General features: G+C 35.8%; 112 protein-coding genes, 1 tRNA gene, 1 other RNA gene, 4 pseudogenes, 1 riboswitch and 3 other annotated features (2 of these 122 only partly in view). Of the genes and pseudogenes, 51 read left to right on the plus strand and 67 right to left on the minus strand.

Annotated features, from left to right (window positions below):
* Positions 1-270: the beginning of a 3-hydroxyacyl-CoA dehydrogenase/enoyl-CoA hydratase family protein gene (locus tag AC3WVZ_RS24060; protein WP_000486377.1), read on the minus strand. Its footprint begins 2,112 nt before the window's first position; the window shows 270 of its 2,382 coding nt (coding positions 1-270); it begins with the start codon at positions 268-270; its stop codon lies beyond the left edge, outside the window.
* A 237-nt stretch (positions 271-507) separates the two neighbouring features.
* Here AC3WVZ_RS24060 and AC3WVZ_RS24065 point away from each other — a divergent pair, with 237 nt between their 5' ends.
* The gene (locus AC3WVZ_RS24065; RefSeq protein ID WP_001096344.1) at positions 508-654 is read left to right on the plus strand and encodes a YuzL family protein; all 147 of its coding nucleotides are present in this window, start codon (positions 508-510) and stop codon (positions 652-654) included.
* Positions 655-741: 87 nt separating this feature from the next.
* Positions 742-1,581, plus strand: a complete 840-nt coding sequence (locus AC3WVZ_RS24070) for a D-alanyl-D-alanine carboxypeptidase family protein (protein WP_233935511.1) — start codon at positions 742-744, stop codon at positions 1,579-1,581.
* Positions 1,582-1,603: 22 nt separating this feature from the next.
* Here AC3WVZ_RS24070 and AC3WVZ_RS24075 read toward each other — a convergent pair whose 3' ends face one another.
* The 4 genes from AC3WVZ_RS24075 to AC3WVZ_RS24090 form a co-directional block, all read right to left on the minus strand.
* Complete coding sequence (locus tag AC3WVZ_RS24075; protein ID WP_000436783.1) at positions 1,604-2,521, minus strand: proline dehydrogenase family protein; 918 nt, start codon at positions 2,519-2,521, stop codon at positions 1,604-1,606.
* 311 nt (positions 2,522-2,832) lie between these two features.
* Complete coding sequence (locus tag AC3WVZ_RS24080) at positions 2,833-3,078, minus strand: YusU family protein (protein ID WP_001290594.1); 246 nt, start codon at positions 3,076-3,078, stop codon at positions 2,833-2,835.
* A 48-nt stretch (positions 3,079-3,126) separates the two neighbouring features.
* The gene (locus AC3WVZ_RS24085; protein ID WP_001018860.1) at positions 3,127-3,429 is read right to left on the minus strand and encodes an MTH1187 family thiamine-binding protein; all 303 of its coding nucleotides are present in this window, start codon (positions 3,427-3,429) and stop codon (positions 3,127-3,129) included.
* A 77-nt stretch (positions 3,430-3,506) separates the two neighbouring features.
* On the minus strand, positions 3,507-5,507 hold the full coding sequence (locus tag AC3WVZ_RS24090) for a methyl-accepting chemotaxis protein (RefSeq protein ID WP_065381823.1): 2,001 nt from the start codon (positions 5,505-5,507) through the stop codon (positions 3,507-3,509).
* A gap of 186 nt (positions 5,508-5,693) precedes the next feature.
* On the opposite strand from AC3WVZ_RS24090, the gene AC3WVZ_RS24095 reads away from it, so the two are divergent.
* Positions 5,694-6,452 (plus strand): TrmB family transcriptional regulator, encoded by a 759-nt coding sequence (locus AC3WVZ_RS24095; RefSeq protein WP_016125651.1) that lies wholly within the window; start codon positions 5,694-5,696, stop codon positions 6,450-6,452.
* A 27-nt stretch (positions 6,453-6,479) separates the two neighbouring features.
* Here AC3WVZ_RS24095 and AC3WVZ_RS24100 read toward each other — a convergent pair whose 3' ends face one another.
* The gene (locus tag AC3WVZ_RS24100; RefSeq protein WP_142408450.1) at positions 6,480-6,662 is read right to left on the minus strand and encodes a hypothetical protein; all 183 of its coding nucleotides are present in this window, start codon (positions 6,660-6,662) and stop codon (positions 6,480-6,482) included.
* Between the two features lie 80 nt (positions 6,663-6,742).
* A complete protein-coding gene (locus AC3WVZ_RS24105) occupies positions 6,743-7,927 on the minus strand; it encodes an MFS transporter (protein WP_119684097.1) in 1,185 nt (394 codons plus the stop codon).
* A gap of 398 nt (positions 7,928-8,325) precedes the next feature.
* Here AC3WVZ_RS24105 and AC3WVZ_RS24110 point away from each other — a divergent pair, with 398 nt between their 5' ends.
* The 4 genes and pseudogenes from AC3WVZ_RS24110 (at position 8,326) to AC3WVZ_RS24125 (ending at position 11,994) form a co-directional block, all read left to right on the plus strand.
* Positions 8,326-9,081: a YiiX/YebB-like N1pC/P60 family cysteine hydrolase gene (locus AC3WVZ_RS24110; protein WP_233935512.1), complete on the plus strand. Its 756-nt coding sequence runs from the start codon at positions 8,326-8,328 to the stop codon at positions 9,079-9,081.
* 67 nt (positions 9,082-9,148) lie between these two features.
* Positions 9,149-9,514, plus strand: a pseudogene (locus tag AC3WVZ_RS24115) (YycP family beta-propeller protein); the annotation flags it as partial.
* A gap of 102 nt (positions 9,515-9,616) precedes the next feature.
* Complete coding sequence (gene tnpC / locus AC3WVZ_RS24120; RefSeq protein WP_100910632.1) at positions 9,617-11,020, plus strand: IS66 family transposase; 1,404 nt, start codon at positions 9,617-9,619, stop codon at positions 11,018-11,020.
* A gap of 119 nt (positions 11,021-11,139) precedes the next feature.
* On the plus strand, positions 11,140-11,994 hold the full coding sequence (locus AC3WVZ_RS24125; RefSeq protein WP_492226181.1) for a YycP family beta-propeller protein: 855 nt from the start codon (positions 11,140-11,142) through the stop codon (positions 11,992-11,994).
* Positions 11,995-12,118: 124 nt separating this feature from the next.
* Here the strand turns inward: AC3WVZ_RS24125 and AC3WVZ_RS24130 are convergent, their stop codons facing one another.
* Together AC3WVZ_RS24130 and AC3WVZ_RS24135 are read right to left on the minus strand one after the other, a co-directional pair.
* Positions 12,119-13,432 (minus strand): APC family permease, encoded by a 1,314-nt coding sequence (locus AC3WVZ_RS24130; RefSeq protein WP_000546301.1) that lies wholly within the window; start codon positions 13,430-13,432, stop codon positions 12,119-12,121.
* A gap of 248 nt (positions 13,433-13,680) precedes the next feature.
* Positions 13,681-15,228 carry an IS200/IS605 family accessory protein TnpB-related protein gene (locus AC3WVZ_RS24135; RefSeq protein ID WP_065381818.1) on the minus strand — a complete coding sequence of 516 codons (1,548 nt, stop codon included), beginning with the start codon at positions 15,226-15,228 and terminating at the stop codon, positions 13,681-13,683.
* A 168-nt stretch (positions 15,229-15,396) separates the two neighbouring features.
* Positions 15,397-15,633, minus strand: a binding site (T-box leader).
* Positions 15,634-15,798: 165 nt separating this feature from the next.
* On the opposite strand from AC3WVZ_RS24135, the gene AC3WVZ_RS24140 reads away from it, so the two are divergent.
* Positions 15,799-16,026, plus strand: coding sequence for a hypothetical protein (locus AC3WVZ_RS24140; RefSeq protein WP_106823623.1), 228 nt, complete (start codon positions 15,799-15,801; stop codon positions 16,024-16,026).
* Positions 16,027-16,104: 78 nt separating this feature from the next.
* Here the strand turns inward: AC3WVZ_RS24140 and AC3WVZ_RS24145 are convergent, their stop codons facing one another.
* The 3 genes from AC3WVZ_RS24145 to AC3WVZ_RS24155 all read right to left on the minus strand — a co-directional run bounded on the left by AC3WVZ_RS24145 (position 16,105) and on the right by AC3WVZ_RS24155 (position 18,144).
* The gene (locus AC3WVZ_RS24145; protein WP_233935516.1) at positions 16,105-16,920 is read right to left on the minus strand and encodes a hypothetical protein; all 816 of its coding nucleotides are present in this window, start codon (positions 16,918-16,920) and stop codon (positions 16,105-16,107) included.
* Positions 16,921-17,048: 128 nt separating this feature from the next.
* Positions 17,049-17,831: a membrane protein insertase YidC gene (gene yidC, locus AC3WVZ_RS24150; RefSeq protein ID WP_233935517.1), complete on the minus strand. Its 783-nt coding sequence runs from the start codon at positions 17,829-17,831 to the stop codon at positions 17,049-17,051.
* Positions 17,832-17,859: 28 nt separating this feature from the next.
* On the minus strand, positions 17,860-18,144 hold the full coding sequence (locus tag AC3WVZ_RS24155) for a hypothetical protein (RefSeq protein ID WP_000394930.1): 285 nt from the start codon (positions 18,142-18,144) through the stop codon (positions 17,860-17,862).
* Positions 18,145-18,421: 277 nt separating this feature from the next.
* Here AC3WVZ_RS24155 and AC3WVZ_RS24160 point away from each other — a divergent pair, with 277 nt between their 5' ends.
* On the plus strand, positions 18,422-19,315 hold the full coding sequence (locus tag AC3WVZ_RS24160; protein ID WP_000530044.1) for a YitT family protein: 894 nt from the start codon (positions 18,422-18,424) through the stop codon (positions 19,313-19,315).
* Between the two features lie 109 nt (positions 19,316-19,424).
* On the opposite strand, the gene AC3WVZ_RS24165 is transcribed toward AC3WVZ_RS24160, so the two are convergent.
* Positions 19,425-19,946, minus strand: a complete 522-nt coding sequence (locus AC3WVZ_RS24165; protein WP_000397300.1) for a GNAT family N-acetyltransferase — start codon at positions 19,944-19,946, stop codon at positions 19,425-19,427.
* A gap of 460 nt (positions 19,947-20,406) precedes the next feature.
* Between AC3WVZ_RS24165 and AC3WVZ_RS24170 the strand changes: the two genes are divergently transcribed.
* Positions 20,407-20,793, plus strand: coding sequence for a DUF3938 domain-containing protein (locus AC3WVZ_RS24170; protein ID WP_001077773.1), 387 nt, complete (start codon positions 20,407-20,409; stop codon positions 20,791-20,793).
* 248 nt (positions 20,794-21,041) lie between these two features.
* On the opposite strand, the gene AC3WVZ_RS24175 is transcribed toward AC3WVZ_RS24170, so the two are convergent.
* The 5 genes from AC3WVZ_RS24175 to AC3WVZ_RS24195 form a co-directional block, all read right to left on the minus strand.
* Complete coding sequence (locus tag AC3WVZ_RS24175) at positions 21,042-21,182, minus strand: DUF3985 family protein (protein ID WP_000404758.1); 141 nt, start codon at positions 21,180-21,182, stop codon at positions 21,042-21,044.
* Positions 21,183-21,278: 96 nt separating this feature from the next.
* Positions 21,279-22,331: a zinc metalloprotease gene (locus AC3WVZ_RS24180; RefSeq protein WP_121868613.1), complete on the minus strand. Its 1,053-nt coding sequence runs from the start codon at positions 22,329-22,331 to the stop codon at positions 21,279-21,281.
* 42 nt (positions 22,332-22,373) lie between these two features.
* Positions 22,374-23,081, minus strand: coding sequence for a DUF3169 family protein (locus AC3WVZ_RS24185; RefSeq protein ID WP_000837717.1), 708 nt, complete (start codon positions 23,079-23,081; stop codon positions 22,374-22,376).
* A complete protein-coding gene (locus AC3WVZ_RS24190) occupies positions 23,071-23,292 on the minus strand; it encodes a helix-turn-helix transcriptional regulator (RefSeq protein ID WP_000776168.1) in 222 nt (73 codons plus the stop codon). Before AC3WVZ_RS24190 ends, AC3WVZ_RS24185 begins: the two co-directional genes overlap by 11 nt.
* A gap of 225 nt (positions 23,293-23,517) precedes the next feature.
* On the minus strand, positions 23,518-24,132 hold the full coding sequence (locus AC3WVZ_RS24195; protein ID WP_000454754.1) for a DedA family protein: 615 nt from the start codon (positions 24,130-24,132) through the stop codon (positions 23,518-23,520).
* A 401-nt stretch (positions 24,133-24,533) separates the two neighbouring features.
* Between AC3WVZ_RS24195 and AC3WVZ_RS24200 the strand changes: the two genes are divergently transcribed.
* From AC3WVZ_RS24200 to AC3WVZ_RS24225, 6 genes are all read left to right on the plus strand, one after another.
* The gene (locus AC3WVZ_RS24200) at positions 24,534-24,977 is read left to right on the plus strand and encodes a DUF3978 family protein (RefSeq protein WP_000388769.1); all 444 of its coding nucleotides are present in this window, start codon (positions 24,534-24,536) and stop codon (positions 24,975-24,977) included.
* 30 nt (positions 24,978-25,007) lie between these two features.
* Positions 25,008-25,469, plus strand: a complete 462-nt coding sequence (locus tag AC3WVZ_RS24205; protein ID WP_000735063.1) for a L,D-transpeptidase — start codon at positions 25,008-25,010, stop codon at positions 25,467-25,469.
* A gap of 364 nt (positions 25,470-25,833) precedes the next feature.
* On the plus strand, positions 25,834-26,499 hold the full coding sequence (locus tag AC3WVZ_RS24210; protein WP_000148833.1) for a response regulator transcription factor: 666 nt from the start codon (positions 25,834-25,836) through the stop codon (positions 26,497-26,499).
* Positions 26,477-27,919, plus strand: coding sequence for a sensor histidine kinase (locus AC3WVZ_RS24215; protein WP_000201965.1), 1,443 nt, complete (start codon positions 26,477-26,479; stop codon positions 27,917-27,919). Before AC3WVZ_RS24210 ends, AC3WVZ_RS24215 begins: the two co-directional genes overlap by 23 nt.
* Before the next feature lie 140 nt (positions 27,920-28,059).
* Entirely contained in the window at positions 28,060-28,962 is a 903-nt protein-coding gene (locus AC3WVZ_RS24220; RefSeq protein WP_000410484.1) for an EamA family transporter, read from the plus strand.
* Positions 28,963-29,087: 125 nt separating this feature from the next.
* On the plus strand, positions 29,088-29,285 hold the full coding sequence (locus AC3WVZ_RS24225; RefSeq protein WP_425594311.1) for a hypothetical protein: 198 nt from the start codon (positions 29,088-29,090) through the stop codon (positions 29,283-29,285).
* A gap of 41 nt (positions 29,286-29,326) precedes the next feature.
* Here the strand turns inward: AC3WVZ_RS24225 and metG are convergent, their stop codons facing one another.
* Complete coding sequence (metG, locus tag AC3WVZ_RS24230) at positions 29,327-30,961, minus strand: methionine--tRNA ligase (RefSeq protein ID WP_079004612.1); 1,635 nt, start codon at positions 30,959-30,961, stop codon at positions 29,327-29,329.
* A gap of 50 nt (positions 30,962-31,011) precedes the next feature.
* Positions 31,012-31,282, minus strand: a binding site (T-box leader).
* 114 nt (positions 31,283-31,396) lie between these two features.
* Here metG and AC3WVZ_RS24235 point away from each other — a divergent pair.
* The 6 genes from AC3WVZ_RS24235 (at position 31,397) to AC3WVZ_RS24260 (ending at position 38,580) form a co-directional block, all read left to right on the plus strand.
* Complete coding sequence (locus tag AC3WVZ_RS24235) at positions 31,397-32,215, plus strand: class I SAM-dependent methyltransferase (protein WP_233935519.1); 819 nt, start codon at positions 31,397-31,399, stop codon at positions 32,213-32,215.
* Between the two features lie 414 nt (positions 32,216-32,629).
* On the plus strand, positions 32,630-34,324 hold the full coding sequence (locus tag AC3WVZ_RS24240; protein WP_233935521.1) for a methyl-accepting chemotaxis protein: 1,695 nt from the start codon (positions 32,630-32,632) through the stop codon (positions 34,322-34,324).
* A 721-nt stretch (positions 34,325-35,045) separates the two neighbouring features.
* A complete protein-coding gene (locus AC3WVZ_RS24245) occupies positions 35,046-35,741 on the plus strand; it encodes a DUF6973 domain-containing protein (RefSeq protein ID WP_002026534.1) in 696 nt (231 codons plus the stop codon).
* A 25-nt stretch (positions 35,742-35,766) separates the two neighbouring features.
* The gene (locus AC3WVZ_RS24250; protein ID WP_000723536.1) at positions 35,767-36,009 is read left to right on the plus strand and encodes a hypothetical protein; all 243 of its coding nucleotides are present in this window, start codon (positions 35,767-35,769) and stop codon (positions 36,007-36,009) included.
* A 441-nt stretch (positions 36,010-36,450) separates the two neighbouring features.
* A complete protein-coding gene (locus AC3WVZ_RS24255) occupies positions 36,451-38,142 on the plus strand; it encodes a methyl-accepting chemotaxis protein (RefSeq protein WP_233935522.1) in 1,692 nt (563 codons plus the stop codon).
* 120 nt (positions 38,143-38,262) lie between these two features.
* Complete coding sequence (locus AC3WVZ_RS24260) at positions 38,263-38,580, plus strand: metal-sulfur cluster assembly factor (protein WP_000076421.1); 318 nt, start codon at positions 38,263-38,265, stop codon at positions 38,578-38,580.
* Positions 38,581-38,657: 77 nt separating this feature from the next.
* On the opposite strand, the gene nprB is transcribed toward AC3WVZ_RS24260, so the two are convergent.
* From nprB to AC3WVZ_RS24295, 7 genes are all read right to left on the minus strand, one after another.
* The gene (gene nprB / locus AC3WVZ_RS24265) at positions 38,658-40,307 is read right to left on the minus strand and encodes a neutral protease NprB (protein WP_000745123.1); all 1,650 of its coding nucleotides are present in this window, start codon (positions 40,305-40,307) and stop codon (positions 38,658-38,660) included.
* Between the two features lie 156 nt (positions 40,308-40,463).
* The gene (locus tag AC3WVZ_RS24270) at positions 40,464-41,162 is read right to left on the minus strand and encodes a pirin family protein (protein ID WP_000488927.1); all 699 of its coding nucleotides are present in this window, start codon (positions 41,160-41,162) and stop codon (positions 40,464-40,466) included.
* Positions 41,163-41,213: 51 nt separating this feature from the next.
* The gene (locus tag AC3WVZ_RS24275; protein ID WP_098396439.1) at positions 41,214-41,624 is read right to left on the minus strand and encodes a MarR family winged helix-turn-helix transcriptional regulator; all 411 of its coding nucleotides are present in this window, start codon (positions 41,622-41,624) and stop codon (positions 41,214-41,216) included.
* Between the two features lie 111 nt (positions 41,625-41,735).
* The gene (locus AC3WVZ_RS24280; RefSeq protein ID WP_053563403.1) at positions 41,736-42,170 is read right to left on the minus strand and encodes a DUF3920 family protein; all 435 of its coding nucleotides are present in this window, start codon (positions 42,168-42,170) and stop codon (positions 41,736-41,738) included.
* 137 nt (positions 42,171-42,307) lie between these two features.
* Positions 42,308-42,901 carry an undecaprenyl phosphate transporter UptA gene (gene uptA, locus AC3WVZ_RS24285; protein ID WP_000900214.1) on the minus strand — a complete coding sequence of 198 codons (594 nt, stop codon included), beginning with the start codon at positions 42,899-42,901 and terminating at the stop codon, positions 42,308-42,310.
* Between the two features lie 84 nt (positions 42,902-42,985).
* On the minus strand, positions 42,986-44,185 hold the full coding sequence (locus AC3WVZ_RS24290) for a cation:proton antiporter (RefSeq protein ID WP_000380223.1): 1,200 nt from the start codon (positions 44,183-44,185) through the stop codon (positions 42,986-42,988).
* A gap of 4 nt (positions 44,186-44,189) precedes the next feature.
* Complete coding sequence (locus tag AC3WVZ_RS24295) at positions 44,190-44,684, minus strand: cation:proton antiporter regulatory subunit (RefSeq protein ID WP_001026075.1); 495 nt, start codon at positions 44,682-44,684, stop codon at positions 44,190-44,192.
* Between the two features lie 409 nt (positions 44,685-45,093).
* On the opposite strand from AC3WVZ_RS24295, the gene AC3WVZ_RS24300 reads away from it, so the two are divergent.
* From AC3WVZ_RS24300 to AC3WVZ_RS24310, 3 genes are all read left to right on the plus strand, one after another.
* Positions 45,094-46,527 (plus strand): alanine/glycine:cation symporter family protein, encoded by a 1,434-nt coding sequence (locus AC3WVZ_RS24300; protein WP_233935524.1) that lies wholly within the window; start codon positions 45,094-45,096, stop codon positions 46,525-46,527.
* Between the two features lie 457 nt (positions 46,528-46,984).
* On the plus strand, positions 46,985-47,425 hold the full coding sequence (locus AC3WVZ_RS24305) for a Dps family protein (protein ID WP_001041895.1): 441 nt from the start codon (positions 46,985-46,987) through the stop codon (positions 47,423-47,425).
* A gap of 450 nt (positions 47,426-47,875) precedes the next feature.
* On the plus strand, positions 47,876-48,073 hold the full coding sequence (locus AC3WVZ_RS24310) for a hypothetical protein (protein ID WP_000656312.1): 198 nt from the start codon (positions 47,876-47,878) through the stop codon (positions 48,071-48,073).
* Positions 48,074-48,088: 15 nt separating this feature from the next.
* Here AC3WVZ_RS24310 and AC3WVZ_RS24315 read toward each other — a convergent pair whose 3' ends face one another.
* Positions 48,089-48,370, minus strand: a complete 282-nt coding sequence (locus AC3WVZ_RS24315) for a hypothetical protein (protein WP_000390910.1) — start codon at positions 48,368-48,370, stop codon at positions 48,089-48,091.
* 104 nt (positions 48,371-48,474) lie between these two features.
* Complete coding sequence (locus AC3WVZ_RS24320) at positions 48,475-49,053, minus strand: LOG family protein (protein ID WP_492226179.1); 579 nt, start codon at positions 49,051-49,053, stop codon at positions 48,475-48,477.
* Positions 49,054-49,126: 73 nt separating this feature from the next.
* On the opposite strand from AC3WVZ_RS24320, the gene AC3WVZ_RS24325 reads away from it, so the two are divergent.
* From AC3WVZ_RS24325 to AC3WVZ_RS24335, 3 genes are all read left to right on the plus strand, one after another.
* Entirely contained in the window at positions 49,127-49,450 is a 324-nt protein-coding gene (locus tag AC3WVZ_RS24325; RefSeq protein WP_000355744.1) for a MazG nucleotide pyrophosphohydrolase domain-containing protein, read from the plus strand.
* Between the two features lie 53 nt (positions 49,451-49,503).
* Positions 49,504-50,010, plus strand: a complete 507-nt coding sequence (locus AC3WVZ_RS24330; RefSeq protein ID WP_000949403.1) for a ferritin — start codon at positions 49,504-49,506, stop codon at positions 50,008-50,010.
* 150 nt (positions 50,011-50,160) lie between these two features.
* Positions 50,161-51,330 (plus strand): DUF418 domain-containing protein, encoded by a 1,170-nt coding sequence (locus tag AC3WVZ_RS24335; protein ID WP_001076361.1) that lies wholly within the window; start codon positions 50,161-50,163, stop codon positions 51,328-51,330.
* A 44-nt stretch (positions 51,331-51,374) separates the two neighbouring features.
* Here the strand turns inward: AC3WVZ_RS24335 and AC3WVZ_RS24340 are convergent, their stop codons facing one another.
* The 4 genes from AC3WVZ_RS24340 to AC3WVZ_RS24355 all read right to left on the minus strand — a co-directional run bounded on the left by AC3WVZ_RS24340 (position 51,375) and on the right by AC3WVZ_RS24355 (position 57,597).
* Positions 51,375-52,556 (minus strand): NupC/NupG family nucleoside CNT transporter, encoded by a 1,182-nt coding sequence (locus AC3WVZ_RS24340; RefSeq protein WP_233935526.1) that lies wholly within the window; start codon positions 52,554-52,556, stop codon positions 51,375-51,377.
* Positions 52,557-52,909: 353 nt separating this feature from the next.
* Positions 52,910-54,091, minus strand: coding sequence for a NupC/NupG family nucleoside CNT transporter (locus AC3WVZ_RS24345; RefSeq protein WP_000673841.1), 1,182 nt, complete (start codon positions 54,089-54,091; stop codon positions 52,910-52,912).
* Positions 54,092-54,385: 294 nt separating this feature from the next.
* Positions 54,386-55,828, minus strand: a complete 1,443-nt coding sequence (locus AC3WVZ_RS24350) for an alanine/glycine:cation symporter family protein (RefSeq protein WP_000346373.1) — start codon at positions 55,826-55,828, stop codon at positions 54,386-54,388.
* Positions 55,829-56,166: 338 nt separating this feature from the next.
* Positions 56,167-57,597: an alanine/glycine:cation symporter family protein gene (locus AC3WVZ_RS24355; RefSeq protein ID WP_142408188.1), complete on the minus strand. Its 1,431-nt coding sequence runs from the start codon at positions 57,595-57,597 to the stop codon at positions 56,167-56,169.
* Positions 57,598-57,901: 304 nt separating this feature from the next.
* Here AC3WVZ_RS24355 and AC3WVZ_RS24360 point away from each other — a divergent pair, with 304 nt between their 5' ends.
* Positions 57,902-58,540 (plus strand): NAD(P)-dependent oxidoreductase, encoded by a 639-nt coding sequence (locus AC3WVZ_RS24360; protein WP_000689906.1) that lies wholly within the window; start codon positions 57,902-57,904, stop codon positions 58,538-58,540.
* 44 nt (positions 58,541-58,584) lie between these two features.
* On the opposite strand, the gene AC3WVZ_RS24365 is transcribed toward AC3WVZ_RS24360, so the two are convergent.
* Entirely contained in the window at positions 58,585-62,388 is a 3,804-nt protein-coding gene (locus AC3WVZ_RS24365; RefSeq protein WP_233935528.1) for a putative mucin/carbohydrate-binding domain-containing protein, read from the minus strand.
* Positions 62,389-62,960: 572 nt separating this feature from the next.
* Positions 62,961-63,881: pseudogene (locus AC3WVZ_RS24370) on the minus strand (thioester domain-containing protein).
* A gap of 196 nt (positions 63,882-64,077) precedes the next feature.
* On the opposite strand from AC3WVZ_RS24370, the pseudogene AC3WVZ_RS24375 reads away from it, so the two are divergent.
* Positions 64,078-65,447: pseudogene (locus AC3WVZ_RS24375) on the plus strand (IS1182-like element ISBth7 family transposase); the annotation flags it as partial.
* A gap of 108 nt (positions 65,448-65,555) precedes the next feature.
* On the opposite strand, the gene AC3WVZ_RS24380 reads toward AC3WVZ_RS24375, so the two are convergent.
* Both AC3WVZ_RS24380 and AC3WVZ_RS24385 read right to left on the minus strand, forming a co-directional pair.
* Positions 65,556-66,395: an aldo/keto reductase gene (locus tag AC3WVZ_RS24380; protein WP_000793568.1), complete on the minus strand. Its 840-nt coding sequence runs from the start codon at positions 66,393-66,395 to the stop codon at positions 65,556-65,558.
* A gap of 16 nt (positions 66,396-66,411) precedes the next feature.
* Entirely contained in the window at positions 66,412-67,575 is a 1,164-nt protein-coding gene (locus AC3WVZ_RS24385; RefSeq protein WP_002026553.1) for an MFS transporter, read from the minus strand.
* Between the two features lie 373 nt (positions 67,576-67,948).
* On the opposite strand from AC3WVZ_RS24385, the gene AC3WVZ_RS24390 reads away from it, so the two are divergent.
* From AC3WVZ_RS24390 to AC3WVZ_RS24400, 3 genes are all read left to right on the plus strand, one after another.
* On the plus strand, positions 67,949-68,293 hold the full coding sequence (locus tag AC3WVZ_RS24390) for a winged helix-turn-helix transcriptional regulator (protein ID WP_000760481.1): 345 nt from the start codon (positions 67,949-67,951) through the stop codon (positions 68,291-68,293).
* Between the two features lie 425 nt (positions 68,294-68,718).
* Entirely contained in the window at positions 68,719-69,159 is a 441-nt protein-coding gene (locus AC3WVZ_RS24395) for a DUF1641 domain-containing protein (protein WP_233935529.1), read from the plus strand.
* A gap of 44 nt (positions 69,160-69,203) precedes the next feature.
* A complete protein-coding gene (locus tag AC3WVZ_RS24400; protein WP_000043202.1) occupies positions 69,204-70,382 on the plus strand; it encodes an NAD(P)/FAD-dependent oxidoreductase in 1,179 nt (392 codons plus the stop codon).
* A gap of 190 nt (positions 70,383-70,572) precedes the next feature.
* Here the strand turns inward: AC3WVZ_RS24400 and tyrS are convergent, their stop codons facing one another.
* The 5 genes from tyrS to AC3WVZ_RS24425 all read right to left on the minus strand — a co-directional run bounded on the left by tyrS (position 70,573) and on the right by AC3WVZ_RS24425 (position 76,656).
* The gene (tyrS, locus tag AC3WVZ_RS24405; RefSeq protein ID WP_233935530.1) at positions 70,573-71,835 is read right to left on the minus strand and encodes a tyrosine--tRNA ligase; all 1,263 of its coding nucleotides are present in this window, start codon (positions 71,833-71,835) and stop codon (positions 70,573-70,575) included.
* A 51-nt stretch (positions 71,836-71,886) separates the two neighbouring features.
* Positions 71,887-72,102, minus strand: a binding site (T-box leader).
* Positions 72,103-72,199: 97 nt separating this feature from the next.
* A complete protein-coding gene (gene murB / locus AC3WVZ_RS24410; protein ID WP_001057102.1) occupies positions 72,200-73,117 on the minus strand; it encodes a UDP-N-acetylmuramate dehydrogenase in 918 nt (305 codons plus the stop codon).
* Between the two features lie 383 nt (positions 73,118-73,500).
* Positions 73,501-73,896, minus strand: coding sequence for an SET domain-containing protein (locus tag AC3WVZ_RS24415; protein ID WP_000573649.1), 396 nt, complete (start codon positions 73,894-73,896; stop codon positions 73,501-73,503).
* Positions 73,897-74,062: 166 nt separating this feature from the next.
* Positions 74,063-75,565, minus strand: coding sequence for a DUF4077 domain-containing protein (locus AC3WVZ_RS24420; protein ID WP_063219968.1), 1,503 nt, complete (start codon positions 75,563-75,565; stop codon positions 74,063-74,065).
* Positions 75,566-75,597: 32 nt separating this feature from the next.
* Positions 75,598-76,656, minus strand: coding sequence for an endonuclease/exonuclease/phosphatase family protein (locus AC3WVZ_RS24425; protein WP_000714051.1), 1,059 nt, complete (start codon positions 76,654-76,656; stop codon positions 75,598-75,600).
* Positions 76,657-76,888: 232 nt separating this feature from the next.
* Positions 76,889-76,948: riboswitch (Fluoride riboswitch) on the plus strand.
* A 54-nt stretch (positions 76,949-77,002) separates the two neighbouring features.
* On the opposite strand from AC3WVZ_RS24425, the gene crcB (AC3WVZ_RS24430) reads away from it, so the two are divergent.
* Both crcB (AC3WVZ_RS24430) and crcB (AC3WVZ_RS24435) read left to right on the plus strand, forming a co-directional pair.
* Complete coding sequence (crcB, locus tag AC3WVZ_RS24430) at positions 77,003-77,407, plus strand: fluoride efflux transporter CrcB (RefSeq protein WP_000639315.1); 405 nt, start codon at positions 77,003-77,005, stop codon at positions 77,405-77,407.
* Entirely contained in the window at positions 77,404-77,760 is a 357-nt protein-coding gene (crcB, locus tag AC3WVZ_RS24435; RefSeq protein WP_000568587.1) for a fluoride efflux transporter CrcB, read from the plus strand. Before crcB (AC3WVZ_RS24430) ends, crcB (AC3WVZ_RS24435) begins: the two co-directional genes overlap by 4 nt.
* Before the next feature lie 30 nt (positions 77,761-77,790).
* Here crcB (AC3WVZ_RS24435) and AC3WVZ_RS24440 read toward each other — a convergent pair whose 3' ends face one another.
* The 5 genes from AC3WVZ_RS24440 to speG form a co-directional block, all read right to left on the minus strand.
* Positions 77,791-78,030 (minus strand): DUF3947 family protein, encoded by a 240-nt coding sequence (locus AC3WVZ_RS24440; protein ID WP_000980930.1) that lies wholly within the window; start codon positions 78,028-78,030, stop codon positions 77,791-77,793.
* A 79-nt stretch (positions 78,031-78,109) separates the two neighbouring features.
* Entirely contained in the window at positions 78,110-78,322 is a 213-nt protein-coding gene (locus AC3WVZ_RS24445; protein WP_025118109.1) for a DUF3955 domain-containing protein, read from the minus strand.
* Positions 78,323-78,502: 180 nt separating this feature from the next.
* Entirely contained in the window at positions 78,503-79,696 is a 1,194-nt protein-coding gene (locus tag AC3WVZ_RS24450; protein WP_063219969.1) for an MFS transporter, read from the minus strand.
* Between the two features lie 5 nt (positions 79,697-79,701).
* Positions 79,702-81,249: an ABC-F family ATP-binding cassette domain-containing protein gene (locus AC3WVZ_RS24455; RefSeq protein WP_000054858.1), complete on the minus strand. Its 1,548-nt coding sequence runs from the start codon at positions 81,247-81,249 to the stop codon at positions 79,702-79,704.
* Positions 81,250-81,686: 437 nt separating this feature from the next.
* Entirely contained in the window at positions 81,687-82,202 is a 516-nt protein-coding gene (gene speG / locus AC3WVZ_RS24460) for a spermidine N1-acetyltransferase (protein ID WP_001071092.1), read from the minus strand.
* Between the two features lie 268 nt (positions 82,203-82,470).
* Between speG and AC3WVZ_RS24465 the strand changes: the two genes are divergently transcribed.
* Complete coding sequence (locus AC3WVZ_RS24465; protein WP_063219970.1) at positions 82,471-82,947, plus strand: DUF4362 domain-containing protein; 477 nt, start codon at positions 82,471-82,473, stop codon at positions 82,945-82,947.
* A 48-nt stretch (positions 82,948-82,995) separates the two neighbouring features.
* Here AC3WVZ_RS24465 and psiE read toward each other — a convergent pair whose 3' ends face one another.
* Positions 82,996-83,400, minus strand: coding sequence for a phosphate-starvation-inducible protein PsiE (gene psiE, locus AC3WVZ_RS24470; protein WP_000834704.1), 405 nt, complete (start codon positions 83,398-83,400; stop codon positions 82,996-82,998).
* A gap of 49 nt (positions 83,401-83,449) precedes the next feature.
* Complete coding sequence (locus AC3WVZ_RS24475) at positions 83,450-84,409, minus strand: nuclease-related domain-containing protein (RefSeq protein ID WP_063219971.1); 960 nt, start codon at positions 84,407-84,409, stop codon at positions 83,450-83,452.
* 442 nt (positions 84,410-84,851) lie between these two features.
* Here AC3WVZ_RS24475 and AC3WVZ_RS24480 point away from each other — a divergent pair, with 442 nt between their 5' ends.
* Entirely contained in the window at positions 84,852-85,805 is a 954-nt protein-coding gene (locus tag AC3WVZ_RS24480) for a DUF4822 domain-containing protein (protein WP_233935531.1), read from the plus strand.
* Positions 85,806-85,870: 65 nt separating this feature from the next.
* Positions 85,871-86,578 (plus strand): IS6 family transposase, encoded by a 708-nt coding sequence (locus tag AC3WVZ_RS24485; protein WP_100910607.1) that lies wholly within the window; start codon positions 85,871-85,873, stop codon positions 86,576-86,578.
* A gap of 185 nt (positions 86,579-86,763) precedes the next feature.
* Here the strand turns inward: AC3WVZ_RS24485 and ssrA are convergent.
* Positions 86,764-87,118: a transfer-messenger RNA gene (gene ssrA, locus AC3WVZ_RS24490) on the minus strand.
* Positions 87,119-87,244: 126 nt separating this feature from the next.
* On the minus strand, positions 87,245-87,712 hold the full coding sequence (smpB, locus tag AC3WVZ_RS24495) for an SsrA-binding protein (RefSeq protein WP_001123919.1): 468 nt from the start codon (positions 87,710-87,712) through the stop codon (positions 87,245-87,247).
* 75 nt (positions 87,713-87,787) lie between these two features.
* Here smpB and AC3WVZ_RS24500 point away from each other — a divergent pair, with 75 nt between their 5' ends.
* Positions 87,788-88,126, plus strand: coding sequence for a hypothetical protein (locus AC3WVZ_RS24500; RefSeq protein WP_233935532.1), 339 nt, complete (start codon positions 87,788-87,790; stop codon positions 88,124-88,126).
* Between the two features lie 80 nt (positions 88,127-88,206).
* Here the strand turns inward: AC3WVZ_RS24500 and rnr are convergent, their stop codons facing one another.
* From rnr to AC3WVZ_RS24525, 5 genes are all read right to left on the minus strand, one after another.
* Positions 88,207-90,639 carry a ribonuclease R gene (gene rnr, locus AC3WVZ_RS24505; protein WP_233935533.1) on the minus strand — a complete coding sequence of 811 codons (2,433 nt, stop codon included), beginning with the start codon at positions 90,637-90,639 and terminating at the stop codon, positions 88,207-88,209.
* A gap of 142 nt (positions 90,640-90,781) precedes the next feature.
* Positions 90,782-91,522: a carboxylesterase gene (estA, locus tag AC3WVZ_RS24510; RefSeq protein WP_000761986.1), complete on the minus strand. Its 741-nt coding sequence runs from the start codon at positions 91,520-91,522 to the stop codon at positions 90,782-90,784.
* A gap of 162 nt (positions 91,523-91,684) precedes the next feature.
* Positions 91,685-91,918 (minus strand): preprotein translocase subunit SecG, encoded by a 234-nt coding sequence (gene secG / locus AC3WVZ_RS24515; protein ID WP_000557262.1) that lies wholly within the window; start codon positions 91,916-91,918, stop codon positions 91,685-91,687.
* A 94-nt stretch (positions 91,919-92,012) separates the two neighbouring features.
* Positions 92,013-92,705 carry an LrgB family protein gene (locus AC3WVZ_RS24520; protein ID WP_000078309.1) on the minus strand — a complete coding sequence of 231 codons (693 nt, stop codon included), beginning with the start codon at positions 92,703-92,705 and terminating at the stop codon, positions 92,013-92,015.
* Positions 92,702-93,070 (minus strand): CidA/LrgA family holin-like protein, encoded by a 369-nt coding sequence (locus AC3WVZ_RS24525; protein WP_000673222.1) that lies wholly within the window; start codon positions 93,068-93,070, stop codon positions 92,702-92,704. Before AC3WVZ_RS24525 ends, AC3WVZ_RS24520 begins: the two co-directional genes overlap by 4 nt.
* 352 nt (positions 93,071-93,422) lie before the next feature.
* On the opposite strand from AC3WVZ_RS24525, the gene AC3WVZ_RS24530 reads away from it, so the two are divergent.
* Together AC3WVZ_RS24530 and AC3WVZ_RS24535 are read left to right on the plus strand one after the other, a co-directional pair.
* The gene (locus AC3WVZ_RS24530; protein ID WP_227078063.1) at positions 93,423-94,373 is read left to right on the plus strand and encodes a nucleoside hydrolase; all 951 of its coding nucleotides are present in this window, start codon (positions 93,423-93,425) and stop codon (positions 94,371-94,373) included.
* A 134-nt stretch (positions 94,374-94,507) separates the two neighbouring features.
* Positions 94,508-95,877: pseudogene (locus AC3WVZ_RS24535) on the plus strand (IS1182-like element ISBth7 family transposase); the annotation flags it as partial.
* Positions 95,878-96,012: 135 nt separating this feature from the next.
* Here the strand turns inward: AC3WVZ_RS24535 and eno are convergent.
* The 11 genes from eno to AC3WVZ_RS24590 form a co-directional block, all read right to left on the minus strand.
* Positions 96,013-97,308 (minus strand): phosphopyruvate hydratase, encoded by a 1,296-nt coding sequence (eno, locus tag AC3WVZ_RS24540; protein ID WP_017657033.1) that lies wholly within the window; start codon positions 97,306-97,308, stop codon positions 96,013-96,015.
* A gap of 30 nt (positions 97,309-97,338) precedes the next feature.
* Entirely contained in the window at positions 97,339-98,868 is a 1,530-nt protein-coding gene (gene gpmI, locus AC3WVZ_RS24545; protein WP_233935534.1) for a 2,3-bisphosphoglycerate-independent phosphoglycerate mutase, read from the minus strand.
* Complete coding sequence (gene tpiA, locus AC3WVZ_RS24550) at positions 98,865-99,620, minus strand: triose-phosphate isomerase (RefSeq protein ID WP_001231038.1); 756 nt, start codon at positions 99,618-99,620, stop codon at positions 98,865-98,867. The genes gpmI and tpiA overlap by 4 nt, the downstream gene beginning before the upstream one ends.
* A 32-nt stretch (positions 99,621-99,652) precedes the next feature.
* A complete protein-coding gene (locus tag AC3WVZ_RS24555; protein ID WP_001036350.1) occupies positions 99,653-100,837 on the minus strand; it encodes a phosphoglycerate kinase in 1,185 nt (394 codons plus the stop codon).
* A gap of 139 nt (positions 100,838-100,976) precedes the next feature.
* Positions 100,977-101,981, minus strand: coding sequence for a type I glyceraldehyde-3-phosphate dehydrogenase (gene gap, locus AC3WVZ_RS24560; RefSeq protein WP_000161236.1), 1,005 nt, complete (start codon positions 101,979-101,981; stop codon positions 100,977-100,979).
* A gap of 26 nt (positions 101,982-102,007) precedes the next feature.
* Positions 102,008-103,036 carry a sugar-binding transcriptional regulator gene (gene cggR / locus AC3WVZ_RS24565; protein ID WP_233935536.1) on the minus strand — a complete coding sequence of 343 codons (1,029 nt, stop codon included), beginning with the start codon at positions 103,034-103,036 and terminating at the stop codon, positions 102,008-102,010.
* A 136-nt stretch (positions 103,037-103,172) separates the two neighbouring features.
* Positions 103,173-103,418 carry a glutaredoxin family protein gene (locus AC3WVZ_RS24570; protein ID WP_000869730.1) on the minus strand — a complete coding sequence of 82 codons (246 nt, stop codon included), beginning with the start codon at positions 103,416-103,418 and terminating at the stop codon, positions 103,173-103,175.
* A gap of 9 nt (positions 103,419-103,427) precedes the next feature.
* The gene (gene rpoN / locus AC3WVZ_RS24575; RefSeq protein WP_000647959.1) at positions 103,428-104,735 is read right to left on the minus strand and encodes an RNA polymerase factor sigma-54; all 1,308 of its coding nucleotides are present in this window, start codon (positions 104,733-104,735) and stop codon (positions 103,428-103,430) included.
* 301 nt (positions 104,736-105,036) lie between these two features.
* On the minus strand, positions 105,037-105,234 hold the full coding sequence (locus AC3WVZ_RS24580) for a hypothetical protein (RefSeq protein ID WP_000505575.1): 198 nt from the start codon (positions 105,232-105,234) through the stop codon (positions 105,037-105,039).
* Positions 105,235-105,253: 19 nt separating this feature from the next.
* Complete coding sequence (locus AC3WVZ_RS24585; protein ID WP_063246367.1) at positions 105,254-106,474, minus strand: ABC transporter permease; 1,221 nt, start codon at positions 106,472-106,474, stop codon at positions 105,254-105,256.
* Positions 106,475-106,477: 3 nt separating this feature from the next.
* A complete protein-coding gene (locus tag AC3WVZ_RS24590) occupies positions 106,478-107,362 on the minus strand; it encodes an ABC transporter ATP-binding protein (RefSeq protein WP_000863489.1) in 885 nt (294 codons plus the stop codon).
* Positions 107,363-107,678: 316 nt separating this feature from the next.
* Between AC3WVZ_RS24590 and AC3WVZ_RS24595 the strand changes: the two genes are divergently transcribed.
* The gene (locus AC3WVZ_RS24595) at positions 107,679-109,997 is read left to right on the plus strand and encodes a sensor histidine kinase (protein WP_233935538.1); all 2,319 of its coding nucleotides are present in this window, start codon (positions 107,679-107,681) and stop codon (positions 109,995-109,997) included.
* A 3-nt stretch (positions 109,998-110,000) separates the two neighbouring features.
* Positions 110,001-110,642: a response regulator gene (locus tag AC3WVZ_RS24600; RefSeq protein ID WP_233935539.1), complete on the plus strand. Its 642-nt coding sequence runs from the start codon at positions 110,001-110,003 to the stop codon at positions 110,640-110,642.
* A 94-nt stretch (positions 110,643-110,736) separates the two neighbouring features.
* Here AC3WVZ_RS24600 and AC3WVZ_RS24605 read toward each other — a convergent pair.
* A tRNA-Arg gene (locus AC3WVZ_RS24605) sits at positions 110,737-110,812 on the minus strand.
* 204 nt (positions 110,813-111,016) lie between these two features.
* On the opposite strand from AC3WVZ_RS24605, the gene AC3WVZ_RS24610 reads away from it, so the two are divergent.
* The 8 genes from AC3WVZ_RS24610 to clpP all read left to right on the plus strand — a co-directional run.
* Entirely contained in the window at positions 111,017-111,223 is a 207-nt protein-coding gene (locus AC3WVZ_RS24610; protein ID WP_000216166.1) for a DUF1657 domain-containing protein, read from the plus strand.
* Between the two features lie 93 nt (positions 111,224-111,316).
* Positions 111,317-111,802 (plus strand): YhcN/YlaJ family sporulation lipoprotein, encoded by a 486-nt coding sequence (locus tag AC3WVZ_RS24615; RefSeq protein ID WP_001228545.1) that lies wholly within the window; start codon positions 111,317-111,319, stop codon positions 111,800-111,802.
* Positions 111,803-111,831: 29 nt separating this feature from the next.
* Positions 111,832-112,308, plus strand: coding sequence for a stage V sporulation protein AC (gene spoVAC, locus AC3WVZ_RS24620; protein ID WP_000095399.1), 477 nt, complete (start codon positions 111,832-111,834; stop codon positions 112,306-112,308).
* The gene (gene spoVAD, locus AC3WVZ_RS24625) at positions 112,309-113,325 is read left to right on the plus strand and encodes a stage V sporulation protein AD (protein ID WP_100651745.1); all 1,017 of its coding nucleotides are present in this window, start codon (positions 112,309-112,311) and stop codon (positions 113,323-113,325) included.
* Positions 113,322-113,672, plus strand: a complete 351-nt coding sequence (gene spoVAE, locus AC3WVZ_RS24630; protein WP_000575919.1) for a stage V sporulation protein AE — start codon at positions 113,322-113,324, stop codon at positions 113,670-113,672. The genes spoVAD and spoVAE overlap by 4 nt, the downstream gene beginning before the upstream one ends.
* Before the next feature lie 11 nt (positions 113,673-113,683).
* Entirely contained in the window at positions 113,684-113,890 is a 207-nt protein-coding gene (locus AC3WVZ_RS24635; RefSeq protein ID WP_000215916.1) for a DUF1657 domain-containing protein, read from the plus strand.
* 20 nt (positions 113,891-113,910) lie between these two features.
* Positions 113,911-114,780, plus strand: a complete 870-nt coding sequence (locus AC3WVZ_RS24640; RefSeq protein WP_233935541.1) for a DUF421 domain-containing protein — start codon at positions 113,911-113,913, stop codon at positions 114,778-114,780.
* 240 nt (positions 114,781-115,020) lie between these two features.
* Positions 115,021-115,343, plus strand: the 5' portion of a protein-coding gene (clpP, locus tag AC3WVZ_RS24645; RefSeq protein ID WP_001049162.1) for an ATP-dependent Clp endopeptidase proteolytic subunit ClpP. The gene runs 259 nt beyond the window's last position; the window shows 323 of its 582 coding nt (coding positions 1-323); the start codon lies at positions 115,021-115,023; the stop codon falls past the right edge of the window.

Genomic DNA, 115,343 nt, shown 5'->3' on the forward strand with positions numbered 1-115,343 from the left:
TAAATTACCTGCTTCAATCAGTGCTAAATTTCCTTTCACTGTCAGAGGAGCTGGTTTTTGCTTTAATAGTTTTTGCACAGCCGTATTACTAAAACGATTTCTCACACTTTTATGTTCTAATGTAAGTCCCTTCGCTTCTTCTTCTTTCGTAAGCGCAGGTGGTACAATATCAAGTAATAATGTCGGAATACCAATATTAGCTAAGTGTGCCGCAATTCCCGAACCCATTACGCCTGAACCTAGAACAGCAGCCTTTTTAATTTGGAACATCCAATTCTCCCCCTATTCTTGAATGAATGCTCATTCAATTTTTCGACATAAGTCGCAATCAATGAGTGAGCCTCTACTAATAAATATATGATACTGTTTAAATTTTCGCAATATATTTATTGATAAAATTTTCTGAAATAAATATTTTTCTTTCATTTGGCTATGCTATACATGTGTATTTTCTTTGTTTAAATGCACTTTTCCTTTTTATAATCTGACGAAACTGGAGGAATATATATGGCAAAACTTAAGAAGAACCCTTCAAAGGCTGGAATTAGTGCAGCTAGTGTAACTGGAAACGCAGGTCCACATAATCACGGTGTTGAAAAAGGACGCCAAGGTAATAACCAACAATATAAAAAGCATAATATGGGCGAAAAATAACGCTATATTTTTGGGCAGAGAACGTGGCATAATGATTAATGGCTGCTTTTTCTGCCCAATTTATTTGTAACAAATGAGGGAATTATAATGAAACGAACAATAGTTATGATTGTAATGATTGCCACACTATTTACAGGGATGATTTTCTTCTCTTATGCACAAAGGCAACAAGCTGTAAGAGCTGATCAACCTAATATTACTGGGCAATATGGAGTTACAATCGATGCAGACACAGGTGAAGTTTTGTATGGAAAACGCGAAGACGAACGCTCTTATCCGGCTAGTATAGCCAAAATGATGACAACCCTTCTTTTACTAGAGAATGTAAAAGAAGATGAAGAAATTACAGTTACAGAAAACGCAATTAAAACAGAAAGTCAAAGTAAGAAAATTAAACTTCGTGCTGGGGAAAAGTTAAAACGTGATGAAGCATTAAAACTGATGCTTATCATTAGTGCAGATCCAATAGCTGAATCCATCGCAGAACATATTGCAGGATCAAAAAATGAATTTGTGAAAATGATGAATGCTAGAGCGAAGGAACTCGGTACAAAGCATGCGACTTTCAAGAACGCAAGTGGTGCTGATGCACTTGGAAATAAAGTATCGCCATATGACATTGCTATTATTACGAAAGAAGCATTAAAGTATCCAGTTGTTTTAGAATATATGAATTCAACACGTACAACTCTACATACTTCAGAACGCTCTCCAAACATCGCAAACTACGGACGAGAAGAACTATATGACGATCCATATGCGATTGGAAGTAAAAGCGGTCTATCAGCACTTGGCAAATATACAGTCGTAACAGTGGATGAAAAAGACGGTAAACGCGTCATTAACGTCGTATTATCTTCTACTCGCGCGCAACTATATCCTGATACGAAGAAAATGGCACATTATGCATTTCAGCAATTCAAATAACCAAGGAGTATTTTCTCCTTGGTTATTTTTTAACCATACCTTTTAATACGAACGCAACGTTTGCTGGACGCTCTGCTAGACGGCGCATGAAATATCCATACCAATCGTTTCCATAAGGTACGTAAACACGCATTTTGTAACCTTCTTTTACTAGCTCAAGTTGACGCTCATTACGAATACCATATAACATTTGGAATTCAAATTGATCCCTTGGAATATTATGTTCTTCAGCAAGTTTTTTTGTATATTCAATAATTGCTTCGTCATGTGAAGCAATTGCAGTATAATTTCCATTTAATAAGTGCATTTTAATAATCTTTTTATAATTGTCATCTACATCTTTCTTGTCCGGGAACGCCACTTCTTCAGGTTCTTTATAAGCTCCTTTTACAAGACGTAAATTAGGTTTATAAGCATTTAAATCCTCAATATCTTTTTCTGTACGATATAGGTAAGCTTGAATAACAGTACCAATATTATCGTACTCAGATTTTAATTGTTTAAAGATATCAATTGTTTTACCGCAGCGTGTATAATCTTCCATATCAATTGTAACGAACACACCATTTTCTTTTGCAGCTTCTAAAATACGGCGCATATTGTTCATTACGATTTCATCAGAGATATCTAATCCCATAGAAGTCATCTTTAAAGAAAGCTGCGAATCAAGACCTTCTCTTCCAATTGCACGGATCGCTTCAATCGATTGGTTAGCCATTTCATTTGCTTCCGCTTCATTATCAACGAATTCACCTAAATAATCGATTGTTACACAAAGACCTTGCTTATTTAATTGTTGAATGGCAGCTGTCGCTAATTCAATCGTCTCCCCTGCGACGAAGCGACCTGCACCAAAGCGTAAACCGTACTTTTTAGCCAGTTTTGTTAGCGCTTTATTTTTAGATAAGAAAAGAAACGAATTTCGCATTAATTGTTCCATGTAATTCACCCCTATGACTGTAATTTATCTGTTTTTTACCCCTCTTCAAAATTATATCATTGTTTAAAATTATTGGATACAAATAATTATTTAGATAATTTATAAAATACTATAAAAACATTTAAAAACCTATATTTCTGCTTATAAATATACCCGAAATATTTTTCGACATTTAGAAAAATGGAGTTTAATAGGCATAAAATAGGCATGTCGAAAATATTCGACATGCCTATAAAATCCTTTATATTCCATGTAAATTATATAAGGATATTAATACAGAAAACTTGCGATTATATTTACCTCAAGTTTTTTTATTGCTCATTTCGCTTCTCTTCATTCAGCCTTTTAATATCTGTAATTAACTGTACCATCTCTTCTTTCGCATCTGGATAAGTTTCATTCCAATGCTTTACTAAAGCTGGCATCGTCTTAGCTATGTAAGAATACAGTGCCCACTTCTGTACCTGTTCTTTTCTCTCTTCATTGCTCTCTCCAAGTAACAGCTCAGTATATTTCTCCAGTAAACCATCAAACTGCTCGTTAAACTTTTCACTCATTTTATTTACCTCCTATATGAAAAAAGCAGCGAAGATCGCTGCTTTTTCTTATAATTTTGATCGAACAGAGTTTAATTTTTTCTCCATTGTGCTTACTTTATCACGACGATCATCAATACGAATAGTTGTTGCAACACGCTGTGCACCTTTCGTATATGGAACTTCATGCATTTGTTGTATTACTTCTAGAATGACAGGAAGATCTCCTTCAATAATTGTATTCATCGGTGTTAATTGATACTTCACGCGATCCGCATTTTTCTCTAGCACCTTTTGTACTTCTGCTACATATTCACTAACACTTGGATTACCTGTTCCTACTGGAATAATCGATACATCAACAATTGCCATAGTAGTCTTCCTCCTATAATCGTTTCTTATATATCCATTGTCTATTTTACCGAAATCCTCATCATTTTACTAATATGTTACTCTTCCACTTTAAACTGCTCGACTAATCTTTCTAAATCTCTCATATGTTCTGTCAAACTTTCCATCGTGTGAGCTACCTTTTCTAAATGATTCACCTGTGATTCCGTTGCAGCATGTACCTCTTCAGAAACAGCTGCACTTTCTTGACTCGTACCAGCAATTGTATGCATTACCGCTGTAATTTCCCCTTGCTCATAACCTATGTTATGTACCTCTTCTACAATTTTTTCAACTGAAGTACTAATCGTATTTACAACTGACATAATTGTACGGAACTCCATTTCCGCCTCTGACGTCACTTTATTTTGCACATCTGCAATGTCTTTCAATTTACTTACAACTTCTACAACCCTTTTTACTTCTAATTGTACATCACCAATCATCATTGTGATTTCTCCGGTTGCCTCTTTTGATTGTTCCGCTAATTTCCGAACCTCTTCAGCAACAACCGCAAATCCCTTACCTTGCTCACCTGCACGGGCAGCTTCAATCGATGCATTTAAAGCAAGTAAATTTGTTTGATCCGAAATGCCTTTTATAAGCTCAACAACATTTTGAATCGATCCAACTCTTTGTTCTAACTTATCCGATGCTTCTTCTGTATGAACAACAATCGAAGATGATTGTCCCCTCGTACGGATTAAATTCCTCATTGTATTTAATCCTTGCTTAGATGCCTCTTCCGCTTTGCCAGCCACTCCTTTTATTTCACCAACGGAGCTATTCATTTGTTCTACTGACTCCGCCATATTCTCGAGCTGAGCTGAAACTTCATCCACACTATTCGCAAGAGTAGAAGCTCCTCCGCTCACATCATCCATCGCTCCTGAAACTTCTCTACTAGCCGCTACTGTTTCGTTCGTTAAATAATGTAAACTATTCGTTGATTGTTGCACCGTTGATACGCTGTTTTTAATTTTACTTACCATTTCATTCATTTGTTCAACCATATCATTAAAGTGCTTAGTCAACTCTCCAACTTCATCTTTACTTGTCACTTTCATTCGCAGCGTTAAATCGCCTTCTGCTACTTTTTGCACGTGATTCTTTAATAGTTGCAGTGGTCTTGCTAATCTTCTTGAGAACAAGTAGGAAGCTACGATTCCAACTAATAAACTAATACATGCCATTATAATAACTGTATTTCTCGTACTATTTAATAGCCCATCGATCGTTTCTTTCGGATAAAAGATTCCTATCGTCCATTTCATCGTATCAAATGATTGACTGTAAACAACTACATCTTCACCTTTTATTGTAGTGACCGCATATTTTGTTCCCTCTTTATTTAAGCTCTTTATAAGTGGTTCTTTAGAAACATCTTTTCCTATCTTTTCTGGATAAACAAGAGCCATATTTTTATCATTTATAATAAACATTTCTCCGTCATTATTGTATTGAATATTGTGAAGCAACTTCTGAATCGTCCCAAGCGATACATCCATCGCAACAACGCCTAATACAGACCCATCTTGAGCTGTAATTGCTTTAGAAACACCTACACTTAACTTTCCTGTTGCAATTTCATAAGAAGGTTGTCCCCAATGGACCTTTTTTACATCAGCCTCTGAATCTTTATACCATGGTCTTGTCGTTGGATCATATCCTTCTGGCACTTGCCCACCTTCAGCAAGATTGGCACTTAATGTTTTTTTATCTTTCGTACCAATATATAAATCTAAAATACCAGGATGATTCTTTTTATACTCCGCAAACTCTTTCGTTAAAAACGCTTCCTCTTCTGGAGTAACCCCACCTTGAAGTATATTACGAATCATCTCACTGTTCGCGTAATACCCCATATCTTCATCCGTTCTTTGAACAAATGTCGTAAGTTGCTCTGTCACAAGATCCATCGCATTTTGAGAATACTCGTCTAAGGAGCGCACTTCCTTTTCTTTCTGTAATTGATACACAGCTGTACCCAATATTACGAACATCATAGAAATAAGTACTGAAAACACTACCGCAATTTTTAAACGTAAACTTCTTAACATTTTCCCCAAAGCATCCCCTTCGTATTAAATTAAAATCTTATTAATCATTATATTAAGTATAGTAGATAAAATTAAAAAATTGAAATTAATTCTCACCTTAATACAATTAGAAAACGGACTACCACTTGTGCAAAAACAAATAGTTCATTATCCTTAAAATATAATCTCATTCGTTCGGAGGGAACTATGTTACAAAAATTCGGTTTCTCACAATATGAAAGCCAAGCTTATGAAGTTGTCGTATCAAGCAATGAACCATTAGATGCTACAACAATTGTGAAGCATTCAGGTGTTCCAAAAGCAAAAATATATGAAGTACTAGCACGCCTAATCGATAAAGGAATGGTAATGGATTCTGTTTCAGAAAAGAAAAAATTGTATACAGCATTACCACTAAAACTAGCAATTGAAAAATTAACGACAGAATTCCAATCAAATATTAAAGAACTGGAAACAAATATATCAAAAAAATCATTTACAGATGACCGTGTGTGGAGCTTAAAAATGCAATCTTCTATTCGAGTTCAAAGTAAAGAACTCATTGAAAGTGCACAAGAATCAATCCGTATTTCAGCTTGGAATGATACTCTTTTAGAATATCTCCCTTTACTAGAACAAAAAGCAAAACAAGGTGTTCAAATTGAATCCCTTATTGTTGGAGAAGTAGAAACAGACTTAGAAAACATGCATTTTCTAATCCCAGCTGAAGAACCTAATGCATTAGAGCGCTACTTGCTACTTATCGTTGACGATCGTGAAATTTTATTTGCTGGCGTAGAACAAGAGTCATGGCAAGCGATGAAAACAATGTCACAACCTTTCGTAAAGTTCTTTACAGAATTTTTCTATCACGACGTTGCACTTGCAAAGATCACCCAGAAGCACCACGATCTCTTTATGGAAGATGATGAAATTAAGAGTTTGTTGATGAAGTTGAGATACTAATTAAATAATAAAAAGGAGTCTAATTTTTCACTTAGACTCCTTTTTATTTTGTTCCTTTATCTCCATCAACAGCTCAATGATTTTCTCATTTTGCTCCACTTGTTTCTCTGAATTTTGATAGAGGCAACGAATCCAGCCTAATACAAAAACAGCTACAACTATCGGTAATAGTGTAAGTATTATACCGAATATCGAGAAATTAAACACCATTTTCCCATCACCTCGCTATATACCAATTCTCCATATTCTTACTAAAACCTGCAATTTTTTACAAATAAAAAAAGAACCTATCAAACGATAGATTCTTCTTTTACGAACTGAGTAGAGCGTCCTCTCGTAATCGAGAAAATCGCGCAAAGCAGTGCTAATATAATAAAGCCACCGCCTACCCAAGCATTATATATAACAGATGATTTTTCAATAACAACTCCGCCTACTGTTGAACCAAGTGCAATTCCTAAATGAAGCGCAGAGTTATTTAAACCTTGCTGAATACCAGCTGATTCCGGTGCAATTTCAATTAAATAATTTTGCTGTGCTGGTGAAATCGCCCAGCTCAGCATACTCCAAAGTCCCATCATAATGATGAAGAGCGGGAATGAGAATGTCATTAATGGCAGTATGAAGATTGCACACGCAAATACGATAATGATAGAAATAATACTTTTCTTCGATCCCCATTTATCAGCAAGCCAGCCACCGAATCCGCCGCCGATTACTGCTGCGATTCCGAAAATAAAGTAAAACACACTTATCCAGTTTGCTTCAACATTCATAACATCTTTTAAAAATGGTGTTAAATATGCATACAATGTTAAATGCCCCGTTAAAAACAAAAATGATGTTAACTGTGCACTTACAATTTTTTTATCTTTTAAAGTAGCAAGTTGTTCTTTTATTGATAATACCGATGTCGGTGGTACCTTCGTTAAGAACAATGAAATACAAGCTATTGCCATAACTGTTAACACAGAAATTAATACAAATGGTGCACGCCATCCGTATGCATTTCCGAGTACAAGACCGAGCGGTACTCCAAGTACAAGTGATCCACTAATTCCCATAAAAATGATTCCAATTGCACGCGCACGAAAATGCGGTTCTACTACACTAGACGCAAGTGTTACAGATAGTGCAATAATTAATGAACCACTCGCCGCACAAATAACCCTTGAGAACATTAGCATTCCGTAATTCACACTAAACGCGGAAATAATATTTCCGATTAAGAAAATCGATAATGCTCCAACATACAATGTTTTTCTTTCAAACTTCCCTGTCACAGCTAATAAAACTGGACCTGACAAAGCAAATACTACCGAAAATATTGTTATAAGCTGACCAGCTGCGCTAATAGATACTCCTAAATCATTGGCAACTAAATCGAGCGTTCCTCCTATAATTAACTCAACCGTTCCGACTACGAAAGCCGCGATAGCTAAAATATAAACACGAAAATTCAAGTCTTTCCCCACGCTTTCTATTTTGGTTACTACGATTATAGTAACCAAAATAGAAAGTGGACGCAAGTATAATTTTTTATAATAAAAAACTTCCCTCTTATGATATATCTCCAACATTTAAATAAAGATCCTTATCTGAAAAATTATCACTACTTCTATCCAATTTGTAATCAAACTAAGAAATATTAATAAAAAACAACATTTATTATTAAATTTATATATATATATTTAATTTATAATAAACTTGATTAAATTTCCTATTATTTACAAACAAATTGTACCAAATAAGATTTTTCTTTACTAGACTTGTATTAAAATTACAGAAAAATTATTATTTTCTTGTAGAGTAAATACTATACTTTACAAACACACAATAGTTTGGAATATCAAAAAACTTAGGGGGAAAAGAAATGAAAAAATTAACTGCACTAACTTTGACAGCAAGTATTTTAGCTTCAGCTGGGCTTGTGCCTACATCATCTTTCGCAGCAAGTAACGAACTTCCGTATTTAAATGAGATTAAGAAATTGCAGCCAGACGTAAGTACAGAAGAGTTAATTTCAGATATTATTGAAGTTGCAAAAAATACGGGCAATACAAAAGAAGCTTTAGCAGAACAAATTTATAAAGAATTAAAAGCAAATCATGAACAAGGAGAACGAGAAGCTACTCAACGAAATAATAAAGATACTACTAATGTTCAATATGGTGCTAGCGGCGGAAATGTAAAAGTAGGAAATTCTAATATGGGCGACTTTTATTATACTGGATCTACAACTGCTTATATGAATCACGGACATGTCGGTATGTACTATAGTAAAGACTTGATTGTTGAATCTGTACCAGACAAAGGTGCGCACACAATTGCTACTAATAAACGCTTAGTTGATAAAGGTGATGCAGTTGTCAAATCTGTAAATACTTCTTGGCAAAATAAAAATGACGCAGCTTGGTGGGCGAAAGATCGTGTAGGAAAGGATGACTATTCTTATAATTTCGCAAACAATAGAAATACTAGCCATTATGGCGCGAAGAATTGTTCTAAATTGATATGGTCTGCTTATAAATTACATGGTGGTTTAGATTTAGATAAAGATGGTGGAGCAGGTGTATATCCTCGAGATGTTAGAGATGCGCAAAAAACATCGTTAATTCGTAATATATAATTTTAAAACTGAAAGTGAAACAATTTATTTGTTTCACTTTTTGGTTATTTGAGGAGCAGAAGTGAAAATGAAAAATCACCGGAAAATAATTCTATTTTTTACGATTATTATAACGATTGCAGTATTAGCTTACTATTTATGTATAAAAGATAAGAATGCAAACTTAATATCAGATAAAGAAATACAAAATAAAAATTTTTTAGATGATAAAAAGGCTGTGCTTTACTTCTCATCCACTGCCGATCAAGATTTAGATGGTAAAGGCATTAGTTATGCCATATTTATAAATAAACAAGGCGTTGCTAGCGGATATAAAATGGGTGGTCTAGAGCTCGGCGGTATTGGTGTATCTGACGATAAAAAACAAGTTCTATTAGAGAGTAAAAATACTATAACATTTCTAGGAGAAAATCCTACTACTCATAAAATAAAAGTAACTACTCAGCCACCTTTCGGTGTCTTTTTTAAATTTTACTAGTTTCATATGCCTCCCATTTGTAAATACTGAGTATATCAAACAGGGGAGGTGAATCTTATGGTCGATCGAAAAATTATTTTAGATACATATAAAAAAGGACCTGAAGCTGTTATTTCTTTATTCGAAGAAACATTTTCTAAGTTAGAAAAACGTATACAAGAACTAGAAAATGCTTCAAAAAAAAACTCCAAAAATAGTCATAAGCCACCTTCTACAGATGGTTTGGGTAAGCCCGTTACAAAAAGTTTGCGCAAACCGTCTCATCGTCAAACGGGTGGCCAGTTGGGCCACAAGGGACATACTCTTGGTTTGACAGCGACTCCAGATCATACGATTACACATTCTCCTACATATTGTACTTGTTGTCATACTTCCTTGAACCACGAGCCTGTAAAAGGGTATCGCATTCGCCAAGTGTATGACTTACCACCTATTCAGATCGAAGTGACAGAACATAAAGTAGAACAGAAAGAATGCCCACATTGCCATTCTATCCAAGAAGCCCAATTTCCTTCGACAGTATCTCGTCCTGTTCAATATGGTCCAAATATAAAAAGACTGATTCCCTATTTAACGCATTATCAATGCATTTCTTTGAAGCGAACAAAAGAATTCTTTCAGGATTGTTTTGGACATTCTATAAGCGAAGGAACCCTGGTAAATCATACACAGGCTTTCGCTTCTCAATTGCAGCCATTCATAAAAGAAGTAAAGGAAAAGATTCTGCAGTCTCCTGTTGTCCATTTTGATGAAACTGGTATGCGTGTAGAAAACAAAACACAATGGTTACATACTGCCAGTACACCGGAGGTGACATTGCAACATATTCATCAAAAACGTGGAAAAGAAGCAATGGATGCTGGAGAAATCTTGCCATCTTTTTCTGGAATTGCGATGCATGATGGTTGGAAATCGTATGATGCGTATACAGATTGTCGTCACGTTTTATGTAATGCCCATCTCTTACGAGATTTACAAGGAATTATAGATAGTACTGGAGAACAATGGGCACAACAGATGCAGAAATTTCTAACGCAAGCGTTGACGATGAAAAAGCAATCCGAAGGTACCATGCCAAAAGCGACGCAAAAGAATCTGTTTATTATGTATCAATCCATATTGAAAGAACAACAGATTCTTTCCACGAAACAAAAGAAGAAAGGAAAGCAGACGCCTTCTCAAAATTTATGGAATCGCTTCGTCAAGTATTCTGACAGAATTCTAGCGTTTTTAGAACATCCAGCCATTCCATTTGATAACAATCAAGCAGAACGGGATATTCGGATGACGAAAGTAAAACAGAAAGTGTCTGGGACTTTCCGAAGTAAGAAAGGCGCAGAATCTTTTTGTCAGATACGAAGCTTTATGAGTACCATGAAAAAACAAAAACAATCGGTCTTACAAGCGATAAACCAAGTCATAGAAACTAGAACGGTTCCTTGGAATAACACGACTTCATAAGAGAATTTCTCTATTTGGCATAGATTCTTTCTCTGATTGGAGTATTTTCTTTTCATGTTTTCGAATCGGAAACATGTATTTGGCCTGTTTTTTTATTTGAAGAAGCTGAGTAGTTACAAATAAAATACCAACATACCGGTGATTTTAATGGATATTTAGCAAACCAAAAGATATTTGTTACTATTTACAATTCAGGAATGGACAAAGAGAACGGGAACTATAATTCAAATGTTTTATTCGGAAATGAAAAAGTTATTCATAAAAGTAATATCCCTCATTTCATTATTAGCTCTGGATTAGATGGGGAAAATATTTTAGTAGCCACTCAAGAATTAGTTACTAATAAATACGAATTGAAAAAATTAACGTTTAATGATGCAACAATGAATATAGAGAATATTACAGCGCTTAATATAAATGGAAAAGAGGACCATGCTAATCTTTCACCTATTTTAGTAGATTCAGAGAATTACTACATGGTTATGAGTACAATTGATAAGGATGATCCGCTAAAAGGGGAAACATTCTTGTTACGTACTAATAAAGCCACTTTAGAACAAAATACAATATTTATGTATAAAGAAGAAAACTCAACTGCAACCAGCCCATTTTCATTAGATAATTCCGCATATATATATAACAACGAATTATATTTTTTAAACGGTCTTGGTGATATATATACATATAACCCTAAAAATAATACGATGAGCCATAAATTCACCATAGATTACCATGTTAAAGATGGTGTTAGATATAATGAACAAACTTATTTCGAAAACGACTCATTATATGTTCTACGTTATGATGCAAAGCGCAATAATAAATACTATATAGAAAGATACAACTTAACAAACGGAAGAAAAGTATCCGAACAAGAAATACAAGGTATAGAATCTATACTCGCCACTGTGAAAGGCGGAAAGAAAGTTTATGCTTATGACTTTAAAATGTTACTACCCAAAACAGATAATTAACTATACTTAATTACCTGTTTCTAGGTTATAGAATAGGGTAATGTAATTCCCCATAATTCTAATTTTATACTTTCAAATTTTTTCATATAAAAAACAGGCGTATGATACGCCTGTTTTCTAATTATTAAACAGCAGTTTTATTCTTCTTATTTAAATACCAATATACCGGCAGTCCCGTAAAGACAATTCCAATTGATAAGAAACAACTTAGTGGATCGTTAATAATCGCACTACCGATTACAAAGAGTGAGCCCAAAATCGCAACGATTGGGACGATTGGGAATAACGGTACACTGTATGCACGCTCTTTATTTTTATTACGTTTTCTTAAAATGAAGACACCGATAAACGTCATTACGTAGAAAATATAAATAATGAATACGGAAATCTCAGATAGCTTATTTGGATCACTAATAATCATTAAAATAATTCCTAAAATGATTTCAACAGTAATCGCATTTGCTGGTGTTTTAAATCTTGGACTTTCCTTTGCAATAAACTTAGCAAATGGAAGTTGTCCACGTTCTGCCATCGACATCGGGATACGTGGGAATGTTAAAATCTTTCCATTTAAACAACCGAAAATAGAAACGATAATACCGATACTAATAATTTTCCCGCCATATTCTCCAAGTAGCATTCCTGCAGCTGTCGCTGTTGCATTTTCTCCAAGTTCTACAATTTGCGTTGCTGGTAATACATTCAATAACGCCAAATTAATTAATACGTAAGCAGCTGTTACAATTAAAATCCCAACTGTCATTGCTTTCGGTAATAGCTTTGTTGGATTCTTCATTTCTCCACCAATTGACGCAAGTAGAATCCAGCCGTCATAAGCAAATAATGTTGCTAAGATCGCCATCCCGATACTTTGATTTTCTGATATCGGCACAACTACGTTAAAGATATCGCTATTCCCTTTCCAAAAACCTAACACAACAATTAATACGATTGGAATCATCTTCCCGATTGTCGTGATCGTTTGGACGATACCTCCGTATTTTGTTCCCATACTATTTACAACGCCAAGGAACACAACTGTTCCAATTGCGATTGGTAAATTCCATACTTTATCTAAATAGAAAAAATTAATCATTAAAGAACTAAAGTATAACCCTAACGTTCCAATAATAGCTGGCCCATACACAATTGTTTGCATCCAGCCTGATAAATACCCCCAAAAACTTCCATAAATCTCCTCTAAATACGTATACAACCCACCATTTTTCGGGATTTGCGCTCCAATTTCAGCTACTGTTAAACCACTTGCTAACGTTAACAGACCACCAATTATCCAAGCAAGAATCGCCATATTAGAACTCCCCGAGTAATCTAATACGCTGCCTGGTTTCATAAACACACCAGACCCAATAATCGTTCCTACTACGATAGAAAGTGCTACCGTTAAACCAATTTTGTTCTTCTCATCATGATGCATGCTGCGTATCCTGGTTTAAAATTCTTATAAAAATCTATAAATTGTTGGCGAACCAAGTCAAATGCCAACTACCGAAAAGGAATCTCACCTTTTTCCTGTCCGTAAGGGTTGTGACCTTTTCATCCACCTATTGTGAAAGAATGACGGCAGGTTCCTGTTAGGAACGATCTGTCCTTGCATACTACCATTCATCCAAGTCAGTAGTATGCAAGAGGTTATAAGAAATAAACCAGTACCCCCCTTCTCATTTAAATTTTAAATACGAATTGTTGATTGCTCATATAAACAGTTTTATGAAGAATGCTCCACAATTTCCAATTGTGATATTCTTTCCACGTTTGAATTGTTTGTAACCATTTTTTATATACTTTTTGCGTATTCTTTTTACTTTCTTCCATGGAAGCAACAAGAATACGCAGTTTTGTTGTAATTTGGTTTTTTAATAATAATATAATCTCTTGTGGTACTTGTTCTTGCAATTCTAATCCACGTCTTGCGATCGCGAATGCGGCTGCTTCATGAAAGCTAATACCGAAATTTTTACTGTATTTTAATTTTCCAATCACACTTGTATAAGCGGGGTTTACTGTTTTAACAGAAAATCCGTTACGAAGAGACATACGAATTAAACTGTTCAACATCTTTTTATACGTAAATTGATGGAAATTACGATTACTGTATTTATCAGTATCATGAGATTGTTGAAACTTTAAATCTTCTAAAACAATTCCACCTACATTGTTTTCCAATAACCATGTTTTAATTTGTTGTACGATTTGTCCAATTATCGTTGCGCGTTTGTTTGTTGAAAACGCATTCAGATTGTGTAGATAAAAAATTTTTGAACCTTTAAAATTACCTTGTTTTGTACATAAACTAACTGCAATACGGTCCGGATTTACATCAATTCCTGCAATTACATCTGATTGTGGTGTTTCCTTGAAATCTAGTACACGACCTATTTCTGTTTCATCAAACGTAATATTCACATAAAATTCATTTTGTTTACGAATGATTTCTACACTATATTTTTGATGCTCTATAATCGGTTTTCCTTTTGGATTTACACCGATTTGCTTTCCCATAACGACATTTGTGATTTGATGATAAAAATGATATGGAATGATAATCGGAACTTTGATTCGTGGGCTTTTTGTTTTTCCATTTGTTCGTCCTAATGGATTTGCAATTTCTAACCATCCTTGCCCACAATCATCAACTGTAATGCGCATGTTCAAATTCCCTTTTTTGCTTTTATCTCCGCGAGAATATAATTGTCGTGTCCGCAAATCTTTCCATTCTTGATTGGATATCTTATCTTTCATTCTTTCATAGAAATTTTTCCGCCCACCAAAAATAATAGGAGGTAATGTTTTATTTTTAATATGTTTTGCATACGTTTCAATTTTTTGTTCTAATTTTTGTTTTCGTTTTCTTAATCCAATTAGACAAGTTTCTAATGCAACTTGTTTAGGTCTTTTTTTGCCGCGTTCATAATCATCTATTTTTTGTAACGTCTTTTCTAACTTTTTTTGATTGTTTTCTAGGTAAACAGGAAGAAGTTCTTTTTGAGAGAAAAGGATCGTTTGCGCTTGTAAAATTGCATCTTCACAAAAACGTTTATTTAACAAATATTTAGGTTGTAGTTTTTTTATCAATTCTTTCTCGTTTTCGCCCTCAATCAAACGATTAAAACTATATCGTTTTGCACTTTCGAACGTACGGATCAAAGTAATTAAATCTTCCGTTTGTTCTTTTGTAATAGAATTGATTTTACAAGTACGTGTTGTTTTCATCCTTTTCCCCCTTTTCATCACCTGAAAATATTATAGGTTGAATTCTGTAAAATATAAAACCTGTAATTGTAAATTTTTATAGTTTTTTATAGATTCTTATTTACTGTTATTACCTCCTTCCAATCCTAGTGTGATGCAAAAATGAAATAAAAAAACACTCCTCCCTAAAAAAGGGACGAGTGTTGTATTCGTGGTTCCACCCTTGTTTCAATTCGCAAAGTAACACACTTCACCAATTTCTCAAGTCTAAATAACGGTTTTTGCCGGCAAGCAATTACTAGATGCTCGTTCACTGCTGCAGTTCAGAGGTGGTAATCCATTTTTCCGTATTAGGAAGCTCACAGCCAAAGGCTTCCCTCTCTGAAAATCGTAAAAAATTGATCGTGTCCTCATCATCACTTCTTGATGTCGAATTTTGTAGTTATTGTTCATTATATTGAATTGTTAGAAAAAATCAATATATTTTTTATATAACATAGGAAATATTTCTCTTCTTATATTATAACAGAAGATACAAAACTTCCCTATTTCCCTAAAAATGGTATAATCCGTTTAGGAGGTGCACCAATAATGATTGCTGTCTTTTGTATTATCGCTACGTTTCTCTCTGTTCTATTCGCTATCATGTATCGAAACAAGTATCCTGGTTATAGCATTTTAGCGGTAGCTATTATACCAGCTGTTTCCTTCTACGTATTGGGTAAATATCAATATACGGAAGTGTTTATCGGTTTTGCAATCTTCTACTGCATCTTCGGATACATACTAACAATGAAAAGAATTTTATTGAATCATTAAAAGGGACCGATTTCTGCTGACAGAAATCGGTCCTCGCACGTACCTTCCGGTTGCCCACACGAAAGATACATAAATCAATTATTTATCTTCTTTTTTCATAAAAAACTTATGGTGCGGTAAATCAACATTCAATGCGTCTAATTGTTTCTTTTCATTCTCTAAAATCGCTTTTGCTTTTGTTTTTGTTGCTTCATCTAATCCAGCAAAGATGTCTTCATGCTTCTCTTTCTCTGGGAGTTTCACGCCTAACTTCGTTAATTCTTCTTTTGCTTGCTCATGCGTTAATTTTCCGGATTTCTTTTGCTCTAAAATGGACTTCGCTTTCTCTTTTGTCTGTTCATCTAAGTTAGCAAACATGTCTCCATGTTTACCTTTCTCCGGCATTTTCACGCCTAGCTTTGTTAATTCCTCTTTTGCTTGCTCATGCGTTAATTTTCCAGATTTCTCTTGCTCTAAAATGGACTTCGCTTTTTCTTTCGCCTGTTCATCTAATCCCGCAAACATTTCTTTGTGCTTACCCTTTTCTGGGAACTTCACGCCTAATTTTGTTAATTCTTCTTTTGCCTGTTCTCGTGTTAATTTACCAGACTTCTCTTGCTCTAAAATGGACTTCGCTTTTTCTTTCGCCTGTTCATCTAATCCTGCAAACATGTCTTTACGCTTCTCTTTCTCTGGAAGCTTTACACCTAGTTCCTCTAACTGTTTCTTTGTATCGTCCATAATTGTTTTTACTTTTTGTTTTGTAGCGTCATCCAAATCCTTTTTCGCCGTTTTTGCAGGCTGATCCACTGCTGGAGTATTCGTTGCCGCGAATGCCGGAATGCCGACTCCTCCAATGATTCCGAATGATAAAGCACCTGCAATCGCTAAATAACCAACTGTTTTCTTCTTCATAGGAAATTTCCTCCTTCATATTTCTAATGCATGTACACTTTCGTATACAATGCCTATAGTAATGTCGGTTTCTTAACATTTCCTTAACGATTTAACAAAAAACACCGCTCGTAATGAGCGGTGTTTCTCTATGCTTTTTGTAATTGTAACTCTTCACGTTCCATTATTTTTCTTAATACAATTGTTTGTGTCATTGTAAATAAGTTACCTGTTATCCAGTACAACACAAGTCCTGATGGCGCCGCAAACCCCATAAATAGAATCATTGCCGGCATCATAATTTGCTGCATCTTTAGCATCTGTACTTGTTCTCCAGGTGTAATATTCGATTGGAAAACTTTCATCTGAATAAATGTCGTTAACGCTGCAATAATCGGTAATATATGATATGGATCTGCATGTCCTAGGTTCACCCATAAAAACGAAGATGTGCCAATCTCTTCAGTTCTGCTAATCGCATAATACAAAGCAGAGAAAATCGGCATTTGTATTAATAATGGCCAGCAACCAGCAAGTGGATTCCAACCGCCTGATTTCATTAGTTCTGACATTTCTTTTTGATACTGCTTTTGTTTTTCAAGGTCTTTGCTTACATCACCGTACTTTTTCTTTAGCTTCTGCAATTCAGGTTGCATTTTCTTCATTTTCGCTTGGCTGCGATATTGCGAAACAGCTAATGGAATCATTGCTGAACGAATAACGAGCGTCATAATAATGATAGCAATCCCAAAGCTAGCTCCAGGTATATGATGAGCAACAAATTGAATCATAAACGAGATTGGATATACAAAATAATGATCCCAAATTCCCGTACTATGTGCATCAATTGGGGCTGCATTACTGCAACCAGATAAAACAAAAACAAATAATAATGATAAACTAACGAGCACAGCTCGGTATGATTTTAACATGTTCATTCCTCCAATGTTTCGTAATTATTTAGCGAAACATTGGCGTATACGGACCGACCTCGTCATTCTCTTCACTTGATTCTTGTCTACGTACAGAACGAATCATTCCATATTTATAAAAAATAGAAAATAGCGGTACATTTCCCGCACTATCTTCACATGTATCAACTAACGCAAAAGCTCTTTGTCTACCGCTTGATGCTTGTTGACGCACAAAGCGAGAAACATTAGCAAGGAAGAAAACTTCTAATAAACAAAGTGCCGTCGTTACAAACGATATATATAGAATTGCATCCTGCAATAAAAATTCCATCGCTTCACATCCTTAATAAGGTCATTTTAGCACATCGGGCAAATATTCTCTATTTCCTTTTATTTTCAAAAAAAGTATTTTGCATATTTTCTCAAGAAAACAATAATTAAGAAACGTTGTATTCGCTTTCTTTAGCATATTCACACACATCAATGAATAGGCTTGATTTATTAGAAATTTATAAAATTTTTGCATTATAATAAAACTATTGCCAGTTTTTGAAAAAACCTTTATTCTCTTCTTGTAATCAAAAATGAATATGGAGATGAAACATACTATGGGTCAACTAGGAGACGCCGATTACGTTCCCGACACCGCCTTTTTATCCTTCCCAGCAGCTAAAACATTTCACTTAGAATTTATGATACAGTTGGTTGTTATTTTTATAGCTTCTATTTTGTATGCAATTTCTATGAATATGTTTTTTATCCCGCATAATATGATTAGCGGTGGATTCGCTGGTGTAGGGATGATTATCGGTTATTTAATGCACTACAATATCGGTGCACTTATCTTTTTACTAAACATTCCTCTTCTTATTTTAAGTCACTTTTACTTAGGCAAGAAGACAACCTTTTTAACAGCTTACTTTGTAGCTGTGTCATCGTTAGCGATGAACATTATCCCGGTACACCAAGTTTCAGACGATATTTTACTTTCTTCTGTATTCGGTGGTGTTATCTGCGGAGCAGCTTCAGGAATTATATTCCGATTTGCTTCTTCAACAGGTGGTTTTGATGTTGTTGGATTGATTGTAGCGAAATATCGAGATGTTTCAATTGGAGCAATCATATTTGTATTCAACTTAATCTTACTTGTAGCAGCAGGTTTTATTTTCGGATGGGATATTACACTTTATACGTTAATTAGTCGATTTGTAGTCAGCAAAGTTATCGACGCTGTGCATACGAAACATATTAAATTAACGATAATGACTATTACAGAAAAAGGCGAGGAAATAAAAAGCGCACTACTACATCACGGCATACGCGGGGTGACAATGGTAGACGCTGTCGGCGGCTATACAAACCATAAGAAAAAAATGATTTACACTGTCGTGACTCGCTATGAGTTAGGCGAAATGAAACGTATTATCCGTCAAGTGGATAACAAAGCATTTATGAACATTACTGAAACAGTTGAAATTGTCGGCCGTTTCAAACGCATATAAAAAGGTTAATAAATTAAAGGGCATAACATATTAGTCATATATAATATGTTATGCCCTTTGTTATTCAACTAACGTACCTTTTAGCATAATAAAATCACTAAGTTTATTACTACAAATCGGAGGATAGCATTCCATATACAATACTATCTGTCCATTCATCTTTATTCCAAAAATCTTGTATGAAATGGGCTTCCTTTCTCATACCTATTCGTTCACACAATTTTTGTGAAGCTGTATTACGTGCATCAAGATTAGCCTGTATACGATGTACATTACATTCATTAAATAATTTCAATACCAAACTACTTACTGCTTCTGTCGCCAAACCTCTCCCAGCTACTTCATTTGAAAAACTATAACCAATCTCAACAGTGTCTTTCATATTTGTGTACCATACGGATAAATCACCAACTACTTTAGTTTTGTATATAACTGCCAAACTTAATATTGTTTCTTTAGTAAGTACATTATTTGCTATCTTCTTATTAAATCTTTTCTGCATGTCTTCATGAGTCCACTTATTATGTAATAGGAACTTACATGTATCATCACTATTATAAATAGCAAATACATCCTGTAAATCAGTACTCTTAAAAGGTCTAATTATTAATCTTTCTGTTGTGAACTCCAAGTTAGCTCTCCTCCCTTACATTCATGCTATAAAACATTTTTTATAGTATTTAAGCCTCATTCTTAGATCTCACCTTGATTACATATTTCATCATAATAAATTAAAATCCTTCTTCCACTAAACTGCACCGTTAATGGTATTTCCTTACGCTTTTTATTTTTTACACTTATTACAAAATCAGATAATTCTATTATTATGTCCCTAAATGTGTTATAATGAAAGCAGACTCACAAAAAAAGAGTATATAGACTTGGAAGTTTCTCTTATTTTACAAGCAAAAAGAAACGAGCAGTCGGGTATATTTCAGACACCATACACGTAACGGTTTAAACAACCGATTATCTTAGTTACTCTTCAATGATCTTTTTATAAAAAGATACGTACAATTAAAACTCACTTCAATATACTATACCTACCTTTTTGACTTCCAAATCATCTTATTACATAGGGAGATGAACATATGAATCAATATATACGATATACAATAGCTGTCCTGTTTGCTATTATCGGCGGAACAATATGCTTCTGGACAAACACTCAGCTTGGAGAGAATATCATCTTTAATGGAATCGAAACACTTGTAAGCGCTTCAATTTTAGGCGGATACATTTACTTCCTCTTCAATCCAGAAGAAAACGCTCAAAAAACAATGTTATTAACAATGATCGGAATCGTTGGTGGATGTATTTCCTACTCAATGACAAACTATACATTACCACTTCAATTAAGCTCAGCTTTCTTCCACGGTCTATGGACTTGGTTCATTGCATTCTGCCTAGCAGACGTATTCAACCTTTTACAAGACAATGAAGAAGATAGCGGTCGCCAAATTGAAAGTAACTCTTAAGCTGGAAGATACTCTTCCAGCTTTTTCATGTTGGTTTGCATATCCCCGCATCACGATAAAAAGAAGTTACCCTCACGGCAACTTCTTTTCCACATACCCCACTTCGTATTCACTAAAATATATCAACGATTTTTCAAATATATCGATTGTTTCTCCACTTATATCAACGATTTTTTCATTATATCAACGATTCGACGTAGGATATCGATTTACCGACATCCTTCGACACTCAAAACGCACAACATACCCTATCCCCCAAGCAACTTACTGCCGAACTCTACGATTAAAAAGATAATTAATAGGATCGCGAGTATCTTTAATGCTACATATGCCACTTTAAAAACAACATAAATGAGCAAGACTATCAAAATAATTGATAAGATTTCCATATTTACTTCCTCCAAGCTTTGCTCTTCTTATCTCATTTTACTCGCCCTAGGCTGTTTATGGAACGGCATAAGATGACATATAAAAAAGAGGATACCTCACCCATCGTAAGATACCCTCTCTTTCAGCTGCTCAAACCATTCTCTTTCTAATTGTAAATATCCCATCTCACTCTTCTCGGCGCTCTTTAATTCTTGATCGGCTTTCTTCATATAAGTACGGGACGCTTCCATATTACCCTCTACATATCTAATAATTCCTTGTGTACGGTAATATCCACTTAGGTCCATTTTTGTAATAGCCTTTGCATGTTCCTTTGCTTCTTGCAAAGAAAGACTATCCATCTGATAAAGGGCTTTATATAAAAGGTACCAACTATGAAAACTACTAACGAAAAACTTATTTTCTTTCGTTACAGGTAGTTGAACAATTCGTTCTATATACGGTATCGCTCTTTCCATTCCCTCTTGATCTGCACGAGCAAAAAAGACGAGCATAAGTCTACTCATTATCTCTCTTATCCCTTTATTCTCTTTTATTTTCTCCTCACTCAATTCTACTAACCTTTCATCCCAATCTTTCGGTCTTTTATAACTAAATAACTCACTCGATATTTGAATCTCATATAAGTGATTTCTAGCTCTTTCATCATCTTTAATTAAAATAAGAAATTGCATCCCATCACTCATAAGCATTCCTTTTATCGGCACAATTGTAACCGCAAAGATTGCAAAATGGAAAAAGGAAAAATATAAAAGATATTGATAATAACTCACCATATATATGTAACCGGAAGTAATACCAAATAGTAAACTCGTAATCGGTCCACCTAAAGTGAGCCACGCCCACTTTTTCGAAAGATTCGGTGTCTCTATAGAAGGTGGTACTAGTGTTGCAACGCCTCCAAAGTACGCCCACAATTTATTTTCTCGAATGCGTAATTTTCCTTTTTCTTTTTGAATAGTAATGGGTCCTACTGTCATAAATTTAAATGTCAAACCACCTATTACACCAAATACTACATGTCCTAGCTCATGAATGGCTAACACTAACAATGAAATTCCAACTATTGCCCATAAGTTCAAAATTACTTCTAATTTCCCAGTTCGGATTACTCCGTATAAAATGGACAGAATTAGCGCCACTGTCATTGAGCCAGCTGGCCTTCTTAAAATATCCACCTTTTTCTCCCCTTAATAAATCATTTTTCTTTGCATTTCGTACATGAACTTCCCGAGATGCAATATCCAAATAAATGAGATTAAGCCAATTAATACAAAATCGATATCACTAGCAGCTGTATATATAACGGCAGCCCACCATACATATGCCAATATTGTATTCGTAAATTCATACGCTTTATATCCAGCCTCATGCACAATGTGCTTTAATCCTTCATCTGCGTTTTTCGTCCACATTTTCATAGATTCCATATACGTTACACCTTGTTCAGGATATAGCTTATTATAACGATTTTTTGTTATAAGTCCGATAATTACTACAGTAGTTAAACAAACAATAGAAGCCACTAAATTCCACACCGCAAATGAAACATTTGTATCCTGCAACAGTGCACGTCTACATGTAATAACTGCATATACAAACCATGCCTGCGTAACTATATCGCCTACACGTAAATATATACTTATAATGCCTAATTTTCTGCCTTGTACGCTCTCTTCTTCATCGCGTGCCTCTGCTAACATACGTGTATTCTTCCAAGTATAGTACATCATTAAGATTCCAAAAATAGTACATATACCTATAAATGTATTGGATGATAATTTTCTCGGTTCATCCGAGAGTAAATTTAAAGCTATATAAGACGTTAAAAAGCCGCCCATCATACTTAATGCTATTTTCCCCACAGAATCAAATTGTTTTTTTCGTTTACTCTTCATCGTCCTCTTCCCCCTCTACTAACGTAAATATTTCCTCCACCGGTACATTGAAAATTTGTGCGATTTTTAACGACAATACGATAGATGGTGCATAATCCCCGCGCTCAATTAAACTAATCGTTTGCCGTGATGATCCAATCGCTTTCCCTAAATCCCCTTGTGATAAACGATGCTTTGCTCGCAATTCCCTCACTCGATTTTGAAGCTTCATGTCTTCCCTCTTTTTCATTTATTTAATTAAAATTGTAAATAATATCCTTATTTTTGTCAATTATAATTGTCATTACGACTATAATAATTGACAAGATACTTATTTCTTATCCTGTATCAAATTCCTATAAAGAATGTAAAATGTGCATTAAACATAGTCTTAAAAATAAAAAAGTCAGTGCTTTTGCACTGACTTCCTAAATTCTGACATAGAATGGATTTCATATTAACTTGCGTTTTGTAGTAATACTCGTTTTAACTGCTTACGGAAACGAATACCTAACGTAACCGCTACAATCACAATAACTCCAAAAATGATTTTACCGATATGACCTTCTAGCACTCCAAAGATATCATGTAAGTTTCCACCTAACCAGTAACCACCGATTAAGAAGAATGATACCCAAAATAGAGCACCTGAATAAATTGTAATGGCAAAACGACGGAATGGTAAATTAATAATTCCTGCAAAGTATCCTGTGAAATGACGTACACCAGGAATAAAGAAACCAATAAAAATTAAGAAGTACCCATACTTATCAAACCACATTCTCGTTAAGTCAATTTTTCTTTGCGTTAAAAATACGTATTTCCCATACTTTTGAATGAAAGGCATACCTAATTTATTTCCTAAAAAGTATTGAATCGTCATTCCTACACTTGTCCCAATAAAGGATAGAATAATTAAAATCGGTAAACTTAAATCACCCTTATGTGCTAAAAATCCCGCATATGCTAACGTTGGCTCTCCCGGAAACGGAAGTGCAATATATTCTAACAGCAAGCCGACAAGTACAACATAGTACCCGTATTGCTGAAATAATTCATGAATCCATTCCATGTCATCTCTCCTTTCAATCACGTACAACTTCTTACTATTATTGTATAAAAAAATTGTCGAAATAACTATCACAATAGCTTACATTTTTATTACATTTTTGTAAGGGTCACACTAGTGATTTTCGTTCTTTATTAAATAGTAAAAATCATTTTTCAAGTCGAAATAGCGAAAAGGCGCATTAATAACATGCAAATTTTATCCATTTTTTAGCACTAAAAAACCTCTCTTATTTTGTTCTCAATAAAAAACCATCACAAACTCATGCTAACTTCATATTAGCTTCATATACGTATTGTAAGATTATATCGGAATTTGTTGAAAAATTTAACCAATATATGACTAAGCATTAATTTGAATAAATATAAGTCGTTTTTCGAAATTGAAAAAAGGGTGAATACGAAATGGAAGCATATAAAATGCACGATTTTATTAATACAAATGTTGAATCTCATCAAAATGAAACCGTTTTTAATTTACAAATCTGTGAAACAAGTGAATTTGACGTAAGTTTAACAAAATCTACAACACTATCTTTTATCGTTTCAAAAAAGAATATTAAAATTGTCACGAAAAAATGGATTAATTCAAATCAAGAAAGCATGATTGGCAAAAGCTACATCATTCCAACAAAAGCTTTTCATTATTTCTTACCAATCATCTCTGAAAATGAAGATGAGCTAAATATTCAAGTTCAAAGTTTTGGACTACGTGGTGAGCTTTTATTAAATGAAAGATTACTTATTGATAACAACAACAAACACAACAGCAAAATTACTACATTCTTTGAAACATTAGATGAAAATGTAAATAAAGCATTACGAGGATTACAACTTCATTGTATGTAAGACTCTTACGATAGTAAAAGGAGAATAACAATGAAAAAATTATTATTAAGCGCACTATTATCATTAGGATTTTTAACTCTTCCATTCTCTAGCGCAGAGGCAGCTACAACGAAAGATCAATTAATCGTAGACACTCAGTTAAATAAAATGGATTATTATCAGGATGGAAAATTTATAAAAAGTTTTACTGTCGCTACTGGAAAAGCTGCAACACCTACACCTAAAGGCACTTTTCAAATCGTAAATAAAATTAAAAATCGCCCTTATTATACAGGCAAAATTAAAGGCGGCGATCCACGTAATCCACTTGGTGACCGTTGGCTCGGATTAAATATGGCAGGAACTTACGGAACAACTTATGCGATTCACGGAACTAACAATAATCAAGCAATCGGCAAATGGACAACACTTGGTTGTATTCGTATGTATAACAATGATATACACTGGTTATTTGAGCGCGTTCAGCAGCAAGCTACTGTCACTGTAAAATAGCCTAAAAACAAGATTTATGTGTAGCCAAGAATTTTATGTCTTGGCTTATTTTATTTATTCATTTACAGTAGCAAAACAACTGTATTTACATATATAATAGGAATAGATTTGATTAGCTAATATTTAAACATTGATAAACGTAGATATTAAAATTATACAGTTATAATGTTTTATACATTTTATAATACATACTATAATAGAACTACTGTAATTCTGAACTATTCAGTAACACTAAACTATTCCCCTTGCTACCTTCATGATTATTTTATAGCGGGGGCTTATTATATGTATAAACAATCTGAGTCACTCGAAAAATGATGAATTCGAATATTGCAGTAAAAAGCGTTATTTAGGAGGTGTTACTATGACGCATATACTGGTGATTGAAGACAACCCAGATATACAAGAACTTATTCGTGAATTTCTAATGGCACAAAACTTTACAGTTGATGTAGTTGGTGCTGGAACAGAAGGTATTCTTCTTTTCCAAAAAAATTCATACGATCTTGTCCTCCTCGATGTAATGTTACCAGATATAGATGGCTATAGTATTTGTAAAATTATGCGAGGACAATCTGATGTACCAATCATTATGTTAACAGGCTTACATAATGAAGAAAGTGAAATTAAAGGATTTGAGTTAGGTATTGATGACTATATTACGAAACCGTTCCATTATACTGTATTTATTAAGCGTGTAGAGGCTGTATTAAGAAGGGCAGCAACGAAGGAAGCAGAAGCTGCAACTATACTACAATTCCATGAATTGATGTTAAACTCTACAGCATATGCAGCTTATGTTCATGGTAATCAAATTGAATTGACAACAAAAGAATTTGAAATTATTTATACTTTACTGCAAAATCGAGGAAAAGTATTATCAAGAAGTGATTTGTTGAATAAGGTATGGGGCTATGAACATTATGGTGATGTAAGAGTTATAGATACACATATTAAAAACTTAAGAAAAAAATTAGGAATTCCTTATATTAAAACGGTGAAAGGCATTGGCTACAAAATCGAATCGTAGCAAAGACAACATCACCAAAAATATTTTCATCAAAACCTTATTATTTTGTATTCTTTTATCACTTTGTCTTTATCAAATTATTTACTTTCTAGCTTCAAACTACGATAAAGAACGTTTTGCGAAAGAAAATGGAACGCCGACTACAGAACAGGCGAATTCAGATAAGCAAAACGACGAAAGTAAAACGAAGCAAAATAAAGCTGTGTCAGAGGGGAGCATTTCTAATTTCCAATCTTCTATTATAGATTATAAATCTCTTTCTACAGCTATCAATCACCTTTTGCAGCCTAGCCAAACTGTAAAGGCAAAAGAACATACACAAAATCTTTCGGGGAAAAATAGCACTTCTAATCCGCCTACAGAAGCAGAAAAGAAAGCCGCTAATAATGATGCCTTACATACACAAAATGCAGCAAGTAAAACAAATGATACAAATGATAATCCAAAGTTAGCAGATGCGTTGCAGCAATTAGCTCCACATATTGGCGCGACAATGCTTGCATTATCACTACTCGGATCATTAATTTATACAAAACTAATTGCCAAACCTTTTCAATATATGAGCGATGCTTTAAAAGATATTATGAATCTTGATTTCTCAGATAAAAAGCTACTTAACAAAAATACAGATCAAACAGATTTTAATTTGCAAGTAGCTGCTTCACAAGTACCAAATATTGTGAAGAATTTACATGCAAGCAATCAAGATTTAAGAAACGAGCTCAAGAAGGAACAACAATTAGAACAATCTCGTAAAGAATTTATGTCTATGGTATCCCATGAATTAAAAACACCAATCGCAGCCGTTATGGGACAACTAGATGGCATGATTCACGGAATTGGAGCTTATAAAGATAGAGATAAGTATTTGAAACGTTCCTACGAGATGATGCAAGACATTAACATATTAACGGAAAAAATGTCGGAATTATCCAAAATACAAAACCCTCAATTTAAACCGAATTTAGAAGTCATTTCTTTATCTAATATTATTGAGGATGTTATGAAGAAAGTAGATTACTTTGTATCTGTAAAACAATTAAATGTACAATCTAATATTAAACACGACGTACAAATTTTAGCTGATCCTAAATTTATTCAAACTGCTATTTTTAACATTATTTCAAATGCAATTCATTATACAATTGACCATCAGCACGTATATATAAAGCTTTATGAAAAACCAAATGGTTACGCATTAGAAGTATTAAATACAGGTTCACAAATTGATGAAGATAAACTTGCTCATTTATTTGAGCCTTTCTATCGCGCAAACCCTGATAAACACGGTTTAGTACAAGGTAGTGGTCTTGGATTATATATCGTGAAACAAATATTAGATAAACATCAGTTTCCTTACGGGATACAAAACACGCCTCAAGGTGTAAAATGTTCTATTGTATTCCCAAAAGCAATGTAAAAACCTACTACAATTTCATACCCCAAATTCATACTTCGTATGAGTGGCGGAATTTTGTAGAGTATATGACTCTGTTTCGTTCGCCCGTTATCCTTATTTGGATAGCGGGCGTTTTTTATTACTTAAAAGGAGGATTTTTTATGGAAAAGTTTAAATATTCATTGCTCGTTTTATTCGGTGCTTGCAGCTATGGCATACTTTCAACTATTTTCAAACTCGGATTCATAAATGGATTTTCAGCACATCAACTATTAGGGGGACAATATGTCTTCGGATGGATTGGACTATTTCTACTCGTTCTTTTCTTTTCACGTCATAAAGTAACAAAAAAACAATTCTTTTCCTTACTAACCGTCGGAACAACAATGAGTATGACTGGGATTTTCTACGCTATTTCTGTAGAAGAACTACCCGCATCTATCGCTGTCGTCCTACTCTTTCAGTTCACTTGGATTGGTGTCATTATCGAAGCAATTGCAAATCGAACATTTCCAAGCCGCGATAAGATTATATCTATCCTTATTTTATTTGCTGGTACATTGTTTGCAGGTGGTGTATTTGAAGGCCTCGGACAAAGTTTTTCTACGAAAGGGATTATCTTTGGGCTATTAGCTGCTGTCTCTTTTTCATTCTATGTTTTTGCAAGCGGGCGCGTCGCTACGGATGTTCCGCCTTATACGAAAAGCTTCCTTATGACAACAAGCGCTACTCTTATCGTATGCCTATTCTTTCCGCCAACCTTTTTAACAGACGGTGCTTTGCAAGCCGGTCTATGGAAATATGCTTTCTTCCTCGGATTATTCGGCGTTGTTGTACCTGTCATTTGTTTTTCAATCGGTGTACCAAAGGTTGGAACAGGGCTTGGTACAATATTAGGTGCAGCTGAATTACCAACTGCTATTATTGCTTCTATTACACTTGTACATGAAGTCGTAACGTTCATGCAGTGGATTGGAATTATTTTCATATTAGTTGGGATCTTCACTCCTCAGCTGCTTACGGCTAGGAAAGAAAGGAAACAAAATCGCGTGCATAGCGCTTGAAAAAATACAGAATTTATATAAAAGATATAACTGCAATTAAAATAAGTAAATTTATCTGGAGGTATAAATGACTATTTTAAGCATCGTATTTTTTGCTATTATGTGTATCTTCTTCCTAATAAGATATATGTAAAGAAAAGAAATTTTACGATTTACTTCTCATTCCCGTTTGTATATATGCAGGAGCAGTGAAAACTCCTTTCGTAGAGTACTTAAACTTTAATACTACATTTAAAATAACGTATGATATTGCAGCTATTATTCTTGTAATCCTTGCTGTACTTTTCTTTTTGAAAGATAAGAAAGAGAATCATACTGCATAACAAAAGACCTTTCATTTACTTGAAAGGTCTTTTTCTCTATCTCATTTTACCGCTCCATACAGCTTCTCTATCTCATGCTCAATTTGTTTTACATCGATTCGCTCAAATAATGGCTGTACGCTATCAATTCTACTTGGCAACGTATTTTGCGGTTCCCAATTTCGTTTCACAATCGACAATGTGTTTCGAACTCTTTCACTTGAAAATGGTAAAAACGGTTCAAGGAGATTTGCAAAATTAGCGATAAGATACACACAGTTATAAATCGTTTCTTCACATGAAACTGGATCATCTTCTCTTTGTTTCCAAGGCTGCTTTTCATCAAAGTATTTATTTGCAAAACGTACTGCATCAAATATTGTTTCTAGCGCCACCTTGAATTTAGTTTGCTCAATCGCCTCTCCTACACGCTTATATAATCCTTCTACTTTATCTTTCAGCTCTACCTCAATACTTCGCTTCGGCACGATACCACCATAATATTTTTCGATAAACTTTAATGTCCGGTTCACAAAGTTCCCGTATGCACCTAATAATTCACTATTATGACTGTAAATAAATTCCCGCCATGAAAAATCAGTATCGCGATTTTCTGGTGCGTTGACGGTTAAAAAGTAACGAATAGAATCTGGATCATAGCTTTCTAATATGTCAGGCACCCATACTGCCCAATTTTTACTTGTAGATAATTTTCTTTTTTCAACTGTTAAATATTCATTCGAAACGATATGACGCGGGATTGCTTCCTCCCCTATTCCAAGTAATACCGCTGGCCAAATGACGGAATGAAACGGAATATTATCCTTTCCGTGCACATAATATGTTTTCGCTTCGCTATCCCAAAACTCTTGATCATCTTTCCCTGTTTCTTCAGCCCAATGTTTACTCGCTGAATAATAGCCTGTCACTGCTTCAATCCATACGTAAATTTTCTTATCTTCATACCCTTCTACTGGAATTGGTACCCCAATTGGTAAATCACGTGATACGGCCCTATCTAGTAATCCTTCCTTTACATATCTCTCTGTTAGTTGAATCGCATTGTCGCGCCATGTCCCTGTTTGCTTGGCAATTTCTACAGCCCTTTTAATTTGCTCCTGAAATGTATGCAATGCGAAATAGAAATGCTCTGTTTCCTGTACGGATGGTGTACTACCACATAACTTACATTTCTTTTCTAACAAATCAAGAGGATCTAAAATAGCAGAACACGCATCGCATTGATCTCCTCTTGCTGCTTCATGGCAATGTGGACATATTCCTTCTACATAACGATCCGGTAAAAACTGCGTACACGTTTCACAATATGCTTGTTCCACTATTTTTTTATAAATATGTCCTTCTTCTAATAAACGTAAAAAAACATTTTGAACCGTTTCATGATGGTGCTCACTATCTGTACGTGTATAGCAATCATAAGTAAAACCAAGGCTACGAAAACATCGCTGGAACTCTTCATGATACTGATCAGCAATTTCCTTCGCTGTCACACCTTCTTGTTTTGCTCTAATTGCAATCGGTGTTCCATTACAATCACTTCCCGAAACATACAACACATTCTCACCTTTTGACCGGTAATAACGTGCTAAAATATCTCCAGGTAATAAACTCGCAATATGGCCAAGATGTAATGAACCATTCGCATACGGCCAAGCGCCCCCAATAAAAATACTCATCTTACATTCCTCCTTTAAAATATAAAAAGCCCCACCCCTATCTTAAAAAAGATAAGGGCGGGGCTGTATAAACAGTCGCGGTACCACCTTATTTCGCCAATTACTCACATAATTAGCCTTAACAAGTACGGAGCTATATGCTCTTATACTGTGGTTTTGATAACGAGTACCAACTCTCGTCGCCGCCTACTATTATCATTTAATAAGTTCAGGACGAAGCTCAAAGGCCATTGTTCAAATGAATATTCTTGCTTCTTCTCAGCTACCGAAGCTCTCTGGAAAGAATGTGTTCATCCTACTTTTCCTTTTCAACGCTTTTACGTATAACAAGTATTGTACGACTTAATCACAGAAAAATCAAACTTTTATCCAGAACGAAAAGGAAATCCCATCCTCCCGCCGAATACCTATACGTTCACAAAAAGAGTGATAACATTGAACCAAAAACAACTAAGCACTATAAATGAAAAAAGCTGGAATACAGCTGCTTATGAAGCTTGGACGAATCGCCATGGGGCGCCAGAGGATTATGCAAAAAAAATTATGGAAGATCCCACACGCGAAGTAGCACATTATTTACCTTACATACAATCTCCAAAAGGAAAACGTATTATTAACTTACTCGGCTCAAAAGGAAATAAAGCTGTCGCACTTGCCCTTTTAGGCTCTGACGTAACAGTTGTTGATATTTCAGCAAGTAATGCAAAATATGCAAATGAACTTGCGGACGCAGCAGGTGTCTCTATCCAGTATGTCGTTTCTGATGTATTAAATGTGCAGCTCTCCGAATCATTTGATATCGTATTGCTGGAACTTGGTGTACTCCATTACTTTCTAGATTTAAAACCACTCTTTCAAAAAATTGCTACTTTACTTAAGCGAGATGGAATGCTTATACTTCGTGACTATCATCCTGTTTACACAAAATTATTAGGAGTCGACCACCCATCATTTCAGGCCAATGGAAATTATTTCGATGAAGAATTAATTGAAGATGATGTTGCTTATAGCATCCTTCTTACAGAAGCACAGAAAGAATCGCTACCTAAAACAACCATCCGTCGCTGGACGCTAGGAGAAATCATTACAACACTTGCGGAAGAACGTTTTAAAATCGAAAAACTAGTTGAAGAACATGGATCTCATCAAAGATGGGTCTTTCCTTCTACTGCACCGGAAGGAATCGAAGAACGTATCCCTGGTCTATATACAATAATTGCGACAACATGCAAAAAAGGATCCCTTCACGGATAGGATCCTTTTTGCATGCTCACGCATATAAGTTGAGGTTGGAGATTACCATAATTCTGTAGAATAGGACACAAGATATTTCAACATTTCGTCTCTGACTTACGTCGTCAAAAAGGGGTATGACCAACATAACGAAGAGTAATGTTTTTAGTTGATACTGATAATCGTTATCAACTAATTAGAAGTATACATGATGTCATTTCAAATTTCAATAGCATTTCTAATATTTATTTATGAATTTTATGATATGCAAATGTATACATTTTAAGAACTTTTTCTAATACTAATCTGACTCCTTCCATTATCTGCTATAATTTTCATTGAACAGATTAATAACTTCATAATAATGTTTTTATTAATTTTGTTTTAAATATCTATAAATCATAATAAACAGTTTAAATGAGGGTAGGGGTAACGATGAAATATGTTAGTATTCGAAAAAAACTACTGTTCACACTCTTAAGCATTTCTTCTTTATTTAGTATTGCTCTTATTGTTATTCTTTCATTCGCCATGAATCAAGCAAGTGAAATCGAAACGTTAAAAAATGATGTATCAAAAAGAGCGACGATTTTAAAAGAACGTGGCGATTGGTTCCAAGCACAAGTTGCTGGTTTACAAGAATATTTGCTATCACATGATCAAAAAGGATTAGATAAGTTCAATCGAGAAGGGAAAAAATTAGCTGATACTAGAGAGAAAGTAACAAGTGACAAGAAGCTCCCAGAAGGAATGAAAGAAGCTATTTTAATGGGTGGAAAATGGCGTAGCGTCATAGATAATGAGGTACTACCTCTTGCGCTTGAAGGAAAATGGGACGAAGCATCCAAAATTGCTTTATCACAAACAGATTATGTAAATGATCTTTTAGGTCGTTTTAATAAATATACAAATGAAGAGAATGAGAAACGTGACGCATTAATTGCTGATGTCGAGTCTTCTTCATCACTTATTCAATATATTATTTTCTTCTCACTTATTACATGTACATTAACGTCTATCTTATTAGCATGGTGGTTCTCTGGTAAACTCGTTAAACCAATTCGACAAATTGATGAGAAGTTAAAAGAATTAGCTTCTCAAGACGGAGATTTAACGGCTAGATTACACGTAACAAGTAAAGATGAAATTGGTGACATTGCAAATTCCTTTAATCAAATGCTCACTAACTTACAGCATATAATAAAACAAGTTCAACAAACATCAACAAGTGTAAAAGAAGCTTCCGAAAATGTATTTATCGAAACAACCGCTTCTATGGAAAATACCGCAAGAACCCAAGAAACTATGAATGCTCTTGAACACAATATTCGTTCACAAGTTTCTAGCATTGAAGAAAGTTCAGCCGCAATGGATGACATGGCAACGAGTGTTCAGCGTATCGCTGAGTCCGCCTCTTCTGTTACTAGTTTAGCTGTCACAACTTCAGAAAAAGCAGATGATGGGAATAAAGTCATTGAGAAATCTATTACCCAAATGCATACAATTAACGAAGCTGTTAACGCTACATCACAAGTAGTTGAGCGACTCATTACACATACAAACCATATTGATACTGCACTTCAATCTATTTCGAATATCGCTGAGCAAACAAATTTGCTCGCTTTAAATGCTTCTATTGAAGCAGCTCGTGCTGGTGAACACGGCAAAGGATTCGCTGTTGTTGCCGATGAAGTTCGAAAACTTGCTGAACAATCTCAACTAGCCGCAACTGACATTAACCATTTACTTCATCAAATTCAAGCTGATACAAAAATAGCAAATGATATGATGACACAAGGTCAAGCAGAAGCTTCTGAAGGAATTACGGTTATTCGTACCGCCGGATCTTCATTCTCAGAAATTGTTAACCACATTAACAAAGTCTCTACACAAATGCAAGAAATGTCTGCAACTGCTGAAGAGATGGCTGCAAGCTCTGAAGAAATGAACGCAGCTTTAAATAATATCGCTTCTATTTCAAACGAAGTTGCTGCAGAAACATCACAAACAGCGCATTCGGCTGGTGATCAAGTAAACAAAATGAGTATCGTGGCTAACAAATCATCTGAAATGAAAACAATCGTACAAGAACTTGAAGTTCTCGTCTCTCATTTCAAAACAAACATTTAACGCGAAACTTTCATTTATACTTCTATGAGCTCCAAATTGTTAGAAAGAGGCTGTCTCAAAAGGTCACTAAAAACTACCTTTTGTAGACAACCTCTTTGTTTTTCCTTTATATGGGTAAAAAATACTTTAAGGGAAAGGAACACTGTTGATTCCCTCCTAAAATTTCGAATTTTCTCCTTTTAGTTGAGCCGTTATTGCCTACTTCCGTAAATTATGAGCAACACAAATAAGACCACATTTCAATCTATTTTTGGATGGTAAGGTGGTCTACCACCACCTGGATAACGAGATAAGAGGAGAGAGATCCATAGTTTCTACAGCTGCATGAACCACCCTTGAAAGATAATGTTCAGGAATACGAACCTCAACATCCAATGGAAAAGTAGAAATGTATACTTTTCTACTCTTTCTTAGTTTATTCAAAACCCTTTACCAGAGATACCGCCAGCATTCGAGAAAACCACGCTAAGCAAAATATATAATAAGCTGACTATATTGGCAGGTGTAACGATTGTACTAAAAAGATTTTAGACAGGTTCTAAAATAACCATTCACTTTATCACGTAAATATTTAACAATATGTAATTATATTACCTTTAATTACATATTTTAACATAAAAATTCATTAGTAAACAGTCTTTTATTTTCTATTAATAATATTTAAAATTTTCTAAGTAGGGTGATATCAAAATATATAAAAAACACAATAGCGTGGGGGTAAATGAATTTGAAGCTTAAGAAAACAGTATTCGGAATCCTATCTGGTATCTTATTAACGATGACAGTAGGTAATAACGCAGCAGCAGAAACTGCTCCAGTTAATGAACAAGCGTATATGGCTGCTTTTGAACAGTTGGTTGTAGAAATGGAGAACGGTCAGATTCAAAATGAAGAAGAAGGTAATGAAAGATTTGATGATTTAGTAAATGAAAAGGAAAACAATCCTAAAACAAGAGTACAACGTAGTGCTAGCATTGCAAATGCTTTAGGAAAAAGTGAAGAAATGCAAGCGTGTCTGAGATCAATAGGTGCATATAAATGTGGTCAAGCTAGACTAAATGCTAACGCAGCAATTAATATGGCTACAGCATATTATCCAAAAGCTAGTCTAAATAACGGAAAAGGTGATGCATTTAGACATGGATATTGGAATGCACTTATGTGTAAAAGTATAGGATGTTCGAATGCTAAAATTGTAGCAGATAATCATGAAAGATATAATATGACAGAAAAGAAATTACATGATATGGATTATTATAATAATGAACGAGGCCGAATTATGTATAATTGGCGGGCAGCTAATGGTTACGCTTTAACGCCGCAAGGTTTGGCAGATAATCTTAATCAGGATATAAGAAATGGTTTACTAAAATATATAAGACAACCCGAAGGCTGGTTATTATGGACTAACCAATAAATAACAGATTAGGAATAGGTACATCATGAAAAAAATTAATATTTTAATTTCAATATTAATAATTTTATTTTTATGTTTAGTCGGATTTATATTTTTTAATGATACTACCAAAAATGAAAGATATATTATTTGGGAGAAAAATGTACAAGAAAATAATAGTTTACTAAAAAAGCTACAAAATAATGATATCCCTTACAAAATTGATAAAAAAGGCAATTTAGAAATTCGTGAAAAAGATATTAATAAAGCTACACTTTGTTGCACTTAATCCGTGCTCAACCGTGTAAAAAGACGAGAGAATTCTCGTCTTTTTATGTTGTATAAACATTCCTATCTGGTTTACTTAACGTCTCACTATCGATAGCAATCAAAAAGCGAATCCCAGCTCTCATAAGGAATCCACTCTTTCTTTTTCTACGACGCTATTTTTATATGTTCCTATCATCGGTCAATAGTTCCTCTACTTTCCCTCACCAGAACCTCCACCATCTATTGTGACGAAATGATGCAAGACATGTCCATAAATGTATTGTATATTGAGTCGCGGACTTTTTTTACCTTAAAATATCTCTTTCTATCTCTCATTCCGTCTGCTATAATTCCTAAAGGAAATAAGAAAGCTTTATTCCAACTGGAGTAAAGCTTTCTTTCAATTTTTTACATTTATTAATTCTAATACTAAGATTTCACAAAGGAGGCTTTTTATCATATGAATTTTGTAAGTATCAGAAAAAAACTTATGTTCATGATGGGAACGATTTGCGCTTTATTCGGTATCGCCTTAGCATTTATTTTATTTTTTGCTATTGACCAATCTCGTAAAGCTGAAACATTACAAAAAGAAATTTCTCCACTGGCAACAGAATTAAAAGAGCGTGGAGACGCTTATCAAGTACAGCTCTCTGCTTTAAGAGGTTATTTACTACAACATGATCAAGTCGAATTAGACAAGTTTAATGAGATGAGTAAACGTCTTGAGGATTCAAAAGATAAACTTCTTTCTAATCCAAATCTTTCTTCGTCCGTAAAAAGTACAATGGAATTAGGGTCTACTTGGAGAAAGTTCGTTGAAGAAAAAGTATTCACTCTTGCAAAAGAACAAAAATGGGAAGAAGCTTTACAAGTAGCTTCTTCAGAGAACGGAACTGTCTATAAAGTAATTGGTGACTTCACAAATTACAGTAATGAACAAGCTAAATTACGTGAACAATCTATTGAAAAAATTGACCAATCTGCACTCTTAATCGAATATGTTATTTTCTTATCACTTGTTATTTGTATTGTCGCTGCAATTATTCTTGCATGGTGGTTCTCTGGTAAACTTGTGAAACCAATTCAACAAATTGACACAAAACTAAAAGAATTAGCCTCTCAAGAAGGTGACTTAACGGCACGTCTACAAGTAAATAGCAACGATGAAATCGGTGCTATCGCAACATCATTTAATAAAATGTTAGAAAACCTACAACATATCATTAATCGTGTTCAAAAAACATCAGTGGAAGTACAAACTGCTTCTGAAAATATGCTAGAAAAAACGAATACATCACGTGAGGCGACAGTAAGAGTCCAAAGCTCGATGTCCAACTTAAATGCAAGTATTCAATCACAAACTTCTAGTATGGAAGAAAGTTCAACTGCAATGGACGATATGGCAGTAAGTGTTCAGCGTATTGCTGAATCTGCTTCATCTGTAGCGGAACTTGCTGTTGCCACATCTGAACATGCTAGCGATGGCAGTACCGTTATCCAAAAATCTGTTTCACAAATGACAACAATACACGAAGCTGTAAATGCTACGTCAGAAGTGGTTGAACGTCTAATCACTCATACGAAATATATTGATACTGCTGTACAATCTATTTCTAATATTGCTGAGCAAACAAACTTACTTGCTTTAAATGCTTCTATTGAGGCAGCTCGTGCTGGTGAGCAAGGAAAAGGATTTGCTGTCGTAGCTGACGAAGTTCGAAAACTTGCTGAACAATCTAAAACAGCTGCAACAGACATTAATCAATTACTACATCAAATTCAAAATGATACAGAAACTGCTAGCTCTATGATGTCTCAAGGCCGTTCTGAAGCATTTGAAGGCATTAATGTTATTCTTGAAGCTGGTACTTCTTTCTCAACAATTGTAGAACAAGTAAATAAAGTATCTACTCAAATGCAAGATATATCAGCAACTGCTGAAGAAATGGCTGCAAGTGCTGAAGAAATGAACGCTTCACTTAATAACATCGCTTCTATCTCTACTGAAGTATCGAGCGAAACTGCCGCAACGGCACAATCTGCTGAAAAAAAAGTTATCGTTATGAATGAAATGGCAGTAACTGCTGGAAAAATGAAACAAACAGTTGAAGAGTTAGATCAACTCGTATCTCATTTTAAAACAGAATAGATGTTCAAAAAATATCCCTTCTTTGAAAGAGGGATATTTTTTTGAGCTCATTTCCTGCACATTATGCTCATTTCCGTTATAATGAGAATCGATATCATTAAAGTGTAGGAGGGGCTGCTTATGTCACAAGAAGCATTTGAAAATAAATTACTTGCCAATTTAGAGGCTGTTATTGACCCTGAACTAGGTGTTGATATCGTTAATCTTGGATTAGTTTATGATGTTACAGCAGATGAAAATAATAATGCTGTCATTACGATGACTATGACTTCTATCGGTTGTCCAATGGCTGGGCAAATCGTATCAGACGTTAAAAAAGTATTATCAACAAACGTACCTGAAGTTAATGAAATAGAAGTAAATGTCGTTTGGAATCCACCGTGGTCGAAAGAACGTATGTCACGTATAGCGAAAATCGCATTAGGTATTCGCGACTAAATAAAGTGGAAATTTCATCATTTGCGGATAGCGGGATAAAGAAAAGACCTGACTAGGATGTCAGGTCTTTTCTCTTATTATTTTACACCTACTGCATCATAAGCTTTCGTTACAGCTTGTACAGCTTTAGAGTTTTTACCATATAAATCTTCAGCTGACTGAAGAGCAGCTTGACGCATCATTTTGAAGTCAGAGTTTGCAGTTAAATATTTCGTAAGAGCACGGTAGTAAATTTTTTCTGTCGCTTCACGGCCCACACCAGTTACTTTCACGCCGTAATGATCTCCGCCTTCAGATACTAAATATGCAGCTTTATTGTTAATACTGCTGTTAATATGAACACCGCCATTATCAGCTGTTCCAGTATAACGTTTACTATAGTGATCTGGGTAACCCTCACTTGGTTTTAATGGATTTGGAATAGACGCTGGGTCTTTAAGAGAGCGAAGTGCATCACCAGGTTTATCAGGTGTATAAATATCAGCACCTAAATCCCAGCTCTTCTTCTCAACCATAACACCCATAATATCAGATAACGATTCATTTAACGCCCCTGACTCATTTTTGTAAACAAGGTTTGCTGTATGTTCAGTTACAGCATGCGTTAATTCGTGACCGATAACATCAAGTCCAGCAGATAATGGAATGAACGTTTTTCCATCGCCATCACCGTACATCATTTGCACACCATTCCAAGCTGCGTTATTCCAGCTCTCCCCTACGTGAACAGTTGAAATAAGCTTCGCACCTTTATCATCGAAAGAGTTACGATTAAATGTCTTTTTGTAGTAATCATATACTTTTCCTGCATTTACATGCGCATCAACTGCAGCTTTATCTTCGAAGAACTTAGATTTACTTTCAACTTCTTCTCCTGTATATCCAAGCCATTGTGAGAATAAATTAAACCAGTTCTCGTCCATATTTTCTGCATCAAATGTATGAACACCTTGTCCTCGTTTACCATCAAACAAGTTGAATTGTCCTGTTTTCGTATCTTGAGCAATTTCAAATGATTGTCTAGCACCTAATACTCCGTAACCAAATCCAGTAATGTTATCTACAGCGTTATATTTCTCAATAACATTTCCATTCGTTGCATCAACAAAATAATGCCAATACCCTGGAGCTGGTTTTGAAATCGATGCCTTAACTAAGTATGCAAGGTAGTAATTACCGTCTTTTTCATATACAAATAAATCTTTTTTCACACCATCATAACTCTTTACTTTACCAATTTCTTTCTCAATATCTGCCTTTGCAATTGTTTCTGCTTGTTCCGCAGTAATGCTTGCAGCTGCAGGAATATTTTTATCATCTAAATTCGGAATAACTTGTCCGAAGAATGCTTTTACATTATTCTCTTTATCAAGTGTAACAGTTTGATCAGAACCGTATACAGGAATGTTATTATGTTTCTCAACTAGCTTCACATGTGTCGTATCAGATTCAGCGTCTTTTTCTTCCCCAACGATATTAAAATGCTTTTCAATATTTCCTGCTAATTTAAACATATCTTTCTTACTCTCTAAGTATTGAAAGACTGTCTCTTTTTTATCTAGTCCTTCCGGTGCTTTCCATTCTTCACCTATGTATGCAGGTGTTTTAAATTCTTGATGATATTGAATTTTTTGTTCTTCCGCTTTCGTTGTCGTTGCCCCAAACGCTCCAAATCCCCCGGCGATAACAGTTAACGCTAATGCTGATGAAATGACTTGCTTTTTCACTATAACATTCCCCATTCCCATAAAGATTTTTGACACTTTTATACAATTCTTATTTTCCCAGCCGATACCTCTACCAAAAATTTGAGAAACATTTTTCAGACAATTCCAATCAAAAAAAGAGGACATCTATCGGATGTCCTCTTTTCTATAAACCTTTTATTGTTTTTTCAATTCAATTGCTAAATAGTGTGATTGCTCTTTCGCTTGAATGTGAATATCTTCTTCTACAGATTCTGCTGCATCCCGCATAACAAACGTTTCACCATTTATTACACTGCTTCCTTCAATTTGTACAAGGTACAATTGACGGCCTTCTTTCACTGGAAAATGAATTTCTTTTCCAGCCTCTAATGATAAAGAATATAAATTCGCATCTTGGTGAATTTGAATTGGTGCATTTCCTTCTACTGAAGATACCATATGGAACCATTCATCTTCACGCTTGCTCCAATCAAATTTAAACTCACCATAGTTTGGTTTATGATCTGCGCGGTCTGGTAAAATCCAAATTTGTAATAAACGCAGCGTTTCATCGCCTAAATTATGCTCGCTATGAAATACACCCGTGCCAGCACTCATATATTGAACATGTCCACGCTCAATTGTTCCGCGATTTCCCATGCTGTCTTCATGTGTTAAAGCACCATCTACAACGTAAGAAATAATCTCCATATCACGGTGCGGATGCATATCAAAACCAGTTTGCGCCGCTACTAGATCATCATTAATAACACGTAACGCTCCGAAGTTCATGTTATTTGGATTGTAGTAATTGGCAAAAGAAAAATGAAAATGTGTATTTAACCAACCATGATTTGCTCTGCCCATATTTTTATGATCAACTTTTCTAAACATATCCTTCACCTCATACTATCTCGAATTCGAGATTTATTTTAAAATTTTTTCTTACTGTAACTTTTTTAATAGTGTTAATAACTGCTTTTGTTCCTCTATATTTAAATTATGAAACTTCTCTGCTTGGAACGTTTCTTGAGGTGGGACGATTTCCTCATATAAAGCTCTTCCCTTTTCTGTTAAAGAAATATATTTCGTAGTACCCTCTTGTTCACGCAAAATCCACTCAAGCTGCTCCATTTTATTTAAAAGCTGCGTTACATTTCCTTTCGTAACAAATAGCTTATTTCCAAGTTCTTGCTGCGTTAAACGATCATGTCCTCCAACTTGAGCTAACACATCAAATTGGGCGGCAGATACATTCCATTTCTTCAAATGCTGATTCGTCTCACGAATACTCTTATTATAAAAACGTGATAAACGAAACCATAATAGTAGCCCTAGTCTATCTTCTGTTTTCATTTCATCACCTCGCTCGTTTCATACCATTAGTTTAGAACTAAACTTTATAAAAGTCAAATACTTATTTTTAATAAGCGCAAAGAAAGCACAGCGCTATTTCTCCACTATGCTTTACATTAACTTTCTACTCTTATATTCATCCAATTTCCTCTCCGCGAACTTCCTCGCATCTTTTTCAATCCACCGCTCTTCGTACCGTTCACTTCCCACATACAATATATCTCTCTTATGCTGCATCGCATGGCGGAATTCATGCAGTAGCGTTTTGAGAACTTGCTCATACTCTTCCCATATACAAACGAAAATTAATTGCTTTTCTTTATGATAAAAACCACCTACTGGGAATAGGAACTCTTCTTCCTCTTCTCCTAATGATAGAAGCACATCGTTTGCATCACACGTATCACAAAAAATAACGGGCGTTTTACATACTTCAATAAGAGAAAACAAATCCTCTCTCAACTTTTTGATATCCCAAGGAAGCTCCGAATCCAACACATACCAATTCTCTACCTGTTGATATACATTTTGAAACTGGAGTTCCATTTCTCTTTATTCCCCTTTCCAAGCACCCTTTTTCTATATGTATGCCACAATATGGTAAATATTAAACGTATTCTTTCATCCTTGAAAAAATGCCAATAAAAAAGGAATCTACGTCGACATAGATTCCTTTTCTGTAATCACTTTTTTTTCATCATTTTTTTTAATACAAAATAACCAATTGCACAAACAATAGCAGCAAGTGCAAAGTATTTCACATATGGCCCCGCAACTTTATTAATACTTTCCCACTCTGTTCCTAATTTAAAACCTAAATATACAAACACAATTGACCAGGGAATAACAGCTAATGTAGTTAGCGTAATAAACTTAGCATGTGACATTTTCGCAATACCCGCTGGTATCGAAATAGCATGACGCACAACCGGAATAAAACGTGCGGTAAAGATAACGCCAGTTCCATAACGATTAAACCAATCTTCAGCATAATCAATATGTTTCTTCTGAATTAAAATATATTTTCCATATCGCTCAAGAACAGGTCTTCCTCCATATCGACCAATCCAATAAATGAATAGTTGTGCAATTACACCACCAATTGTACCGAACGCGACAGCGCCCCAAAATGTAATGCTTCCTGTTGATACTAAATAACCTGCATAAGACAATACGATTTCACTTGGAATAACCTCTAGCATTAATCCAAGCATAATTCCCCAATAACCAAGTCCTTCTAAAAAAACTAAAACCGAATGGATCAACTCTCCTAACATCATGTACCTCTCTTTACTGTTTTCATTACAAAAATGAAAGTACAAGCAGGAAATATCTTGTACTTTTATTTTTTAAAATTTAGTTTAGTTAGTCTTCGTATCCCACTTAAAGATTTTATTTAAGAATTTATATACATTCTTCGACTCTTTTGTCAAAAGTGGGCCTAAAATGGATAGTATAAGCACGTATAGTGCTGAGAATGGTTTCAGTACTGACATTAAACCACCGGCGATACCGATATTAGCCATAATGATGGAGAACTCTCCTCTTGAAACGATTGTTAATCCGATATTTGTTGATGCTTTATGAGATAATCCAGCTTGTCTTCCTGCAATCATTCCTGCTACAAAGTTACCGATTATCGTAAGAAGGACAGCACCTAACGTTAACCATATCGCTCCGCCTAATGAGAACGGATCAATACTTAACCCGAAGCTGAAGAAGAAAATAGCTCCGAAAAAGTCTCTAAATGGAACAACAAGATGTTCAATTCGGTCACTATGCTCTGTCTCAGAGAAAACTAATCCTAGAAGAAGTGCTCCAATTGCTTCTGCAACGTGAATTGTTTCTGAAAAACCAGCAATGAAGAATAATGAAGCAAATACTACAATAATAAAGATTTCATCTGAGCTAATATTGAGCAATTTATTTAATAACGGCGTAGCCTTTCTAGCTACTATAAAGAATAGAAGCATATATCCTAAAGCAATTCCAATTGAAGTAAGGGCACCTAAGAAGGAAGCGTGATCTCCAAGTACTAAACCAGAAACAACTGATAAATATACAGCAAGGAATATATCTTCAAACATAATAATTCCTAAAATTAATTCGGTTTCATTATTACCAGTTCTTCTTAAGTCTACTAACACTTTAGCAACGATAGCGCTAGAAGAAATCGTAATAATACCCGCAATAATTAAGATTTCTAGTAATGGGAATCCCATTATAAATCCGTATAACAAACCAAGTGAAAAGTTAATTAAAATATAAATCGTTCCGCCAATCGCAATAGAGCGTCCAGATTTAATTAGTTTTTTCATTGAAAATTCTAATCCTAGGTAGAATAGAAGGAATAGAACCCCAATCCGTCCAAGGAAGGAAATTACACTTGCACTTTCAATAAATTTGAGATCGATAACACCTATTGTCGGTGCATGCGGTCCTACTAACATTCCAAGAACGATTAGAAAAGGAATTACTGAGAATTTAAATTTTCCAGCAATTACTGCTGCAATTGCCACTAAAACTAAAGCTGTACCAACTTCAAAAATTAACGTATCCATCTAATCAGTCCCCCCTATTTGAAAGTAATTCATTAATGATTTTTTTAATTTCTTCTCTCTCACCTGAAACTACAAGCATATCTCCTTCTTCAATTACTGTTTCTGGTCCTGGATTAAATAACTTCTTCATGTTCTTCTTCATAACCGCGATTATTGTTACGCTATATGTTTTTCTTATTTCAAGATCGCCAATTGTTTTTCCGATTGCTGGAGCTGTATTCTCCACTTTGAACCACTCAATCGCTAAACCTTCAAAAACCATCTCAACATTTTCTAACGCCCTAGGCTTATATACCATTCCACCTAATATTGCAGCGATTTGTCTCGCCTCTGAGTCACGTAGCGAAATACTTGAGATGCTTTCTTCATGATCTGAATCAAAATGATACATTTCTCTACGACCATCATCATGAATGACAATTACCATCTTTTCGTTACCTTTCGTAACGATTTGAAACTTATAACCAATACCTGGAAGTTCACTTTCTCTAATATTCATTTTTAGCTCCTCCATAACTTATTTATTTTAATTTTCTGTTTTTCTGTCTTTTATTCATCCAATCAACTTTAGAAATTCTAACCACTCAGGATATTTGTGATTTGGAAATCTTTTATTGTAATAATAAGTGGACCCTAAAAAGATACTTAAAGATGTAATGATAAAAAATATATTACTTCTCATTTTCAAACTCTCAAGGCTTACTTTCCATAAAGAATTTTCTTTCAAATTATCCCCACCTTCTCGCTTTAAATTTAGTTTTTTAAAATGTAAATAATTCTAAAAATATTACGATGTAACATAATCATAACACAAAAATGATTTAAGTAACATAATTTTTTAGAAAAATTGATTCTCGTATATTTTTTGCATATAATTTTCTTATTACGAAAAAAAGGAAGTGTATTATATGGTTGATATCTTTAGCAGATTCCTTGAGGTAACGAATAATATTTTATGGTCATATATTCTTATTGCAATGCTAATCGTCTTCGGTCTTTACTTCTCTTTTAAATTAAAATTTGTCCAAATTACTCATTTCAGTGAGATGGTCAGCTTAATTAGTAAAGGGTTTAATCGAAAAGAAAAAAAGAAAGATAGCATCTCACCATTCCAAGCATTTTGCTTAAGTGCAGCAGCACGTATCGGTATCGGAAACTTAGCTGGTGTAGCATTAGCAATTTCAATGGGTGGACCTGGCGCAATATTTTGGATGTGGTTTATCGCAATTATCGGAGCAGCTACTAGTTTTGTAGAATGTACACTTGCGCAAATTTATAAAGTAAAAGATGGAAGTAGGTTCCGTGGTGGACCAGCATATTACATGGAAAAAGGGTTAAACAAACGCTGGATGGGCGTCTGGTTTTCACTTCTTATTACAGTTGCGTACGGATTAATTTTCAATTCAGTGCAAGCAAATACAGTAACAATAGCGTTTGAAAATGCTTTTGGACTAGAGCGAACAATCGTAGGAGCTCTATTAGCCTTATTAGTTGCAGTTATTATTTTTGGTGGTATTAAGAGCATTTCACGTATTACAGAAATGATTGTTCCGCCAATGGCAATCGTTTATATCGGCGTGGCTATTTTTGTCGTTATTAACAACTTCAGTATGTTACCAAGCATTTTCATGGAAATCTTTAACGGTGCATTCGGTTTAGACCAAGCCATCGCTGGTGGTATTGGAGCAGCAATCAAGTTCGGAATTCAGCGCGGTTTATTCGCTACAGAAGCGGGAATGGGTAGCTCTCCTAATGCAGCAGCAACATCTGATGTATCTCACCCTGTAAAACAAGGGCTTGTTCAAGCGTTAGGCGTTTTCGTAGATACATTCTTAGTATGTACATCAACAGCATTTATCGTATTATGTTCTGGACTTTACAAAGGATCAAATTTAGAAGGTATCGAATTAACACAAAACGCATTAAGTTCACAAATTGGACCGTGGGCAAGCACTTTCTTAGCGATTATTATTTTCCTATTCGCTTTCAGTTCACTTCTAGGAAACTACTATTATGGTGAAACAAATATCGCATTCATTAAAGAAAGTAAAACATGGTTAATGATTTATCGTGTTGCAGTTGTCGGAATGGTATTCTTCGGATCAATCGCTGCTCTTAAAACAGTTTGGAGTTTAGCTGATTTATTCATGGGACTAATGGTATTCACAAACTTAATTGCCATCTCATTCCTTAGCAAATTTGCTTACGCTGCATTAGTAGACTATTTGAAGCAAAAGAAACAAGGAAAAGATCCTGTCTTCGTCGCAAACTCTATCCCTGGCTTAAAGAATACAGAGTGCTGGGATGGGCAGGATGTAGAAGAAAAACAAAAGGCCGTTTAACAAATAAAAGCGAAGTGGCTCGTTCAGAACAGGAGGGTGTTGGAACTCCTGATTACGAGGCGCTTTTTGCCTCGAATGAAGGAGTGAAACAACCGACTGTTCTAGCCGCTGGAGCTGGATATCATTTAAAGCGGAAGCGGCTCGTTCAGAATCGCAGGACACTTCAAGCTCTCGACCTTGAAGCGCTTTTTGCTTCGAGCGAGAGAGCGAAATGACCGACTGGTCTAGTCACCGGAGCTGGATATCACTAAAAGCACAAGCGGCTCGTTTAGAACAAGAGCCATATCTCAAACAAAGGCCCTATTACTTCACCGTAATAGGGCCTTTTATTTACAACAGTTCATAATTTGTTCAAATTAATTCCAGCAAAAGGGTTGATTTATAGAGATTACTAGATTATAATGATTATAAATTAGTAATTGATATCACATAACAACTCAAAAGGAGATTGATCATAATGAACAAACAAGTAATCGAAGTATTAAACAAACAAGTAGCAGACTGGAGCGTTTTATTCACAAAACTTCACAACTTCCATTGGTACGTAAAAGGACCTCAATTCTTCACATTACACGAGAAATTCGAAGAACTTTACACAGAATCAGCTACTCACATCGATGAAATTGCAGAACGTATTTTAGCAATTGGTGGCAAACCAGTAGCAACAATGAAAGAATACTTAGAACTATCTTCTATTCAAGAAGCAGCATACGGAGAAACTGCAGAAGGGATGGTCGAAGCAATCATGAAAGACTACGAAATGATGCTAGTCGAACTGAAAAAAGGCATGGAAATCGCTCAAGACTCTGACGATGAAATGACATCTGACCTACTACTAGGCATCTACACAGAACTAGAAAAACACGCTTGGATGCTACGTGCGTTCTTGAATCAATAATAATTAAAAGCGGAAGCGGCTCGCTCAGAACAGGAGGGTGTTGGAACTCCTGATTACGAGGCGCTTTTTGCCTCGAATGAAGGAGTGAAACAACCGACTGTTCTAGCCGCTGGAGCTGGATATCATTTAAAGCGGAAGCGGCTCGTTTAGAGTCGCTTTTTTATGTAATGGTCGCACTTAACGGTATACGAAATTATATCAACGATTTTTCAAATATATCGATCATAACTCGCAATATATCAACGATTTTTTCATTATATCAATCATTACCCGCAATATATCAACGATTTGACAAAGGATATCAATTTGCCGACAAATCACGACAATATCAGCGCCCCTCTCCCCTACTTTTATCAATATATTACAATCTCATCTATGTTAAAATATAGGAAACACCCTTTAGCTTTTCCAAATTCATCATTTACTACTTAAATGACGGGAGTGGTTCAGTTGAAAGACTACTTAATTAGAGCATTTTTTGCGTTAATAACAGTTGGGATTCTCTTACTTATAGCTAATATTTTCAATATACGTGTCGAGGTTAAGGACTATGCTTTCCTCGTTGTCGTAGCAATTGGTGGCGGCTGGGGTGGCTGGTACCTGTATAAAAAACAAAGCAATCAAAATGATAAAGGCATTCCAAAGTAATATGGAATGCCTCTTTTATTGCCTTCTGTAATAAATAATGAAATTCAGACCACTAATACAACCAATCGCAATAAACATACAAAACGATTGTGGATCTCCACCTAGATTATACTCATCAACGATAAATCCGGACATAAACAACGTTATCGCTGAAACACCGATACACAATACCGAGATAAACCAAAGCGAAAATTCATTAATCAACTCTTTCTTCTGTCTCAAAACAATTAGCATAACAAGAATAGACGCTGCTAAAATACTTTTAAAAACCGGACGTAAATATACGAACTCCTCCATCTATTTCTCCTTTCCCCAAAACATTACATCTAAACATTAACATATTTAACCAAATTAAAAACACATGCCATCTTAAATTAAAACGACATGTGTTTCCGTATTTGCTATGATAGTTGCTTCCACTTCGTTCCCAAAACAGGACGCTCATAATTTTGGATTGCATGAATTAGTTTATCTGCTGTCTCAGCTGAAACGATCAATTCTTTATTTGATGAATTCATAAATCCTTCTTCTGCTGCACGTTCAACCATTTGCAAAATTGGTCCGTAAAAACCTTTTATGTTTAATAAACCAACCGGCTTATTATGTATACCAATTTGTGACCAACATACAACTTCAAATAGTTCTTCAAACGTTCCGTATCCGCCTGGAAGCGCAATAAAAGCATCTGCAAGCTCTGCCATTTTCGCTTTACGTTCATGCATCGTCTCTACTTCAATTAATTCTGTTAATCCTGTATGCACAATTTCTCCTCGAAATAGACCGCGCGGCATAACACCTGTTACACGTCCACCTAAACGAAGAACTTCGTTTGCTACTTCTCCCATTAATCCAACGCATGAACCACCGTATACAAGCTCATACTCGTTCTCAACAAACATTTTACCTAACTGCATTGCCTGCTCTTTGAATTCTGGTCTCTCCCCTAAATTAGAACCTGCAAACACACAAATCTTTCTCATTCCTACACCCCGAAACTATATATTGTTATGATACAATTGACATTGTACAACATATTGAGGAGATGAGGAAGAAATGGATATCGTTGCATTTCAAAGATGGGTTGAGGAATTTTACGAAAAACGAAGCTGGTCACAGTATAATGCCTTTATTCGCTTAAATTTCTTAACCGAGGAAGTTGGGGAAGTTTCACGAGTCGTTCGTGCTATTGAAATTGGCCGCGATCGCCCTGATGAAGATGCGAAAACAGAAGAAGAGCTAAAACAAGAACTAAAAGAAGAACTTGGCGATGTACTATCTAACCTTATTATTCTTTCGCAAAAATATGATTTAGACTTACAAGACATTATGGACGCACACGTCGCAAAGCTTTCAAAAAGGTTCGAAGTATCTAAATGAGAATATTATCAATTATGGTATAATATTCTTGTCACAATACTAAGGGGGATTTTATGTTATCAAAAAAATTGCACGACGCATTAAATGAACAAATGAACTTTGAATTTTACTCTGCCCATGCTTATATGGCAATGGCTGCTTACTGTACAGCTGAGAGCTATGATGGATTCGCTAACTTTTTCCTTGTACAAGCTGAAGAAGAACGTTTCCACGCAATGAAGCTTTATAACTATATTAATGACCGCGGAGAGCGCGCTATTATTACTGGATTTGATAATCCGAATAACGAATACGAATCTGTATTAAACGCTTTTGAAGTCGCACTTGAGCACGAGCGTGAAGTAACGAAACGTATTTACAACTTATCTGATATCGCTTGGGACGAGCGTGAACATGCAACAATTACATTCTTAAAATGGTTCGTTGACGAACAAGTTGAAGAAGAAGCTTCATTCGATAGCATCATCCAAAAACTAAAACGTATTACAAGCGATTCAAACGCACTGTTTATGCTAGATGCTGAATTAGAGAAACGTACATTTACGCCTCCAGCTGAGTAATATTTCAATCACCTTAATACATGTATTAAGGTGATTTTTTTGTTTGCTCTCTATCTTAAAATCACCTTAAATTTCCTCATATTTGACATAGTGCCAGATATAAAATGGTATTATTTTCAATATAAAAACGAATATACGAGGAGAGGAAAAATGAATCAACGTGTAGAAGCTGTTGATGCAATTCGTGGTTTTGCTTTGTTTGGCATTTTACTAGTCAATATGACATTAATTCAATTTGGGTTCTTCACCAGTGAAAAACCAACTTATCTATTTGGCGATCTTGATAAAGGTGCTAATTGGTTTATTCAATTTTTCGGCACACATAACTTTATATCCCTATTTTCTTTTCTATTTGGGCTTAGCATTATTTTGTTACAAAAAAGTATTATCACAAAAGGAAAAAAATTCTTCCCCACATACATAAGACGTATTATCATTCTTTTACTACTCGGCTACATTCACGGCACTTTTGTTTGGGAGGGAGATATTTTATTTGCATACGGAATAATCGGGATTTTTTTAATGATATTCATCAATCGAAAACCGAAAACTTTGCTTATTTGGGCGATTATTCTACTCGCACTTATTACACTTATGTCTTATCAAACTGATCCATCTACAAATATAAATGATTTCGCACCTTATACTGAAAAAGAACATAAAGTCCATCAAACTGGAAGCTATATGGATCACGTCAACTTTAGATTGACTGAAAATCCTTTTGATTACATGGGAATTGACGGTGCATTCGGATTATTTTTCATATCAGTTTTCGCAATAATTTTTATGTCTCCACTGTTCCTACTCGGAATGTATGTAGGGAAAAAAGGCTGGCTATTTGAGGTCAGTAAACATATACCTGCTGTCAAAAAAATATGGTTTGCCACCGGTCTCTTCTCTTTTACAATTAAAATCTTAGCTATGTTCATAAAACACCCGGTTTTAATTATGTTACAAGATGGCCTTACACCAGTAACTATGACCTTCTTTTACGGAAGCACAATCATTTTATTATTCCATTACAAAAAAGCAACCCGTCTACTAACATACATGGCGAACATGGGGAAAATGTCCGTTAGTAATTACTTAGCGCAATCTATTATCGCAACAACCATTTTTTACGCATATGGATTTGGCTTATACGGGAAAATCGGCTATTTCTTCGGTATTCTTTTAACCATCGGAATTTATACGATTCAATTATTCGTTAGCACCTATTGGCTCCAGAAATACCGAATGGGGCCAGTGGAATATGTGTGGAGACTGGGAACTTATTTAGAGAAACCACGTTTTAAAAGAGACTTGGATAAAGCAAGTTAAACAAAAAAAGCAATGAGCCTACGCTCATTGCTTTTCTTAATTTATTAAAGCATAACCCCAACGATAATCGCTGATAATATACTTACTAATGTTGCACCGTATACAAGTTTTAAACCGAATGATGATACAACGTTTGCTTGTTTGCCATCGATACTCTTCGTTGCACCTGCGATAATTCCGATAGATGAGAAGTTCGCAAATGATACAAGGAAGATAGATAAAATACCTACTGTACGAGCTGATAAATCACCAGCTACTTTACCAAGATCAAGCATTGCAACGAATTCGTTCGTTACTAATTTTGTTGCCATAATTTGTCCTGCTTGTAACATCTCTGATGTTGGAATACCCATTACGAATGCTAATGGTGAGAAGATATATCCTAAAATGCTTTGGAATGTGATTCCGAAAATTGAATCGAATACACCATTAATTGCTGTAATTAATGCCACGAAACCGATTAACATCGCCGCTACTGTTACAGCGATTGAGAAACCAAGCATAATATATTCGCCTAACATTTCAAAGAATGTTTGTTTCTTGTCTTCTTGTAATTCTAAAATATCGTCTTCTTCTTTTACTTCATATGGATTAATGATATGAACGATAATGAATCCACTGAATAAGTTTAATACAAGTGCTGTTACTACATATTTTGGATCAATCATTTTCATATAAGAACCGACAATTGACATCGATACTGTAGACATTGAAGATGCACAAAGTGTGTATAAACGATTTTTCGGTAATTTGCTTAGTTGATCTTTTACTGTAATGAATACTTCCCCTTGACCAACGATTGCAGCTGCTACCGCATTATATGATTCTAGTTTTCCTAAACCGTTAACTTTACTTAATAGGAAACCGACTGCACGAATGATAATCGGTAAAACTTTAATATGTTGCAGAATCCCGATTAATACTGCTAAGAAAATAATCGGTAATAATACTGTTAAGAAGAATGGTGCTTGTCCATCGTTTGCTAGACCACCAAATACGAAATTAACCCCAGCTTCCGCAAATTTTAAAATAGCGCCAAATCCATCTGCGATCCCTTTTACTAATATAAATCCGACCTTTGTATTTAGTAAGAAATACGCAAGTACCAATTGAATGACAAGCATAAGTGCAATTGGTTTATATTTAATTTTCTTACGATCTGAACTAATAAGGAAACCTAGTACAAACACTACAAGTAAACCGACTAGAAACATTACGAACTTCATATGTGAATCCTCCACTTCTCCCACAAGTTATTGGTCGTATAACGTATAACGAATGACGTCTGACCATTATTGTTAAAAAAATTTAAAACCCCTAAAACTATTCAACTGTCATCTAAAATCAGTAAGCGTTTACATAAATTGCAATTGATAAAAGGTAGCTTCTTCTCTCCTACCATACTTGAAAGTCTGAAATTGATACCACCTACAAATCAAATTGTAAGCGTTATCTAGACGAAATGCAATATAAATTTTAAAAGATTTTTATATGTTAATATATTCCTAATTAATTGGTTTTTTCATGTAAATTTACCATAAAAAAATAGCCCTAGCTATGAGCTAGAGCCATCCTTTTTTTATAACATAACACCAACGATAATCGCTGATAGAATACTTACTAATGTCGCACCGTACACAAGGCGTAGACCGAATGATGATACAACATTTGATTGATTTTCATCGATACCTTTCGTTGCACCTGCAATAATTCCGATAGATGAGAAGTTCGCAAATGATACAAGGAATACAGAAAGAATACCAACTGTACGAGCCGATAAATCACCAGCTACTTTTCCAAGATCAAGCATCGCAACAAACTCGTTTGATACTAATTTTGTTGCCATAATTTGTCCCGCTGTTACCATTTCTGCTTGCGGGATACCCATTACGAATGCTAATGGTGAGAAAATATATCCTAAAATAGCTTGGAATGTAATACCGAACATTGTATCAAACAAGCTATTGATTGCTGTAATTAATGCTACGAAACCGAGTAACATAGCTGCTACTGTAATCGCAATCGTGAAACCAAGCATAATGTACTCGCTCAGCATTTCAAAGAATGATTGTTTTTTCTTATTTTCTAATTTCAGTGTATCTTCTTCTTCTGTAATATCGTACGGGTTAATAATATGAATGATAATGAAACCACTAAATAAATTTAATACAAGTGCTGTTACTACATATTTCGGTTCGATCATTTTCATATAAGAACCAACGATTGACATCGACACTGTCGACATAGAAGATGCACATAATGTATATAAACGATGTTTTGGGATTTTACTTAATTGATCTTTTACTGTAATAAATACTTCTGCTTGTCCAACAATGGCAGCTGCTACTGCGTTATATGATTCTAGTTTTCCTAGACCATTTACTTTACTTAACAACGTACCAATAGCACGAATAAATATCGGTAAAATTTTAAAGTGTTGCAGAATTCCGATTAAAACCGCAAAGAATACGATTGGTAATAACGCTGTTAAGAAGAATGAAACCTCTCCTTTATTAACAAGACCACCAAATACGAAAACGATTCCAGCTTCCGCATATCCAAGAAGTGCGCCAAATCCATCTGAAATTCCTTTTACTAAAATATAACCAACTTGCGTATTTAATAAGAAATAAGATAATGCTAGCTGAATAATAAGCATAATTGCGATTGGTTTATACTTAATCTTCTTTCGATCGGCACTTATAAGAAAACCGAGTACAAATACAACGAGTAATCCTACAAGGAACATAACAAACTTCATTAATAAAATCCTCCATTTAACTCTTCATTAACGTTGAACGTCTGACCATTCAAAACAAGAAATAATCCGAACTTTCCATTTCTCCTCCAAAATCTTCAATCGGATAGGAAAGATCATAAAACCTCTTATTTCAAAGGCATTTTCCATTCTAACACAAATCACAAATCATATCCGCACTTTTCTTTAAAAAATTACATTTTATTATAAAACGTCTATGAATGTTCGTCTTTTACTATTTGCAAATAGTTGAATAAAACAAAAAAGAGCATCAAGTTTCACTTGATGCCCTTTTCATTATACCGCTTTTTCTTTATCAGCTACCGCTGACTCACCCCAACACTCTGTATTGTTCAAACCTGGAATAGACTCCGCATAAAAGACTGGATCTTTCCCTTGTTTCTTTTGCTTAATATAATCTGATAACGCTGCGAAAGCATACTTAGAAAGGAATACAATTGCTACTAAGTTAATAACAGCCATAATTCCCATAAATAAATCTGCTAAATCCCAAACGATTTGAATTGTCGCTACAGATCCTAGCATAACCATACCAAGTACAGCAATGCGGTATGCATTTAATAGCACTTTACTTCCATTTAAGAATTCAATATTTGTTTCACCATAGTAGTAGTTACCTACTAATGAACTGAACGCAAACAAGAAGATTGCCACTGCTACAAATATAGAAGCCCATGGACCGATATGTTGACTTAACGCCTGCTGCGTTAATTGAATTCCATTTAAATCAGCTGCATTATGCACATCTGATAAAAGAATAATAAATGCTGTACAACTACAAATTAATAATGTATCAGTAAATACCCCTAAAGTTTGAATGAAACCTTGTTTAACTGGGTGCGTTACGTTTGCAGTCGCTGCTGCGTTCGGCGCACTACCCATACCTGCTTCATTTGAGAATAACCCACGTTTTACCCCTAATAAAATCGCAGCTCCTAATCCTCCGCCTACTACTTCTTTAATTCCGAAAGCATGTAAGAAAATTTCTTTAAATACATATGGAATTGCCGTAATGTTTGTTACAACAACGAATAATGCCACTGCTACATAAATAATTGCCATTACTGGAACAATCATTTCAACCGCGCGAGCAATTCGTTTTACTCCGCCGAAAATAATAACTGCAAGTAAACCAGCCATAACAAGACCTACTAATCTACTATCTGTTTTGAACGCCCCATCAAAGGCAGCCGCTACAGTATTAGACTGTACAGCGTTAAAAATCAATCCGAAACTTACTGTTATTAGAACAGAGAACACAACACCTAACCAGCGTTTCTTTAAACCCTTTTCCATATAATACGCTGGGCCCCCACGGAATGCATTCCCATCTTTTACTTTATAAATTTGCGCTAATGTGCTCTCTACAAATGCAGAAGCACCCCCAATTACCGCGATTAACCACATCCAAAATACTGCTCCTGGACCACCTGCTGAGATCGCAATAGCTACACCAGCTAAGTTACCAGTACCTACACGAGAAGCTGTACTCATACAAAACGCTTGGAATGATGATACGCCGCTCTTCTCTTTTTGCGCTTTCCTCGTTTTCGAGCTTGCCCCGTCCCCAAGCAAACGAATCATTTCACCGAAGTAACGAACTTGGACAAATTTCACACGAAATGAAAAATAGAGTCCTAACCCAATTAACATCGCAATAATGATATATGACCAAAGGATATTATTTATATCCCCAATTACCTTAGCTAAAAAATCCATAATTGCATTGCCCCCTCTTCCTAACAATAAGAAAATTATATTCTAAAAACTTTTAGTAATCAAGAACTTTATGTTAGGTTTTATAACATGAGTACGTTAATTATTTTAACATACGTGTTTTTTCACATGAAAATATAGCCATTACATGCATTTATCCAATACTTAATAACTTATCCTATTCGACCAGCCATACTTTTAAAACAGTACGTTCCCCACAAATAACGAGAGAGAGAGAAACAAACAAAAAAGTTATATTAATAATTACCTCTCACCCTTTTCATCATTTACTACAACAAAAAAGGCGAGCATCGAATTTACCTCGATGCTCGCCTTTTCAATTACACTGCTTTTTCTTTATCTGTTACCACTGGCTTATCCCAGCACTCTGTATTCGTTAAACCAGGAATAGAATCTGCACTGAAGACTGGATCTTTCCCTTGTTTCTTTTGTCTTACATAGTCTGTTAATGCCGCGTACGCAAATCGGCCAAGAAGTGTAATCGCAATTAAGTTCGTGATTACCATTAGACCCATAAATAAGTCTGCCATATTCCATACAACTTGAAGCGTCGCAACAGAACCGAATAATACCATTCCAACTACCGCAATACGGTAAATTGTTAACCACGTTTTGCTTTGCTTAATAAATTCAATATTTGTTTCACCATAATAGTAGTTTCCTAAAAGAGAACTAAATGCAAATAAGAAAATAATAATCGCTAAGAAGCTACTTGCCCATGGGCCGATTTGTGAGCTTAATGCATTTTGCGTTAATTCAATACCTTCTAAATTTGTTGCTTTATATGCACCAGAACATAGTACGATAAATGCTGTTGATGTACATACTAAGAATGTATCTACTAAAACGCCGATCGTTTGAATAAAACCTTGTTTTGCTGGATGCGTTACATCAGCTGTTGCTGCCGCGTTCGGCGCACTACCCATACCTGCTTCGTTCGCAAATAATCCGCGCTGAATACCATATTTCATCGCAGCGCCGATACCGCCACCTACAGCTGAATCTAAACCGAATGCACCTTTAAAGATTTCCGTAAACACATCTGGTATTAAATAGAAGTTTTTAATGACAACAAAAATAGCTACCGCAATATAAACAAGCGCCATTGGCGGAACAATCATTTCCGACATACGTGCAATACTTTTTACACCACCAAAAATAATAACCGCAACTAATACAGCTAATACAATACCAACAATATAACGCTCTAAACCAAATGCATTTTCAAACGCTAATGTTACTGTATTCGCTTGTACTGAGTTAAAAATTAAACCGTAACTAACTGTAATAAGGATAGAAAACCAAATTCCCATCCAACGTTTATTTAAACCTTTTTCCATATAATAAGCAGGACCACCACGGAAGCCACTGCCATCTTTTACTTTATAAATTTGCGCAAGCGTACTTTCTACGAAACTTGAAGAAGCCCCGATAATCGCAATAACCCACATCCAAAATACAGCTCCAGGTCCTCCCATAGATATAGCTAATGCTACACCAGCTAAGTTACCGATACCAATACGAGCTGCTGAACTCATACAAAACGCTTGGAAAGAAGATACACTACCTTTTTTACGCGTCTTTCCAGTTAATCCATCACTCATTAGTCGAACCATTTCCCCTAAATGAGTAATTTGTACGAATTTCAATTTAATAGAAAAATAAAGACCTAAACCAATTAACATCGCAATAAGAATATATGACCAAAGAATTGTATTTGTTGATGAAATAAATTGCTCTAAAATATTCATACAATTAACCCCTCCTTTTCTCCATAAAACGAATTATATTTAAAAAACATTCAAAAATCAACATTTTTCGACAATTTGCAATTTCCAAATATTAGCCAGGTTCACAGTAACAATATCTTTATGACTGACTACCCTCCCTCTAACTGTGCATACTAAAACAAAAAATAAATTCACAAACAACCCTATTGACAAAAATACCAACCTGTAACTATAATGATTACAACAGGTTGTAACAAACCTAATTACAACAAATTCATTTACTTTCAGATATACACTTTAACAAAACACTTTGGAGGGATTTATTATGAAAATCGGAATTATCGGAGCAACTGGTAAAGCAGGAAGTCGTATTTTAAAAGAAGCATTAGATCGCGGACATGAAGTAACTGCAATCGTAAGAAACGCTGCAAAAATTACAGAAGAAAACGTAAAAGTTTTAGAAAAAGACGTATTTTCTCTTACATCTAACGACTTGCAAGCATTCGATGTAGTTGTAAATGCATTCGGTGCTCCAGCAGGACAAGAACACCTTCACGTAGATGCAGGAAACGTACTAATTGAAGCGATGAAAGGTGCACCTAACACAAAATTACTTGTAGTTGGTGGCGCTGGAAGCTTATTTGTAGACGAAGAGAAAACAACACGTGTATTTGAGACACCAGGTTTCCCAGGCGAATACCTTGCAACAGCTCAAAACCAAGGTAAAAACTTAGAGATCTTACAACAAACAAATGATATCACTTGGACATTCATCAGCCCTTCTGCACTATTCGCATTAGGAAAACGCACTGGTTCTTATACAGCTGGTAAAGACAACCTGCTTGTAAACTCAAAAGGTGATAGCTACGTAAGTTATGAAGACTTCGCAGTTGCAGCACTTGATGAAATTGAAAATCCAAAACACGTAAACGAACGCTTCACAGTAGTATCTGAAGCTGAATAATAAAAAAATCTCGTAAAACATTATGTTTTACGAGATTTTTCTTATTATTGCACTTGCTCTAATCCATTTTGAGTAATCTTAAAGGATATTTCTTGCCCCTTCATCGCATCCTCTTTTTTAACTAACTCATTCTTTTTATACCAATTCAAACGACTCGGTTCCGCATGGTATACTTTCAGCACATCTCCATACTCAAATGCCGTTCCATTTACTTGCCCAGCAAAATTCTTTGAAGTCTCTTGTCCTTCTGCCGTTACATGCTTTTTCTTATTTCCATTTTGATCATAAATCGTAAGGCCTATATACTGCTCATTTACAAAGCGATAATGAATCTCCTCATTTGTAAATGTTGCATGTAATTTCTTTTCAGCATGGTTTAACGTAACAATTGAACGTGTAACATCGGACACACCTTGATAGACTAGACTATCAAGGTGTGTCACTTCTACAGGAACTTCCGTCACCTTCTTATTTCCAAATCGATCTTTCGTTTCTACTTTCACTTTTTGCTGACCAATTTTTGTCGTATCTATTTCCCCTACAAAACCTACTACTTCTCCACCCTGTACTTCAACAAAGTTCTTCGCGTCTAGCGTTTCGCTATTTGTTCCGATTACTACTTGCTGCGGATTTGCTTTTACTGTTTGCTCACCGTCTAATCTTTCAAATCCATTTTCAGTTATTTTGAAGACTAATTCCTTTATCTCTTTACTTTTTCCTTCGCCCACATATACATCTTTTTGATACCAATGTAAACGAGAAGATTCCGCATGATATACTTTCACTACATCTCCATACTCAAATGCAATTCCATTTACTTCCTTAGCAAATTCTTGCGTATTCTCTAAACCTTTTACTGCTATATTTTTCTTCACTCTTCCTTCTTTATCGTACAATGTGAATTCAAAATACTTTTCATCTTTAAAGTAATCATGAATTAGGTTCTTTGTATCTGTCGCACTCAGTTTTTTCGTATCATGATGCAAAGTTACAATTGATTTCAAGTCACCATCTCTATAGCTCAGCCCATATACAAGTAGGCTATCTCCATATGTTACTGTTAGAGGAACTTCTGTCACTTTCTTATTTCCAAATCGATCTTTCGTTTCTACTTTTACTTTTTGTTCACCGATTTTTGTTGTATTTGGTTTTTCTACAAATCCAACTACTTCTCCATCTTTTACTTCAACAAAGTTTTTTGCATTTATTTTCTCTACATCTGTTCCGATTACTACCTTCTGTGGTACTGCCTTTACCTCTTGTAAAGTTTCCATTCTTTCAAAGCCTTTTTCAGTTACCTTGAAGAATAATTCTTTTTCTACTTTCGCCTTACCTTGGCCAGCAAGGCTATTATTTTGATACCATTTCAAGCGGTCCGGTTCTGCATGGAATACTTTTACTACATCACCATATTCAAACTGCATTCCACTCACTTGCTCCGCAAATTTCTTTGAAGTTTCTTGTCCTTCCGCTGTTACACGCTTTTTTGTGTTCCCATTTTGATCATATAGCGTAATCCCCATATACTCTTCATTTACATAACGATAATGAACAGGATTACCTGTAAACGTTGCGTGCAGTTCCTTTTTATCATGTTGCAATGTTACAACCGAACGTATTGCATTATCATTAGCATGAAATACTAAACTATCTCCATAAATTACTTCAAGCGGCACTTCTGTTATCTTCTTATTTCCAAAAGCATCCTTCGTCTCTATTTTTACTTTTTGTTCTCCAATTTTTGATGTATTTGGTTTTTCTACAAAACCAACCACTTCTCCATCTTTTACTTGTACGAATTCTTTCGGATCTAGTTTGTCTACATCCATTCCGACTACTACTTTTTGCAGTTTCGCCGTCACTTCTTGTAAACTATCTTTTAATTCGAACCCTTGCTCAGTTATTTGGAATAATTTCTCTTTTTTATTTTTAACTTTTCCTTGATCTACAAGTTCGTTATTTTTAAACCACTTCAAACGGCTTGGTTCTGCGTGGAATACTTTTATTACATCACCATATTCAAAATCCAATTCATTTAGTTCCATCGCAAATCTTTTTCCCGTTTCTTGTCCTTCTGCTGATACACGTTTCTTTTCAATCCCATTTCGATCATATAGCGTTAAGCCCATATATTCTTCTTTTTCAAAACGGTAATGTATTTCATTATTAGTAAAGTTTACATTTAATTTCTTCTTATTGCGGTGAAGTGTCACTGTCGACATTACATCATCTGAAAGTCCTTGAAAAACTATACTGTCATCATAAAATCCGTTAACTTGGACAGGAATTGAATTTTTATTTCCTTTCTCATCCCCAATTTCTACTAACACTTCCTGTTTCCCATTCTCTAATTTAGGCCATACAATCTTTCCTGTTACTTTTACATTCTCACCTAAATTTCGAACAAGCTTACTTGCTTCATTCTCGTCAGAATCTGTACCAACTAAAAGATTTTGTACTTCATTAGCAGGTTCACCATACGGAACCTTATACAGTTCAACTTGCTTCTCACGAATATCATTACTATCTGTAGCTTTCCAGATTTCCTTTTCTAATTTAGGTAACTTTGATTTTTCTATTTTCTCTCTAATATCATCATTTGGTGTTAATCCCCACTCCTCAAAGAAAGGAATTAAATTTTGCCCTGCCACTTTTGATGTCATATAAATAAATAGCTGCTTTTTCTCTTCATCAGAATGAGGCATTTCACTCTGAGGTAACAAACGATAAGCTTGATGTAACCTAGGATAAAAATGTTCTCCATACACTACATTTAATTGCCAAAACATTGTAAGAGGATTAATGTCATCAATGAATCTTTCTGCTTTAGGCTTCTCTAAATACTCAAATGAGTTTTTATAGTGCTCATCCATTTCTAATTGATTCCCTAACGCCTTTTGAACAGCTAATGAGTAAATATTTACTGTTACTTCCCTTACTTTAGACCACTTCCACGGTTCTTGCTGATGTAAATGACCAACTTCATGCCACGGTCCCCATCCATCCTTCTCAAGTACCTCTATATCTAAAACTCTATTCATTGCAGTTGGAATATATCCTGTATGATAATGTTTCGCAAACATAAAGTCCCCTTTAGCAGGCTTCCGTTTTTCAACAAACTGAACATAATGAGTTGGAGATTTTGCAACCCCAACACTGTCCTCAGATAATCCTGCCACTGCGTTTTCTAAACGGATAATCTTATCATGCAATTTCATTAAATCTGTTGGATCCGTATTCTTCATATATTTCTGCACAGAATCGTAAGTAGTAGTAATTAAGCTTCTCTCACCTTTTAATTCAACTGCATAAGGATCCTTATATTTTTTTAACATTTCATCCCAATCTTTTTTCGTATGCTTACCTAAAATAAATAAAGGAAAGTGACTACCACCATTTGTAACGGAAGCTGTTACTTCTCCTTCGTTATTCATATTATAAAAATATAAAATACCGCCTCTTGAAGATGAAATAACATTTTTTCCTGGTTTTAAATCAAACTCCTCTGGGTCCTTTTCATCATAAGATCTCGTTCCAATAAAAGCTTGGATAGACTGCGTTCCTTTTATGTCAATTGTAATCTCTTCATTTGGCTCTGCATAAATTCCAGTCGATTCATTAGCGGAAAGTTTCCAAGTAACTCTTAAACGATTATTTTCTTCTTCTACGCTACCTTTCCCAGGCAACTGAAATACTCTCTGCTCAAATTTATTCTCTTCCAACTGCCCGCCCTTATTCTCTTCCAAAGGCGCCGCATATCCTTTTGATGCTTCGAAAGCTACTGGTGATAATAATGTAGATATACATATACCTGCTACTAATACCCTACTCTTTTTCTTCTTTGACATAATCTGTGTCCCCTGTCCTTTTTTTAGACAAACCATCCTATATATTCGTTTAATGAAAAATCCTATTATCTTTATAAAAACATTTAACGAATAGACTAACACCTCGCGCACCTGTATCTATTACTACCGCATTTCCCTCCATGTATTCGCTTTCTTACATTGTACAATTTTTATGTAATATCCCCTCCTCACTTCTCTCTATTTGTGATGAGTTCTCTTGCTACATAAAAAAGAGAATAGTAAAAGATATTTTTCAGTATTGTCATCTATACATCTAAAAATATGAACAACAATAGAGTTTTACATTTTCTTCATATATGACCATCTATAGGTAGTTTTTCCAACTGAATTGTACACGCTTTACACTTTGTTTGATAGCCTCTCTAATTAGAATAATGTTACAATTTCGTGAATAAAATCCATTTATTGTAACGTTTAGATTTCTCCATATTTTATTATTTTTAAATACTTCTTCAAACGTTAAAATAGTGTTTCACTCGATTAATTATTATCTTAATATACTTTTAAAGAATTCATATGAAAAAGCATTGGCATATACCAATGCTTTTTCATTATCTCTTTTGATTCGGTTTATGCGGTTCATTTGGAGTATATGGCTTATTTGGTTTATTTGGAGCCTCAGCCTTTTTCCAACTTACCGCTAACTCTGGACTTGTTTTTTCTTCACTACGCTCAAGTAATACTACTGCATTTTGAATAGTCGGTGTACCTTTATGCGCAATCCCTTGTAATTTCGTTAAATTTCCTGATACTTTAAAGCTAAATCCACCAGCTGGTGTTTGTTTCGGAATTAAAATGCGGAACTTTTCTCCTACATTAAATTCTGTTTTTGTTTCGCCTTTTTCATTTGCAAATTTCACGCCCGCTGGTGCACCTGTTGCTTGCACTTTATACGTTCCGCTTTTTGCATTTGTTTCTACTGTATATAAGCCTGTTTCAAAGAAATCATTTTTTAAGACTGCTTCTTGTTCTTCTGTAGGAGTTACACTCATCGTAATTTCTTGTAGTTCTTCACTAGCACTTGCTTTTGCAACGATATCTTTCGTTACCTTTTCTACATTTTTATTTCGGAAATCTAAATCATTAACATCAATTTGTTTTAACGCATTCCATACTGCAAGCTGCGTTGCGTAATGCGCCTCTCTCCAATCAGATACCCCTAATTCTTGTGGACTCTTTTGTGGATATCCATTCAATAGTACACGGTACACATTAATATCCACTTTCCCCATTTCCGGTAAATCTTGACCGCTTGGAGATTTCAAATCTACATTTAAGCAAAAAGCAATTTTACCATCTGCCGTTTTAATAAGCTCTGTTCGAATTGGCTTCTTCTTGGACTTACTATAACTTCAATCCATTTGATACTTTGTATGGTCCATCACTTCTGCGAATGCTTTTTGAAGTGGGAATAACACAAATAAAACACTTAAAAACATAGCTAAAAGTTTGAACGATTGCTTTATATTCATGTTTACAGCCCCTTAATAACAAACTTAATACTAAGTAGTATTTATTTAGAAACTATTTTTATGCACAAAAAAAGAGTGCTTTTAAGCACTCTTTTTTCCAGGCTGTGGAGAAAGTCTTCTCCACAGCCTGTTTTTGTGTCTGAACCTCTTTTTATGTGTCAACACTGATAAAAAAGAGGAAAAGGAGAGATTTTTTATGATGGGTGCTTTAAAAAATCATCGTGATGAGCGTGTATCTGTTTCTGTAGAAGAGTTGGTTCCACAAGATCATTTCCTTCGTGCAATTGAAGCGACAATTAGTTTTGATTTTATTGAAGAGAAGTTACGCCCTTATTACTGTGAAAACAATGGACGCCCGTCCATTCATCCTATTGTTTTATTTAAGATGATGTTTATTGGATATTTTTACGGTATTCGTTCTGAGCGTCAATTGGAAAAGGAAATTAAAACGAATATTGCCTACCGTTGGTTTTTAGGGTTTTCTCTATCGGATACTATTCCGGATCACTCTACAATCAGTTGGAATCGTCGTACTCGTTTTATTCATACAAATATTTTCGAAGAAATTTTTGATGAGATTGTGAGACAAGCGACGGAGCACCGGATGGTAGGAGGACGTGCACTGATGACAGATTCTACACATATTAAGGCCAATGCCAATAAAAATAAATTTGTACATAAATATAAAAAAGAAAAAGCAAAGTTTTATATAGACGAGCTAGAAGCTGCGGTAATCGAAGATCGTGAGGTACATGGAAAAAAGAATTAAAACCTAGAAAGGAAAGTGATACCCCTACCAAAAAAACTCGTATAAGTACAACGGATCCAGATAGTGGATTTTTAATGAGAGATGGAAAACCAAATGGTTTTCATTTCTTGGATCATCGTACGACTGATGCGAAGTACAATATTATTACAGATACCTATGTAACGGCTGGAAATATGGCAGATTCCGAGCCGTATTTAGCACGCCTCCAAGCTCAGATTGATAAATTCGACTTCAAAGTAGAAGCTGTTGCCCTTGATGCTGGCTATTTTACAGGATATATCTGTAAGAAACTATCAGAACGGAATATATTTATGGTGATGGGGTATCGCCGATTTGGAAAACGGAATAAAGAAGTACCGAAAAGCCAATTTAAATATGTAGAAGAAATGAATGTTTTCGCTTGTCCGATGGGATGTATTCTAGAATATGTAACAACTGATCGTGAAGGATACCGTCAATACAAATCGAATCCAGAAGACTGCGCTGTTTGTCCGTTACGTGAGGTGTGCTTTTCAAAGAAACAAAAACAAAAAGTTATCACTCATCATGTGTGGGAGAAATATAAGGATATTGCTAGAAAAAACAAGCTAACAGCTACAGGGAAAAGGTTGTATAAAGTACGCTGTTCCACTATAGAGCGAAGCTTTGCAGACGCCAAAGAACTACATGGCTACCGCTATGCCCGGTTTCGAGGGCTGAAGTCTGTCCAAATGCAAGCTTATCTCACCGCAGCTTGTCAAAACATGAAAAAAATAGCCCTCCACCTGACCAAAAAGGGTCAGGTGGAGGGCTATTTTTTAAAATTCTATTATTTTATGTTGTTTTTATTCGCTAAAATCAAAAAAGATTCCAGAGTGTTGGGAACCCTAAAGGGTTTCCCAACACTCTTTTTTCTTACCTTAATCTTAGAAATCGAAGTTATCAGGATCTGGACCAACGCGATGATTTTGATTTAACGCATCGATTTTTTCCATATCTTCTTTCGTTAATTCAAAGTTAAATACATCAGCGTTTGCAATAATACGGTGTTCTTTCGTTGATTTTGGAATTGTGATTACTCCATTTTGAAGATCCCAACGTAAAATAACTTGAGCTGTTGTTTTACCGTGTTTCTCAGCAATCTCTTGTAATGTTTCGTTATCTAATAATTGACCTTGCATTAGTGGTGACCATGCTTCCATTTGAATACCTTGTTCTTTACAGAAAGCTTGTAGTTCTTTTTGTGTTAAACGAGGGTGGTATTCTACTTGGTTAATCATTGGTTTAATTTCTGCATCTTTCATTACATCTTGTAAGTGATGGATTTGGAAGTTACTTACACCAATTGCACGTACGCGCTTTTCTTTATAAAGTGTTTCTAGCGCTCTCCATGTATCTTTATATTTTCCTTCTGAAGGCCAGTGAACAAGATATAAATCTAAATAATCTAGTCCTAATTTTTTTAGACTCTCTTCGTATGCAGCGATTGTTGTTTCATACCCTTGATCTGCGTTCCATACTTTTGAAGTAATAAATAATTCTTCTCTTGCAATACCAGTCGCTTCAATACCTGCACGAATTCCTTCACCTACAGCTTTTTCATTTCCGTAAATTGCAGCTGTATCGATGCTGCGGTATCCTGCTTTAATTGCTGATTTAATTGCTTCTACAAGTTCTGGTCCTTCTTCTACTTTAAATACACCTAAACCGAACCAAGGCATTTCTACACCATTACTTAATACTGTTTTACTTTGTAAGTTTTTCATTTTATTTTCTCTCCTTTTATTTTACTTGATCTCTTTTTTCTAATGTCATGCTCCACGCTGTTAAAATAACAGCGGCTACTACCATAAGGCCACCTACCCAAGCAGTATGGATTAATCCTAATGAATTCGTTACAAGGCCACCTATATAAGAACCTAAAGCAATCCCTCCGTTAAATGCGGCAATATTAATTGCTGAAGCAACATCAACCGCACTCGGAACAAAGCGCTCTGCCAATATAACTACATATACTTGTAGCCCCGGAACATTCATAAATGCGAATAGTCCCATGAAAATAATTGTGATTAATCCAGCTACTTTAAATGGCGCTGTAAATGTTAAAACAAATAATATAATCGCTTGAATCAAGAACATGTAAAATAGCGCTCGAATCGGATTATGATTCGATAATTTTCCGCCGACCATATTCCCTATCGCAATTGCGATTCCATACACTAATAAAATGATAGTAACAGTACTTGCTTCAAATCCTGTTACTTCTTGTAATAACGGAGATAAATACGTAAATGTTACGAATGTACCGCCGTATCCAAGTGCAGTAATAATGAAAACAAGTAATAGTCTTCCATTTTTAATTAATTTAAATTGATCACGAAACGATACAGGTACACCATTTTTTAAATTAGATGGGACGAGTATACTGTTTGCGATGAAAGCAATAATTCCAATTACAACAATCGCCATAAATGACGCTCTCCAGCCAAATTGTTGACCGATAAATGTTCCAATTGGCACACCAGTAATAGTCGCAACTGTTAATCCAGTAAACATAATCGCAATTGCGCTAGCACGTTTATTCTCTGGTACGATTGCAGCTGCAATTGTAGATCCAATTGACATAAACACACCATGTGCAAACGCAGATACAATTCTTGCGATAATTAATACAGTGAAGCTTGTTGCTACCGCCGCAATGCCATTACCAATAATGAAAATAACCATAATCCACATTAATAATGTCTTTCGCGACATACTAGCCGTTAACGCTGTTAAAACAGGAGCTCCTACTGCCGCTCCTAACGCATATAAGGAAACCGTTAAACCGGCTGTTGTAACCGAAACATTTAAATCTTTTGAAATAGATGGTAGTAAACCGACACTAATAAACTCGGTCGTACCAATCCCAAACGCACTAATTGCTAGCGCTAATAAAGCAAACATACTTCTTCGGCTCGTCTGAGCTTCCGAAGATGGTACTGTATATGAACTCAATTGAATTCCTCCTTATTACAAGAAATCCAATCATAATAGTATGATAAAAAGGCCCTTTTATCTTCTAAAAAATATATTTCATACTTACAAATGCTATTATGAATGGTTTCATTCCTTTTTTGAAGAACGCACTTTAAAGTACGATAGGCACTAAAAAGTAACATAGTCACTTTTTGGTACCGTACTACTCATTTGCCTCTTACATGTGCTATTATGAAACATATTTAACATAATAAAAAGTACGTACTTTAAAGTGCTATAGGTACTAAAAAGTAACATTTGTATTATTAAACTTACTTTACTCAAAAAGGGAGGGTTTCATATGAAGAAATACAATATTCCTGTAGAGGCGACTTTAGAAGTTATCGGCGGCAAATGGAAAGTTGTTATCCTTTGTCACTTAACGAAAGGTACAAAGAGAACGAGTGAACTAAAACGTTCCATGCCTGGTATTACACAAAAAATGTTAACACAGCAATTACGTGAATTAGAAGACGACGGGGTCATTCAAAGAAAAGTATACAACCAAGTCCCACCGAAAGTAGAATATTCTCTTACCGACTACGGTTGGTCTTTAGAATCCATTCTTGACTCTCTTTGTTCTTGGGGCGAATGCCATCTTGAAAAAGAAGGTAACACATCGATGCTAATTGCAGAAGGTGAATAATAGGAAAAAACGAACATGAATTTGTTCGTTTTTTCCTTTTTTTCTATATATATATGTACATTTCTAACTGAAACAAAATATTTTATACGCTTTCATACCTTGTCAGCACTACGTTATACACTCAATATCAAATAATTAGGAATCATTTTTATGTTAACATAGGTGTATATAGTATATAATATAGGATATATATTATATACACTTTCCGGTAACGGAGCTTTTCCATTATGCGGACAAGCCATGTATCGGACAGTTCATAAATAATAAGTAAGACGTTATGGTTTTAGATTTATGTCAGCTTACTTGCTGTCATAAATTTAAAGGCATTTTATTGTGTTTTGTGAAACTTTGTATAAAGTTTCGTAACCGTTTACTATCTTACTTATAAAAAATAAGAGTATTGCTATCGTAAAGGAGAATTGGAGATGCCAGAAACTATGACTCAAACAAAGCCAGAACAAGAAACTGTACAAATTTCTGCTAGCCAAGGACAACTTGATGTACTTGATCAGTTGTTAAAACCTGAGGTACAAGAATCATTAACAACACTAGTAGAACAGCTTCCAAAATTAACTGAGCTTGTTAACATTTTAACTAAGTCTTATGACTTCGCTCAAACTGTTGCTACTGATGAAGTATTAAAAAGCGACACTGTTGGTGCAATCACAGAGCTTGTAGAACCTGTAAAAGATACAGTGAAAAGCATGGCTGCTACTGCAATCGAAGCGAAAAATCGTGCTGACGAAAGCAACGAAGTTATCGGCCTGTTCGGTCTATTAAAATTATTAAAAGATCCACAAGCACAAAAAATGTTCCGCCTTGTGAACGCATATCTTCAAATTAGTGCAGAACGTAACAATAAATAAGTTAACTTATAACAACAATTAGTAAAGACGGGGGATATCATACTATGTCAAAACAAATTGTCATCTTAGGCGCTGGTTATGGCGGTCTTCTTGCCGCTTTAAACGTACGTAAATATTACAGTAAATCAGAAGCACAAGTTACAGTGATTAACCAATACCCAACGCACCAAATCATCACTGAACTACACCGCCTTGCAGCTGGTAACGTGTCTGAGCAAGCAGTTGCAATGCCACTTACAAAGCTTTTCAAAGGTAAAGATATCGATCTTAAAATCGCAACAGTTGAGTCATTCTCAGTTGATAGCAAAGAAATCAAACTAGCTGGCGGCACTACTTTATCTTACGATGCACTTGTAGTTGCTTTAGGAAGTAAAACTGCTTACTTCGGTATTCCAGGACTAGAAGAAAACAGCATGGTATTAAAATCTGCTGCTGATGCGAATAAAATCTACAAACACGTTGAAGACCGTATTCGTGAATACGCGAAAACGAAAAACGAAGCTGATGCTACAATCGTAATAGGTGGTGGCGGATTAACTGGCGTTGAGCTAGTTGGTGAGCTTGCTGACATTATGCCTAAACTTGCAAAAAGCCACGGCGTAAATCCAAAAGAAGTGAAACTTCTTCTTGTTGAAGCAGGTCCAAAAATCCTTCCAGTATTACCAGACCACTTAATCGAACGTGCAACTACTAGCCTAGAAGCGCGCGGCGTTACATTCTTAACTGGTCTTCCTGTAACAAACGTTGCTGGCAACGAAATCGACTTAAAAGACGGTCAAAAACTTGTTGCTAACACATTCGTTTGGACGGGCGGCGTACAAGGTAACCCATTAATCGGTGAATCAGGTCTTGAAGTTAACCGTGGACGTGCAACAGTTGATGCATACCTACAATCTACTTCTCACAAAGACGTATTCGTTGCTGGAGACAGCGCTGTTGTCTTCGCTCCAGACGGACGTCCATACCCACCAACTGCACAAATCGCTTGGCAAATGGGTGAGTTAATTGGATACAACTTATACGCAGCACTAGAAGGCAAAGCATTCGAAGAGTTCGCACCTGTAAACTCTGGAACACTTGCTAGTCTAGGACGTAAAGATGCGGTTGCTACAATTGGAGCAAGCAATACTCCACTTAAAGGCTTACCAGCATCATTAATGAAAGAAGCAAGTAACGTTCGTTACTTATCACACATTAAAGGTCTATTCAGCTTAGCTTACTAATCTGAATATAAGCCCGAATCATGCCCTGCATGGTTCGGGCTATTTTTATCCGTAATTTTCTCTAACTTATTTATTCGGCAGAAGAATCGTATAACCCTTTTAATTATCTAAATTTACTGATTATTTTATGTCCAAATTGTGTATACGAAAAGATGGAAGTATTCTTCCTACTCCCATCCTTTCACACAAACTATTCGCCTAACTTCACAAGGCTGTAATTCTTCTTCCCTTTACGGATAATAATAAATCGTCCATCAAATGAATTTTCTACAGTAACATCCGTACCCACATCTGTTACTTTCTCACCATTCATAGAAATCGCTCCGTTATTAATATCTTCACGCGCTTGTCGTCTAGATGGTTCAATTCCTAAATCAACTAGCCACTCTACGATGTTTTTCGTCTCTTTTGAAGACTGGAATGTTGGCATCTCTTTAAAACCTTGTTCAATTTCATCAGCTGTTAACGATTTAATATCTCCGCTAAATAACGCTGCTGTAATTTTCACAGCTTGCAGGAATGCTTCTTCTCCATGAACGAATTTCGTCATTTCTTCTGCTAGTACTTTTTGTGCTTCACGTTTATGAGGCTCTGTTTCCACCTTAACCGCTAATTCATCAATACGCTCTTTCGTTAAGAACGTAAAGTATTTCAAGTATTTAACGACGTCACGGTCATCTGTATTTACCCAGAACTGGTAAAATTCAAACGGTGTCGTTTTTTCAGGATCAAGCCAAACCGCACCACCCGCTGATTTACCAAACTTCGTACCGTCCGATTTTAATAATAACGGAATCGTTAATCCGAATACTTTCGCCTCATGACCTTCTAACTTACGAATTAAATCTAAACCACTCGTAATATTTCCCCATTGGTCACTACCACCAATTTGCAGTTGAACATCCTCTTTCGTGTATAAATGATGGAAGTCCATCGCTTGCAAAATTTGGTACGTGAATTCCGTGAAAGAAATACCTGTATCCAAACGGCTTGCTACAATATCCTTCGCTAACATGCTATTGATGCTAAAGTTTTTCCCGTAATCACGTAAAAACTCAATAATATTTATTTCATGTGTCCAATCATAGTTATTTACCATCTTCACTTCGCTATTTCCACCAAAATCAAATAGCTTTTTCATTTGTGCTGTTAACGCATCTACATTATGCTGAACCACTTCTAACGTTTGAAGTTGACGCTCTGATTGTCGTCCACTCGGATTACCAATTGTTCCTGTTGCCCCGCCAATTAAAATAACAGGATGATGGCCGGCTAATTGGAATCTCTTCATCATCATAAACGGAATCAAATGTCCGATATGCATACTATCACCGGTTGGATCAACTCCGCAGTATAGTGAAATCTTTTTCTCTTCTACTAGCTTACGTAAGCCTTCTTCGTCAGTCTGTTGATTAACGGCGCCGCGCCATTCTAACTCATCAATGATATTCATCTTTTGTCATCCCCTTTATTTTTTTAAAACAAAAAATCCCTATGTCTATGACATAGGGACGATTATTCACCGTGTTACCACCCAGTTTGTATAAATAGCATAGCTACTCATACCACTCTTAGCAATAATATCGATTGCCAGTCCGCTTAGCATTACCTAAGATACTCCAGAGTGTAATTCACAAGTTTGTTTGTGCTAGGTTCCAGCAACCCCTAGCTCTCTCGTTAACAGTGACAAACTGCTACTGGGCTCTTTCAACGTATGTTATTTGTTAAATTATTAGCCATTATATTGAATTGAAAACAAATTGTCAACAATACCCAAATATTATTTTAAAATAATTCATATCTTCATACGTATTTCTTTATTCCTTATCTTCTCCAATAATCCTTACTTCTCGCTCCAACTTCACGCCAAATTTCTCTTCAACTGTCTTTTGTACGAAGTGAATTAAATCGATGTAATCTTGTGCTGTTCCGTTATCAACATTCACCATAAACCCAGCGTGTTTTAAAGAAACTTCTACTCCACCAATTCGCTTACCTTGTAGTCCTGAGTCTTGAATTAACTTACCAGCAAAGTTATTTGGTGGGCGCTTAAATACGCTACCACATGAAGGATATTCTAGAGGCTGTTTTGACTCACGTTTAAACGTTAAATCATCCATTTTTGCTTTAATTTCTTCATGTACACCTTCTTCAAGTTCAAATCTCGCTTCAAGAATAATGTAATGGTTGTTCGCAAATACACTCTTACGATATCCAAATTCAAATGCTTCTTTCGTCAAAGTACGTAGCTCTCCATCACCTGTCATTACGACAGCTTCTGTTAATACAAACGAAATTTCACCGCCGTATGCACCAGCATTCATATATAATGCTCCGCCAACTGAACCTGGAATACCACAAGCAAACTCAAGACCCGTTAAGTTATGGTCTAAGGCAATACGTGATACGTCAATAATTGCTGCACCACACTGTGCTACAATCGTCGTTCCTGTTACAGTAACACCTGTAATATGAATTAAACTTACTGTAATCCCGCGAATTCCACCATCTTTAATAATGACATTCGATCCATTTCCTAAAAACGTAACTGGAATATTATATTCGTTCGCATATTTAATAACTTCTTGAATTTCATCATAATTTGTAGGCGCAACAAAAACATCTGCTTTTCCGCCAACTTTAATATGCGTATGATTCTTTAACATTTCATCTTGTTTAACATGTCCTTCAGGCAATACCGTACTTAAATATTTATAAACCTCTTGCATATTCATTTTACGATTCCTCTATTTCTATATTCATTTTATCCCGTTATACGGGCCCATAATATCCCCACGTACATGAAAGAACCTAAAGTGGTGGATACAGTGTACCCAAAATCAATTCGAGACACCTATAAACCTCTTAATTTATAAGAGGTGCCACTCATATTAAAATATATATTGCATAATAAAGCAACCCAAATGGACTACTAAACTTGACATGTCATCAGAAAGACAACAATTTGTAAAATATGTGACTTTTTCAAAACACTATCCCTCAGTATCTTACTATACCACACAAAAAGAAAGTGGTATTTTTTTGTACTTTTTACTTTATTTACATCAATAAAAAAAGAGCACATCCGACAGAATGTGCTCTTTCTATACTCTTTATATTACTTTTCGTTCTCTTCTTTTTCTTTATCAAACCATAACAGCTCATCGTTATCAACTTCACCATTATAATTGATTAAAATTTCTTCTCCTGCTTTTATATCCTTATAAGCATAGAAGTTAAACGTATGGTTCTCGAAGACAATATCATACGTTGCATTCGGTGTATATGAATGATTAAATAACATACCGTATCCTAAAAGGATTGCCGTATGATTGATTCCATACTCAAATGCGTAGTCAGCAAGTAATGTTTTCTCAATATGTTCATGCTGTTCATTCGGATAAGAGATAACTGGTGCTGCGTGTATCAACTCACCTTTTTTAATATCACGAGTTGCAAATACACCTCTATTAAATTCTCCATCACTAAGTTCAGAAGTCTTAACTTCGATCATATGCGTCACCTATTTAATTCTTTCTTTGAAGTATTTTAATTCCGCTATTAGCTGAATTTTATCTCCTTAAGCTTGGCAGAAAACGCGCAGAAAAGCAATTAAATTCCTATCAAGTATTCGTTTCAATGAAAAAAGAGCACATCATTCGTGCTCTTTCCAAGCAATATTACTTTTCTAAAATATCTTCTAACAACTTCACTTGCTCGCTAACAGTTTGTAACGTCTTCATTGACGTATCATTTCGATGTTTTTCTTCTTCCACACTCGCTAGCACTTCTTCTGTAGCTGTAGAAGTTTGCTGAATTACGTTAGAAGCATGCGTAACATCCTTTACGATATTCGTCGTTTTAACTTGGAAACTTTCTTGATGAACAACAACCTCTCGCATTACTTCATTAATCGCATCAATAAACTTCCCTAAATCAGTTACATTTGTTAAAACGCTTGCTAACATCTCGTTACATTCTTCTTGTACTCTTTCTGACTTTTCTACTTGCACTTCTACCTTACTTGCTTGATTACTAAACTCCTTCAAAATCCCTTGAATTCTTCCCGCAGAACGATTTGATTCTTCAGCAAGCTTTAACACTTCACTCGCTACAATAGCAAAACCTTTTCCATGCTCGCCTGCCCTCGCAGCTTCAATATTTGCATTTAAAGCTAGCAAACTCGTCTGACTTGAAATATTCGTTATTACATCTACAATTTCATTAATTTGTTTCGATTGCATCATTAAATCTCTAAATATAATTCCAGACTGTGAAACAACATCATTTAAACTTCTCATGTTAGTTTCAAAATTTCTTAGAGTATGTACACTACCTTTTGAAATTTCTAAGCTTTCATCCACACGAGCCGATGCAGTTCTTACTTGAGAGATGATTTGTTCAATATTTCCCTCCATATCATTCAATACTTCTACCGAACGATACATCATCTCTGATTGTGATTGCGTACCAACTGCCACCTCTTCAAAGGCAAAATTAATTTCACTCATCGATTCCATCGACGTGTTCATATTTTGTCTTAAATGATTGAAATTACTATCTAGTTTCACAACTGTTTCTTCAATAAGTCTTTGCGTCTCTTCTAACTCCTGAGCTTTTCTCATTACTTCTTGCTTCTCATCACTTAAACGAAGGAGCAGATTAGAACCGATTTTCGTGACGCCCCACATAGCGATTGTTACAATCGCTAACAAACTTGCGAAATTAGCAGCTTCAGACGAGGCTGTATAAGCAAAAAATTGCTCCGGCCAATAGCTACAAAGGATAAATGTGATCACAACAGCTACCCCGCCAAGAATTAAAATGAGGCGCTCACTTAAGTAAATAAGTGAAACAGCTAATGTAAAATAGACCATTTGAAATACAGCCGGGCTTTCATTAAAGGCTTGTACCATAATGTAAGACATTGTAAGCAACATAAATGTCATGATATATTTATACGCTGATTCCATACTTTTTATAAAAGTAAAAAGCGTTCCAAATGCAACGACAGAAATACCACAAATCCAAAACGCTATTGCTCTCTCTGTAAAAATATATCCATAATACCCAATTGCGATTATCCCAAGAAAGAAACTACAAATCGTTATAAACAGTAATAAATGATTTTTCTGTGATTCTTTCTCAAGGTTAGAAAAACAAGTCCTCTTTAACCACTCCATATGAAGCCCCACCTTCTACTTATACATATCAATTACTTCAGTTTAAATACCGCACTTACTGGGTTATGATCGCTATTTTCAAACTTTAAATCTTTCCCTTGTACATTTACAATCTCTACATTCGGTGAAACGATAAAGCCATCAATAATAGTGACGAAATTTTCACCTTCTACATATTTCTTTACATCATCTCTCACAGTCATAACAGACGGATCTACAGCCCACTTAAAGCCACCGTCTGTAAAGTCCTTCGGTAACTCTACTAACCACTCAGGGCGCTCTTTCACGAACTTCGGATCACTTAATTGAGCGTTTGAAACTAATTGATTCCAATCTCCGCCCATTATTACGTAATCACCATTTTCATAATGCTTGTTCATATATTCTTTTAAGTACTCTACTTGCTGTTTTCTAATTTTCCCGCCTTCATCATAAGCAGACAAATGTAAATTTACGAGTCTAACATGTTTCCCATTATTAACAGGAATTTTATATTCCACAATTGCTCGATCTAAATCAAACAAACGCTTTGGCCAAGGCTCCATTCCAGGAAGCTGGAACCTCTTCGCTTCTTGAACAGTGTATTTAGAAAACGTACTTAATCCAGCCTCCGCATATCCCATTGGATTTGTTATTGGCACTGGAACCCATTTCGTATCGTAGTTCTTGCCAAATGATGAAACATAATCAGGTAATCCTTTTTTCAAAAATTCATGTTCATTTACATCAAATGAACGAAGTGACTTTATATCAACTTCTTGTAATAGTGCAAAATCACTATTCTCATTTTGTAAAAACGAAAGCATATTCTTTAAATTAGTTTCCGTTTGCTCTTTACTACTTGAACCAGATCCCTTTCCACCATCCATAAAGAAATCTTGATCCTTATCTAACCCAGCATATCCAATATTAAATGTTGTAACTTTAAACTCATTTCCAGTCGCTAATACGCGCTCCTTATTATTCTCCACCTTCAAGCTTATAACATCAGCAGGCTGTTCTTTAGTAAGTGTCATATACGCTAGAAATCCTCCTACAATGCCCGCTACTACTAAAACACATGTAAATACGATTTTTAAAAATTTCTTCAAATAAATGACTCCTTTTCACGCGAATTTATTTTTCTTTATTTTCAGTCAAATAAAACAAAACGACACACATAAGAAACATTTTATCATAATTAAAACCGTATATCACTATATTTAGTTGATAAGTAATCGATCCCATTTTAATTACTTGAAAAACCTTCAGACATCAAAAAAAGAAACGTTACACCCACCTCCTCACTGGAATTTAAACGGTATATTTAGTACACTATATGTAATAATCCTAGGCGATGGAGTTCGCCATAAACGCTGCTTAGCTAATGACTCCTACCAGTATACATACTGGTAGGAGTCTATTTTTTTGAGCAATCTATTTAAAGAGGTGAGAAAATTGATTTATATTATCGTCGGCATTGCCGGTATATTAGGAGCTCTTTCTCGTTATTATTTAGGTCTTAATATCACCACATTTTGGCATCATTCATTTCCATTAGCAACATTACTCATTAACTTAATCGGTTGCTTCTTCTTAGCGTGGCTAACTACTTATATCGCCCGGCTAAACATCTTACCTTCAGAGGTCATCACAGGCATCGGAACTGGATTCATCGGTTCCTTTACGACTTTTTCAACATTTAGTGTAGAAACTGTGCAATTGATCAATCATTCTGAGTGGAGCATAGCCTTCTTATATGTATCATGTAGCATACTTGGTGGCCTCATTATGTCTGGCCTTGGCTATACACTTGGAGATTTCTTAATTAAGAAATCTCTTACGGAAGGTGATTACTCATGATAGAAGCCTTATTAGTCGCAACAGGAGGATTTTTCGGTGCGATTACACGATTTGCAATTAGCAATTGGTTTAAGAAAAGAAATAAAACACAATTTCCACTTGCTACATTCCTTATTAATATAACAGGGGCGTTTTTACTTGGATATATAATCGGCAACGGAGTTACTACAGGCTGGCAACTATTATTAGGTACTGGATTTATGGGTGCATTCACTACATTTTCTACGTTTAAACTAGAAGCCGTTCAACTTCTCAATCGAAAAAATATTAGCACTTTCCTTTTATACTTAAGCGCTACGTACATAATTGGTATCCTCTTCGCATTCCTTGGAATGAAGCTAGGCGGAATATGAAAAAAAGCGACTCTATTGAGTCGCTTTCTTTCATAAGAAATATGTCCCGCCATATGGAATAGAAAATAAACCAGCTGGATGTACATCGTAATGTACAATTTGCATCGGAAGCTGTGAATACGGCATATACTGACTTTGCATCATTTGTGCAAAATATGCTTGTTGTTGCATTTGAATAGCTTGATTCATAGCATGAATTGTTCCCTGTGCCCCAGCCAGCGTAATAGCTGCTCCTACTTGTCTTCCATTATAAAAATGATGGTTCATCATGATTCATCTCACTTATTCTTTTTCTTCCATATGGTATGTTTCTATTTCATAGTGAGTATTTTGTCCCTATTGGTAACCCCTATTTATTGCCCTTTTTCAGCTTTGAAGTAATAAATCCAAATAATAATACGCCAATACCACTAAGGAACAATACATAACTTATCGGTACTAGGAAAAAGAAAGGTTCTTCAAGGAATCCATCCGCTCCTACTTTACTGTTTGAAGCATGTATAGTTAAAGAAATAATCGCTAAAATCATGAAAGAAATAGCTACTACGTATTTATTTTTCATTTCACATTCTCCTCTACTCATGTAATTCTCCTTAGATTCTTAACATCATATTATCCAAAAAACCATTAACAGTCAATAATTATTTATCGTTTAACAATAAATAACTATTGACTAGAATAATAACAAAAAGGTTTACGAAGCATATTAAATCACTTCGCAAACCCTCTGTATTATAAATATTTACACTTCAAACCTCTTGCTTAATACAATATACATTGCGCAAAATAGCACGAATATCCCAGCATAAATTAACAAAATCTCTACACTAAACATATCCGACAATGGCCCAAATATTATCATTCCTAGAGGAAGCGCGCATGAATTCGCAATTTGTACAAGACTGAACATCCGTCCGTGCATTGATGGTTCTACTTTTTCCTGCAATAACACAGTAACTGGTGTATTGAAGCACGGCATCGTTATACCAATTAAAAAATTAAATACTAAATACATAATAAATATCGGTGCTATTCCGAGTCCAATCATAAGCAGTCCATATAATGCACAAGCTAGCGCTGTTGTATGCATACGATTACGAAAACCACCCCACGCGGCAATCAATACGCCACCAGCTGCCGCACCAGCACTAAAGGTCATCTCACTAGCAGTAAGTCTCCACATTTCGGCCCCGAAAGAACGAGTTACCATTAAAGGTGTTAAAAAAGCAGCTGGACTTATTAAAATCATGACGATAATTAATAAAACGATTAGCCTTTTAATAAATACATTTTCTTTTAAATAAGAGAATCCTTCTTTAATTCCTTGTAGATTAGATTTTTGCTTATTCTCTGCATTCACATGTCCCTCTACTTGAATGATAAGCATAATACTAATTCCAATCATAGCCGTAATAACATCAATAAAAAATGTTGTTTCAATGCTGGCAATAGAAAGAATCGCCGCACTTGCTGCTGGAGAAAGAAACATAATTAAAGATGTAATACTGCTATTTATTCCATTTACTTTCATAAGATACTCTTTCGGAACGATTTGCGGAATTAATGCATTCACAGCTGGCGTTTGTACTCCTGTTCCAGCTGAACGAATGAGTAACACAATAAAAAGTAACCAAATACTTTTATATCCTGTTAAAAATAAAATTGCTAAAACTAACGTCGCAATCGCTATAATTCCATCCGATAACATAATCATCTTTTTACGGTCATAACGATCAATCCAAACACCTGCAAACAAAGATATCGCAATTTGTGGTAGAAAACCGCAAACAGTTGAAATAGTCAACATCACTCCTGATGATGTTGTAAGGGTGATATACCATATAATCGCGTATTGTACGAGAGAGGAACCGAACAACGAAATAGTTTGAGCGGTCAAAAATAATATAATTTTCGTTTTCCAATTGTTTTCACTCATATGTTTCACACCCCCTTAACTATTCCTGTCTCTATATGAAAGATGCTATCTGCCCAATCAAGATAAAAACTCGCTTCGTGAGATACGAGTATAATGCTGCCCTTAAACTTAATTAGCGCCTTTTGCAAAGCTTCCTTCGCTTCTGCATCTAAATGATTTGTCGGCTCATCTAAAATTAATAAGTTACAAGGTGATAATAATAATCCGCACAGTTTCACCTTCGATTGTTCACCACCACTTAACGTACGAATTTCTTGCGAAACGTGCGTATCCTTCACTCCACACGCAGCTAAATGATGGCGTATTTCCTTCATATTCAGTTTAGGAAACTGTTCTGAAATAATTTGAAGCGGCGTTAAAGAATCATTGCTCCAATTTAAATCTTGCTCATAATATCCAATCTTTATTTGCTCTGAAAAGTGAAACTCTCCAGAAATACTATCAATATTTCCAACGATTGTTTTTAATAAAGTAGATTTTCCTACTCCATTGAAACCTGTAATAACAAGTTTTTGCCTACCCATTACTGAAAAATTCAACTTTGGTAAGAGAGCGAAGTCGTAACCAACTTCAAGGTTATTTACTTCAAGAACTGTCTGAACTGAAATGGGAAGTTCCTGAAAATGAATAGACGGTTTATGAGTAAAACTTGGTGGTGCAATTCTTTCCATACGCTGTAATTGTTTTCTACGACCTTGCGCTATTTTTGAATTCACCCCAGCAATATTTCTACGAATATACTCTTCCGTTTTTTCAATTTTCTTTTGCTGTGCATAATATTGGCGAATATAATCTTTTCGCAAATGCTCCTTTTGTCTTACAAAATCTGAGTATTTGCCGTAATACTTCTTAACTGTTCCGAACTCTACATCACATATGCAAGAAGTTACCTTTTCCAGAAAATCAAAATCATGTGATACGACAATAAACGCTCCTTCAAAATTCATTAAATAATTAGCAAGCCACTCCACATGCTCCTTATCGAGAAAATTCGTCGGTTCATCTAGCAATAAAATATTAGGCTCTTCTAATAAGAGCTTCGCTAAAATTACCTTTGCACGCTGCCCTCCGCTTAATTCACCAATCACACGATTCATCCCAATCACATCAATACCTAAACCGGCTGCCACCTTATTCGTAATACTATCTACTGAATAAAAATCATGAGCCTCGAGCAGTCCTTGAATTTCTGCCGCTTTCAATAGTTGATTTTCATCTCCAGTCATCGCACTTTCTTCATATAACTTGTTCATTCTCTTTTCCATTTCATACAAATCATAAAAGGCTCTCTTTAAATATTGTGAAATGGTGTAACCCTCATCAATTTCTGCGTATTGATCAAGATGTCCAATTTGAATATTAGGTTGCCACTTTATGTCTCCCTTATCAGGAATAATTTCCCCCACCAATATTTTCATTAATGTGCTTTTTCCTGCACCATTCTGTCCAACAATTCCCATATGCTCCCCTTTATGCAAATCAAAAGAAGCATTTTCGTATAATACTTTATCTATAAAACTATGTGATAAACTTTCCACTTTAAGTAAACTCATTTTTATTCCTCTTTTCCTGAAATTAAAAAAAGCAGAGAGATAGCGTCATTCGACACTAGCCCTCTGCTTCGTGGTTTTTCCTATACTACTCCAATTTATAGTAAAGACTCATCGGAATAATATACACAAAGGGCCATAGACAAAGCATTGTCTATGGCCCCTTAATCTATTTTATACACCAGCTGAAAAACCATAACGAAATAAGCATAGATAAACTATACTTTTTTAGAAAAGTTATTCAGCCGATGAATATAGGGGATTTATGCCCCTTGATTAAGCTCCGTACAACGCTTCACCGTATACATTTGTGCGGAGCAAAGTTTTCTAATGAGTTTTACAAATTTTATATAAAGCATATTATGCACCTTCCTTAATACTTAAAAAGGATTTTAGCATACGGTTTTACGAAGCGTCAACATTACTTCCGAATCTTTCAACTACTTGTTTTCAAAATATTGCTTCTGAAACATACACATTCTTATCGCATTATGATAGTTACCATCAACGAAAAACTCATCGATAAGCTCACCTTCTACCATAAACCCAACTTTTTTATAAACATGTACTGCCTTTTCATTTTCCTTATCCACAACTAAATAAATCTTATGCATATTTAGTACGGAAAAAGCGTAATCCATCGCTAAACGCGTCGCATCCACTGCATAACCATATCCTTGATAATTCGGATCAATAATAATTTGGAATTCTGTTCTACGGTGAATATAATCGATTTCTACTAACTCAACTAATCCAACCATTTCATTGTCTTTCTCAACGATAAATCGGCGTTCGCTTTGATCATGTATATGTTTATCATATAAGTCTTGCAGCTCCACAAATGCCTCATACGGCTCTTCAAACCAATACGACATAATATGCGCATTATTATTCAGTTCGTGTACAAACTTTAAATCTTCTCGTTCTAATGGACGTAACTTCAATTCCTGATTCATTTCTATAACCTCCAAGTAAAAGAAACCTCTTCACTTAATTTCTCAATTTTTTTCGATTTCAAACGCCCTAATTTCATTGTAAACTTTCAAGCAACTTGAAGGTCAAGATGTAACAATATTATGCCGAAATTTATAACCAATTAATAAAGAATGTAGACATTTACAATAACTTAACGAAAAAAGAACAGTCTTTTGGCTTTCCAAAAATCTCAGTAAGATAAAATTATAAATATATCATCGTTAAAAATTAAGAAAGGGAGATGAACCTATGAGAATACAATATAGAAAGTATGCATTACCTTTAATCTCGTTAGTCTTATTTACTCTTATTGGTTGTACTAATAATGAGCAAAAAAACGATAAAAACGAGACATATGCTTTTGAGGTTTCCAAAAAACGTGGTGATATTATTGAGAAAAACAATGAAGTTTATAACATAGAAAAATTAGATACTTTCGTAAAAAACTATAATTCAAATAAAGACGATTCCGTTAGAATTACTAAATTTAATACCAAGGACGAGCCAGTTATTATTGATTTAACTGTAAAAAAAGAAAAGGAGTCTACCTCCGTCTATTATGATGTTGACTATACAAAAACAAATGAGAAACATAGTGAAAATCAAGAGATTCAATATTCGAACAATACATGCCAAAAAATCACAAAAGATATTGAAGACAACAAAGTAACTTATAAATTAGAATGTCCTGACACTATTCATTTGATTACAGCCCCCCAATTATAGGATGGATAATTGCAAATAAAAAAGTAGTGCAAACTTATGTCTGCACTACTACTCTTTTCTCAAATCTCTCATATTCGATATGTATAAAGCAATAACTAAAACAAGAATTGCTCCTGCGTATAATAACGTCTCCATCGGTTCCTCATGAGACACAATAATTAATCGAATTAAGGCCGTAATTCCGATATAAATAAAATAACGTAACGGGAAATGATAGTTCGATTTAAAATACTTAATAATTAATGCAATGAACTCGAAGTATAAGAAATAGACGATGATACTTTCAACCAATTTATATGACGTATACTTCTTCGCTGAAAATATGTATTGAATAAAAGTAATCGTCTCATTAATTAAAAAGATAGATAAGACAATGGATAATATAATTAGCGCTATATTTAATATCCACTGTAAAACACTCGCGATAAAATGATCAATATTGAATGATTTCATTTTCTCATTAAACTCCCCTTCGTATAAGTACATATTTATTATAGCAAAATTATAATTGAAGGTGAGTTAAATCATATTTTCGTCCTTTATTAGTGCCGGTGTGTGGGATGTTCATTGTTTTGAGGAGTCTATGAACTGTTGCACTCGATTGAACGTGGAGAAATTCCTTTAACTGCATATTTGTACAAGTCCTACTAATAAGAAGTACATAATCATGTATCGCATCCTCATGTGCTACCTTAGAGATAGCTTTACAATTTGAACAATACCACCCTTTTTTGATTTTCAACATCGGCATTATAGAACAGACCTCACATCGTACGCCGTTTAACAATTCCCCTTTTTTGATTTTAAATTGTTCGAGGATATTTTGCTGTAATGGAGTATGATTCCTTACTATTTGACAAATAAGATCGTCTACATTTTTTATAGTTTTTTTCTTATATTTGCTCTCAAACCATTTTATTTTATGAGGTAAATTTGCACTGTGTATAATTTTATTGGGGAGATTATCGTCTGAAGATTTAATAATAGTTCGTGGATTACTAATAACAACGAGTGATTCAATCGGAAAACGAGAAAACCCATTTAACCTTAACCATTTTCTAAACTGTTCCTCTTGTCTTTTCACTTGTAAAATTGGATTTGGAAACCCTTCTGGATTCCCCTCTGATATTCTAATAAGCTGGTTAAACTTTGAATCAAATAGTAACGTACCTGCTATATTTTTTATTTCGAGGAAAAGAAGAAAATATGCTGAAATGATAATCGTATCAATTTGAAAATGGTGATTTTGATCAGACAACCTTATATCGTGCAAAATACTATATGTTTCTTCTGGCAAAAAACTTAATGGATAATTGATAGCTTGTTCACCTTTGTAACCCGCTTTATGCTTCGCTAAACTTTCTGCAACCATATCCCGTTTCGGATGGTGAGCAGGTAATCTTCTAGATAACGCTTCTAATTGTCGTAAATACATCGGCATTTGTCGTTCTTTCACAATCATTTTTAGCCCTCCTCAAAATATATCAACGATTTTTCAAATATATCTATCATAACTCACAATATATCAACGATTTTTTCAATATATCAACGATTCGACATAGAATATCGACTTACCGACAAAAACCGACACAACATACACCCATAAAATCCTATACACAGTATAGCATCACATCTAAAATCGCACTGTAAGCATAATATGAATCCGCCCATTTAATTACGTCGTTTTCAAAATGAGAAATTTACATTCACCCCATGTAAAAGACCTTTTATAAATATGAACAAATTTTAGGAATTAGTTTATCTTTTTTTAATGTTTTATTTAGAGGCAGTTTATAGTCGGGTATTAACATAAGAAACGTAGCAACTAAGTTCATATATGACGCACTGCTACTATAATCGCTAACCGTACTACTTGAAATCATAAAATAAGGAGACGATAAAACATGAACAAAAAAGCAAAAGCACTATCATCCGTACTGCTCGGATTCACATTAGCATTAACAGGGTGTGCTGGTACTAAAGCTGAAGAAAATCATGGGAAACAAAAACAAGAACAAGTTGCTAAAGAAACAAAAAAGGAAAATAAATTAACTAAAGGGCAAAAAATGGCTAATATTCTTAGCGAGACAAATTGGCAAGGTACACGAGTGTATGACAAAGATAAGAATGACTTAACAAAAGAGAATGCAAACTTCATTGGTCTTGCAAAATATGATGCGAAGTCAGGCAGATATGAATTTTTTGATGCTAAAACAGGTGCAAGTCGTGGCGATAAAGGCACTTTCTTTGTCACAAATGATGGGAAGAAGAGAATATTAATTTCAGAATCAATGAAGTATCAAGCTGTCGTTGACATGACAAAACTAAATAAAAATGTATTTACTTATAAACGAATGGGTAAAGACGCTAACGGTAAAGATGTAGAAGTTTTCGTTGAACATGTCCCATATAAAGAAAAAGAACTTTCTTTCACTGATCCGGACAAGCAGCTGAACACGACTACAGGAGATATTGTTAAAAACGTTGATGGAGATAAAATTTTAGGCGGTACCCTTTGGCACGGAACAAAAGTAGTAGATGAAGCTGGTAATGATGTAACACAGTTTAATTCGAATTTTATAAGTCTAGCAAAATTCGATGACAAGTCTAATAAATATGAGTTCTTCAATAGCGAAACAGGTCAAAGCCGTGGTGACTATGGCTACTTCGATGTTGTACACGAAAATAAAATAAGAGCCCATGTTTCAATTGGAAATAACAAATACGGTGCAGCTCTTGAACTTACTGAACTAAATAAGAATAAATTTACGTATAAAAGAACTGGTAAAGACCAAGCTGGTAAGGATATAACTATATTCGTTGAACATGAAGGTTCTGGTGCAAAAAAAGCGAAATGATTTGAAAATGCTCTTTCAAACTTGGCAATACTGGTGCTATTACTAAAAAAAGGTGTGTGATCAGTATGGAAAAAGAAAATATATTCAAATGGAAACAGTATCAGCCTGATATCATTGTATTAACCGTACGTTGGTACCTGCGGTACAACTTAAGTCTTCGTGATTTAGTGGAAATGATGGAGGAAAGAGGATTATTCTTAGTACATACAACAATTATGCGATGGGTGCATCAATATGGACCAGAATTAAATGAGCGTATTCGAAAACATTTGAAACCAACCAATGATTCTTGGCGTGTGGATGAAACATACATCAAAATCAAAGGAGAGAAAATGTACTTATATCGCGCGATTGATTCTGAAGGAAACACGATTGATTTTTATTTAAGTCGTAAAAGAGATGCGAAGGCTGCCAAACGTTTTCTAAAGAAAGCCTTGGCTTCTGTTCATGCCACAAAACCTCGTTCGATAACTGCTGATGGCGATAAAGCCTATCCTGTTGCAGTACGTGAACTAAAGGAAGAAAAGTGTATACCACACGGTATACCACTTCGTGTAAAAAAATACTTAAACAATATCATTGAGCAAGATCATCGGTTTATCAAAAAACGGATTCGGAATATGCTAGGATTGAAATCATTCCCTACAGCTATAAAAATGATTACTGGAATAGAAGCTATGCATATGATCAAAAAAGGACAAACTCTCCAAGGGGAGAAGTCTGTCCAAAAGCAGATATATCTTATCAATGAACTCTTTGGTTTAACAGCATAAAGTTCCATTCCGTTAGGAATCTTCTATTCTTTTTTCACATTCCACTATTGTTGCACCAGAACCGGGATATCGTCCCATCAACTTCAGCATTCTATAAAACCACAAACAAAAAGAACCATAACCTTGCCAACCTGGCAAAGTTATGGTTCATATCATACAAAATAAAAAAACCACCAAATATGTATTGGTGGAGACGGTGGGAGTCGAACCCACGTCCAAAAATATCGGCACTTAAGCTTCTACGAGTGTAGTCGATATATTAGCATTTCGCGAACTCTTCGGCCTATCGACAGGCTTCCAAGTTGCTAGTCTGGTTGTTCTCTTCCTTTGTCCTCAGACGGCGAACTCCGGCGTAGTCCACTTAGTTTGAGTCCCTTACCCTACCACATGGACGATGGAGGGAGGAACCTTTAGTGCAATTAAGCAGCTAAAGAAAGATTGTTTTGTTTGCCAATTATAGGCTTTGACGTTTTAACGAGGCCGATCCCCTCGACTCGCAACCTAAGCTCGAACTACCCCTGTCGAATCCGTAACGTCCCCATGATAAAAATGGAGCATACGAAGAAAATATCGTGATAGCTACTAAGAGCTGTTTTTCAATGTGCAACAACCTTACATAAGTTATTATAACATACGCGCTCCATTTTACAAATGTAAATATCTGTATTACATCTTTTGGCGATCACGGAACGCGCGTGCAATTTCACGTTTAGCTTCTTTCTCTTTTAAATCGTGACGTTTATCGTATTGCTTCTTACCTTTTGCTAAACCAAGTGCCATCTTTGCAAATCCATTTTTCAAATAAATTCTAAGTGGAACTAATGCGTAACCTGTTTCTTTCGCAGCGCCCGCTAGTTTATCAATTTCTTTTTTATGCAGAAGTAATTTTCTCGTACGAAGTGGATCATGGTTGAAACGATTCCCTTGTTCGTACGTATTAATGTGCATATTATGAACCCATACTTCACCATTATGTACACGTGCAAACGCATCTTTCAAGTTTACGCGTCCAGCGCGAATCGACTTAATTTCCGTTCCTTGAAGGACAAGCCCTGCTTCGTATGTTTCTTCGATGAAATAATCATGAAATGCTTTTTTGTTCTGTGCAATAACCTTACCTGTACCCTTTGGCATATAACGTCCCTCCTCTATTTTTACTATTGTAACAAATGTTAATAAAAAGCGAAAGTGGCTCGCTCAGAATGTGAGATGGATGGAGCTTCTGACCTTGAGGCGCTCTTTGCCTCTCGGGAAGAAGTGAAGCCGCCGAACATTCTAGCCACTGTAGCTGGATTCCATCAAAAAGCGAAAGTGGCTCGCTCAGAATGTGAGATGGATGGAGCTTCTGACCTTGAGGCGCTCTTTGCCTCTCGGGAAGAAGTGAAGCCGCCGAACATTCTAGCCACTGTAGCTGGATTCCATCAAAAAGCGAAAGTGGCTCGCTCAGAATGTGAGATGGATGGAGCTTCTGACCTTGAGGCGCTCTTTGCCTCTCGGGAAGAAGCGAAGCCGCCGAACATTCTAGCCACTGTAGCTGGATTCCATTAAAAGCGAAAGTGGCTCGCTCTCAAGCCACGAAGAAAAAAGAAAACGGCCCCGCTTTTCATCAAAGCGAAGCCACTCTTTTCTTACTTACGCTTTTTCTTTTTCTTCTTGAATCCTGGTACGTTTTCGAAGAATGCTTTTTTCTTCTTACCGTTACCATCTTTTTTTCCCGGCTGGCTAGCAGAAGCGGATGCAGATGCAGATCCTCTTCCTCTTCCTTTTCCTTTACCACCACGGTCAAATTTTCTACCTGTGCCACGTTCACCGCCGCGCTCATTACTGCGCTCGCTACGTCCACCGCGTTTCTTTCTGCCTGTTCTTGGCTGCTCGATAACGACTGGACGATCTTTAAACTTACGGCGAGGTGTGCCTTTCATGCCAACGATTTCAAAGTCGATTGCACGCTCGTCTTTGTTTACGTTAATAACGCGAATTGTAATTTCGTCACCGATGCGGAATACGTTTCCTGTACGTTCTCCGATCATAGCGAAATGTTGCTCGTCATAACGGTAGTAATCATCCGTTAAATAACTAACGTGTACAAGACCTTCAATTGTATTTGGAAGCTCTACGAATAAACCGAAGTTTGTTACAGAGCTAATCATACCGTCATACTCTTCACCGATCTTATCAACCATATACTCTGCTTTTTTCATCTCATCTGTTTCACGCTCTGCTTCAACAGCACGACGTTCCATATTAGAAGAATGCTCTGCAATCTCAGGTAATTTTTCACGCCATTTTGCTTGCGTTTCGTTGTCGACTTTACCGTTAATAATGTATTCACGAATTAATCTATGAACGATTGTATCTGGGTAACGACGAATTGGTGATGTGAAGTGTGTGTAGAACTCAGTTGATAAACCGAAATGTCCTAAACTATCCGCATCGTAACGAGCTTGCTTCATAGAACGAAGCATAACTGTTGAAATAACTACTTCTTCTGGCTGTCCTTGAACCATTTCAAGAATTTGTTGTAGCGCGCGAGGATGCACTTCATTCGCACGTCCTTTTACTGCATATCCGAAGTTCGTTACAAACTCGAAGAAACGCTCAAGCTTATCTTCTTTCGGATCTTCATGGACACGGTACATGAATGGTACGTTCATCCAGTGGAAGTGCTCTGCTACTGTTTCATTCGCAACAAGCATAAATTCTTCAATTAACTTCTCTGATACAGAACGATCGCGCATGACAACGTCTGTCGGTTTTCCTTCTTCATCCACTAATACTTTCGCTTCTTTAAAGTCAAAGTCAATTGCACCACGGCGCATACGTTTTTCACGTAAAATTTGTGCCAATTGACCCATCTCTTTAAACATCGGTACGAGCGGCTCATAACGCTTAATTAACTCTTCGTCCTCATCTTCTAAAATGCTTCTTACGTCAGCATAAGTCATACGCTCTGTTGTTTTAATCACACTTTGGAAAATCTCGTGTTTAACAACATCACCTAAGTTGTTGATTTCCATTTCACAAGATAATGTCAGACGGTCTACTTTCGGATTTAATGAACAAATACCGTTAGATAGACGGTGTGGAATCATCGGAATTACACGGTCAACAAGATACACACTCGTCGCTCTTTCCGCTGCTTCTACATCAATCGGAGAACCTTCTTGAACGTAATGACTTACATCCGCAATGTGAACGCCTAGCTTGTAGTTACCGTTCTCAAGCTTCGTTACTGTAACAGCATCATCTAAATCTTTTGCGTCTGCACCGTCAATCGTTACGATCATTTGGTCACGTAGATCACGGCGATCTTTTAAATCTTCTTCTGAAATCGTTTCTGGTACACTGTTTGCATGTTCCATCACTTCTTCAGGGAACGCTAAAGGCAAGTGATGTTTATGAATGACAGATAAAATATCTACTCCTGGATCATTTTTATGACCTAGAATTTGAATAACTTCACCTTCTGCACTTAAACGATTCTCTGGATAGCTCGTAATTTTCACAACTACTTTATGACCTTCTACAGCGCCCATAGATGCACTTTTCAATACGAAAATGTCACTTGTCCAGCGCTTATTGTCAGGTATAACGAACCCAAAGTTTTTCGATTCTGTATATGTACCAACTAACTCTTTCGTTCCGCGTTCTAAAATGCGTACAATTGAACCTTCTTGACGCGAACCACTCGATTGGGAACTAAGGCGTGCTAATACTGTATCGCCATGAAGCGCACCGTTTAATTCTGTAGGCGGTATGAAAAGGTCATCGTCTCCCGTTTTCTTCTCATCTGGTACAACGAATGCAAAACCACGTGCATGTCCAATTAACTTACCGCGTATTAAATTCATCTTTTCAGGAAGACCGTAACGGTTGCTACGAGTACGAATAACAAGTCCCTTCTCTTCCATCGTTACAAGTGCCTTTACGAAATCTTTAAAGCCCTCAGAACCTTCAATTCCAAATGCCTCTTCTAACTCTTGTATCGTTAGCGGTTTATACGCTTCTTCTCTCATAAATAATAACAACTTATCAATATGTTCTTGTATGATTTCTTCCAAGCAAAAATACCTCCTTTAAAACCTTATATTATTTAGTGTATCCGAAAGATAGGGGATGTATAAAGTGAAACTTCAATACTCCCCTTATGATTTTTACAGTTTTCACAAAAAATTCCTTATGAAAAAAAGAGGCAACTAGATCTTACCAATCTAGTTGCTCCAAGAAGTTATATACATCCTCATGTAGCTCGTCACGTTGTTTATCAAGTGTAATGACATGCGTAGAGTCTTCGTACCATTTAATGTCTTTTAACGTAGATTCTACACCGTTATAAATAATGTTAGCACTATCTGTATTAATCATTTCGTCATGACGTGCTTGTACAACAAATGTTGGCGCATAAATCATATCCACATTGTTACGTACGTCAGCAATTAATTGTTGTAATGCTTTTAATGTATTCATCGGTGTCTTTTGGAATTCCAACATTTCTTGTTCAATTTGTTCTGGTGATTTTTGCTCACGTTTTTTATATTCGCGGGCATATGCCAATATACCTTGGTACATCGTTTCTTCGCTCTTAATATACATCGGTGCACACATTGGTACTACACCTAAAACCGGTACTGTATAACCCAATTTTAAAGAAAATACGCCGCCAAGTGACAATCCAACAACAGCAATTTTCTCAAAACCTTTATCTTTTAAAAGCTGATATGCCTCCGTTACATCTTGCCACCAATCTGTAGGACCTGTATGAACAAGCTCTTCTGGTGGTACACCGTGCCCTTTATAAATTGGCGCATGACAAGTGTAGCCTTTCTTTTCTAAGAAACGCCCTAACATACGTACATCAGCTGAGTTCCCTGTGAATCCATGTAGTAATAAAACAGCGCGGTCTCCACCCTCAAATGTAAATGGTTTCGGAGATGCTAATTTCATCATGTACTTCTCCTCTTTCTCTTCTGTAATCTAGTCGTATTCTTTCTATATCTTAGTGTACCATATTTATATTTCTATAATCTAATTAGAAACATCTTTCAAATGGCAAAACAAAAAAAGAAGAACCATTAGTACATTTTACTAACGCTTCTTCTTTCAATTCTATAAGTTCAAGTACGTAACACCAATTGTTAATGCGAAGAACAATACAGCTAAAACAATTGTAATGCGGTTTAATACCGCTTCAATCCCACGTGCTTTTTGCTTACCAAATAATTGCTCTGCACCGCCTGAAATTGCACCTGAAAGGCCTGAGCTATTACTAGACTGCATAAGTACCATAACAATCATTAAAATCGATACAATAATAAGTAAAACTGATAATAACGTATGCACTTGGCGTACCTCCTACAAAGATTCAGTTATTGTAACTGTAGCATAAATTCTATAGAAAAGCGAGAGCTATAGAGGCGCTCTCGCTTTTCTTCTATTACATAAACATCATCGCAAATAACGGTCCAAGTAAACATGTCAAAATTGCTGTTAATGTCATTGTTACCGATCCAATAACACCTTCATGTTCGTTATTTTTCATCGCTCTCATAACACCCATAATATGAGAAGCACATCCAAATCCGATACCTTTACCAACTGAGTTTGTAACACGACTCCATTTTAATAAAAGGGGTCCTGTAATCGTTCCAGTAATACCTGCAATAACAACGAAAGCTGCTGTTAAGGAAGGTACACCACCGACTTGCTCTGAAACACTCATCGCAACTGGCATTGTCACCGATTTTGGTAAAGACGATAAGATTAAGCTTTTATCCGTTCCCATAAGTGAAGCAATCGCAAAATCACTAGCGATTGCAACTGTTGTACCTACCAATACGCCACCAGCAATCGGTACAACATATTTTTGCAGAACATGACGTTGTTTATAAAGAGGAATTGCAAATGCTACAACACCGGGTCCAAGTAGCTTTGCAATCCAGCCACCACCACTTTCCATATAATGTTGATATGGTATATCAAGCACGATAAATAGGAAAGCCATTAATCCAGTTGCTACAAGCATTGGAATGGTGAATGGTGTTGGAAATAATTTATAGATTTTTTTAGATAATTGATATAATAGCACCGTAAAAAGAACCCAACCGACTCCGATTAATATTTGGCTCATCGCGACTCTCTTTCCTTCCTATTCGCAAGATATTGTCCTGTATGTCCTGCGACAATAATAATTAAAAATGTACTCGCTACAACTGTAATGAAAAGAGAAATTCCTTTACTCATAAAAAAAGCACCGTAATTCATTAGGCCAAGCGTTGGCGGAATTAATAAAAACGGCATAATAGCAACGAGTGTTTCTGCTCCTAAATCGAACCATTTCACTGGAAGAACTTTTAGGCTAAGTAAAACAAGTAAGAGGAACATTCCAATCAAACTTCCTGGAATCGGAATATTTAACATTTCTTGCACCCAAGTTCCAACCATATAAAACACGTAAAGAGCAGCAATTTGGACAAGAATCTTTGTAAATTTCATGTTCATCATCCCTCATGTTTATACGATCTTCTGTTAATATCTTTATCATAGTATAAATTGTAAAAAGCTGCAATTTATCAACTTGACAGCAAAAACAGCCTATGTTATACGCTTACAACCTTGATACGACTGCATTTCTAAACGAAAATTACGTCAAAAACCTTGACCTAATATAAAAAGTTTTTATTTTCTGAATTTAGAAGACTATTATTTCAATAAAATAATCTTTTTATTCTTAAACTTACATATATATAAAGTGAAACTTTAATCAATGAGATTCCCCTCATCCTTATTGATTATTAGCCCTCACCAAGCTGGTTTGTACGGGATAAACAAGATAGGTGGTGAACATATGCCCAAAAAAGTTCTCATTTTTTGTGATCCTGGGATTGATGATACGATGGCTCTCCTCTTAGCATTCTTTATCGATGAAATAGAAATCGTCGGTATCGTTGCTGATTACGGCAATGTTCCAAAAAAAATGGCCGTAGAAAATGCTCATTTTTTTAATAACGAAACAAAGAATAGAAATATCAAGATATTCGGTGGTTCAGAACGTCCCCTTACTGGTGCCCCACCTGCGTTTTTTACGGATGTACATGGAAAACAGGGGCTCGGTCCAATTATTCCAAAGGTGAATGTGACTAACGGAGAAATGGAGAATTTTTTTGAAGTTATTCCTCTTATTGAACAGTATAAGGATGAATTAATTATTGTGAGTTTAGGAAGACTTACCTCCCTAGCAATTTTGTTTATCATGTGCAAACAGTTGATGAAACAAATTAAATCTTACTACGTAATGGGCGGTGCCTTTTTACATCCTGGTAATGTTACCCCTATTTCCGAAGCAAACTTTTATGGCGATCCTACTGCCGCTAATATAGTCCTTCAATCCGCAGTTAACATGTACATATACCCATTAAACGTCACTCAATACTCCATCATTACACCAGAAATGGCAGAATACATTGAGGCAAAAGGAAAAGCTCCACTTGTCAAACCGTTATTTGATCATTATTACTACGGATATTATAAAGACACCCTACCACATTTAAAGGGGAGCCCCTTCCATGACACAATACCAATACTCGCTTTACTTGATAACTCTATGTTTACCTATCACAAATCACCTATCGTTGTCATGACAGAATCTTATGCACAGGGGGCAAGCATTGGAGAATTTCGCTCTTTAGGAGAATCTAAACCATTTATTGATTGGCCGAGTCATCAAATAGCAATTGATTTTGATTATAACCGCTTCTTCAAACATTTCATGTCACTTATGACGGGTGAACAATTTTAGCATAAAAAAACAGACCGTGATTTCTCACGGTCTGTCCAGGCTGTGGAGAAAGTCTTCTCCACAGCCTGTTTTTGTGTCTGAACCTCTTTTTATGTGTCAACACTGATAAAAAAGAGGAAAAGGAGAGATTTTTTATGATGGGTGCTTTAAAAAATCATCGTGATGAGCGTGTATCTGTTTCTGTAGAAGAGTTGGTTCCACAAGATCATTTCCTTCGTGCAATTGAAGCGACAATTAGTTTTGATTTTATTGAAGAGAAGTTACGCCCTTATTACTGTGAAAACAATGGACGCCCGTCCATTCATCCTATTGTTTTATTTAAGATGATGTTTATTGGATATTTTTACGGTATTCGTTCTGAGCGTCAATTGGAAAAGGAAATTAAAACGAATATTGCCTACCGTTGGTTTTTAGGGTTTTCTCTATCGGATACTATTCCGGATCACTCTACAATCAGTTGGAATCGTCGTACTCGTTTTATTCATACAAATATTTTCGAAGAAATTTTTGATGAGATTGTGAGACAAGCGACGGAGCACCGGATGGTAGGAGGACGTGCACTGATGACAGATTCTACACATATTAAGGCCAATGCCAATAAAAATAAATTTGTACATAAATATAAAAAAGAAAAAGCAAAGTTTTATATAGACGAGCTAGAAGCTGCGGTAATCGAAGATCGTGAGGTACATGGAAAAAAGAATTAAAACCTAGAAAGGAAAGTGATACCCCTACCAAAAAAACTCGTATAAGTACAACGGATCCAGATAGTGGATTTTTAATGAGAGATGGAAAACCAAATGGTTTTCATTTCTTGGATCATCGTACGACTGATGCGAAGTACAATATTATTACAGATACCTATGTAACGGCTGGAAATATGGCAGATTCCGAGCCGTATTTAGCACGCCTCCAAGCTCAGATTGATAAATTCGACTTCAAAGTAGAAGCTGTTGCCCTTGATGCTGGCTATTTTACAGGATATATCTGTAAGAAACTATCAGAACGGAATATATTTATGGTGATGGGGTATCGCCGATTTGGAAAACGGAATAAAGAAGTACCGAAAAGCCAATTTAAATATGTAGAAGAAATGAATGTTTTCGCTTGTCCGATGGGATGTATTCTAGAATATGTAACAACTGATCGTGAAGGATACCGTCAATACAAATCGAATCCAGAAGACTGCGCTGTTTGTCCGTTACGTGAGGTGTGCTTTTCAAAGAAACAAAAACAAAAAGTTATCACTCATCATGTGTGGGAGAAATATAAGGATATTGCTAGAAAAAACAAGCTAACAGCTACAGGGAAAAGGTTGTATAAAGTACGCTGTTCCACTATAGAGCGAAGCTTTGCAGACGCCAAAGAACTACATGGCTACCGCTATGCCCGGTTTCGAGGGCTGAAGTCTGTCCAAATGCAAGCTTATCTCACCGCAGCTTGTCAAAACATGAAAAAAATAGCCCTCCACCTGACCAAAAAGGGTCAGGTGGAGGGCTATTTTTTAAAATTCTATTATTTTATGTTGTTTTTATTCGCTAAAATCAAAAAAGATTCCAGAGTGTTGGGAACCCTAAAGGGTTTCCCAACACTCTGAACAGACCGTGATTTCTCACGGTCTGTCGTTTATTTTCTACAATTATCGTTTGATGTTATAGAAAGATTTGATACCATCGTAAACAGCTACTTCGCCTAGCTCGTCTTCGATGCGTAATAATTGGTTGTACTTAGCAATACGGTCAGTACGGCTCATAGAACCAGTTTTGATTTGGCCAGCGTTAGTTGCAACTGCGATGTCAGCGATTGTAGCATCTTCAGTTTCACCAGAACGGTGAGATACAACTGCTGTGTAACCAGCACGTTTAGCCATTTCGATAGCTTCGAAAGTCTCAGTTAAAGTACCGATTTGGTTAACTTTAATTAAGATTGAGTTAGAGATACCTTTTTCGATACCTTCAGCAAGTTTTTGAGTGTTAGTTACGAATAAATCGTCACCAACTAATTGTACTTTATCACCGATACGCTCAGTTAATAATTTGTGACCATCCCAGTCGTTTTCGTCTAAACCATCTTCGATAGAGATGATTGGGAAGTCTTTGCAAAGCTCTTCATAGAAATCAACCATTTCTGCAGAAGTTAAGCCAGTACGGCCTTCGCCTGCAAGGTCATATTTACCAGTTTCTTTGTTGTAGAACTCAGAAGAAGCAACGTCCATTCCTAAGAATACGTTCTCGCCAGCTTTGTAACCAGCTTTTTCGATAGCTTCGATGATTACTTCTAGAGCTTCACGGTTAGAACCAAGGTTTGGAGCGAATCCACCTTCGTCACCTACTGCAGTGTTAAGACCTTTGTCATGTAATACAGCTTTAAGTGCATGGAATACTTCAGCACCCATACGGATTGATTCTTTGAATGTTGGAGCACCAACTGGTAAGATCATGAACTCTTGGAAGTCAACGTTGTTATCAGCGTGAGAACCACCGTTGATGATGTTCATCATTGGAGTTGGTAATTGTTTTGCATTGAATCCACCAAGGTAACGGTATAATGGAAGACCTACGAAGTCAGCTGCTGCGTGAGCTACTGCCATAGATACACCAAGGATAGCGTTAGCGCCTAGTTTACCTTTGTTTGGAGTGCCATCTAATTCGATCATAGCACGGTCGATACCAGCTTGGTCAGTTACATCGAAACCTTCGATTTCTGGAGCGATAATTTCGTTAACGTTGTTTACTGCGTTAATAACACCTTTACCAAGGTAACGAGATTTGTCACCGTCACGTAATTCTACTGCTTCGTGTTCACCAGTAGATGCACCACTTGGTACGATAGCGCGTCCGAAAGCGCCGCTTTCTGTATAAACTTCTACTTCTACAGTTGGGTTACCACGAGAGTCAAGGACTTCGCGAGCATAAACATCAATAATTGTTGGCATAATAAATTCTCTCCTTTTTATATAAGCAAATTATTTAATAATTGTTTTACCTGTCATTTCTTTCGGTTGTTCCACATTTAAAAGTGTAAGCATTGTTGGAGCGATATCACCTAAGATACCATCTTCACGTAATTCTACGTCGTTCTTAGTAACGATGAAAGGAACCGGGTTAGTTGTATGAGCTGTCATTGGCTCTCCTTCAGAAGTTAATTCTTCATCCGCATTACCATGGTCAGCAGTAATAAGTGCTACACCATCTTTTGCAAGAATCGCTTCTACAACTTTTCCTAAACATTCGTCAGTTGCTTCTACTGCTTTAATTGTTGGTTCCATCATCCCAGAATGGCCAACCATATCACAGTTCGCAAAGTTAAGAATGATAACATCATGTTTATCATTTTCGATTTCATTTACTAAAGCGTCCGTTACTTCGTAAATGCTCATTTCAGGTTTCAAGTCATACGTTGCAACCTTTGGTGAGTTAATTAAGATACGCTCTTCTCCTGGGAATTCAGCCTCACGACCACCGCTAAAGAAGAATGTAACGTGCGGATACTTTTCAGTTTCCGCGATGCGAAGTTGCTTTAATCCCGCTTGCGCAACAACTTCACCTAAAGTGTTATCAAGGTTCATTGGCTTGAATGCCACGTAACCATCTACAGTTTCACTAAAGTGTGTCATACATACGAATTCTGGAATGTGAGTTACTTTTTCACCACGATCGAACTCACGGAAGTCTTCGTTTGTAAATACACGAGCAATTTGAATTGCACGGTCTGGACGGAAGTTATAGAAGATAACTGCATCATCATCATTGATTGTTGCAACTGGCGTGTTATCTTCGTTAACAATTACAGACGGCAATACGAATTCATCATAGATACCGTTCGCATAAGAGTCTTCTACACACTCTTCTGCTGATTTATAAGTAGGGCCTTCACCATTTACCATAGCACGGTAACATTTTTCTACGCGATCCCAACGCTTGTCACGGTCCATGGAGTAATAACGACCAGAGATAGTCGCGAATTGTCCTACTCCTGTTTCTTTAATTACTTCATTTGTTGCATCGATATAGCTTTGTGCTGTTTTTGGTCCAACATCGCGGCCATCTAAGAATGCATGAATGTATACTTTCTCAACGCCTTCTTTAGCTGCTAAGCGAAGAAGAGCAAACATGTGATTCATGTGACTGTGCACACCACCGTCAGAAAGTAAACCGAATAAATGAAGTGCAGTACCTTTTTCTTTTACGCTTTTAATTGCACTTTGGAACGTTTCGTTCTTATCGAACTCACCTTCACGAATTGCAACGTTAACGCGTGTTAAGCTTTGATATACAATGCGGCCAGCACCGATATTTAAGTGACCAACCTCAGAGTTACCCATTTGACCTTCTGGAAGACCTACTGCCTCGCCACAAGCTGTAAGCGTTGTGTGAGGGAATTTATTCCAGTAACCATCAAAATTAGGTTTCTTAGCTTGTGCTACAGCATTCCCGTAAGTTTCTTCACGAAGTCCGAAACCGTCAAGAATGATTAAAGCTGTTGGCTTTCTCATTTTACCGCCCCCAGAAGACCTAAGAACGAAGCTGGCTCTAAGCTAGCACCGCCAACTAAAGCGCCGTCGATGTCAGATTGTGCCATATACTCTTTAATGTTTTCTGGTTTTACGCTACCGCCGTATTGGATACGAACAGCTTCTGCAGCTTCTGGAGAAACAGCTTCTGCAACAACTTTACGGATGTGCGCACATACTTCGTTTGCATCTGCAGAAGAAGAAGATTTACCTGTACCGATAGCCCAGATTGGCTCATAAGCGATAACAGTTGCTTTAACTTGCTCTTCTGTTAAACCTGCAAGTGCTTTTGTCACTTGACCTGCTACTAGATCAAATGTTTTTCCGCTTTCGCGCTCTTCTAAAGTCTCACCACAACATACGATTGGTGTTAAACCATGTTCAAATGCTGCGATAGTCTTTTTGTTTACTGACTCATCTGTTTCAGCAAACATTTCACGACGCTCAGAGTGGCCAAGTACTACATAGCCAACTTTTAAGTCGCTAAGTGCTACTGGGCTAATTTCGCCAGTGAATGCACCATTTTTTTCGAAGTGCATGTTTTGTGCACCTACTTGTAAGTCAGTTCCTTCAGTTGCTGCTACAAGGCGCTCTAAGAATAGAGCTGGAGAGCAAACTACTGCATCAACAGCTGAAGCTGCTGGGATTTGACCTTTAACTTCCTCTACGAAACTAACTGCTTCTGATAGAGTTTTATTCATTTTCCAGTTACCTGCGATAATTGGTTTACGCATGCTTTGCACCGTCCTTTTTCTTTGGCTGCTACTTATTTGTCGTTAAGACAAACTACACCTGGAAGCTCTTTACCTTCCATGAATTCTAATGACGCACCGCCGCCAGTAGAAATGTGGCTCATTTTATCAGCCATACCGAATTTTTCAACAGCTGCTGCAGAGTCACCACCGCCGATAACAGAGTATGTATCTTCTGCATCTGCTAATGCTTGTCCTACTGCTTTTGTACCTTCTGCGAATGGAGTCATTTCGAATACACCCATTGGTCCATTCCATACAACAAGCTTAGAATTTTTAATTACATCTGCATAAATTTCACGTGTTTTAGGACCGATGTCCACGCCTTCCCAGTTAGAAGGGATAGAGTCGATACCAACGATTTTAGTTGTTGCAGTTTCAGAGAATTCCTCAGTGATTACAACATCAACTGGCATGTAGAAGTTTACGCCTTTTTCTTTTGCAAGTTGCATAAATTCTTTAGCTAGTTCGATCTTGTCGTCTTCACATAGAGATAGACCAATTTCATGACCTAAAGCTTTAACGAATGTGTAAGCAAGTCCACCACCGATGATTAAGTTATCTACTTTGTCTAATAGATGACGAATTACACCGATTTTATCTTTTACTTTCGCACCACCGATAATAGCTGTAAATGGACGTTCTGGGTTAGAAAGTGCTTTACCAAGTACATCTAACTCTTTTTCCATTAATAGACCAGATACTGCTGGTAGGTAGTCTGCGATACCTGCTGTAGAAGCGTGAGCACGGTGAGCTGCACCGAATGCATCGTTTACGAAGATGTCAGCAAGTGCTGCAAATTCTTTCGCAAGTTCTGCATCGTTCTTTTCTTCGCCCGCATAGAAACGTACGTTTTCAAGAACTAATACGTCGCCTTCGTTCATTGCTGCAACCATTTCTTGTGCAACTGGTCCGAATGCTTCGTCCGCTTTTTTAACGTCTTTACCAAGAAGCTCACCTAAACGTGCTGCTACTGGAGTTAAACGCATTTCTTCTACTACTTGACCTTTTGGACGGCCTAAGTGACTTGCTAAAATAACTTTCGCACCTTGCTCTACTAAATATTGAATTGTAGGAAGAGCTGCACGGATACGAGTTTCATCTGTAATTTTGCCTTCTTTCATAGGTACGTTGAAATCAACGCGGCAAAATACACGCTTACCTTTTAAATCTACGTCACGAATTGATTTTTTGTTCATTGGATTTCCCTCCGACTACTAGTTAGGATTGACAAAACCCACTCAAAAGCTTAACACATTTGCTTTTAAAACGAAAGAAGAGAGAGAGGGAACAAACCCTCTCCCTCGTTTTGTCATTGATAACTTATATAATTAAGAATTAAAGACCTTTTGAAGTCATGTAAGCTGCTAGGTCTACTACGCGGTTAGAGTAACCAGTTTCGTTATCGTACCAAGAAAGTACTTTAACCATGTTACCTTCCATTACCATTGTAGATAATGCATCGATTGTAGAAGAAGCTGTACATCCGTTATAGTCGATAGATACTAATGGCTCTTCGCTGTATCCAAGGATACCTTTTAATTCGCCTTCAGCTGCTGCTTTGAATGCTGCATTTACTTCTTCAACTGTTACTTCTTTGTCAAGTTCAACAACTAGGTCAACTAGAGAAACGTTAGCAGTTGGAACACGTACAGCGCCACCGTTTAATTTACCTTTAAGTTCTGGTAATACTAATGCTACAGCTTTAGCTGCACCAGTAGATGTTGGGATCATGTTTTCAGCTGCTGCACGAGCACGACGTAAATCTTTGTGTGGTAAGTCTAAGATTTGTTGGTCGTTAGTGTAAGAGTGAATTGTTGTCATCATTCCGCGTTTTACGCCGAATTTTTCGTTTAATACTTTAGCGAATGGAGCTAGACAGTTTGTAGTACAAGAAGCGTTAGATACTACGTTGTGGTTAGCTGCATCGTATTGTTCGTGGTTAACACCCATAACTACAGTGATATCTTCGTCAGAAGCTGGAGCTGAGATGATAACTTTCTTAACTGATCCACCTAAGTGTTTCTCAGCGTCTGATTTTTTAGTGAAACGGCCAGTAGATTCTACTACTACTTCTACTCCGTAGTCGCTCCATGGTAATTGAGCTGGGTCACGCTCAGCGATAACTTTAATTTCTTTACCGTTAACAACGATGCTGTTTTCGTTAGCAGATACTTCTGCATTTAAAGTTCCGTGAACTGTGTCATATTTTAAAAGGTGAGCTAATGTTTTAGCATCTGTTAAGTCGTTGATTGCTACTACTTCTACCTCAGAGTTGTTAAGAGCTGCGCGGAATACGTTACGTCCGATACGTCCAAATCCATTAATACCAATTTTAGTCATTTGAATTTCCTCCTTGGGGGATTATATTAAAGGGTAAAACCCTTTGTTAAATGTTTTGCTGCACCTTCATCTGTAATTAGAATTGAAGTGTGCCCTTGTTTAATTACAGCCTGTATTGCTTTTGCCTTTGAAGAACCTCCAGCGACTGCAACAACGTGAGATACATTTTGTAAATCCTCTAGTTGCATACCAACTGTTCTTACTTTATGAACAACATTTCCTTCTTCATTAAAGTAGTAACCGAAAGCTTCGCCAACTGCTTCGCTTGCCTGAATCTTTAACCAATCTGCTTCTGAAGTACTTCTGCGACGTGCCATTGTTAACGCATCACCTATTCCATGAATGACGATATTGGAAGATCGAATCAACTCAAGAACTTCTTTCACGGAAGGCTCTGTCACAATAGACGCATATGCTTCGCTACTAACATGGTCTGGAACATACAATAAGCGATAATTACTCATCGTATTTTGCGCCATCTTGGCACAAATGGTATTGGCTTCTAATTCGACGCCTTCTCCAATTCCACCACGTGCTGGGACAAATAGCATATGTAAATCTTTGCAATCAAGTTGCATCATGTCCGCAGCAGCAGCTAGCGTAGTTCCTCCAGCCACAGCAACGATATTATTCGCTGTCAGACGGTCTTTTATACAAGTCACACAAGCACGGCCCATCTCCAGTTTGACCCAAGGTGATTCATCACTATCACCAGGGACAACGAAAACTTCATCCAAGTCTAATGTTTCCTTAAGTTGCTTTTCTAAAACCTTTAACCCGGAAATTTCTTTCATAAAGTCTTCCAAAGCAAGAACTAAAGCTGTTCCTTCTTCTGTCAAAGTCATTCCAGAAGAAGCGACGTGAACTAAGTTTTGTTCTTTCAAAACTTGAACTTCACTTCGCAATACTCGTTCTGTCATACCGAGACTTGCTGATAAGTTTCTTCTTCCAATCGGCTGCATGAGCCTAATGTATTGAAGAATTTGCATTCTCGTTTGCATAACAGGTAGCAGATCAGGTAATAATTTTTTTGTGTTCTGAATCCATGAGCGCATATCTTTTCTCCTCACTACATCGGTTCATTTTTCCTTCGTGGTCACTTTACGTCCCGTAGTGACATTTTGTGTCCCACATAGGTTAAAAAAATAATCCCTGCTACGTGTATTATTGTAACAGGAGATAGAAACTTATTCAACTCTTAACTGCATTCTTTATATAGTTTATTATGACACCTTTGTGAATGTTACCATATTCTACTTGTTTTCCGTCCATTTCTACAACCGGAATCATTAAGTGATATTTTTCTAAAAGGTCATTATCTTCATATATATCTATTTCCTCGATTTGAAAAGAATATTCACATTGTACTTCCTGTAAAACTTGTTTCGCCTTCACGCAAAGGCCACAATCTTTTTTAGTATACAGTACAACTTTCATCTTCTTCACCTATCCGATCGTTTTTCGTAATGACGAAGCTGGGATATGCATTTGTTCTCTATACTTCGCCACTGTTCTTCGAGAAATAACAATTTCATGCTCTTCTTCTAATAATTTTGAAATCTTTTGATCTGAAAGTGGCTTTTTCTTATCCTCTGCCCCAATTAGCGTTTGAATAAATTGTTTTACACGTTTTGTAGAAACTGCTTCATCTTCAGTCGTCGAAACGGCATTGCTAAAGAACGATTTCATCTCAAATAAACCGTGTGGTGTTTGCACATATTTATTTCGCGTCGCACGACTAATTGTCGATTCATGCACACTTAACTCTTCCGCTACCTCTTTTAAAGCGAGAGGTCTTAAATACTCTGGACCTTTCCAGAAGAAATCACGTTGTTTTTCCATAATAATAGTCATTACTTGCAGCAGCGTCTGTTTTCTCTGCTTCAAACTGCGCATAATCCACTGCACATGCTGATACTTTTCTGATACGTAAGATGCTACTTCACTTTCACTATTATTAAGAAGCGCACTATATTCAGAATGAATTTCAATTCTCGGCATATTTCTCTCATTCATTTGTAAAACGAGGCGATCGCCATCTTTTTTCACCGCCATATCAGGCACAATATAAAGTGGTTTATCTGAAGAAAACGCAAGACCTGGTTTTGGTTGTAATGACGTTATACAATTTACCGCACTCTGTAATTCCTCATTACTACATTTCAACACTTGAACGAGCTTTCGCCAATCTTTCTTCACAAAATAAGCGAAATGATCTTCTACAACCTCTTCTGCTAATCCATTCCGCCTTTGTAAGCGCTTCAATTGCAAAGTTAAACATTCCTGAATATTACGCGCCCCTACCCCTGCTGGTTCCAGTGATTGGACAAGCTCTACAGAGCGGTCGACTACATGAATGGGCGCAGAAAGGAGCTCTGCTAACTCTTCATTCGTTTCTTGTAAATATCCATTTCCATCCATGTTCATAATAATGAAAGAAGCTACTTTTCGCTCTTCTTCATCTATTTTATAATACTGTATTTGATTTAATAAATGTTGCTGAATCGTTGTAGAATCCACACTGTAGATCTCCATCTGATTCTCGACTTGTTTGCTGGTACTTTTACTGTTGTTAGAGCTCTTTTTCTTCTCCCTCTCAAAACCACCTAACTCAATAAGGGGATTCTCTAACGATTGCTCATACAAAAACTCCGATAATTCTTGTACATTATACTGGAGCATTGTAATCGCTTGCCTTAACTCTTGTGTCATTGCCAAACGTAAGCTTTGTTCTTGTAAAAGACTTGCCTTCAAACTAATCTCCCCCTTGTTTCTATTGTACAATAAGTTTGGTAAAAGGAGAATCCTCACGCAGACACCCATTCCAAAATATTATTAATTTATATGTATTAATGAGATTTACAACTTACAACCTAAATTTGAATAATATTGAAAGAAAATAATAAACTCAATTATTTGTTACCACATACTAATAGTAACCCTTAATTTTATATATAACAACATTAAATTTATCTCTGTTCAATTCCAAAATAAAAAGAGCAGTTTAGGTATAGTGACACTTCACTATGCCTAACTACTCTTTTACGATACTTAATTAAGAAAGAAACCTCTTATTTAAAGCTAAGGAACTTTGATTCCTAATTACATAGGAATCATAGAGATAATCGTTCGATTCACTAGACGCTCCTTGAATTCCTCTCATCTCTTCCACAGACAACTCAACTATTTTTTTCACGCTTCTCTCGTTATTACTATCCATCATTTTTTGTTTTCTTTTCGAAAAAAATCCCATAATTTATTCCCCCCTGCAATTAATTATTTTTTAACAATTGAATGAATTTAAGGCTCTTACCACTTCTTAATACACCTTTCGGATAGACCTTCGCTGCAAACATAGCAATTAAGCTAATGCTAGCCAGTAATACAACCATAGATGTAATAATTTCTAAACTCCCAACGGATCCATTAATAATCCTAACTACCATACTAATTGGGGCTGTAAACGGAACATATGATGTCACCCTTGATACTAGCCCTTCAGGGTTATCAAGTACTACTAATAACTCCACCACTAAGCTTCCCATCAATATAAGAGTAATCGGCATCGTTGTTCCGGATAATTCTTCTGGCCTGCTTACCATAGAACCAAACACTGCGAAAAGTGCCGCATAAACGAAGTAACCGAGAACAAAATATAACAAGAAATATGCAGCATGCTCACCTGTAATCATATTTACATCAATATTCACTCCAAAAAACGAATCCGATACCTTAAAAATTCCAGATTTAATATATAGCGCCATACTAAGGAAGAAAATAAATAACTGTGTCAAACTAGCAAGACCGACTCCTAATATCTTCCCAAAGACCATGTGAACAGGCGACACCTTCGTTACCATCACTTCCATAACACGCGACGCCTTCTCTGACGCTACCGCTGTAGCAATCGCATTTCCATACGAAGTAATTGCTAAGTACATAATCGCCACTAATAAATACACCAGTAAGAATGAGCTTGTTTCTTCGTTATTTAAGTTTTGCTTTTTCGCTTGCACGTTCATCGTCAGTGATTTCACAGCCTCTTCTGATAACTGTTGTTTAACTACCGCACTTTGAAAATACTGATTTTGTACAAATACCTGCGCACTTTGAATCAACTTAGGATTATCCACCTTCATAAAGTAATCTAATACTGGTTCAGCACCCGCACCCTCTTTTAATATAAAGAGCGCTTCGACTTTCTTATCTAACAAATCTTGCTTATATTGATTTAATTTTGTTTTATCACCTAAAGACCAATCCCATTCTGGAAGAGCTTTACTAAGATTAGATTGATCCAAAGTAACATTAGGTGCTTCGGAAATAAATACAACTTTTGCTTTTTCTTTCTCTCCAGAAAACTTTTGTACTAAAGTTGGAAAGGAGAATAAGAATATCCCTCCCCCTATTAATAACAATGTCATCCCAATAAATATTTTCGCCCTCACACGATCCCAATACGTTTGCCCTAAAACAATCCAGAAATTCCTCATTACTTATGCACCCGCCTTTTCAACAAAGATTTGATGTAAAGAAGGTTCTTTAATAGAAACATCTCGGATATATTGTTTAGTTTTAATGTCTTCAAGCAGCGAAAATGCATCCTCTCCATCATTAACTTTAATCATGAACGTACGATTAACTTTTTCAAAATTGAAATTTTTCTTCTTAAGAATCGGTTCAATATCCCCTTCCGTTTGTAACGTCATATATTTGTATTGATAACTTTTCTTAATATCTGACAAGGCACCCGATAATACAATTTGACCGTTTTTCATAATACAAATTTCCTCACAGAACGTTTCTACACTGTCCATTTGATGACTACAAAAGATAATCGTTTTTCTTTGCGCGATTAACTCAAGTACAACATTTTTTAACATCTCTGCATTTACAGGATCCAATCCACTAAATGGCTCATCTAGTATGATGAATTCCGGATTATGCAATATCGCTGAAATCAATTGAATTTTTTGTTGATTTCCCTTTGACAATTCCTCTGTTTTCTTCTTTAAATGTGGTGTCATTTCTAATTTTTCTAGCCACTGTAACGCATGCCTTTTTGCAAGATTAGCTGGCATTCCTTCTAACTTGCCGAAATACACCAATTGCTCCACTACATTCATTTTCGGGTATAATCCACGCTCTTCTGGTAAATAGCCAATAGATAGGTCTTTCTTTGAAAAAGGGCGATTATTCCATAGAATTTGGCCGCTATCCGGTTTGATTAAATCTAAGATCATACGAATCGTTGTCGTCTTACCAGCACCATTTCGGCCCAGCATCCCTAAAATTCCACCTTCTTCTACACGTATATTTAAATCATTAACGGCTTTATATTCACCAAATGTTTTATTTAAACCTTGAATTTCAAATGCCATCCATAACAGCTCCTTTTAGCTTTTTACGAAATAAATAACCGCCATTCCTAATACCATCCCGCCTACCATCAACAAAAACTTTTTCATAACTATTTCCTCCTTCATTGACTTGTTAAGTTGTATCTTTATCATAGACTTCTTTCTGATGCTATTGTCCGCAATCCGTACTGTATTTACCGTAAAAAAAGCGAACCACTCTTATGTGGTTCACCGCAATTTCAACAGATGAAGTTGATTGTATGAAAACTTCTTAAATGTTATTATAAAAATATTCAGAAATTAAACGATATACCTACAAAGAGAGGTGTCCAAACCGTTGCAGATACAACGTAACTTCGTTTTCATTTTATGTGTAACTATCCTGTATTTTTGTTTACAAGGCTATATCTTATATAAAATAAACCAACCATATAGTGGCGTTCTTATTTCTAAAACAGACTCAGCTACATACACAATAGCAAAAATTAAATCCTCCGGTTGGGCTTTTCATACGGACTTAAAAGAAGGAGATATAATCTATTCGATAAATAAAGAAAAGCCTCATTTAGGAATACTTCCTGGATATCAAAACCAATCACTAAATGCATCTGAAATACAAGTTAAAAAAGGCGATATCATCCAAACTTATAAAGGAACACAACATTTTATTGATTCTCGTGACAAAATTATTTCTATATACTTTCCCTTCCTACTCGCTTTTATTTGTTTAGGGTTATCTATTTTTCTTTATACAAAGAAGCCTTTGAGCCGGGAAACATTCTTTCTGATTACGTTTCTATTCATGACTTCCTCAAGTCTTCTAATCGCAGTTGAATCTGGTAAAGGTGATTTTATCGCCCTCATTATTTTAAGTATTGTATTTCAAGGTACACCTATGTCTCTCATTTTATTATTGAATGAGTTATTCAAGAAAAAGCAACTATACGTCATTTCTATGAGATTTCTAAGAATCGATATTGCAATTGGCATTATTTTACTATCACTCTCTATTTTAACGATGTTCATTCCGTTTCCCGTAGTTAATACCGATGGATTAGAACTAATTTACCTTTCAATAAATATTATCTTTTGCATATATTTTTTAATCCGTGCCTATATCAAATATCACAATACAGTACATAAACCATTTTTAAAATTAATGCTCACGATTCATTCCATTGCCTTCTTTCCGTTCGTTACACTCTATGCCCTTCCAGATGCAATATTCAGTACACCGATTCTCTCAGCAGATATTGGAGCTATGTTCCTAATCGCTCTTCCAATCGGTTATTTTTATTTAGTAGCGACGAAGCAGATTTTTGATGTAGATTTTGTATTTGATTGTTTACGGTATTACGCATTTCTGTCATTAATCCCAACTCTATTAATTGCAATCATTACGAGCTGGAGCATTTATTACAAAGACAATTTTCTCTCTCGACTGCTGCAAAGTTTTATTATTATTTTTCCGTTAAATATTCTATTTCTCATATTAAAAGAAAGATTAGATTTTACATTTCGTAATCACCTCTTTCGGACTAAAACAAACTTATACGTAAATATTGAACAGTTTACCGCACAGCTATCATCTATTATGAAAACAGAAGAGTTAGAGAAAAAATTCACTAATGAAATCGTTTCGATGTTGAAACCTTCTTTTATTCAATTTGTTCAATATGATATGAAAGAAAACACATATACACGATGCAACGGATATGGACAAACGAAAGATTTCACACTTTCTAAAAAGAAAAAATGGAGTATGGCAGCATTACTAATTAATGATTTATTAGAGGATGATGGATGCATCGGTATTTACTTATACTCTACTAAACATATAAAACACTACATCTGGATTGGAACAAAAGTGAATAATATTAAATATAATACGCATGAAAAATCATGGTTCATCACTGTCACGACATACGTCCGTCTTATTTACGAAAACTTGTATACCATTAATGAAATTATTCATTCTCTAGAGCAGGAGAGTTTAGAATCCAAAACAAATTCTGCAAGCTTATCACGCCTACTCTTTCAAATTTCTGAACAAGAAAGGCGCCGACTTGCTTCAGATTTACACGACTCTGCATTACAAGATCAAATTGTATGGTACCGCAAACTAGACTCTTTACTAAAAAACAAATCCGTTCCACTAGAATTAAAAAATGAACTGAAAAAAATCCACTTCGGTATGCACGATGTAATACAACAAATTCGCGACACATGTAATGAATTGCGTCCATCACTTTTATCAGATGCTGGTTTAATTGGTGCATTAAGAGAATTGCTAGCCCAAACACAATTACGAGTGCAGTTTCAAATTCAATTTGATCATGAATCAATTCAAGAACATCATTACGATTTTGACAAAATTTTATCTTTATATCGCATCATTCAAGAACTACTAACAAACGCAGATAAACATTCCGAGGCAACCATCGTATCGATTTTTTTATGGGAAGAGAATAACTGTATTTTCCTAGACTACCGAGACAACGGCAAAGGTTTTAATATAGACACTCCCCACTCTCCTAAGCAGCATATGGGGCTTTCCGGTATAAAAGGAAGGCTTCAATCAATTGGTGGAGAAATACATATAGTATCCGAAGCAAAAAAAGGACTTCAAATAAACATTACAATTCCGAGGTGGTAAATAATGATTCGAGTATTAATTGTAGATGATCATCAAATTGTAGGCGAAGGAACAAAGAGCATGATTGAATTAGAAGAAGATATGCAAGCAGAATATATTTTAAATGAACAGGAAGCACTTATAAAAAGTGATGCTATACCTTTTGACGTATACCTCTTGGATATGAATATGCCCAATTGCAGTGGTATTGAACTCGCCCAGAAAATATTACATATTCAAACAGATGCAAAAATCATTTTATATACAGGTTTTGAATACGTATCCCAATTCAATTTATTAATAAACTCTGGTATCAGCGGCATTATTAGTAAATCAGCTTCTCAGCAAGAGCTATTAATGGCAATTCGTGCAGCTGTAAACGGATATACTTTACTTCCTATTTCGTTATTACGTCAACTACGTACAGACGATATAACGACTCAACAACTTGAAAATAAAACCGCTCTTCTTACACAAAAAGAATTAGAAATCTTAGAATCCGTCTCTAAAGGAAGTAGCAATAAACAAATTGCTGATGAACTGTACATGAGTTCAAGAGCTGTAGAATACAACCTAACAAAAATCTTCAAAAAATTAAAAGTAGGATCACGCTCCGAAGCTTTAACAGAAGCAATGAGACAAGGCATTTTGAAAGTACACATATAAAATGAGACTTCCATCAGTTTGTTTTGTTTAACCCTCAAATAATGAGATAAACAAAAAAGTCCTAACCTACAAAACGTAAGTTAGGACTTTTTGACGCGCCCAGAGGGATTCGAACCCCCGGCAGACGTGGTACCGGAAACCACCGCTCTATCCGACTGAGCTATGGGCGCATGATTATAGAAAACACTTCATTTTCTTCTCATAATAATAGCAATAAAATCCATCTAAATCAATAAAAATATCCCCGTAATACCTTATGCATCTTAGCTAAAGGCATATAAAATCTATTTCACCCCTAAATTTTCCAATCATAAATTCACCCCAACTCACAAATTATAATCTTTGAATTGATATTCCAAAGGGGGCTTCATTCAATGACTGTAATTACGAAACTAAAGCAAACTGTTTCTGGATTAAAAAGTGCACAAGCTAGCTTAGAGGGATTCGCTCTTGATACGGATAACCAACAAGCGAAGCAACTTTTCCAAACAGCTGCGCAGCAAACACAAACGATTATCGATTCTTTAAACCCACGCGTTGAAGAAGTCCAACAAGAAGAACCACAATACTCACAGCAATAACGAATCAGTCTTGCTGTGAAATAGAAAAAGGATGATATGCAGTCATCCTTTTTCTATCACATTACATATTGCAATAGAAATGGAATGATAATTATGCGAAAACTCGGCCTCATAACCGCATTATTTGCACTTCTATTTAGCTCTTTTACCGGATGTGATAATAGTCCTTTAGATAAAAAAGTGAAAGAAGAAGCAAAACGAACGGAGAAAGAAAAAGGTCCAAAGTTAACAAAGACGAGTACGGAATCCTTTAATCAATCTATATCACAAGGAGCGAAGAAAAGAGCTCTCGCTATGGATGAAATTATAAAAAGCACAGCAGTGAATTCAAATTTAGATCTCTACATAGCAGTTACACCTGAGCATCACGAAAGGTTTGGATTAAAACCTCTTCGTAAGAAGCTTCAAAAGCAGCTAAGTGATGAGCATCCTACTTTCGATGTTCGTGTCAGTACAGATAAAAAAATCTTTATGTTACTCGAAAAACTCGAAAGAAAAATTAAGGAAAAAGAAGTATCTAAAGATGAAATTAATAAACAATTAAAATTCATTGGTAAAAAAATGGAGTCTAACACTTAACGCTTTTTAAAAGAAAAGGAAGGATTGCAATGTCTAGTAAAGATAAAAACTTAACTCCTGTACAACAGGAGTATAAAAAATTCGAACAAGAACGCGAACCGAAAAGACCTGTCTTAAAAAATTGTATAAAAGCCTTTTTCGTCGGTGGTTTTATTTGCTTCATCGGACAACTCATTTCTACTTTTTATATCACATATTTTGATTTCACTGAACGCTCAGCAGGAAATCCGACAGTCGCAACTCTTATTTTCATTTCTATGTTACTAACTGGATTTGGTATATACGATCGTTTTGGGCAGTTTGCTGGTGCTGGCACAGCTGTACCTGTTACTGGATTTGGTAACTCTGTTATTGCAGCATGTATTGAGCATCGAACGGAAGGATTTGTCCTTGGCGTTGGCGGCAATATGTTTAAACTAGCGGGTTCTGTTATTTTATTTGGTGTATTTTCCGCTTTCGTCATCGCACTTATTAAAACGATTCTCGTTCAATGGGGAGGGCTATAAATGTTACAAGGACACCGAACGTGGGTATTTGAAAACAAACCAGTCATTATCTCAACAGGGGTTGTCGGTGGACCATTTGAAGCAAAGGGGAACATCCCAGAAGACTTCGATATCCTTCATGAAGATTTATGGCTTGGACAAGATTCCTATGAAAAAGCACATAAAATTTTATTCGAAGAAGCTTGTAGTCGCGCTACTGAAAAAGCAGAACTTCGTAAAGATGATATTCAATTCGTACTCGCAGGGGATTTAATTAATCAAATTACTCCTACAAGCTTTGCTTGCCGCACACTCGGCACTCCGTATCTCGGATTATTCGGAGCTTGTTCTACTTCCATGGAAGGTTTAGCACTTGGGGCAAGTATCGTAAATGCAAAAGGCGCAAAATATTTATTAACTGGTGCATCCAGTCATAATGCAGCTGTAGAAAAACAATTCCGCTATCCTACCGAATACGGCGGACAAAAGCCACCTACTGCACAATGGACAGTAACTGGCGCCGGCGCAGCTATTTTAAGCGATACTGGACACGGTCCAAGAGTAACCTCTGCAACAATCGGACGAGTGGTTGATATGGGATTAACGGATCCGTTTAATATGGGAGGCGCAATGGCTCCAGCTGCAGTTGACACAATTGAAGCCCATTTACGTGAACGCCAAATTGATGCCTCTTACTACGATTTAATCGTAACAGGCGATCTCGGACATGTAGGACGCGAAATTGCTTATGACTTACTACATAAACACGGAACGAAAGTAACGAGCAAACAATTTCAAGATTGCGGAATTATCATTTATAGAGAAGGACAACCTGTCATAGCTGGTGCTAGCGGGCCTGGATGTTCCGCAACAGTCGTTTACGGTCATTTATTAAACCGAATGAAAAGAGGAGAGTTCAAAAAAATACTTGTCGTTGCGACAGGCGCTTTACTATCTCCACTTACATTCCAACAAGAAGAAACGATTCCGTGTATCGCTCATGCCGTTTCGATTGAATTTGGAGGTGCAACGCAATGATTTTTTTCTGGGCTTTCGTCATTGGCGGACTCATATGTGTAATCGGCCAACTTATGTTTGATGTCGGCAAACTAACACCCGCTCATACAATGGCAACACTCGTTGTTGCTGGAGCTATATTAGATGGATTTAATTTGTATGAGCCATTAATTGATTTCGCTGGAGCCGGGGCAACTGTACCTATTACAAGCTTTGGTAATGCCCTCGTTCATGGCGCAATGGAAGAAGCTGCAAAACATGGCATCGTTGGCGTTATTACCGGCATGTTTAAAGTAACGAGCGCCGGTGTATCAGCAGCTATTATTTTCGGCTTCATTGGAGCGTTGTTATTCAAACCGAAAGGATAAGAGGTGTTTATATGACTGTTATCGCTAGCGTAAAAACTTGCCTTGCTAGTGTAAGGGGAGCTCAAGCAAGCTTAAGTTCCCTTTCGCTAAACTCTACAGACGATGAAGCAAAACGCGTATTTCATGAATGTATGTTAGAAATGGACAGTGTCATCGCTGATTTACAGGATAGAGTTTCAGTATTAGAACGTGAAGAACCTCAATATAAAGGGTTTTAAGTAGACTGGAGGAAATGACTATGTCTCACCTACCGGAATGGACACTTGTCATCCTTCGCTCTGTATTCATATTAATTATTTTATTCACTATTACAAAGTGCTTAGGAAAAAGGCAAATCTCTCAACTTTCCTTTTTTGAATACATAGCGGGAATGACAATCGGTGTCATCGCTGCCCAAGTATCTACAGGGCTTGATTCAAAATTTTTCCACGGCGTCTTTGCAATACTTATTTTCGCCTCGGTACCTTTTTTTGTTGGCATTCTTTCCTTAAAAAACAAAGCCGCTAGAGATTTCTTTGAAGGAAAATCGACAGTGCTAATAAAAGACGGAAAAGTACTTGAGGATAACTTAAAGAAAGAGAAATATACAAGTGATGAGTTACTTGAACTTCTTAGAGGAAATGGTGCATTCAGTATAGCGGAAGTCGAATTTGCGGTCTTAGAACCGAGTGGAGAATTAAATGTACTATTAAAGAAAGATTCTCAGCCACTTACAGCAAAAGATCTCGGTTTAAAAGTGCCAAATGAAAAAGAACCACAAACTGTTATTATGGATGGAAATGTACTAGATGAACCTCTTTCAGCAAGCGGACATAACCGCGCTTGGCTACATTCAGAATTAGAAAAAATCGGTGTTGTTATTGAAAATGTCTTCCTTGGTCAAGTGGATTCATACGGACAACTTACTATCGACATTTACAATGACAAACTCCAAATGCCTTCTCCTCAAAACAAACCTTTATTATTAGCATCTTTAAAAAAATGTCATGCTGATCTTGAACTATTTTCCCTAGAAACAAAGTCGAAGTCAGCAAGCGAAATGTATAGTAAAAACGCGAAACAAATCGAAAAGATTTTAAATAAAGTAACCTATCTTTTAAAGAACTAATTATCGAAAGAACGCTTCAGTTAAAAGGCGTTCTTTTCTTTTTTCTCCAGTTTTCGTAACGTTTAAATTTATGTAATTCGGTTATGATGTTGAAGATACATAAGCAGGGAATTTCGAAAACATAGCGAATATTTCATGGTACAACTACATATTTTTTTGATTTAAAGTGGTTTCGTTTGACCTTTATTGACCATAATTGTATTATAAGACTAAGAAAGCTTTATAAGGAGGAAATAACAGATGAATTTAATTCCTACAGTAATTGAACAAACAAATCGTGGAGAACGAGCTTACGATATTTACTCTCGACTATTAAAAGACCGCATCATTATGCTTGGTAGTGCAATTGATGACAACGTAGCTAACTCAATCGTTTCCCAGCTTTTATTCTTGGAATCTCAAGATCCAGAAAAAGATATTCACATCTACATCAACAGCCCTGGTGGTTCTATCACAGCGGGTATGGCAATCTATGATACAATGCAGTTTATTAAACCACAAGTATCAACAATCTGTATCGGTATGGCTGCATCTATGGGTGCATTCTTACTTGCAGCAGGTGA

Source organism: Bacillus sp. CPT56D-587-MTF, from assembly GCF_058792335.1.

What these genes read in the sequence shown, in the direction of transcription:
- AC3WVZ_RS24110 (WP_233935512.1), top strand. Translation starts at nt 8,326, where the DNA reads ATGAAAAAATTAACTGCACTAACTTTGACAGCAAGTATTTTAGCTTCA.
- AC3WVZ_RS24600 (WP_233935539.1), top strand. Translation starts at nt 110,001, where the DNA reads ATGATTCGAGTATTAATTGTAGATGATCATCAAATTGTAGGCGAAGGA.
- AC3WVZ_RS24260 (WP_000076421.1), top strand. Translation starts at nt 38,263, where the DNA reads ATGTCACAAGAAGCATTTGAAAATAAATTACTTGCCAATTTAGAGGCT.
- speG (WP_001071092.1), bottom strand. Translation starts at nt 82,202, where the DNA reads ATGAATCAGGAATTGAAGTTACGTCCATTAGAACGAGAAGATTTAAAG.
- AC3WVZ_RS24070 (WP_233935511.1), top strand. Translation starts at nt 742, where the DNA reads ATGAAACGAACAATAGTTATGATTGTAATGATTGCCACACTATTTACA.
- AC3WVZ_RS24100 (WP_142408450.1), bottom strand. Translation starts at nt 6,662, where the DNA reads ATGGTGTTTAATTTCTCGATATTCGGTATAATACTTACACTATTACCG.
- AC3WVZ_RS24280 (WP_053563403.1), bottom strand. Translation starts at nt 42,170, where the DNA reads ATGGAACTCCAGTTTCAAAATGTATATCAACAGGTAGAGAATTGGTAT.
- AC3WVZ_RS24275 (WP_098396439.1), bottom strand. Translation starts at nt 41,624, where the DNA reads ATGAAAACAGAAGATAGACTAGGGCTACTATTATGGTTTCGTTTATCA.
- tyrS (WP_233935530.1), bottom strand. Translation starts at nt 71,835, where the DNA reads ATGAATATCATTGATGAGTTAGAATGGCGCGGCGCCGTTAATCAACAG.
- AC3WVZ_RS24255 (WP_233935522.1), top strand. Translation starts at nt 36,451, where the DNA reads ATGAATTTTGTAAGTATCAGAAAAAAACTTATGTTCATGATGGGAACG.
- AC3WVZ_RS24245 (WP_002026534.1), top strand. Translation starts at nt 35,046, where the DNA reads ATGAATTTGAAGCTTAAGAAAACAGTATTCGGAATCCTATCTGGTATC.
- AC3WVZ_RS24270 (WP_000488927.1), bottom strand. Translation starts at nt 41,162, where the DNA reads ATGTTTAGAAAAGTTGATCATAAAAATATGGGCAGAGCAAATCATGGT.
- AC3WVZ_RS24390 (WP_000760481.1), top strand. Translation starts at nt 67,949, where the DNA reads ATGAAGAAATACAATATTCCTGTAGAGGCGACTTTAGAAGTTATCGGC.
- AC3WVZ_RS24190 (WP_000776168.1), bottom strand. Translation starts at nt 23,292, where the DNA reads ATGAAGCTTCAAAATCGAGTGAGGGAATTGCGAGCAAAGCATCGTTTA.
- AC3WVZ_RS24355 (WP_142408188.1), bottom strand. Translation starts at nt 57,597, where the DNA reads ATGAATATTTTAGAGCAATTTATTTCATCAACAAATACAATTCTTTGG.
- AC3WVZ_RS24340 (WP_233935526.1), bottom strand. Translation starts at nt 52,556, where the DNA reads ATGAAGTTCGTAATGTTTCTAGTCGGTTTACTTGTAGTGTTTGTACTA.
- AC3WVZ_RS24290 (WP_000380223.1), bottom strand. Translation starts at nt 44,185, where the DNA reads ATGGATACGTTAATTTTTGAAGTTGGTACAGCTTTAGTTTTAGTGGCA.
- AC3WVZ_RS24455 (WP_000054858.1), bottom strand. Translation starts at nt 81,249, where the DNA reads ATGAGTTTACTTAAAGTGGAAAGTTTATCACATAGTTTTATAGATAAA.
- AC3WVZ_RS24305 (WP_001041895.1), top strand. Translation starts at nt 46,985, where the DNA reads ATGAACAAACAAGTAATCGAAGTATTAAACAAACAAGTAGCAGACTGG.
- AC3WVZ_RS24385 (WP_002026553.1), bottom strand. Translation starts at nt 67,575, where the DNA reads ATGTTTGCTTTATTAGCGCTAGCAATTAGTGCGTTTGGGATTGGTACG.
- spoVAE (WP_000575919.1), top strand. Translation starts at nt 113,322, where the DNA reads ATGATTTTTTTCTGGGCTTTCGTCATTGGCGGACTCATATGTGTAATC.
- AC3WVZ_RS24365 (WP_233935528.1), bottom strand. Translation starts at nt 62,388, where the DNA reads ATGTCAAAGAAGAAAAAGAGTAGGGTATTAGTAGCAGGTATATGTATA.
- yidC (WP_233935517.1), bottom strand. Translation starts at nt 17,831, where the DNA reads ATGTTAAAATCATACCGAGCTGTGCTCGTTAGTTTATCATTATTATTT.
- cggR (WP_233935536.1), bottom strand. Translation starts at nt 103,036, where the DNA reads ATGCGCTCATGGATTCAGAACACAAAAAAATTATTACCTGATCTGCTA.
- gpmI (WP_233935534.1), bottom strand. Translation starts at nt 98,868, where the DNA reads ATGAGAAAGCCAACAGCTTTAATCATTCTTGACGGTTTCGGACTTCGT.
- AC3WVZ_RS24475 (WP_063219971.1), bottom strand. Translation starts at nt 84,409, where the DNA reads ATGATTGTGAAAGAACGACAAATGCCGATGTATTTACGACAATTAGAA.
- AC3WVZ_RS24330 (WP_000949403.1), top strand. Translation starts at nt 49,504, where the DNA reads ATGTTATCAAAAAAATTGCACGACGCATTAAATGAACAAATGAACTTT.
- AC3WVZ_RS24350 (WP_000346373.1), bottom strand. Translation starts at nt 55,828, where the DNA reads ATGGATTTTTTAGCTAAGGTAATTGGGGATATAAATAATATCCTTTGG.
- AC3WVZ_RS24585 (WP_063246367.1), bottom strand. Translation starts at nt 106,474, where the DNA reads ATGAGGAATTTCTGGATTGTTTTAGGGCAAACGTATTGGGATCGTGTG.
- AC3WVZ_RS24555 (WP_001036350.1), bottom strand. Translation starts at nt 100,837, where the DNA reads ATGAACAAAAAATCAATTCGTGACGTAGATTTAAAAGGTAAGCGTGTA.
- AC3WVZ_RS24415 (WP_000573649.1), bottom strand. Translation starts at nt 73,896, where the DNA reads ATGATCGAAGTTAAGACTTCTGAACTTAGTGATGGAGAATTTAATAGA.
- smpB (WP_001123919.1), bottom strand. Translation starts at nt 87,712, where the DNA reads ATGCCAAAGGGTACAGGTAAGGTTATTGCACAGAACAAAAAAGCATTT.
- AC3WVZ_RS24300 (WP_233935524.1), top strand. Translation starts at nt 45,094, where the DNA reads ATGGTTGATATCTTTAGCAGATTCCTTGAGGTAACGAATAATATTTTA.
- AC3WVZ_RS24640 (WP_233935541.1), top strand. Translation starts at nt 113,911, where the DNA reads ATGTCTCACCTACCGGAATGGACACTTGTCATCCTTCGCTCTGTATTC.
- estA (WP_000761986.1), bottom strand. Translation starts at nt 91,522, where the DNA reads ATGAAATTAGCATCTCCGAAACCATTTACATTTGAGGGTGGAGACCGC.
- AC3WVZ_RS24250 (WP_000723536.1), top strand. Translation starts at nt 35,767, where the DNA reads ATGAAAAAAATTAATATTTTAATTTCAATATTAATAATTTTATTTTTA.
- crcB (WP_000568587.1), top strand. Translation starts at nt 77,404, where the DNA reads ATGATAGAAGCCTTATTAGTCGCAACAGGAGGATTTTTCGGTGCGATT.
- AC3WVZ_RS24080 (WP_001290594.1), bottom strand. Translation starts at nt 3,078, where the DNA reads ATGAGTGAAAAGTTTAACGAGCAGTTTGATGGTTTACTGGAGAAATAT.
- AC3WVZ_RS24615 (WP_001228545.1), top strand. Translation starts at nt 111,317, where the DNA reads ATGCGAAAACTCGGCCTCATAACCGCATTATTTGCACTTCTATTTAGC.
- AC3WVZ_RS24160 (WP_000530044.1), top strand. Translation starts at nt 18,422, where the DNA reads ATGGGTCAACTAGGAGACGCCGATTACGTTCCCGACACCGCCTTTTTA.
- spoVAC (WP_000095399.1), top strand. Translation starts at nt 111,832, where the DNA reads ATGTCTAGTAAAGATAAAAACTTAACTCCTGTACAACAGGAGTATAAA.
- AC3WVZ_RS24480 (WP_233935531.1), top strand. Translation starts at nt 84,852, where the DNA reads ATGAACAAAAAAGCAAAAGCACTATCATCCGTACTGCTCGGATTCACA.
- AC3WVZ_RS24500 (WP_233935532.1), top strand. Translation starts at nt 87,788, where the DNA reads ATGGATGGAGCTTCTGACCTTGAGGCGCTCTTTGCCTCTCGGGAAGAA.
- AC3WVZ_RS24465 (WP_063219970.1), top strand. Translation starts at nt 82,471, where the DNA reads ATGAGAATACAATATAGAAAGTATGCATTACCTTTAATCTCGTTAGTC.
- AC3WVZ_RS24315 (WP_000390910.1), bottom strand. Translation starts at nt 48,370, where the DNA reads ATGGAGGAGTTCGTATATTTACGTCCGGTTTTTAAAAGTATTTTAGCA.
- gap (WP_000161236.1), bottom strand. Translation starts at nt 101,981, where the DNA reads ATGACTAAAATTGGTATTAATGGATTTGGACGTATCGGACGTAACGTA.
- AC3WVZ_RS24210 (WP_000148833.1), top strand. Translation starts at nt 25,834, where the DNA reads ATGACGCATATACTGGTGATTGAAGACAACCCAGATATACAAGAACTT.
- AC3WVZ_RS24570 (WP_000869730.1), bottom strand. Translation starts at nt 103,418, where the DNA reads ATGAAAGTTGTACTGTATACTAAAAAAGATTGTGGCCTTTGCGTGAAG.
- AC3WVZ_RS24295 (WP_001026075.1), bottom strand. Translation starts at nt 44,684, where the DNA reads ATGAATATTAGAGAAAGTGAACTTCCAGGTATTGGTTATAAGTTTCAA.
- AC3WVZ_RS24085 (WP_001018860.1), bottom strand. Translation starts at nt 3,429, where the DNA reads ATGGCAATTGTTGATGTATCGATTATTCCAGTAGGAACAGGTAATCCA.
- AC3WVZ_RS24135 (WP_065381818.1), bottom strand. Translation starts at nt 15,228, where the DNA reads ATGAAAACAACACGTACTTGTAAAATCAATTCTATTACAAAAGAACAA.
- AC3WVZ_RS24175 (WP_000404758.1), bottom strand. Translation starts at nt 21,182, where the DNA reads ATGGAAATCTTATCAATTATTTTGATAGTCTTGCTCATTTATGTTGTT.
- AC3WVZ_RS24610 (WP_000216166.1), top strand. Translation starts at nt 111,017, where the DNA reads ATGACTGTAATTACGAAACTAAAGCAAACTGTTTCTGGATTAAAAAGT.
- AC3WVZ_RS24530 (WP_227078063.1), top strand. Translation starts at nt 93,423, where the DNA reads ATGCCCAAAAAAGTTCTCATTTTTTGTGATCCTGGGATTGATGATACG.
- AC3WVZ_RS24520 (WP_000078309.1), bottom strand. Translation starts at nt 92,705, where the DNA reads ATGAGCCAAATATTAATCGGAGTCGGTTGGGTTCTTTTTACGGTGCTA.
- AC3WVZ_RS24590 (WP_000863489.1), bottom strand. Translation starts at nt 107,362, where the DNA reads ATGGCATTTGAAATTCAAGGTTTAAATAAAACATTTGGTGAATATAAA.
- AC3WVZ_RS24240 (WP_233935521.1), top strand. Translation starts at nt 32,630, where the DNA reads ATGAAATATGTTAGTATTCGAAAAAAACTACTGTTCACACTCTTAAGC.
- AC3WVZ_RS24440 (WP_000980930.1), bottom strand. Translation starts at nt 78,030, where the DNA reads ATGATGAACCATCATTTTTATAATGGAAGACAAGTAGGAGCAGCTATT.
- AC3WVZ_RS24065 (WP_001096344.1), top strand. Translation starts at nt 508, where the DNA reads ATGGCAAAACTTAAGAAGAACCCTTCAAAGGCTGGAATTAGTGCAGCT.
- AC3WVZ_RS24170 (WP_001077773.1), top strand. Translation starts at nt 20,407, where the DNA reads ATGAATCAATATATACGATATACAATAGCTGTCCTGTTTGCTATTATC.
- AC3WVZ_RS24400 (WP_000043202.1), top strand. Translation starts at nt 69,204, where the DNA reads ATGTCAAAACAAATTGTCATCTTAGGCGCTGGTTATGGCGGTCTTCTT.
- AC3WVZ_RS24075 (WP_000436783.1), bottom strand. Translation starts at nt 2,521, where the DNA reads ATGGAACAATTAATGCGAAATTCGTTTCTTTTCTTATCTAAAAATAAA.
- AC3WVZ_RS24485 (WP_100910607.1), top strand. Translation starts at nt 85,871, where the DNA reads ATGGAAAAAGAAAATATATTCAAATGGAAACAGTATCAGCCTGATATC.
- AC3WVZ_RS24320 (WP_492226179.1), bottom strand. Translation starts at nt 49,053, where the DNA reads ATGAGAAAGATTTGTGTGTTTGCAGGTTCTAATTTAGGGGAGAGACCA.
- AC3WVZ_RS24130 (WP_000546301.1), bottom strand. Translation starts at nt 13,432, where the DNA reads ATGCATCATGATGAGAAGAACAAAATTGGTTTAACGGTAGCACTTTCT.
- AC3WVZ_RS24345 (WP_000673841.1), bottom strand. Translation starts at nt 54,091, where the DNA reads ATGAAGTTTGTTATGTTCCTTGTAGGATTACTCGTTGTATTTGTACTC.
- AC3WVZ_RS24335 (WP_001076361.1), top strand. Translation starts at nt 50,161, where the DNA reads ATGAATCAACGTGTAGAAGCTGTTGATGCAATTCGTGGTTTTGCTTTG.
- tnpC (WP_100910632.1), top strand. Translation starts at nt 9,617, where the DNA reads ATGGTCGATCGAAAAATTATTTTAGATACATATAAAAAAGGACCTGAA.
- AC3WVZ_RS24395 (WP_233935529.1), top strand. Translation starts at nt 68,719, where the DNA reads ATGCCAGAAACTATGACTCAAACAAAGCCAGAACAAGAAACTGTACAA.
- AC3WVZ_RS24095 (WP_016125651.1), top strand. Translation starts at nt 5,694, where the DNA reads ATGTTACAAAAATTCGGTTTCTCACAATATGAAAGCCAAGCTTATGAA.
- AC3WVZ_RS24205 (WP_000735063.1), top strand. Translation starts at nt 25,008, where the DNA reads ATGAAAAAATTATTATTAAGCGCACTATTATCATTAGGATTTTTAACT.
- AC3WVZ_RS24420 (WP_063219968.1), bottom strand. Translation starts at nt 75,565, where the DNA reads ATGGAGTGGTTAAAGAGGACTTGTTTTTCTAACCTTGAGAAAGAATCA.
- tpiA (WP_001231038.1), bottom strand. Translation starts at nt 99,620, where the DNA reads ATGCGTAAACCAATTATCGCAGGTAACTGGAAAATGAATAAAACTCTA.
- AC3WVZ_RS24185 (WP_000837717.1), bottom strand. Translation starts at nt 23,081, where the DNA reads ATGAAGAGTAAACGAAAAAAACAATTTGATTCTGTGGGGAAAATAGCA.
- AC3WVZ_RS24140 (WP_106823623.1), top strand. Translation starts at nt 15,799, where the DNA reads ATGATTGCTGTCTTTTGTATTATCGCTACGTTTCTCTCTGTTCTATTC.
- AC3WVZ_RS24525 (WP_000673222.1), bottom strand. Translation starts at nt 93,070, where the DNA reads ATGAAATTTACAAAGATTCTTGTCCAAATTGCTGCTCTTTACGTGTTT.
- AC3WVZ_RS24450 (WP_063219969.1), bottom strand. Translation starts at nt 79,696, where the DNA reads ATGAGTGAAAACAATTGGAAAACGAAAATTATATTATTTTTGACCGCT.
- AC3WVZ_RS24580 (WP_000505575.1), bottom strand. Translation starts at nt 105,234, where the DNA reads ATGGGATTTTTTTCGAAAAGAAAACAAAAAATGATGGATAGTAATAAC.
- AC3WVZ_RS24325 (WP_000355744.1), top strand. Translation starts at nt 49,127, where the DNA reads ATGGATATCGTTGCATTTCAAAGATGGGTTGAGGAATTTTACGAAAAA.
- eno (WP_017657033.1), bottom strand. Translation starts at nt 97,308, where the DNA reads ATGCCAACAATTATTGATGTTTATGCTCGCGAAGTCCTTGACTCTCGT.
- AC3WVZ_RS24155 (WP_000394930.1), bottom strand. Translation starts at nt 18,144, where the DNA reads ATGGAATTTTTATTGCAGGATGCAATTCTATATATATCGTTTGTAACG.
- AC3WVZ_RS24200 (WP_000388769.1), top strand. Translation starts at nt 24,534, where the DNA reads ATGGAAGCATATAAAATGCACGATTTTATTAATACAAATGTTGAATCT.
- AC3WVZ_RS24380 (WP_000793568.1), bottom strand. Translation starts at nt 66,395, where the DNA reads ATGAAAAACTTACAAAGTAAAACAGTATTAAGTAATGGTGTAGAAATG.
- metG (WP_079004612.1), bottom strand. Translation starts at nt 30,961, where the DNA reads ATGAGTATTTTTATTGGGGGCGCTTGGCCGTATGCGAATGGTTCATTA.
- AC3WVZ_RS24180 (WP_121868613.1), bottom strand. Translation starts at nt 22,331, where the DNA reads ATGACAGTGGCGCTAATTCTGTCCATTTTATACGGAGTAATCCGAACT.
- uptA (WP_000900214.1), bottom strand. Translation starts at nt 42,901, where the DNA reads ATGTTAGGAGAGTTGATCCATTCGGTTTTAGTTTTTTTAGAAGGACTT.
- AC3WVZ_RS24195 (WP_000454754.1), bottom strand. Translation starts at nt 24,132, where the DNA reads ATGGAATGGATTCATGAATTATTTCAGCAATACGGGTACTATGTTGTA.
- AC3WVZ_RS24445 (WP_025118109.1), bottom strand. Translation starts at nt 78,322, where the DNA reads ATGAAAAATAAATACGTAGTAGCTATTTCTTTCATGATTTTAGCGATT.
- AC3WVZ_RS24145 (WP_233935516.1), bottom strand. Translation starts at nt 16,920, where the DNA reads ATGAAGAAGAAAACAGTTGGTTATTTAGCGATTGCAGGTGCTTTATCA.
- psiE (WP_000834704.1), bottom strand. Translation starts at nt 83,400, where the DNA reads ATGAAATCATTCAATATTGATCATTTTATCGCGAGTGTTTTACAGTGG.
- AC3WVZ_RS24220 (WP_000410484.1), top strand. Translation starts at nt 28,060, where the DNA reads ATGGAAAAGTTTAAATATTCATTGCTCGTTTTATTCGGTGCTTGCAGC.
- AC3WVZ_RS24360 (WP_000689906.1), top strand. Translation starts at nt 57,902, where the DNA reads ATGAAAATCGGAATTATCGGAGCAACTGGTAAAGCAGGAAGTCGTATT.
- AC3WVZ_RS24635 (WP_000215916.1), top strand. Translation starts at nt 113,684, where the DNA reads ATGACTGTTATCGCTAGCGTAAAAACTTGCCTTGCTAGTGTAAGGGGA.
- spoVAD (WP_100651745.1), top strand. Translation starts at nt 112,309, where the DNA reads ATGTTACAAGGACACCGAACGTGGGTATTTGAAAACAAACCAGTCATT.
- AC3WVZ_RS24090 (WP_065381823.1), bottom strand. Translation starts at nt 5,507, where the DNA reads ATGTTAAGAAGTTTACGTTTAAAAATTGCGGTAGTGTTTTCAGTACTT.
- murB (WP_001057102.1), bottom strand. Translation starts at nt 73,117, where the DNA reads ATGAATATGCAAGAGGTTTATAAATATTTAAGTACGGTATTGCCTGAA.